Source organism: Corynebacterium sp. HMSC11D10 (assembly GCF_001806995.1).
Lineage (GTDB): Bacteria > Actinomycetota > Actinomycetes > Mycobacteriales > Mycobacteriaceae > Corynebacterium > Corynebacterium coyleae.
This window is the reverse complement of record NZ_KV787039.1, coordinates 97,712-212,288: the sequence shown is the minus strand read 5'-3', so window position 1 is coordinate 212,288 and position 114,577 is coordinate 97,712. Positions and strand designations below refer to the sequence as shown.

Genomic DNA, 114,577 nt, shown 5'->3' with positions numbered 1-114,577 from the left:
CCACGTACCCCTCGGGCGAAACCCCGCCGAGCTCGTGCCGGAAATCAATGACAAGCAAGTAGTCCACGCCCAACTCAGCGATGTGGCGGGCGCGCTCCTCAAGCGACATCAGCGCCGCAGGTGTGTGACCTGGGGCGAATACCGTCACGGGGTGCGGGTCAAAGGTCATGACCACGCTTGGCACACCGAGTTCACGTGCGGTATCCACGGCCTTCGAGATCAGCAGTTGGTGGCCTCTGTGCACGCCGTCAAAGACGCCGATAGTGACGACGGTGCCACCAGGCTCGCCAAATGTTTCCGGCACTGCGTCGAGGCCACGCAAAATATCCACGGGGGACACAGTACGGCATACTTCAAAAGCATGAACGATCCCCTCGAAAAGTCCGGCATTGTTGTCGTCGATAAGCCTCAGGGCTTGACGAGTCATGACGTGGTGGCGCGTCTGCGTCGGTTCTTCGGTACTCGCAAGGTTGGCCACGCTGGAACGCTCGACCCGATGGCCACGGGCGTGCTTGTCGCAGGCATTGAGCGCGGCACGAAGCTGCTGGCGCACCTGGTCGCAGAGGACAAGGTCTACGAAACGACGATCCGCCTCGGTGCGTCCACGACCACAGATGATGCGGAGGGCGAGATCACCGAAACGCACGACGCGTCTGAGGTAACCGACGACGCGATCCACGAGCAGATCGCACTGCTGACCGGCGATATCATGCAGGTTCCGTCGAAGGTGTCCGCGATCAAGATCGATGGGCGCCGAGCCCACGAACTGGTGCGCGCCGGTGAGGAGGTCACCATTCCTCCCCGCCCCGTGACCGTCCACGCTTTCGATGTCAGCGAGATCCGCCACCACGATGGCGTCGTCGACATCGACGCCCGCGTGCATTGTTCCTCCGGCACCTATATCCGCTCGCTGGGCCGCGACCTCGGCGCAGCACTGGGGGTTGGCGGGCATTTGATTGCTTTGCGACGAACCTCCGTCGGCCCGTTCTCCATCGACGACGCTCACACCCTCGACGCGTTGGAAGACAATGCTGTGTTGTCACTGACCATGGATGAGGCACTGACCCGCTCGTGGCCGGTGCTTGATGTCACTGCTGATGAATACGCGGCGCTATCCATGGGCAAGTGGCTCGAGCCGCGCGGTTTGAAGGGCGTGCACGCCGCCGTTGGACCAGACGGCAAAGCAGTCGCCCTGGTCAAAGAGCAGGGCAAGCGCCTCGCCACGGTGTTTGTGGCGCGGCCATCCACACTTTAGCTCTTAGCGCACGTACGTGGAAGCCACCGCGTAGCCACCACGGACCACCCAGCGGCCCTCAAACACCGGCACCGGCGCGGGACGGGCGAGGAGCTGCGAGACAAACGTGCCGTCGGCGCGCAACTCAATTTCGGCTTCGTCGAAATCTAGCCAACGCCGTGTCATCGGAAACCAGCACTTGTAGGTCGCTTCCTTGGCGCAAAACAGCAGCCGGTCGGCCCATTGCTGCCCCTGCTCACGCATACCGTTGACCATCGCGATCTCAGTATCACTGGCGATCGACTCCAGCACCCCGTCTGGCAGCGATTCTGCCGGCTCCGCATCGAGCCCCATCGACAGTACGTACCGGGTTGGTGCTGCGACAGCGGCGCGCAGGCCATCGGTATGGGTCAGCGAGCCGGTAAACCCCTCTGGCCACAACGGCATACCGCGTTCCCCGCGCAGGATCGCGCCTGCAGATTCCACGCCCAGTTCGCGCAGTGCCTGGTGTGCGCACCAGCGGGCATCGCCGAACTCTCCCTTGCGCAGGTCCACCGCAGTCTTTACTTCCTGGCGCTCTGCCGGATGGAGGTGGTCGTAGCGGGTGAGGTCGCCGGCGTCGTCGGTAAGTAAAAAGACGCAGCGTGCTTCTGGAGGAAACAGCGAAATATCTTGCATCACTATTCAACCTCCATGACCGGATACGGGAATTGCCGCGTGGACGGGTGGTGGCGCCACTCGCGCGGATAGCCCAGGGAGACCTCAATGTGGTCGACGCCATCGACCTTGGTCACCCCCGGCATGTGCAGGTGACCGTACACCACTGCCTGCGCGTTGTAGCGCTTGGGCCATGTCCTGGTGTGCCGGGTCCCGCACCACAGGGCGATTTCGGACCACATCATGCGCTGCACCGGCTCCTGCACCAGCGGCCAGTGGTTGACCAGAATCGTCGGCCCGCTAATGCGGGATAAGCGTTTGGTGGTGTAGGCCAAACGGTCCCAGCACCAGCCACGGATATCCACAAATGGTGCGATGGCAAACTCGTCTGTCATCACCACGTTGTTGTCGTGGGCGGCCTGCAGGGCTTCGTCGACAGTCATTTCCCTGCTGCGGAACGAATAGTCGTACAGCGTAAATAGCGGCGCGATGGTCACTCCGCCGAACACCGGATAGCGATCTTCCGGGGTAATCACACCGATAGCGCGCATCGCTTGAACTAGCATGGCGTACTTTTCTCGGCCGCGGTACCTGTCCGCAGAACGGCAAAATAGCTCGTGGTTGCCGGGCACCCAGATGACGGTGTCGAACCGACTGGCCAGTTCTGTCATCACTTCAACGATGAGTTCGAACCGTTCGGCCACGTCGCCAGCGACGATGAGCCAGTCAGACGGGTCAGTAGGCTGGATGTCGTCGATTTTTGGGCCGTTGAGCTTCACTGCGGCGTGCAGGTCGCTGACTGCCCAGAGTGTCGTGGTCATGCGTCATTCCTACCATCACCGCTTGTCACTGCCCATCGCATGGAACGGAACCTGTGCACTACACCTACGAGGCGCACAAGGATTTGGCCGAGTTGTCCGACCCAAATACCGGTCAGGCCCCAGCCAAAGAAACCGGAAGCGATGATGATCGGCAGCGCAACCCCGAGCAGCGAAAACAGTGTCAGGTTGCGCAGGTACGCCGCATCCGCCGCACCAAGCAGCACCCCGTCGAGCGCAAACACCGCTCCCCCGGCGATGATCATGGCGATAAACAACAGCCACGGCAGCTGCAGCGTATCGACGACCGCCTGATCCTGCGTAAACAAACCCAGAATCGGCTCACGGAACAACGCGAACACCACGGCCAGCACGACCGCGAAGACCATCGAGTACTTCAGTGCGTGCTCACCAACAGCGCGTGCGTCCTGCGCCCCTGCCCGCCCCAAAGCCGAGCCGGTCAGGGTCTGCGCCGCAATAGCCAGCGAATCAAGCACGAGTGTGAGGAAGTTCCACAGCTGCAGCATCAACTGGTGAGCAGCAAGCGCAACCACGCCGAAGCGACCAGCAACTGCAGCAGCGGTCAGCAACGAGACTTGAAACGATAACGACCGCAAAATCAGGTCGCGGCCTAACACGAGCTGCTTGGAAATCACCGACCACTGCGGCGCCCAGCCCCGGCCCGACGTCCGGTGATCCCTGATAAGGAACACCACGAACAACGTTGATGTGATCCCCATGCCAATCACGTTGGATATCGCGGAGCCCACAAGCCCGTACTGGTTCACCAATAACGGCAACGAGATCGCGCCGGGAATGAGGCCACACAACGTTAAGTAAAACGGCAATCGCGTATTTTGCACGCCGCGCATCCAGCCATTTCCGGCCATGACGATCAGCGTCATCGGGATGGCGAATGCGGATACACGCATCCAGGACGCAGCGCGCACACTCGTGTCAACGTCACCTGCAAGCGCCATCGCCAACGGCTGGGCGAACACCCACACAATCAGCGCCAAGATCGCGCCCACCCCGAGCGCTACCCAGGTAGCTTGTACACCTTCCTCGACTGCCTGATCGCGTTTTCCGGCACCATAAAACCGCGAGCTTCGCGCCGTCGTGCCATAGGACAAAAACGTTAATTGGGTTGTCACGGTCGACTGAATGGCAGCGCCTGCAGCGAGTGCAGCCAGCTGCGCGGTGCCGAGCCTGCCAACGACAGCGGTATCCAGCAGGAGATACAGCGGGTTGGCTGCCAGCACGCCGAGCGCGGGCAGCGCGAGCATCAAGATATCCCGCGCGGTTGGTGTGCGGGCAGCGTCCGCGCCCCTCATCGGTCGGCGGGTTCTGGCAACGCGTCGAGCAGGTCGCGGACGACCTCAGAGCGCGAACCGGTGGCCGAGTACCCCGCTGCTGCCTTGTGTCCGCCACCGCCAAGAGAGCGCGCGACGGTTGAAACGTTCAGCACCGTAGAACGCAGCGACATCGCCCAGTGCTTGCTGCTGTACTGCTTCAACACCACACCAACGTCGGTGCCTTCAAGGGCACGGGCGTAGTCGATGATCGCCTCGACCGTTGGCTGACTCATGCGCGCTAACAACCCCGTGGGAATGGTGAGCACTGCAACGGAGAGCCCCTTGACCGGAATGATCTGGGTTTCCGCCAACACCGCGCCCATGAGCTGGAGGTCAGTCGCACTCATCGTGTCCATCAGGTCCAGCGCAATCTGGCGAGTATTCAGGCCGTAGCCCATCAGCTCCGCGGCCAAACGGTGCATCCTCGGTGTGCCCCACCGGAAGCTGCCGGTGTCGGTGACCAAGCCCGCGTACAGGCAGTACGCGATGTCCTCGTCAAGCTCCACCCCAAGATGATCAAGCAACTCGCGGATCATCGTTGTGGTCGATTCGGACTCGACGATCAAATTCATGTCGCCGAAACCGGGGTTGGTGTTGTGGTGATCGATGACAATAACGCGCGACGGGTTATCCGTAACATCGACCAGGAATGCTCCTGTGCGATCTGCGGAGGCACAATCCACGGTGACAACAAGGCCATCCTCCGGCAAAGTTTCGCCGTAGATGATCTCATCGACTCCCGGGATAGTGCGCATATTCGCCGGGTGCGGCAACGGCTGGCCAATGTAAACGTCGTTGTCGATACCAAGCGCCGTGAGCCCCTTTGCGAGCGCACACGCCGACCCGATCGCATCCGCATCGGGGTTGATGTGTGCGACCACGTTGACGCGGTCCGCGGCGCGGATACGCTCGGCAACCTCGGCAAATAGCGGAGCATGCTCCGCAAACAGCTGGCTGTTCAGGGCACTACTCCCCTTCACCGGAGCGCTTGTACGGGTCAGCATCGCCAGCCGGCTTCGCATTTGCGCGCAGCTTTGCTAGCTCCTCGTCACGCGCGCGGGCACGGTTGAGCAACTCCTCCATGTGCGCGGAAGCTTCCGGCACGGTATCGCGCTCAAACGAGATGGTCGGCGTGAACCGAACCGAAAGCTGATCACCCACGATCTTGCGGATCTGCCCGCGAGCACGGTTGAGCGCCTCAGCGGCCTGCTCGTAGTCAGGTTCGTCGTCGATCTCTTGGCCACGCACTGTGTAGTAAATGGTGGCGTCATGAAGGTCCCCGGTGACTCGGGTGTCGGTCACAGTGACCAACTCCAGCCGGCGGTCCTTAATCTCCCGCTCAATCGCGGAAGCAACAATCGTCTGAATCTGCTTCGCCAACCGCTGGGCGCGGGTGTTATCAGCCATGTCACTCCTCCTCAAAACTTCTGCATAGTGTAACCCCCGCCGAGCACGTGCGTGCGGGGCGGGGGTTTCGTCGATAAGCAATTGCTTTGCGACGACTAGTCGCGCGGGACCTCGACCATCTCGTAGGTCTGAATGATGTCGCCCACCTGGATATCCGGGTAGGACAGCACCATGCCGCACTCGTAGCCCTTGGCTACCTCGTTGACGTCGTCCTTCTCGCGGCGCAGCGAATCGATCGACGCATCCGGAGTAATGACGTTGCCGTCGCGGACCAGGCGCAGCTTCGCACCGCGCTTGACCTTGCCCTCGGTAACCATGCAACCTGCGATGAGGCCGACTGCGGAGGCCTTGAAGATCTGACGGATCTCGGCTTCGCCCAGGTCGCGCTCTTCGTAGATCGGCTTGAGCATGCCCTTGAGCGCCTGCTCCACATCCTCGATCGCCTGGTAGATGACCGAGTAGTAGCGGATCTCCACGCCTTCGGCATTCGCCTCTTCCGTGGCCTTGCCGTCCGCGCGGACGTTGAAGCCAATGATGATGGCGTCGGATGCCGCCGCGAGGGTGACGTTGGTCTGGGTCACAGCACCGACGCCACGGTCGATGATGTTGACCTGCACCTCGTCGTCGACCTCGATCTTGAGCAGCGCCTCCTCGAGGGCTTCCACCGAACCGGCGTTGTCGCCCTTGAGGATGAGGTTGAGCTGGCTGCGCTCCTTGAGAGCCTGATCCAGGTTCTCCAGAGACACACGCTTCTTACGACGTGCCTGCATCGCCGCACGCTGACGAGCGTCACGCTGCGCAGCAATCTGGCGAGCCACACGGTCATCCTCAACCACGAGCAAGTTGTCGCCCGGGCCAGGAACACCGTTGAGGCCCTGGACCTGAACCGGACGGGACGGGCCCGCCTCTTCCACATCGTTGCCCCACTCGTCGACCATGCGACGCACGCGACCGAAGTTGCCGCCGACGACAATGGAGTCGCCGACACGCAAGGTACCGCGCTGCACGATCACGGTGGACACCGGGCCACGGCCACGGTCCAGGTGGGACTCGATGGCAACACCCTGCGCGTCCATGTCTGGGTTCGCCGTGAGCTCAAGCGCCGCATCTGCGGTCAGGAGCACAGCCTCCAGCAGGTCATCAATACCGGTGCCCTGCTTCGCAGAGATGTCAATGAACATGGTGTCACCGCCGTACTCCTCCGGCACGAGGCCGTACTCGGTGAGCTGACCACGGATCTTCTCCGGGGAAGCCTCCGGCTTATCCACCTTGTTCACCGCAACCACGATCGGCAGTTCCGCAGCCTTGGCGTGGTTAATCGCCTCAACGGTCTGCGGCATGACGCCGTCGTCCGCTGCCACCACGAGGATGGCCAAGTCGGTCGACTTCGCACCACGGGCACGCATGGCGGTAAACGCCTCGTGGCCCGGGGTATCCAGGAACGTGATCTTACGCGGGTGGCCGTCGAGGGTGACCTCGGTCTGGTATGCACCAATGCCCTGGGTAATACCGCCGGCCTCGCCACGACCCACGTTTGCCTTGCGGATGGAGTCCAACAGGCGGGTCTTACCGTGGTCGACGTGACCCATGACGGAGACCACTGGAGGACGCTGCTCGAGCTCCTCTTCGCCGCCTTCGTCCTCACCGAACTGCAGGTCGAAGGATTCGAGCAGTTCACGGTCCTCGTCCTCCGGCGAGACAATCTGGACCTCGTAGTTGATCTCAGCGCCGAGCAGCTGCAGGGTGTCCTCAGACACGGACTGCGTTGCCGTCACCATCTCACCGAGGTTGAACAGCGCCTGCACCAGCGACGATGCATCGGTGTTGATCTTCTCAGCGAGGTCAGACAGGGTCGCGCCTTGGCGCAGGCGAACGGTCTTGCCACCGCCGTCGGGGAGACGAACGCCACCGATGACGTTCGGCTTGTGCATCTCCTCGTACTCAGCCCTCTTCTGGCCCTTGGACTTGCGGCGCTTGCCGGGTGCACCACCCGGACGGCCGAATGCACCTGCGGTACCGCCGCGACGTCCGCCGCGACCGCGGAAACCGCCACCCGGTCCGCCGAAACCGCCACGCTGTGGCCCGTTCTGGCCACCACGGCCACGACCACGGCCACCGCCGCGGCCACCAGCCGGTGCAGCCTTCGCAGGCATTTGTGTCGGCGACGGACCTGCCGGCATATCCGCCGGGGACGGACGGTTGCCGCCACCCTGACGGGCACCACCCGGGCGTGGGCCGCCCTGGCCACCGCGACCCTGCCCCGGACGTCCACCCGGACGCGGCGGGCGCTGCCCACCGCCGGTATTGGACGAGAACGGGTTGTTAGCAACGCGCGGGCGTCCACCAGGCTTCGGCATCGGGCGAGGCATACCGCCCGGAGTCGGGCCGTCCTTCTTCGCAGCAGCCGGCTTCGGCGCTGCAGGCTTTGGAGCTGCGGGCTTTGGAGCTGCGGGTTTAGGTGCGCCTGGCTTCGGGGCGGAACCCGCAGGCTTCGGCGCTGCAGGCTTCGGTGCGCCCGGCTTCGGGGCGCCTGGCTTCTGGGCCGGCTCACCCGCAGCCTTCGCAGCCGGTGCCTTCGGAGCAGCCGGAGCCGGCTTCGGCTTCGCAGCCTCGCCCGGCTTTGGTGCGGAACCGGCGGGCTTCGGCGCTGCAGGCTTGGCACGGTTCTGGCCAGGCTTCTTCAGCGGCGGTTTCGCCGGAGTCGGTGCTTCCTTCTTTTCGTTGTCGTCTGCGCCACCGCCATTGAGCTTGGCGTAGTGCGCCTTCATCTTCTTGATGACAGGCGGCTCAATGGTCGACGACGCCGTCTTCACAAACTCACCCTGTTCTTTCAGGGTTGCGAGTAATTCCTTACTTGTTACGCCGAGCTGCTTAGCCAACTCGTGTACGCGTAGCTTTCCGGACACATGTCTCCTTGTTGTTCATGCTAGGAGCCCAGTGCCCTTCGGCTACCGGCCCCTAGACGTGGTCAGTGACTTTCATCGCTGATGCTGCTTCATGGTTGCGTACTCATCAGTGTTCGGTCTTTCCTTCATTCTCTGGGTCGACCGCCTCGGCGCTTCTGCTTTGCGACGAGGCGAGGTACGTACGTACATGACCTAGGTCTACTTTCGCAGACAGACGGAGCGCTCGCCCAAAGGCTCGGCGTTGTTCCGCCAGCTCGACTGCGTCCAACGACGGGGTAATCCATGCTCCCCGACCAGGCAGTTTCCGGTCCGGGTCGGCGAGGATCTTCCCCGGCACGTCCGGATCGGCGACCACGCGCAACAGTTCGACGTCGGGGTGAGTTTTTCGGGTGGCAATACAGGTACGTGTGCGGATGGGGTGCTTACGCATTCCGCTCATTCACATCCTTCCCGCAACCTATCTGCCGTCTAACACTGTGCCGTTATGTCTCACACCGGCGCACTCGTGTGCGTGGTGGGCCGCCGCACCCAACGTGCGGACGCAAAGCCGTTAAACACTGTACGCGAAAACCCGCAGAATCTGTACTTCCTGCGGGTTTCATAAACGTTGGCAAAGACCTTATTCGTCGTCGGCGATATCAGCGTCGGAGCGGATGTCGATCTTCCAGCCGGTCAGGCGGGCGGCCAGGCGGGCGTTTTGGCCTTCCTTGCCGATGGCCAAGGAGAGCTGATAGTCCGGCACCGTCACGCGAGCCGCTTGCATATCCGCATCGAGCACCGTGACATCCACCACTTTCGAGGGGGCCAGGGAGTTACCGACGTACTTCGCCGGGTCCGCATCCCAATCGATGATGTCGATCTTCTCGCCGCCGAGCTGCTGCATGATGTTGGTCACGCGCGCTCCTCGAGGCCCGATGCACGCGCCCTTGGCGTTGACACCCTTGACGGTTGCACGCACCGCAACCTTGGAGCGGTGGCCTGCCTCGCGCGCGATGCTGACAATCTCTACCGAACCGTCGGCTACCTCCGGCACCTCGAGTGCGAACAGGCCTCGAACCAACTCGGGGTGCGTGCGCGACAGGTTGACCTGCACGCGCTTGTCGCCCTTGTTCACACCCACCACGTAAGCCTTGATGCGATCGCCGTGGCGCAACACTTCGCCCGGGATCTTCTCTGCCGGCAGCAGGATGCCGTCCTGCGGGTCTGCCTCCGTACCGAGCTGGACGATGCTGATGCCGCGCGCCTCTGCGTGGGCATCGCGCTGGACCAGCCCAGAGACAATCTGGCCCTCGAGTTCGGCGTACTCGCCGTACACACGGCCCGCCTCCGCTTGGCGCAGACGGCCCTTGATCGCGTCACGCACGGCGACGGAACCAATTCGGGAGAAGTTCACCGGCGTGTCGTCGTATTCAGAGATGACTTCGCCTTCGGCGTCGAGCTCGCTGACGATAACGGCAACGTCGCCCGTTTCGGTGTCAATGTCCACACGCGCCTTGGAACGCTCCGTACCGCTTTCCTCCTTGAACTCGCGGTATGAAAACAGCAACGCGTTTGCGATGGTGGTCAGCAGATCCTCCATCGAAATGCCTTGCTGCTCTTCGATGGTTTTCAGCGCGTTCAAGTCGATATTCACTTGTTTCCTTCCTGTGCCGCCGCTGCGGCTTCGAGCTCTGCAAACGTCTGATCCGCCAGCTCAACTTCTGCTGCTGGCGGCGCGTTGAACTCAATTTCTACCACTGCACCAGCAATTTCTGAAACCGGTGCAATTCGCACCTCATCGCCCTTTTTCGACGAACGCACCAGCGCAACATGCTCCTGCGCCTCATCCAGTACGGCGATGCGCCACTTCTGCTCACCCGCCTTAATCAGACGGCCCTGGTTGCGACGGAAGTGTCGCGGCTGCGTCAGCGGCATATCCACACCAGGGGTGGTCAGTTCAAGCGTGTATCCGGCGCCGAAGTTGACTTCCCCGCGCTGCTCGAGGTCGTCGAAAAGCGTTGATAGCTCATTGGACACTTCCTCCAACTCATCCAGCGTCGGGTGCGTATCCGAGTCGAGCGCAATAACGACCTGCGATTTCTTCCCCGCCTTGACGGTGCGAATGTTCTCAATGTCCATCGCGTACGCCTTCACGACAGGGGCGACCAATTGTTCAAGTTCGTTATCTGTGGGAAATGCCATGCGTCAAACCTAGCGTGTAACGTGCAGCGGGTGAAGAAACTGCTTGTTTTGCCAGCTGTACTGCTCCTGACCAGTTGCACAGTGATGGATGTTGTCGGCCCTCGCGCCAACGGCGAGATCATGTCGCTGGCCAAGCAAGCCTCCGCTGATTGGGTGTTCGGGGAGCACCCCGAGTGGGCGGAACTGCGCAAGTTCCAGAGCGAGCAGCTTCAAGACGAAGCACTGCGCCTGTGCGGCACGGACGAAACTGGACAGACCCCGCAGTCCTGCAACGTCGGGTATGGCGACACCGACCTTCCGGCAGCCGCGGACGGCGCAGCCCTTTTGGAGCACACCGTCACCGCCGCCGACAAGGTGCCTGACGATTCGGTTGACCTCGTAGTAGCCCAAGCCATCGATGCGCTTGCGCTCACTCCTGTCAAGATTGAGATCGAGGGCCCGCTTGACGACGACGCCGCCACCCAATCCGCCGCCGACCTCCTCGCCCGCGAAAACGCGATGTATTACGGCCTCGGCCTCGCGCTCGCCCATGCCGACGAGGCTTTGCGCACCCGCATTAGCGAACTGCGCGAGGCGTCCCACGAACGCACCGAGGCGCTTACGGAACTGCTCGGCGACACAGACGGCCAATCGTTAGTTCCCGCCGCCGGATACACCCTCGCGGACGGCTACAACGACCCCCAGACAACGCAAGAGGCCACCGCGCTCGTCGAAACGATGCACGGTGATCTTGTCAGACAGTGGCGCTACGCCGCCGCTCACGCAGAGACCAAGCAGTGGCGCAAGGCGGCAATCCAACTCGCCGCCCACGCCCAGCGGGCCTAGCCTTCACACCCAGATTTATCGCCTAGTCGCGGCGCTCTGCGACCAGTTCCTGGACCTTCGCCACGATGTCGTCGGCCGGGACCTCAAGGGTCTCGCCCCCGCGGATGCGCAGTTCGACGTTGCCGTCAGCGAACGCGCGACCGAGGATCACGATGAACGGCATACCGAGCAGTTCCGCATCCTTGAACTTGACGCCTGGGGAGACCTTCGGGCGGTCGTCGAAAAGCACCTCGAGCCCGGCGTCGGAGAGTTCTGCAGCGATGCGGTCGCCTGCCTCGAGCGCAGCAGCGTCCTTGTTCGCCACAGCCACATGCACCTGGTACGGGGCGATCTCCACCGGCCAGACCAGGCCCTTGTAGTCGTGGCGCTGCTCCGCCACCACAGCGAGCATGCGAGAGATACCGATGCCGTAGGAACCCATGGTCGGCACGGCACGCTTGCCGTTTTCGTCCAGGATCTGCACGTCCATGGCTTCGGTGTACTTGCGGCCCAGCTGGAAGATGTGGCCAAGCTCGATGCCGCGGGCGAGTTTCACGGTGCCGTTGCCGGACGGCGACGGGTCGCCTTCCTTGATCTCGGCGGCCTCGATGTAGCCATCGACGGTGAAGTCGCGACCAGCGACCAGTCCGACGACGTGCTTCTGCGGAGCGTCCGCACCGGTGATCCACGCGGAGCCTTCGACCACACGCGGGTCTGCGAGCACACGCACACCGTTGGCCTGGAGCGCACGCGGGCCAACGTAGCCCTTGACCAGGAAATCATTCTTGGCAAAGTCTTCGTCGCTTGCCAACTCGAAGGTCGCCGGCTCGAGCGATGATTCCAGGCGCTTCTCGTCCAGTTCGCGGTCACCCGGGATGAGCACGCCGACCAACTGTGGGCCGACCGGCTTGCCGTCCTCATCCACGGCGCGCGGATCGTTGACCTTGATCATCATGCACTTGAGGGTGTCGGAGGCTTCGGCAGGGCGGTCGTCGATAAGCACTCCTGCGCTCTGCGCCCACTCCACGAGTGCCGCGATGGTCTCGGACTTCGGGGTGTCGTGCTCGACAGCCTCAGGCAGCCCTTCGACCGCACGGGCTTCCGGAGCAACCGTGGTCACAGCCTCAACGTTGGCTGCATAATCGCCCGCGGTGGAAACGACAAAAGTGTCCTCGCCGTTGTCGGAGTACGCGAGGAACTCCTCGGATGCGGAGCCACCCATGGCGCCGGAAGTGGCCTGGCAGATCTCGTACTTCAATCCCACGCGGTCGAAGATGCGCTGGTAGGTCGCACGGTGGTTTGCATACGACTCATCCAGGCCCTCGTCCGACATGTCGAAGGAGTAGGAATCCTTCATCACAAACTCACGCCCGCGAAGGATGCCCGCGCGCGGACGTGCCTCGTCGCGGTACTTCGTCTGAATCTGGTACAGCGTGACCGGGAAATCCTTATACGACGAGTACAGGTCCTTCACCGCCGTAGTGAACATCTCCTCGTGCGTCGGGCCGAGCAGCATGTCCGCACCCTTACGGTCCTTCAGGCGGAACAGGTCATCGCCGTATTCGGTCCAGCGGTTCGTCGCCTCGTAGGGCTCGCGCGGCAGCAGTGCCGGGAACAGCAGTTCCTGGCCACCCATTGCGTCCATCTCCTCGCGCACCACACCCTCGATCTTGCGCAGCGCACGCAGACCAAGCGGCAGCCAGGAGTACACGCCCGGCGCGGCACGGCGGACGTAACCAGCACGGACAAGGAGTTTGTGGCTCGGCACTTCAGCGTCGGCCGGGTCTTCGCGCAGAGTGCGCAGGAACAGCGTGGACAGGCGAGTAATCATGCGGGGCAGTTTACCCGGTAGCTTGTTCGTCATGCTGATCGTCCTCCCTCCTTCCGAAACCAAAGCGCCCGGCGGCACCGACGCTGCGATGGCGTTGTCGTTTCCGTCGTTGGATCCCATTCGCAATTCGCTTCTCGACGAACTCACCCACACCCTCGTCGACGCCCCCGCCTCCAAGCAGGCCGAGGCGGAGGAAAACCTCACGTTGCGCTCGGCACCGGTGATGCCGGCCATCGAGCGCTACACGGGTGTGCTGTACGACTCGCTCGATGCCTCCACGTTGTCCGCCGACGCGCTGTCGCGCCTTGCCGTTGGCTCCGCGCTGTTCGGCGTGGTTCGGGCAGGCGACCTCATCCCCCGCTACCGCCTGTCCGCCGGAATGAAACTGGACGGCAAAACGTTGCGTGCCTGGTGGGGCTCCGCCGTGACGGATGCACTTGCAGACTGCGGCTTTGTCATCGACATGCGCTCCGGCGCCTACCAGAACCTCGGCCCTGTGCCCGGCGCGCTGACCATCCGCGTGGAACAGGCCGACACCGGCAAGGTGGTCAGCCACTTCAACAAGAAGTACAAGGGCGAGCTGGCCCGGGTACTGGCGCCACACGACGCGTCGTCTGCTTCGGAGGTCGTGGACCTGTCCGTGGCTGCGGGCTTCGACGTGTCTGTCGACGGCACGCTGCTGACCATGCGCGTGTAGGTGTCACGCCGCCTGGGTGTGTGCTGCCCCGTTGTCTGCTTCTCGCGCCTGGGCGAGGGCGAGCAGGGCGCGGGCGTCGTCGACAAACTCGTCTTCCTTAAACAACAGATCATGCGGCGACGCCCTGAGCAGATACACACCACGTTTGAGCAGATGTTTCTCCCGCTTGCGCTCTTGTCGCAGCGTCTCGTCGGTTTTCTTGAAGGTCACTCCGTCGTATTTGTAGTCCCCGTCGATCTCCAAGATCAGTGCCCCGAGGCGTAGGTCCACCTCGTAGCCCGCGAACATGCCGTTGACGATCCAGCGGTCGGCCACCCGCTCAATCAACACCGCGCGTGCGTACGATTCGAACGGCGACCGCGAGTTACCCACTGCGTATCGCAGCACTTTCCGCAATACACCTATCCCCTTGACACGGCCAAGCTTGTCGGCTTCCGCCTCCACGGTCGCACGATCGGTGTGGTGTTTGAGCACCCAGTCCATCGCCACCAGCCCCTCCCTGAACCCGTGGTGCAGAGCGATCTCAAACGCTGTGGTCAGCTCGTCGGTAACGCGCAATGTGTCAAAGTGCTTGATCACAGTCTCGCAGTTGCGCGCACGGTGATAGACGGTATTGTCCGGCCACTGTCTTCTCGATGGTGTCCTGCCGTTCGGGAGCAACAGTTCTACCGGTTCGTTTGAGTCCGTGGTCACCAGCCACATCCCCAGTACACGCGCCGCAGACCTGCCAGCCAGCGCCGCCTTCCTCGCTGCCTGACCTGCTGCAACCGCCTGCACCCAGCGCTTTTCGTAAAACGCCAACGCGTGAAAGTCGGCCTGTAGCATCGCATGCCTTGCCGACAACGCGACTGTCCTACCTGCTTGTGTATCTCTACGGTCGATCACCTTGCTCAGGATCTCCCGTTGCCTCCCCATATCCATGCCACAACGATTGCAGAGATCCCGTGTCGGCGGAAGACCCCGCCCGTTTTTGTGGATAACTTCGGGTAACTCCGGATACTTTCGCGCCGGTTATCCACAGCCTAAAAGACGATATCGTCTTTTAGCATTTGCGCGGATCTAAAACCCCAGGTCGCGGCTCCATCGCCGGCACAAAAGACGATATCGTCTTTTGGGCTGTGTCTAAGATCGCCTACATGCCTGCCCATTACCGTCGCTATGTCCTCGCTGCCCTGGCCTACGCAGCCGCGTTCGCGTATATCCTCCTGCGCTGGGATGCGATCCCCGACCCGGTGCCGGTCCATTTCAACGTCAACGGCGACGCGGACGGATTCGAACCGAAAACCCTGCTTCACGCGACGTTCTTGATCACAATCGGCATCGTCATCTCCATATCGATGCTCGCGTGCCTGCCGCCGAAAACCCTCGCACGACAGACCGTGGACGTACCGGAGGACAAGGCGTTGCCGTATTCGGAGACGGCGGCGGCGCGCGTCGAGAAGCTGTGCGATGCAACAGCCGACTTCATGTCGAAGACCCTCCTCGCTATGGCGGTCTTGTTCGCGCTGACCAACGTCTCGATGATGCTGCCGGACATCTCGCTGCCATTCTGGCTGGAGATCGCACTGTGGATCGCATTCACCGTCTACATCGTCGTCGTAGCAATCCGCATGACCACGGCCAAGGACGGCATCGAACCCGACGAAGCGGAGCAACAACGCAACCACCTGCTGCGGATGCAGGGTGGCATGGGCACCTACAAGGAGCCGAACGACCCAATGCTCGCCGCGGTGCTGCCGCAGGCCCCGGGCAAGATCTCGGTCAACACGGCACACGCGCCGGGCAAGCGTTACCTGTGGCGTGTAATGACAAGCGTCGTCGCAGTCCTGGTGGTCTGTCTCCTGTTTGTGTTTATCTAACGGCTACAGCACGTTGAGGAACACCGTCACCACGAGGATGTTGACGAAGTCGATGAACATCCCACCGACGATTGGCAAAACGAAAAACGCTAGGCGCGACGGCGAGTACTTCTGCACCACCGACTCCATGTTGGCTACACCGTTGGGGGTTGCGCCCATGCCAAAACCGCAGTGGCCGGCGGACAGGACGGCGGCGTCGTAGTCGCTGCCCATCGCTCGGAATGTGACAAAGCGGGCGAAAAGGAGCATCAGCACGGTCTGGGCGATGAGCAGAATGACAAGCGGGATGGCAAGGTCTGCCAGTTCCCACAGTTTGATCGTCATCAGTGCTTGCGCGAGGAAAAGTGCGAGCGCAACACTGCCGATGATCTCCACCTCTTGTGTGGGCACAAACTCGTGGTACTGGCGCTGGTTGCGCGTGTCTGAGATGTAGCGGAACAGAATGCCGACGAGCATGGCACCCAGGTAGTTCGGGAAGGCGGCTTTGTCGGTGAACTGGCTGATGATCCAGTTGATGCCGTCGGTGATGTAGGTGCCGATAAACATCGCGATGAGGATGACGATGAAGGCTTGCATGACCTGGTCGCTGCGCAGGTCTCGTCGATACGCAGTGAGCAAACTATCGTCCACGTCGACATTGCGGGTGCCGCTGGATTGGAGGCGGTTGCGTTTGATCAGACGGTCGCCGACAGGCCCGCCTATGAGCGAGCCCATCAGCAGGCCGAACGTTGCTGCGGTGTAGGCGACGGTTTCTGCGCGCTCCACACCCTGCGCCTCCACGAGCGGGGCCATACCACCGGAAACACCGTGGCCGCCGGTCATGGAAACGGATCCGGTCATCAGCGCGAGCGCGGACGGGATGTCCACAATCGGCGCGAGCAGCACCGCAAGAAGGTTCTGTAGCACCACCAGCACAGAGGCGACGAGGAGGAAGCGGGTGACCATCTTGCCGGCTTTGCCAAGAAGCGCGACACTGGCGCCGAAGCCAACGGTGGTGAAGAACATCGTCATGAAGAAGCCCTGCAAGGTGGTGTCGAAGGTGATGTCCACCCAACCGGTGAGTTTGAACACCAGGTTGAACAGGGCGAAAAGGAACCCGCCGATCACCGGCGCTGGGATGGCGAAGCGCTCAAAGAACGCCACGTTGTTGCGCAGCCAGCGTCCAACGACGAGCAGGAGCACGGCGAAGCCGATGGTTTGGATCATGTTGAATTCAATCGCCATCGGCGGCCACCTCTCTGTTAGATGTCTGTCGATCTCGAAGAGTCTAAAGCGCGCACACGTTTGTGACAAAGAACACGCTCCTGTGCTTCTCCCGGTAGCGTTTAAACCATGACCACAATCGACAACGCCCGCGCACTACTCGCCGACGCCAGCCGTATCGAGGTCTTCACCGGCGCCGGCATGAGCGCCGACAGTGGCCTTGTGACCTATCGCGACGCACAAACCGGCCTGTGGGAGAACGTGGACCCGCAGGCCATGGCGTCTATCGACGCCTGGCACACCGACCCGGACACAATGCTCGCCTGGTACCTCTGGCGCGCCCAACTCGCCCAGCGCGCCGAGCCGAATGCAGGACATCTCGCCATCGCGCAATCGCCGAAGACGACGGTAACCACGCAAAACATCGACAACCTTCACGAGCGTGCTGGCAGCGACAATGTCGTCCACCTGCACGGCTCGCTCTTCGCGTTTCGCTGTTCGCTTTGCGACGAGCCCTACACCGACCCAATCCCACTGCCCGAGGAGCCTGTCCCGACGATCACTCCGCCCCAGTGCCCGTTATGTGGCGGGCCGGTGCGTCCCGGCGTGGTGTGGTTCGGCGAGATGTTGCCCCAAGCTGAGTGGAAGGAGGCGGAGCGTCGCATGCGCACCGCTGACGCGTTGATCATCGTCGGCACTTCTGGCGTGGTCTACCCCGCCGCTGGCCTGCCTCTAATGGCGCACGCGCGCGAAATCCCCATCATTGAGGTCACCCCGATGCGCACGGACCTGTCGCATATCGCCGACGTGGTCATCGAGGACACCGCAGCCAACGCCCTGCCGAAGCTGCTGGGTTAGTAGTGGTACCGGGCTTGGAGAATCACCAAATCTGTCCCAGCGACCGTATAGACCAAGCGGTGTTCTTGCGTGATCCTCCTCGACCACGCCCCTTCAGCTCCGTACTTCAGCGGTTCGGGTTTCCCTATGCCTTCAAACGGATCCCTTAAGGTGTCGCGCAGAAGCTGGTTGACTCGCCTCAGCGTTTTCTTGTCGTTGCCCTGCCAGTACAGGTAGTCCTCCCACGCGTTGGTGGTCCACACAAGCCGCATTACGCGTCCAGGTCGATGTCGTGTTCGGCCACCGCCCCGTTGAGTGCTTCCTCGTAGGCCTGAGTCAGGCGTCGAGCATTCTCTGGCGACTTAAACAGGTAGGCAGTCTCAACCCATGCCGCGTAGTCATCTGCAGCCATCAATACTGCATTACCGTGACGCGACACGATTTCAACGGGATCGCGATCATTGTTCACACGCTCGATGAGCGGATATAGCGTGCGCCGCGCTTCAGATGCACTGATAGACATCACAACCTCCTCCGAGTGGTACCGCAATACGGTACCACACTCTAGAGTGAAGCACGCAGGACCGTGAAGGTCTTATCGCGGGTGACCTGCTCCACGGCGCCGAACCTTTGCTCCACCTCGCCGCGGTAACGCAGGTGCGAATTGTGGACCAGGTAGAGCGTGCCGCCCGGCGCGAGTAGTCGCTTGGAGGCGTCGAGGAGGTGCTGGACGAGGGTTGCGTCGACCGTGGTCCCGTCGTGGAACGGTGGGTTGAGCGCAATGGTGTCGAAGGAGCCGTCCGGGAACTGTGAGCCGGCGTCATCCCAGGTCGCTTCCAGCCCGATGGCGCGGGCGGAGAGCACCGCGTCTGCGTCAGCGTCTGTGGCCACTGCCTCCAAGCCACGCGTGACAGAGCCGTTGCCGCACCCCAGGTCCAACAGTCGTCCAGGCTCTGCCGGCAGGCAGGAGCGCAGCAGTTCCCCACCACGGTCGGGCTTCGCCCCTGAGAACACGCCTCCGATGGCGACAAGTCCATCGCCGCGTACGGGCTCATAGGACACCTCGCGCGGCCCAGACGCCACAAGACAGCGAAACTTCCCTCGCCCACGGGAGGCCGCCACCTGGTCGAACGATTCGCCCAGCACCACATTCATGCCACGAGACAAGTGTTTATTGTTCGCGCCGAACACCACTCGCGCCGAAGCAAACCCAGCTCCCGCAATCGAGCGTGCCAGGTAGTCCAGCCGCGCCAGGGACTTCGGCATCTCCCCAATGGCAACGGCTGTGCCTGAAGAGCCGGCAAGGTAGTCGTCGATACGCATATCGCCCGCAATCTCCGCACCGAGCGACGCTGCTTCCTGGCAGCGTGAGTAGTCGGAGTCCAAAAACACGACCTTCGCCCCAGCAGCGAGTGCGGTGCGGGTGAGATCGAGTGTCGGGTCGTTGCACACGAGGACGACCTCTCCCGCAGCAACATCGGCCGTGTCCCAAATCAGACTATCCAGCGTGCGCAAGGCCTGCGACCTCCCCAAAAACGTACACAGCAGGCGAAGTCACATCGTTGTTCTCCATCACATCTGGCAAGGTGGCGGCGGTAGCGAAGAACACGCGCTGCGCGTCGGTTTCGCCTTCCTGGATCACCGCTGCGGGCGTATCCGGGGACAGCGATGCCTCCAGCAGCTTCTCGACGATCGCACGCACGTTGCGCACCCCCATCACCACCACGATGGTGCCGCCGACCTGTGCAAGCGCGGACCAATCCACGAGCGACTTGGGATGCTCCGGCGGCAGGTGTCCCGACACCACGGTGAACGCGTGCGTCACCCCGCGTTGCGTCACGGGCACGTTTGCCGCCGCAGGAACAGACACCGCGGACGTCACGCCCGGGATTACCGAGCACTCAAGACCGGCAGCCGCGCATGCCTGCAGCTCCTCAAAGCCGCGACCGAACACGTACGGGTCGCCGCCTTTGAGCCGCACGACCTGCTTGCCCTCACGCGCATAGGACACCAGCATCTCGTTGATACGCTCCTGCGCGACCTGGCGTGCATAGGGCAACTTGGCCACGTCTACGACTTCTTTGCCGGTCAGATCCAGAAAATCCTCAAGCTCCGCGGCCGGCCCAAGGTGATCCGCAAGGATTACGTCCGCTGCTTCCAGCGCGCGCAAGCCTCGGATGGTGAGCAGGTCCCATGCGCCTGGGCCGCCGCCGACAAGAGTGATGTGGCCTTTCGTCATAGCGACACAGTCTAGGGTGGCACCATGACACGACCCCAGCTCGACCACACATTCGCCGAGAACCTGCCCGAGCTCGCCCACGCTGAACCAGGCAGAAGTTTTGAGAACCCCCAGATGGTTGCCCTCAACGAGCCTCTCGCAGTAGAACTTGGGATCGATGTCGCTTGGTTGCGTAGCAGCGACGGCCTCGCCTGGCTTACCGGCGCCCAGGGCGGGCACGCATTGGCATATGCGGGCCATCAGTTCGGTCAGTTTGTGCCATTGCTTGGCGACGGCCGCGCGTTGCTGCTCGGCAACATCGCCGGCCACGAGATCCAACTCAAAGGATCCGGCCTGACAGTGTTTTCACGGCGTGGATCTGACGGCGTCGGTGCGATCGGCCCGATGTTGCGCGAACACCTCGTCTCTACGTTCATGCACGCCGTCGGCGTACCGACGACACGCTCGCTAGCGGTGCTGACCACCGGCGAGAAGGTCATACGCCAAAACGGCGCCGTACCCGGCGGCATCGTGGTCCGCGTGGCGAAGAGCCACCTTCGTGTCGGCAGCGTCCAGTACGCGGCAACGCAATCCGAGGACCTTGTACGCCAGATCGTCACCGCTGCCGGTTTCGACAATGCAGCCAGCCTGCTCGAAACCGTCACCCGCCGCCACTTCGACCTAGTTGCGCACTGGATGCGCATCGGTTTCGTCCACGGGGTGATGAACACCGACAACGTGACACTCTCAGGCGAAACGATCGACTACGGGCCATGCGCGTTCACGGAGCGCTTCGACGCCGCAGCGTCGTTTTCATCTATCGACAGGCAAGGCCGCTACGCCTTTGGCAACCAACCGAGCATCATCGCCTGGAACATGGCTCGCCTGGCAGAGGCGCTTTACCCCTTACTGGGCCAGGATTATGTTGACGCCTACATCAAAACAGTCCAGCCAACCTGGGACGAGGCGTGGCAGCGTTGGATCGGCGACGACCACGAAGGCCTCAACAACGCCACCGACATCACCACCTACAACCGCGAACACGGCATCAACGGCGATCCAGGACCGATCTTCGTCCCGCGCAACCACATGCTGCAGGATGCGATAGACACCGCTGAGTTGCACGGTGATTACGCGAAGTACAACGAACTGCTCGCGGCAGTATCCGACCCGTACAACGAGCAGGCCGGGCCCGAATGGATGGCCCGGCCGGAAGGACAACTGCCCTACGTCACCTTCTGCGGGACGTAGGGCAGCCAGTTCAGTGAAGCGAGCGGATTAATCCTCGAGCTTCAGCGTCTTCTGGGTCCATGCCCACTGCTCCTCGTACGCCTTCTTGTCGTGCTTGAGCGACTTGCCGTACGTCGGGAACATCTCGTGGAGCTTGTCAGCCCACTCGATCATGCGCTCACCGAAGCAACGCTCCAACAGCTCGAGCATCGCAGCCGGGGTAATCGATGCGCCCGGGGATGCGCCGAGGATGCCCGCGATGGTGCCGTTCTGGTCGTTGACCAGAGCGGTACCGAACTCCAAGGTGCCGAAACGCGGGAATGCTGCCGGCTTGATCACCTGCACGCGCTGGCCGGCGACGACAACGTCCCAGTCCTTGCCGTCTGCCATCGGGTAGTACTCGTGCAGCACGTCCATCTTGCCGTCGAAGTTACGGAAAACCTCCTCAACCAGATACTTGACCAGGCCGATATTGGTTGCCGCGACACCGAGGTAGGACGGGATGTTGTCCAGACGGATGGACTTGAACAGGTCCAGGTAGGAGCCTTCCTTCAAGAACTTCGGAGTCCAGCCGCCGTACGGGCCGAACAGCAGGGACTCTTCACCGTCGACGACGCGCAGATCCAGGTGCGGAACAGACATCGGCGGAGCACCAACCTTGGCCTTGCCGTACACCTTCGCCTTGTGCTGCTGGACAAGCTCCTGGTTGGTGGTCTTGAGCCACAAACCGGAGATCGGGAAGCCTGCATAGCCGTGAACCTCTGGAACGCCTGCCTTGCGCAGCAGGTCCAGGGCGTAGCCGCCAGCGCCGATAAACACGAACCGTGCACGGACGACCTGCTTGTCGCCGGTGCGAACGTTCTTTGCGGTGACCTTCCAGAAGTTGCCCTCACGCTTGAGGTTGAGCACTTCGTGGCCGTAGCGAATCTTGGTGCCGCTTTCCTGAGCGGACTCCAGGAACTGCTTGGTCAGGGAACCGTAGTTGATGTCGGTGCCGGCATCGGTCCAGGAAATTGCGACCGGCTCAGCGTCGAAGTCGCGGCCTTGCGCCATCAGGGGCAGCTTCTCAGCGAACTTCTCGCGGTCATCGGTGAACTGCATCTCCGGGAACATGTGGTTCGCAGAAAGCTTGTCGTAGCGCTTACGCAGGTATGCAATCTGGTCTTCGCCCTGGGCGAAGGAAACGTGCGGCACCGGGTTGATAAAGGCGCGCGGGTCCTTGATCACACCGTTTTCTACCTGGTGGGACCAAAACTGGCGGGCGACCTGGAACTTCTCGTTGATCGCCATCGCCTTAGAGACGTCGATGCGACCGTTCTTTTCCGGGGTGTAGTTCAGTTCGCAGAGAGCGGAGTGACCCGTACCAGCGTTGTTGAACGCGTACGAGGATTCCTCGGCGGGACCGTCGAGGCGCTCGAAGATCATCTGGCTCCACTCGGGCTCCAGTTCGTGCAACATCGAGCACAGGGTGGCGCTCATAATGCCAGCGCCAACGTGCAGGATGTCCACCTCGTCCGCGTACTTATTACCACCGTTGTCAGACATGCGTAGTCATCCTTATAGTGTTTCGACAATTTTTGGAGTACAGACATTCTACGTCTATCTGCACCGGAACGTGCATAGGCCCGAATTATGACACGGCCCACACCCGCTTTCGGGTCAGTATCATCAGCCCCATGAATCAAACAGAAGAAGCATCCCTCGACACGCTTACCTGGAAACCGGACGTGCTCGGTAAAAATTACGAGCATGCGCGTCTGCAATTAGATAAGGACCCCGACACGGGACATGCACCGGAGGCGGTGTTGATCCGGGACGTGAGGTCGTCGACAAGCAACAAGCCCGCGGTGCTGTGGGTCCACGGCATGTCGGACTACTTCTTCCACAACCATGTTGCCGACGAGTTCGTGGAACGCGGTTACCCCTTTTACGCGCTGGATCTGCGCCGTTGTGGCCGCGCGCACATGAAGGGCCAGCGCTTCCACTTCACGCTGGATATGCGTCGTTACTTCGAGGAACTCACGAAGGCACTGCGGCTCATCGGACGTGAGCATGGCTCGGTCGTTGTGCTCGCGCACTCCACTGGCGGGTTGATTGTTCCGCTGTGGGCGGATCATTTACGACGAGAATCGCCCGCGGATCATGCACTGCTTCAAGGAATCGCGCTCAACAGCCCGTGGTTGGACCTGCAGTACCCGACCTGGCAGGTGAAGCTCCTGCGCCCAGTACTGAACACGCTTGGAGCCATTTTCCCGTCTATCCCACTGCCGGGCGGCGGGCTGGGTACCTATGGCACCTCTATCCACGAGAGCAAACACGGCGAATGGAGCTTCAACACCACCTGGAAACCGCTGGTCGGTCACCGCAAGTACTTCGGCTGGATCCGGGCAGTACTTAAAGGACAGGAACAAATCCACAAGGGCAACGTTGATACCGGCGTGCCAACGCTGACCCTGTGCTCTTCGCACTCATACCTGGGCAAGGAGTACTCCCCCGCTGCCGACACGGCCGATACCGTGCTTGATGTCGACCAGATCCAGCGTTGGGCCCCGACACTTGGGAAAGATTCACAAGTGCGAGTTATCGACGGCGCCCGCCACGACGTTTTCCTCTCCGAACGCCATGCCCGCGAGTCCGCGTTCAAGGCGACGTTTACGTGGCTAGACGATCTCACCGGGGCGCAGTAACGTCTAAACCCAATCCATACATATATATAGAGGAGACGAGCATGTCTGCTGTGGCGACGAATTCCACCCACTACGACCTCATTATCGTGGGCACCGGTTCCGGCAACTCGATCCTGACCCCGGACTTCGATGACAAGAAGGTCGCTATCGTCGAAAAGGGCAAATTCGGTGGAACGTGCCTGAACGTGGGTTGCATCCCGACGAAGATGTACGTCCTGGCCGCCGAGCACGCCTTTGCCGCACGCGAGGCCGGCAAACTCGGTGTTGATCTTGAGTTCCATGGCGCCGACTGGGATGCCATCAAGGAACGTGTTTTTGATAACCGGATCGACCTCATCGCTAAGGGCGGCGAAAACTACCGCCGCAATGAGTGCGACAACGTCACCGTCTACGACATGGAGGCCTCCTTTGTCGGGCCGAAGACCCTAAAGACGGGTCGCGGCGGCGTAGAGGAAACGATTACCGCAGACACGATCATTCTCGCCGCCGGTGCGCGTCCGTTTATCCCCGAGTGGGCCAAGGGCGTCACCTATCACACCAACGAGGACGTCATGCGCCTCGACGAACTGCCAAAGTCGATGACCATCGTTGGCGGCGGCTTTATCGCCATGGAGTTTGCGCACGTCTTCGATGCCCTGGGCACCGACGTAACCATCATCAGCCGCTCTCCCCTGCTGCGTCCGCTCGACGAGGATCTGCGCGATCCGTTCAACGAGATCGCCACACAGCGCTACACCACCCACATCGGCCGCACGGTCGCATCAGCCACCGAGAATGGCGGCCAGGTGACGCTCACGCTTGACGACGACACCCAGGTGACCTCCGACGCCCTCCTCATCGCCACCGGTCGCATCCCGAACAGTGACACCCTCAACGTTGTAGCGGGTGGCATCGAAACGCATGACGACGGCCGCGTAAAAGTCGACGAGTTCGGCCGCACGACCGCTGAGGGTGTGTGGTCGCTTGGTGATCTCTCTTCCCCCTACCAACTCAAGCACGTTGCCAACGCCGAGATGCGTGCGGTGACCCACAACGTGCTTGCCACCTGGCGCGACAACGGCGCGCTCGTTCCGATGCCGCACGACCACGTGCCGTCGGCGATCTTCACCCACCCGCAGATCGCCACCGTCGGCCTGACCGAGCAGCAAGCAATCGAGGCCGACCACGATGTCACCGTCAAGGTCCAGAACTATGGCGACGTTGCATACGGCTGGGCGCTGGAGGACAGCACCGGACTGGTGAAGCTCATCGCGGATCGCACCACAGGCAAACTGCTGGGCGCCCACTACATGGGCCCACAGGCATCGACCTTGATCCAGCAAATGATCACCGTCATGGCTTACGACCTCGACCTTCGCGAGTTCCCACGCAGCCAATACTGGATCCATCCAGCACTGGCCGAAGTGACGGAAAACGCGATCCTGGGCCTCGACCTGACCTTCAAAGAAGTCTAAACCTATCCTTCACCCCCTAATTTGGGGGCCATTCAACAAAACCGCTGGGACAACTGCCCAAGAAGCGAAAAGCGCACGTTGCGATTGTTATCCACCCGCAATCATTCCCAGCGGACACACAGAGACTCCAACCTTTTGATGATCTTTGCATCAAATCGCACACCAAACTTGCACGATGCTGGAAACGATCGGCTATTGTCGTTGCAGACACCGGGACCGAGCCTCTAAGGCTTGCTATCGGTCCTAGGAGCTCAATGCCCCTGGACTTCTTTGAATTCCACCCGGACGTCGTGCAAGAACTATCAGAGAAGGATTTCGTTTCATGCGTAATTTCCGTAAGGCAGCCCTCGCCGGCGCAACCGCCGTCGCTGTGGCATTCGGCTCCACCGCAGTCGCAACCGCTGAGACCAAGAAGCCGGAGGCAACCCCGACCCCGACGTACACCTCTTACCCGGCACCGGTCCGCGACCAGAAGCCGGGCGTCGACAACGACGCTGAGAAGACCAACGGTTCCTCCACCAAGCTGGGCAACAAGCTCGGCGTTTGGAGCAAGGACGAGAACGGCGACGTCAAGGTCAACGGTGTTGATGGCCGCGCAATCTTCGGCACCAAAAAGCAGGAAAACGGCTTCAACAACCAGCCTAAGTACGCTCAGGCTGCTTACGGCCTGACCGTCTTCACCGCTGTCTCCGCAGTCATCGGCCTCATTGTTGGCCCGCTGTACAACTTCATCGTTCACGGCCCGGTGAAGTTCTAATAACGCGGATTTCCGCTAACCACTTCCAACTCACATTTCGAAAGAAGGAATAAGATGCGTAACTTCCGCACCGCTGCAGTTGCTTCCGCAACCGCTCTGACCGTCTTCGTTGGCGGCACCGCTATCGCTTCCGCTGAGGAAAACAAGGATCCGGAGACCACCGCTACTGCCGAGCAGAACGGCCAGACCGACACCAAGAAGCCGGAAGAGAAGAAGTCCGACAAGGACAAGCAGGTCATCTTCGCTGGCAAGCAGGAGGGCGACAAGTCCTTCGGCGACGTTGTCAAGGACGGCACCGCAGGCCTGTTCAACGGCAAGGGTTCCTCCAAGTACTTCGACGAGAAGGACACCGCGACCCCGTTCTACCCGACCGATGCTTTCGGCGAGAAGACCAACCCTGAGGCTGTCCCGCAGTGGGCACGCTACTGGATCGACGGCACCATCGTCGCTGGTATCGGTGCTCTCGTCGGCCTCGTGATCGCTGGCATCAACTTCGCTTCCTACAACGGCTTCATCCAGCTGCCGAAGTTCTAAGTCAACTTCGTCGTAGGACGATAGAAACCCGCTGCTCCGGCAGCGGGTTTTTGCTTTGGTCAGTCTCGGCTTTGCATCCAACAAAAATGTGCCCCGCAGGGAACGTTCCCTGCGGGGCACATATGCATCTACCAGTGCGACGTCTACTCCCCCAGCATGTGCTGGCCTGCTGCTACATCGGCGTCCGGGATCGTGAGAATCTCGTTGCCATCGTCAGTGATCACGATGGTGTGCTCGAACTGCGCGGTGTACTCACCATCGACGTTCTGTACCGTCCAGCCGTCGTCCCCCACGGTGTACGGCAACTCACCCAGGTTGATCATCGGCTCGACGGTCAGCGTCATTCCCGGCTCGAGAACATCCGTGTATGCATCCGAGTCATAGTGCAGGACGACGAGACCGTTGTGGAACGTCGTACCCACACCGTGTCCGGTGAAGTCGGTGACCACGTTGTAGCCGAAGCGCTTCGCGTACGCCTCGATGACGCGCCCGATGACGTTGATCTCGCGGCCCGGCTTCGCCGCCTTGATGCCGCGCATCATGGCCTGGTAGGTACGGTTCACAAGGTCCTTGTGTTCCTGTGCAACCTCGCCCGCGAAGAACGTGGCGTTGGTGTCGCCGTGCACACCGTTCTTGTATGCGGTGACGTCAATATTGACGATGTCGCCCTCCTGGATCACAGTCGTATCCGGGATGCCGTGGCACACAATCTCATTGAGCGACACGCAGGAAGACTTTGTAAAGCCTCGGTAGCCAAGCGTGGAGGGGTATGCGCCGTGCTCGATCAGGTAGTCGTGCACAATGCCGTCGATCTCATCAGTGGTTTTGCCCGGCGCAACCGCCGCACCGGCAAGGGCAAGGGCGTTCGCGGCGATCTTGGATGCCTCGCGCATAGCCTCGATCGTCTCGGGCGTTTGGATGACCGGTTCGCCGACGTTTTCCTGGACGTCGTCTTTCCAGGCGTACTCCGGACGCTCAATGTGGTCCGGGACCTTACGCACTGGGGTCGGTTTACCTGGTGTAAGTAGTCCTCTTGGATTCATAAACGCCATGGTAGTACCGCGAGCAAATTGGCCCTGCGGCAGCTAGCCAGCTTTCTGATCTACCCCAGCGGCAAGTTGGCAAGCATCGTGTTCGTCAGCGCGACTGCCGCTTCAGAACCACCGCCGAGGACCACCAGGGTTGCAAACGCGATGTCGTCTTCCACGCGGTAGCCGGTGAACCAGGAGTGGGACCCACCGTTGATTTCGGCCTCGCCGGTCTTGCCGCGAATATCGCCACCGGCACTCATTCCGCCTGCGGTACCGCCTGGACCGGTCACGGCAGCCATGATCTGGCGGAGCTGATCAATCGCTTCCGGCGGAAGAGGCTGCACGTCCTCGCTGAGTTTCGTTTCCTCACCCTGTACCAAGTACGGCACCGGCAAGGATCCACGCGCGGCCGTTGCAGAAACGAGAGCCATGCCGAACGGGCTAGCAAGGTCGAGGCCCTGGCCGTAGCCGGCCTCAGTGCGGTCGAGGGGCTCCTCCCCGACCGGGATCGAGCCAGTGATTGTCTCTACCCCTGGGATCTGCATATCGACCCCGAGACCAAACTGCTTACCCACGTCCTGCAACTCACCTGGGGCGAGACGCGTCGACATGTCCGCAAACGTGGTGTTGCACGAACGCGCAAACGCCGTCTCCAACGGCACGGTGCCGAGGCTGAAGCCTCCGTAGTTGGTCACGATGCGCCCATACAGGTTCATCGGGCCCGGACACGGCACCGGCGAGCCTGGTGTGAGCCCTTGCCGTGCAAGCCCCGCCGCTGCGGTGATGATCTTAAATGTCGAGCCAGGCGGGTACTGGCCCATCGTCGCCAGATTGCCTTGCGCATCCGCAGCCGGGGTCTGCGCAATAGCCAGAATCCCGCCCGTAGACGGCCTGATGGCCACAATCATGGCCTGCTGCCCGGCAACGGGTTCGAGCGCACGCTCAGCGGCTTCCTGGACGCGGTGATCCAAGCTAATGTGCACCGCCGGCGCCGGTGCAGGATCCTGACGGGTGATCTCCTCGTACGACGCACCATTTTCGTTGACAATGTCGACGCTCCAGCCGGAATCACCAACCAAATCATCGCGCACCAACTCGCCCACGCGCGCCATAATGTCGGGCGCGAAGCCCGGCTTTGCGTTAACCATGGCGGCTTCTTCGTTGAGCCGGACACCGGGCTCGTTGCTAAGCGCTGCTTCAACAGCATCTCGCGCTGCTGCCGGCACCACCGCCACCGAATACACACCGGAGGCGCGCTCGAGCTCGCCCTTCAACGTGTCTGCATCGCGGAGCGGCACGCCACGGTCCTGCTCGTGCGCCCGGGCGAGAGCACCGCTGATCGCAGATGCCGCAGCACCGGCGGTGCGCATCTCGTTGGTATCCACCAACACCCGATACGCGATGCCGGGCTTTAACAACTCCACCCCATCAGAGGACACGACACTCGCCTGTGCGGGAGCGATCGCACGCAGCTCCAAATGCTGGTGCGCACCCAGACGCGGGTGCAACACCGACGGCTGCCAGCGCACAGTCCACTTCTCGCCAGATTGTGTCAGCGTCATCTGCGCGTCGTACTTCAACTCACGGTCACGCGGCAATTGCCACGCCAACTCGTACGTCGCGGTGGCTAGATTCTCCTCCTGGCGCACATCTTTCAGCGTCGCCGTGACGTCTTCTGCCTGCAAACCATCCCAGGTCGCGTTCGTGGAATCAGCCGCGGACGTCGGATTGTCAATCGCAGACGACTCGACGTCGCGACGCTCCAGCGCCTCCAAAAACGCACTCGCTGCTGGCTCAGCATCATTGGGGCGCGGGGTGCATGCGCTTATCGACGACGCAAGCACCACCCCGGCAACAACTGCGACGACACGACGCATACTAGCGGGTGACCTTGACCTCAGCCTTGGCGCCAGCGACCTCCTCGAGGCCCTGCTCCTCAGCAATACGCAGCGCGTGAGCAATCAGCGTTTCCACAATCTTCGACTCCGGCACGGTCTCCACAACCTCGCCCTTGACAAAGATCTGGCCCTTACCGTTACCGGAAGCTACACCAAGGTCAGCGTCGCGCGCCTCGCCCGGACCGTTGACAACACAGCCCATGACGGCCACACGCAGCGGGAACTCCATGCCATCCAGGCCAGCGGTGACCTCCTCGGCCAACTTGTACACGTCCACCTGGGCGCGACCACAGGACGGGCAGGAAACGATCTCCAACTTGCGCGGACGCAAGTTCATCGACTGCAGAATCTGGTCACCGACCTTGATCTCTTCCACCGGGTCAGCGGAAAGAGACACACGAATCGTGTCGCCGATACCCTGCGACAACAGGGCACCGAAGGCGACGGACGACTTAATCGTGCCCATGAACTTCGGACCAGCTTCCGTCACACCGAGGTGCAACGGGTAATCCGTCTTCTCTGCCAACTGGCGGTACGCCTCGACCATCAGCACCGGGTCCGAGTGCTTTACGGAAATCGCAATATCGCCGTAGCCGTACTCTTCGAACAAGCCAGCCTCGTAGATCGCGGACTCCACCAGCGCTTCTGGCGTGGCCTTGCCGTACTTCTCCAGCAGGCGCTTATCCAGCGAGCCACCGTTGACGCCGATACGGATCGGGATGCCTGCGTCACCGGCTGCCTTTGCAACCTCCTTGACGCGGCCGTCGAACTCCTTGATGTTGCCCGGGTTCACACGCACAGCTGCGCAGCCGGCGTCGATCGCAGCGAAGATGTACTTCGGCTGGAAGTGAATATCGGCGATCACCGGGATCGGCGACTTTGCAGCAATTGCTGGCAACGCTTCCGCATCGACCGTCTTCGGGCACGCGACACGCACAATGTCGCAGCCAGCCGTGGTCAACTGCGCAATCTGCTGCAAGGTGGCGTTGATGTCGTGCGTCTTCGTCGTGGTCATCGACTGCACCGTGATCGGGTGATCGGAGCCAACACCGACACCTCCAACCATCAGTTGGCGGGTCTTACGACGTGGGGCCAGGGTGGGTGCCGGACCTTCAGGGATGCCTAATCCGATGGGGGTACTCATGGTGGATAACTCTAGCACCGTCACCCAAAAAGATTGACGGGGTTCACCACGTCTGCCGCCATCACCAACACACCAACAACAAGCAGCAGCGCCGCCATGAAATAGGTCAGTGGCATCAGCTTCTCGTAGTTTGCCGGGCCGGCTGGTGGCAGGCCACGGAGTCGTCGCAAAGCATTGCGAATCTTCTCGTAGATCACCACCGCAATGTGCCCACCATCAAGCGGCGGGAGCGGCACGAGATTAAACAACGCCAGAAAGAAGTTCAGGCTGGCCAGCATCATCCAAAACGCCGGCCACTGGTCGCGCTCCACCAACTCACCGCCGGTGCGCGAGGCCCCAATCACACTGATCGGGCCCTCAATGTCGCGCTCCCCGCCGAAGATCGACGCGACAACCCCCGGGATCTTGCCCGGAAATGCCATCAACCCGTCAACGGACGCACGAAGCATCTGACCGGTGAACTTGGCCGTCGCCGGCACCGCCTCGACAGGCCCGAATTGCTTCACCGCATCCTTGACCGGAGCTGCGGCGATGCCCACCGCGCCGACGTCGATACGCTCGCCCGTCGAAGGATCGATGCGCTCGACCCGCGCCACGGGGACATCAATGCTTTGCGACGACCCACCGCGCTCCACCTCAAGCGCGACCGTCTCCCCAGAACGCTGCGCAACATAAGTACGCAGGTCCGCGAATGTCTCGATTGGTTCGTCGTCGACCGCCACCAAAGTGTCGCCGACGCGCACACCCGCTTGGCCCGCAGGACCAGGTCCGCTGCACTCCGCCAGAGTTTTCTCATCCACCTGGTCGGCAACACAGACGACCTGGCCCACCTTCGGGGTGAAATCCGCGTACGGGTTCCGGATACCTGATGAGACAGCAACCCCAAAAATGATCACGACGCCGATCAAGATGTTCATCACGATCCCGCCGGAGAGCACCGCAATACGCTGCCACGCAGGCTTTTTCACCATCGCGTGCGGCGCTTCCTCCTCGGTGACCGGATCCATCGCCGTCATCCCCGCAATGTCACAGAACCCACCGAACGGCAGCGCAGCAATCCCATACTCTGTTCCGCCCCGTTTCACCGACCACAACGTTGGCCCGAAACCGACAAAAAACCGGCGCACTCGCATGCCAAACGCACGCGCAGTGAACATGTGGCCTGCTTCGTGCAGCGCAATCGAAGCAGTGATTGCAAGCGCGAAAAGCACAATCCCCAACACACTCATCGCGCTTCACCCCACAGCACACACAGCGAAGAGGTGCGGGCACACCGCCCGCACCTCAAGGGTCTAACGCTCAATGCGCGCAATCGCCGCGGCGACTCGCTCACGCGTACGGGACTCAACCCGCATCACATCAAACACATCGCTCGGGACTGCGGCGAACTCGTCGGCCTCGTCCAGGACCTCCCCGATAATGTCCACGATCTCCGGGAACTTAATGCGACCCGCGAAGAACGCCTCTACCGCTGCTTCGTTAGCAGCGTTGTAAATAGCCGGGTACGGATCACCCTTCTTGGCCACCTCACGGGCCAGACACACAGCAGGGAACACCTCGTTGTCCAGCGGCTCAAACTCCCACGAGAATGCCTGCGAGAAATCCAACGGCTCCTGCACATCCGGCACACGGTTCGGCCAATCCAGCGCGTGCGCGATAGGCAGCTTCATCGACGGCGGCGAAGCCTGTGCAAGCGTTGCACCGTCCGTAAACGTGACCAACGAGTGAATCACGGACTGCGGGTGAATCGTGACGTCGATCTTGTCCGGATCCATGTCGAACAACATGGCCGCCTCAATCAGCTCAAGGCCCTTGTTCACCAGAGTCGAAGAGTTAATGGTGTTCATCGTTCCCATCGACCAGGTCGGGTGTACCACGGCTTCTTCCGTGGTCACCTCCATGAGACCCTCGCGCCCCCAGCCACGGAACGGACCACCCGATGCGGTAAGAACAAGGCGAGCGATTTCGCTACGGCGAGTGCCGCGCATGCACTGCGCCATTGCCGAGTGCTCCGAATCAACCGGAACAATCTGACCCGGCTTTGCAGCGTCGAGCACGATACGGCCACCCGCTACAAGCGATTCTTTGTTAGCCAACGCAAGTGTCGCATCCGAGCGCAGCGCAGCCATGGTTGCCGGCAGGCCCGAGGCACCAACGAGTGCGTTGAGCACCACGTCAGCTTCCTGCGATTCAACGAGCGCAGCAGCGGAGTTCTCGCCAGTGATCACGTAACCGCCAAGCGCACGGGAGACTTCCTTCGCACCCTCAATATTGCGCACGGCAATCTGGTCGGCGCTCAGGCCAAACTCCTGCGCCTGCTCAATAGCAGCCTTAGGATTGGCGCCACCAATGGCAATCCCGACAATGTTGAACTTGTCGCGGTTTTCGCGGATCACCTCCACAGCCTGTGAGCCAATGGAACCGGTCGAACCTAAAATTACAACGTTTCGCACGCAACCATTGTGACACGTTTTGATTCATTTCGGCACTTGAACTGGATTAAACCCCCGAGGTGGTGCGAAAGTTTGAACACATTGGGGGCTATTGTCACCTTTTTCGCGCTCTGTGTGCGATGATGGGCAGCGATAGTTTCATCATTTCCAGGTGATCGTGTTTGCGATCGATCCCGTGTTAACAAGGAGCGTTGCAGTGGCCCACGCAAAGGAAAGCGCACCCCAGGTGTACAACGGTGTATCCGAGGCTGACGTCCCGTCCGCCAAATTTGGTTGGAGTGCGCTGAGCGACCGCGCCATCCAGCTGGCAGGTTGGATTTCCGTCGCGTTCCTCGTCGCCTACAACTTTGGCAACCACCAGGGCCACGTTGAGACCATTTGGCTCATCGCACTGGCCGTCCTCATTGCTCTCGCCCTGATCCTTCTGGCTACCAAGCCGAAGCTCAACCAGGTGCGTACCGTGACGTCACACAACAAGCCGGTCGGCTACGTGGAGCGTGACTGGACCTACGACCAGGCCACCCTCTCCGGCGATGTCTACGAGTCGCTGACCGATAGCCAGCTGCGCGCCCTCAACATCGAGCCGAGCCGTGTTGCACACCTGCGCAACGCCGCACCGGCACAGGCACGCGAAAACGTAGAGGTCATCGAGGTCGAATCCAAGACCGGCAAGCACGCCCTCTAAAATCTTTTCGACGAAATACCGCCGCACCTTCCAACGAAGGTGCGGCGGTATTTTCATGCCGTCTGCCTGAGCGGACTAGCCAGTTTTTTCGTCGGCTGCCAACTGCCCGCAGGCAGCCGCGATCTCCTGGCCCTTGGTGTCGCGCACCGTGCAAGGCACGCCTTGGGCGATCACACGGCGGACGAACTCGTCCTGCCGATCCTTCGGCGACGCATCCCACTTCGATCCCGGTGTCGGGTTGAGCGGAATGAGATTGACGTGCACCAGCGAACCCAACGCGCTGTGAAGCTTCTTGCCCAACATGTCAGCGCGGAAGTTCTGATCGTTCATGTCGCGAATCAAGGCGTACTCAATGGAGACACGTCGCCCCGTCTGGTCCGCGTAATAGCGGGCCGCATCAAGCACTTCGGCTACTTCGAAGCGGTTGTTGATCGGGACCAACTCGTCGCGCAATTCATCGTCCGGTGTGTGCAGACTCACTGCGAGTGTGCAGGACAGCCCTTCATCCGCGAGCATACGAATCTGCGGTGCAAGTCCGACAGTGGATACCGTCACGTTGCGCTGGGAGATGCCAAAGCCAGCAGGCGACGGCTGCGTAATCTGGCGAACAGCAGAGACCACACGCTTGTAGTTAGCAAGCGGCTCCCCCATCCCCATAAACACAATGTTGGATAGGCGGGAGCCTTCTGCCTCCATCATTGCGGCCGCAGCGCGCACCTGGTCCACGATCTCCGCGGTGGACAGGTTACGGTCCAGGCCACCCTGACCGGTCGCACAGAACGGGCATGCCATGCCGCAGCCAGCTTGCGAGGAGATGCACAACGTCGCGCGACCTGGGTAACGCATCAGCACCGATTCCAACAAGATGCCATCGTGCAGGCGCCACAGCGTCTTCGTGGTATCACCGTTGTCAGTCTCCACGGTGCGCACGGGAGTCAACAACGTGGGAAAAAGTGCGTCCTTGACAAGCTGACGCTGGTTCTCGGGCAGATCCGTCATCGTTAGCGGATCCGCCTCAAACTTGCCGTAATAGTGACGCGCGATCTGATCAGCACGGAACTTCGGCAGCCCGAGTTCCTTCAACGCGTCGATTCGCTCCTGTGCCGACAAATCAGCGAAGTGCTTCGGCGGCATGCCACGCTTTGGGGCGAGCAGTTTGATCTCGGGAAAATCACTCATAGTGCGCCCCATCTTTGCATGTCGCACGAATGTTTTCGAATTACTAGGTCTGTGCTTAGGCGCTCATAAGCGTGATGGTCGTGAGCAGGATGTAGGTCGCCGCTGCTGCGGGAAGCATCCCGTCAAGTCGATCCATGATGCCACCATGCCCTGGCAGCAGGTTGGACATGTCTTTGATGCCCAGTTCACGCTTGAACTGGCTTTCCACCAAATCTCCCATCGTTGCGCAAATCACTAAAGCGATGCCGAGCACAACGCCCATCCACCACGGGCCGTGAATGAGCAGCGTGACCACTAAGATGCCGGTGATGCTTCCGGCAACGATCGACCCAGCGAAGCCCTCCCAGGACTTGTTCGGGCTAATTGCCGGCGCCATCGGGTGCGAGCCAAACATCACGCCTGCAGCGAAACCACCCACATCGCTGGCAACAACGCACAGCATGAACGCCACAATGTAGGCGGAACCATCCACCCCACCTTGGCTAATCAAGGAAATCATTGCGGCGAACGTGCCAAACAGCGGAATCCACGCAAGCACGAACAGACTCACTGCCGTGTCGCGCAGGTAGTTCTCTGGTCGCTTGTTCCTGCCCTGGTGGAACATCCCCCAGAACATGACAACTAGAACGGTGAAGGCAAAACCCGCCACGAGCCCTGTAGTGCCATACGGCACGGAGGACCACAGCATGAGTTGGGCCATGATGATCAGCAGTGTGCGCGGCTGCTGGTAACCAGCTTCCCGCAGCCGGGTCATCACCTCCCACATCGCTCCTGCTACAGCGACGGCGACAAGTGGGTACCAGGCTTTGGGCCCCACCCATACGGCGGCAATGACAATCGCGCCGAGCACAACACCGGTCGTAATGGCGGTCGGCAGATCACGCCCCGGGTTGTTCTTCGGCTTCGGCGCATGCACCGGCCAGCGGCTCGGCGTGGCGCGCTCCTCCTGATCAGCAGCAGGCACGCTAGACCTCCAGCAGTTCGGCTTCCTTACGCTGAACGATCTCATCGACCTGAGCAACGTAGGACTGGGTGGTCTTGTCCAGCGCCTTCTCGGCGGTTACGACCTCATCCTCACCAGCGTCGCCGTCTTTCTGAATCTTCTTCAGCGCTTCCATGCCCTGGCGACGGATATTACGGATGGCAATCTTGCCGTCCTCGCCCTTCTGCTTCGCCTGCTTGACCAGGTCACGGCGGCGTTCCTCGGTGAGCTGCGGGATAGACACACGGATGACCTGGCCGTCATCCGTCGGGTTCACACCGAGATCAGAGTTACGGATCGCGTTCTCGATCTCACCCATGGTGGACATGTCGTACGGCTTGATCAGCAGCATGCGCGGCTCCGGCACGGAAATCGTCGCCATCTGGTTAATCGGCGTCGGTGCACCGTAGAAGTCAGCCATCACACCGTTGAACATCGCCGGGTTCGCACGTCCGGTACGGATCGTGGCCAACTCGTCACGAGCGTGCTCAACAGAGGCGGTCATGCGCTCTTCGGCATCCAGCAATACGTCATCAATCATGGGGAAAACCCTACCTTTTCTCTATTCGGCGTCCCTACTAACCTACCAGCGCGACTGGCACCTACACTGGCGCCATGCTGCATCCCGCGTTCACGTTGCCCCCAAGCACACACACGCGGCCGCGCCCAAACGTTGGACGTCTGGCTGGTTGGCAGATTCCGGTCAAAGACGGCACCGACGTTGCTGGCATGACCACTACCCACGGCAGCCCGGCACGCGCCTACACCGCAACAGCAACCGATCCGTTTATCTCCAATCTTTTGGCGCAGGGCGTCGCCATCCACGGCAAGACGCTGACCTCGGAGCTGGGCGCGACCTGCTACGCAGAGCGCCCTGACGTTCCCGTGCTCGAGTCGCCGGCCTACCCCGGCTGCACCCCAGGTGGCTCTTCTACTGGCGCCGCAGTTGTGGTGGCCGACGGCACCGTTCGCGCCGCACACGGCACCGATGCCGGCGGATCCATACGCGTGCCAGCTGCAGCGTGCGAGATCGTCGGCTTCAAACCCGCAAGCAAAGGTATCGCCGCACATGGGTTTCTCACCCAAGACGTCGCGGATCAATTCACGTTGTGGGGTTGGCACCGCCGCATCAAAGGAAAGCAGCACCGAATCGGTGTGCTTACCGACGGTATCTTCGCGCGGCCGGATGTGGAGGATCGGCGAGGTGCGCTCGTCGAAAAGCTTGCGAGTGCTCTCGACTTTGAAGTGGTGCAGCTCAAGCCGTATCGCGAATCGCTGGAAACCTACGCCCACTTCACGACCACAATCACCGCGAGTTTCAACCTGACGGATCCGCTCGACAGCGAATACATCGGCTGGCTCGTCGAGCAATCCCACAAGCTGACCAACAGCGACCTTGACGCCGCCGAGCAACACCGCCGGGATTTGCCTCACCTCATCGCCTCCCAATGGGACGTCGATGTAGTGCTCTCCCCCACGCTCGCATTCGCACCACCCCGGATCGGCTATTTCCCCTCTCTCACGCCAGAAGCGAGCTTCCACGCGCAAACCGAATGGTCACCGTGGTGCTCGCTGTACAACATGCTCGGCACCCCTGCGATTGCACTCGGCGGGGTGCACCTTGGCAGCCTTACGCTCACCGGGCCGGAACTGCTCACGGTGGCACAGCATATTGAGACGCTGTTAGGCGACTAGCGTACCTACCTGCTCGCCACCAACCGCGCGGGCGATGTTTCCTTCCTTGAGCAGGTTAAACACCAGGATCGGCATGTTGTTGTCCATACAGAGACTAAATGCGGTGGCATCCGCAACCTTGAGGCCAAGTTCAATGACCTCGCGAGGAGAAATCTCGGAGTAGAGCTTCGCATCGGGGTTCTCGCGCGGGTCGGAGTCGTAGACACCGTCCACACCCTTAGCCATGAGCAGCACCTCGCAGCCGATCTCCAGCGCACGCTGCGCGGCCGTGGTGTCCGTGGAGAAATACGGCATACCCATACCCGCACCGAAGATGACCACGCGGCCCTTCTCCAGGTGGCGTGCTGCACGCAGTGGCAGGTACGGCTCTGCAATCTGCGCCATGTTGATCGAAGTTTGGACGCGGCAATCGATGCCCATCTGCTGCAAGAAGTCCTGCAGCGCAAGGCAGTTCATGACAGTGCCGAGCATGCCCATGTAGTCCGAGCGCGCACGGTCCATGCCGCGCTGCTGCAGCTGAGCGCCGCGGAAGAAGTTGCCGCCACCGATCACGACAGCGACCTCGGTGCCGGAGCGCGCGACATCTGCGATCTGGCGGGCGACGGACTCGACTACGTCGGGGTCGATGCCAACCTTGCCGCCGCCGAACATCTCACCCCCCAGCTTCAGCATGACTCGCTTGAAACCTGTGCGGTTGGGGTTGAGGTCAGTCACCGAAAACGCTCCTTTGCGCGGATCAGCCAATTGCAAAATGTTCGGAACCGATCTTAGCCACGCAACGCGTTGAGTTCAGAACTGCTTGCTTAACGACGACAACCCCGCCCCACCCGTCCCCCTAATCGGGACAGACAGTACGGGGTTGCACCGCGTGTGAGGCTATGAAACCTCTCGCCTGGCTTATGCCTGGCCGACCTCGAAGCGGACGAAGTCGGTGATCTCGATGCCGTTCTCGTCAGCGAACTGCTTCACGGTCTTCTTGGAGTCAGCCAGCGACGGCTGGTCGAGCAGGACAACGTCCTTGAAGAAGCCACCCATGCGGCCCTCGACAATCTTCTCGATGGCAGCTTCCGGCTTGCCCTCGTTGCGGGTGATCTCTTCCTGAACCGCACGCTCCTTCTCAACAACGTCGGCCGGGACAGCCTCCTTGTTGAGGTAACGAGCCTTCATAGCAGCGATCTGCAGAGCCACCTGGTGTGCAGCCTCAGCGTTGTCACCGTTGTAGGCAACGAGTACGCCAACTGCCGGCGGAAGGTCAGCAGCCTTCTGGTGCAGGTACTTGGCAATGTTGTCGCCTTCGATGGTGGCAGCGCGACGCAGCTCGAGCTTCTCGCCGATCTTTGCGGAGAGGCGCTCCAGCACCTCGTGTGCGGTCTCACCGTTGACGTCGGCCTTTGCCAGCTCCTCCTGGGAGTTCGCCTTCACTGCAGCAGCAGCCTCAGCGATCTGGCTGGCGATGTCCTTGAACTCCTGGTTCTTCGCCACGAAGTCGGTCTCGGAGTTGATCTCCACGATGGTGTTGCCGGAAACAGCAACGAGGCCCTCGAGGGCGTTGCGCTCAGCGCGCTTGCCCACGTCCTTCGCACCCTTGATGCGGAGGTTCTCAACGGCCTTGTCGAAGTCGCCGTCGGTTTCCTCGAGTGCCTTCTTGCAGTCGAGCATGCCGGAGCCGGTGATCTCGCGGAGCTTCTTGACGTCAGCAGCAGTGTAGTTCGCCATATTGGGCGATCCTCCTCGTGAAAGTTTTACGTAAAGGTATTCAACCGTTTCAAGCGTAGCCGACGATCTGGCCGGCGGCATGACTTGCCACGTGTGGAAAATACGAACACCCCGGTCCGCCGCGTCCCGGCCGGTAATCGGCGGACGTGAGCGGAACGCGGGGTGTGCGTGAATCCTGGCCGAAGCCAGGCGGCTTACGCCTGGGTTGCGGACTTGCAGTGTCCTTGAGACTTAGGCGTCCTTGCCCTCAGCCTGCTCAGCAGCGCGGACGGCTGCCGGCTGCTCGACCTCTGCAACTTCCTGCGGAGCAGCGGTCTCTGCAGCAACAGCGGCCTTAGCGGCATCGGCTGCGGAAACCTCGTCGGAAGCAGCGGCCTGTGCAGCAGCCTCGGCTGCCTCAGCCTGACGCTTCGCGTCGGTGTCGCCTGCAGCGTCACGTGCAGCTGCGAGCTGACGCTCTTCGCGCTGCTGCTTACCAGCGATGACAGCCTCGCCCACGACGTGGGTGAGCAGCTTGACAGCGCCGATGGCGTCGTCGTTGCCCGGGATCGGGAAATCGACAACATCCGGGTCGCAGTTCGTGTCCAGAACAGCGACGACCGGGATGCGGAGCTTCTGCGCCTCGTTGACGGCGATGTGCTCCTTGTTGGTGTCCACGATCCAGAGAGCAGACGGAGCCTTGGTCATCTCGGAGATGCCACCCAGGACACGCTCGAGCTTCACGCGCTCGCGGGTCAGCATGAGGATTTCCTTCTTGCCGCGACCTGCGTAGCCGTCCTCGGCTGCGTCCATCGCCTGAAGTTCCTTCATGCGACCGATACGCTTGGATACGGTCTGGAAGTTGGTGAGCATGCCACCCAGCCAGCGGTGCGTGACGTACGGCATGCCGACGCGCTGCGCCTCTTCCTGGATCGGCTCCTGTGCCTGCTTCTTGGTGCCGACGAACAGGGTGGTGCCGCCGTGTGCGACGGTTTCCTTGACAAACTCGTATGCCTCATCGATGTAGGTCAGCGTCTGCTGCAGGTCGATGATGTAGATGCCGTTGCGCTCCGTGAAGATGAAGCGACGCATCTTCGGGTTCCAGCGACGCGTCTGGTGACCAAAGTGGACACCTGCGTCGAGGAGTTCACGCATGGTTACAACTGCCATGGGAATGTCTCCTTCGGAGAAAGTAGTTCGGTTACTTGTAAGTCTCACGTGCGGGTTTTTATCCCTCACCCTGGCACCGTGCCTGCCCCGCACCCCTGTGAGAGGGACCGTTGCTGAGCAGCCATTGTTCGGCGCGCGTAGTCAATCTATGCAGCGCTCTACGGTGCTGCACAAACTGCCCCGGCAACCTTACCCGTATGAGCCCTAAAAACCTAAACTCATCTGCAACGTTGTGGATAACTTCCCCTGGAGTCACACTAACCACTCCCGTTATCCACAGATTTTGCGCAGACCCTGTTTTTTTCCACGCCGCAATGGTCCTTTGAGAGCATGCATTGCCTATCGACGACGCCACGCACCACCACAGCCACCATCCTGCTCGGAGCCCTACTGTGGTGCTCCCCCGCCACCGCCCTTGCCTGGGTCGATCCCGCGGCAGGCACACCGTATCCCCGCGCGGTATCCCGTCCTGCGTCAATCCCGGAGGAAAATTGGAAGCCTGGCCACCGTGGCGTGGATCTGCCTTTGAAGCTCAACGCGCCTGTGCTCGCTGCGGGCGACGGGGTTGTGGCGTTCGTCGGCACTGTCGCGGGCACTCCTGTGATCTCGATTGACCACCCAGGGGGCATTCGCACGACCTACCAGCCAGTGCGCTCAGACCTCAAGGCTGGTGACAACGTTACGGAAGGCCACATCATTGGCAGACTTGCGCGCGCCACAAGCCACTTTGCTGGCGAACACGACGGACTGCACTGGGGTGCGCTTACAGGACCTGACAAGTACATCGATCCGCTCACACTGCTGGAGCCACCGAGAATACGACTTAAGCCCGTGGATGCGCCTGGTCGTAGACGTTTTTGAGCCGCTGCGCCGAGACGTGCGTGTAGATTTGCGTGGTTTGCAGGCTTGAGTGCCCAAGCATTTCCTGCACAACACGCAGATCCGCTCCGCCTTCGAGCATGTGCGTCGCGGCCGTGTGGCGAAGGGTGTGCGGACTGATGTCGCTGACACCGGCACGTTGCCCGGCGCGCTCGACAACGCGGCGCACTTGGCGTTGGTCGATGCGCCCGCCACGGGATCCGACGAATACCGCATCCTCTGCTTTGCCATTGGCCAGTTCGGAGCGCCCGAACTCGAGCCACTCGTTGAGCGCCAGTGTTGCTTCGCGCCCGAACGGGACGACGCGTTGTTTGTTGCCTTTGCCGGTCACGCGGGCAAGCCCGCGCGCCAGGTCAATGTCGGCGAGGTTGAGACCGGTGAGTTCGCCAACACGCATGCCGGTGGCGTAGAGCAGCTCGAGTATGGCTCGGTCACGGAGGTGTTCGGCGGGGTGGGCGTCGTCGGCGGTATCCGCCTCGACGAGTTCTGTGGCACGCTCCCCGCGTACGACGTTGGGCAGCGCGCGATTCACTTTTGGTGCTTTGAGGCGGGCTGCTGCGTCGTGGTCGATGTAGCCCTGGCGGTACGCCCAGGTAGAGAATGCGCGCGCGGCTGCGGTACGGCGCGCAAGGGTGGCTCGGCTGCGCCCGGCGGTCAGTGCGTCGGCCAGCCAGGTGCGAAGCGCCTCCAGGGTGAACGCGTCGAAGGTGTCTGCGTAGCCGGCGAGTGTCGCCAGGTCGGAGACATACCCCTTCACTGTGTTTGGGGAGCGCCCGAGCACAAGCGAGGCGTAGTCGGCGAAATCGCCGACGCCCGCTTGCACTTGCCCTACGCTTTCACTCATGTCGCAGGAGTTTACTCGCTAACCGATATTCACTTGGTTATTCACTCGGTGCGGGACCATTCCTTCCGCTCGCGCTGCACCACTCCCCGTTTAGCGAGATCCATCAGGATATGCACCGCCAGTCCGATGGAAAGGCCAGCGTCTGCCGCGATCTCTTCAGCCGTTCGCGATCCTTCGCCTGCTCGTGGCAGTGCGTCATAAATGCGCAGTTCGTTGTGGCTGAGTTGCTGCGTCAATGTCGGCGGGTACTTCATTTCCATCTGCTCGCCCGCATCGAAATCCCCCGTATGCGCGATGTGCTCGTGAATCTGGTCGGCGTTGAGCACCATCGCCGCCCGCTTGTTCTGAATGGCGAGGTTCGTGCCGAGCGACTCCGTTGCAGTAATGGGGCCCGGCACTGCCATCGTTTGTTTATTCATTGCATTGGCCCACTTCAGCGTGTTTAACGCACCTGAGCGAAACGCCGCTTCCACCAGCAGGGTGCCCTGGGTCAGCCCTGCTACGAGACGGTTACGGGTGAGGAACCTGTGCCGGTCCGGGGTCGTGCCGGGTGGGTACTCGGTGACAATGGCTCCCCCGGCGCGCACAACCCGATCGAAGAGTGGCTCGTTGCTCAGCGGGTAGACGTACCCCGGCCCGCAGGCGGCGACCACCACAGTTGGCGCTCCACAGTCGAGGGCCGCCTGGTGTGCGATCGTGTCGATGCCCAGTGCACCACCAGAGACGATCGTGTACTGGTGTTTTGCCAAACCCCGCACAAGGTCATCGGTAGCGTGACGTCCATACTGCGTTGCTGTTCGTGTACCGACAACGCCGACCGACTGTGCAAGTAACTTCGCAAGGTCTGCTTCACCTTTTACCCACAGCGCGTGTGGTGCAACCGCTTCTTCGTTCAGCGAACGTTTTCGATCATCGTCCGGATACTCACAGTGGAACGTGGGCTTGATGTTCTCTCCAGGCCAGCCTGGCGAATCGGGAGTCAGCAACGTATACCCAGCGGCCTGGGCACGAGCGAGATCCTGCGCAGGTTGGTCCCAGGTATAGCGGTTTTGCGTCTGCGGTCCTAGGGCCCCGATCCAGCTTGCACGCGTGCGCACACCGTGGGCAATCTCGTCCGCGCTTCGCCCGTTGGCAATGAACTCCTGAATGTGGATCGAGGGCCCCTCGACAACACGGCTGAGATACGCCCAGGATTCTGGCGAACTTACATTCCTCATGCCGCCACCTCCTCTGGTGCGGTGCGCATATCGACGGCGCGAGCCACATGGTCGATATCCGGTTGCGCCACGCCTTCCAGATCCGCAAGCGTCCACGCCACCTTCAGGCTCCGATCCACGCCACGCTGCGTGATACTTCCGGTGCGCAGCAGCGAGGACAGGTAGGCCATCGCTGCTTCGTCCGCGGGAAATTGCTTGCGGATCAAAGTTGGGGCAACGCGAGCGTTGACGGACTCGTCGATACCAGCCTGCGACCAGCGCTCTTGGGCACGCTCGCGCGCCTGCATGACACGCTCGGCGATGACTGCCGACGACTCCGCGTCACCCGGGGTAACCACCGTGGAATCCGCTGAGGTCTGGATGAACACATCCAGCCGGTCGAGCAACGGGCCGGAAACGTTGGATAAGTGCCGGGCCCGCTCAGCCACCCGACACGTGCAATTGCCGTTGACCCGCTGGCACGCACACGGGTTCGCAGCCAGAACGATTTGCGTATCAGCCGGGTAGACAACTTCCCGACGCGAGCGCGTCAGGCGCACCTCACGCTTTTCTAGCGGGATCCGAAGCGCGTCGAGAACGTGCGCAGAAATCTCCGAGGCTTCGTCGAGGAACAGCACCCCATGGTGAGCCTGGCTGACCACCCCGGGGCGAGGCACTCCTGAACCGCCGCCGATGAGCGCCGCCCTGGTCAACGACGGATGTGGGGCGATAAACGGCCGGTTGGACACAATGCCGCCACTGGAAATTCCCGCAGCCGAGTGCAGCGCCGTGACTTCCACCATCTCCTCGATGTTCAGCGGCGGCAAGATAGAAGGCAGCCGCTCTGCCAGCATCGACTTGCCGGAGCCAGGCGGGCCGATCATCATCACGTGGTGCCCACCGGCTGCGGCGACCTCGAGGGCCTCGCGCTCCACAGTCATTCCGGCGATGTCACTGAAGTCCGCGACCGCTGCAGCGTGTTGGACCTCCGGCTCGCCGACGGTATCCAGCGTTGTCTCCCCGATGAGCCACTGCCACACCTGCGCCAGCGAATCTGCCATAAGGATGTTCTTCATGCCGAGCAGTGAGGCTTCTGCGGCGTTCTCTCGTGGAACGACGACGATGTCGGGTCCAGTGGTGGAGTCGTCGTGAAGCATTGCAATCAGCATCGGCAACACGCCGTCCACTCGGCGCAACGAACCATCCAACGCCAGCTCTCCGAGCAGCATTGTGCTCTCTAGTCTGCGCTGCACCCGCGGATCCAAACTGCCCAAGACGGCAGCTGCAATCGGTAAGTCGAAGTGCGAGCCCGTCTTCGGCAAATGCGCCGGCGACAACGACACCATGATCTTCGTACGTGGCCAAGGAAGCTGCGAGTTGGAGATCGCAGTGCGAATCCGGTCGCGCGACTCTTTCACCGCAGCATCGCCCAACCCCACCATGTGGATCCCCGGAAGACCCGGGCCGACGTTGGCCTCCACAGTGACAAGCCGAGCCGTGATGCCCTCAACTGTTGCGCTGATCGTGCTAGCAAGCGGCATCTTCCACCCCCAAGTAACGACGAAGGACGAAATCATCGCCATCGGTGACGCACTCCACGACGTCGAAACGGATAGCGCGAACCCCCAACGCAGGATGCTCTCGCATCCACTGCGCAGCGCAACGACGCATCGTGCGCAACTTCTTCGCAGTGACCGCCTCCGCAGCACCGAACGCGCCACCCCTGCGCGACTTCACCTCGACGAACACAATCGTGCCGTCTTCGTCTTCAACGACTGCGTCAATCTCCCCCGCAGCAACGCGTTCTCGCTGACCAAGGACGGTATACCCTTGCTCCGCGTACCAGCGAGCCGCAGCACGTTCCCCCAACACGCCCAACTCCTGTTGGGCCGCATACCTGGCGTGCATACATTCCCCCTTATTGTCTTTTAGGACCAAAACATCTGGTGCCTATTAGACGGGCAAATGCACGCCCCGGTTCCCTACTCCGGGAATGTCAGCTCAGGTTTATCCAACTCTTCAATGTTGACATCCTTGTAGGTGATCACACGCACGTAACGCACAAAGCGCACCGCACGGTACATGTCCCACACCCACGCATCCGACATGAGGACCTCGTAGTAGACGTCGCCACCCTCCGTGTGCGGAATCAGCTTCACCGCATTAGCCAGGTAGAAGCGGCGGTCCGTCTCCACAACGTAGGAGAACTGGCTCGCCACGTCGCGGTACTCGCGGTACAGGGACAGCTCAACTTCTGCCTCGTAGTTGTCAAGATCCTCGGCGCTCATACATGACCCCTTAGCTCAGTGTGAAACCTGTCAGCGTCCCTGACGTTCGCATAACTATAACGATGTTCCGGGCTCGCCCCGTGGCGGCGCACCGCGTCCATATGCACCTTTGTTGAATAGCCCTTGTGGCCCTCCAACCCGTACTGCGGATAGTCCCGAGCCATCTCCACAACGAGCCTGTCGCGGCTCACCTTTGCCAGCACACTCGCCGCAGCGATACAACGCGCGGTGTAGTCACCGCCGACAACTGGCAGTTGCGGTGCGCGAAGCCCCGGCACACGAAACGCGTCCACGAGCACGTAACCCGGATCGACATCCAAGCCTGCGACGGCGCGCCGGGCCCCATCCAGGTTGGCGTGTTGGATCCCGCGCCGATCAATCTCTGCCGCAGGGATATGAATGACGTGGTAGGAGACGGCGGCGTTGCGGATTTCGTCGAAAAGCAACTCGCGCTTTTTCGCCGAGAGTTTCTTCGAATCCGTCAACCCCTCAAGCGCAGCAATCGGCTTGATGGGCAAGACGCACGCAGCGATGGTCACAGGGCCGAAGCACGCGCCCCGACCAGCCTCATCGACCCCCGCCACCGGCCCCAGCCCGGCCTTGTCCAACGCGACCTCGTAGGTGCGTAACTGCTTAAGACGGCGCACTACCCTACTGCTGAATGTCCGGGTCCGACACACCCTGAAGGCGGTTCAGCGGGAAGACAACCGCCTGCACCTTGCCGCGGATATTCTCCTCCGGAATAGTTCCCTGGAACTGATCCCCCAAGTGGTAGCGAGAGTCCAGCGAGTTGGTGCGGTTATCGCCCATCATGAAGTAGTGGCCTTCCGGCACCGTCACCGGGCCGAAGTACGGACCACCACACGCATCCGATCCGGTCTCCTCATCCACCGGGTAGAAGTTCGGCTGCAAGATGTACGACTGATCGATCGGCTTACCATCAACCATGACCGCCGGGTCGCCCGCCTGACACGAGACAGTCTGTCCGCCGGTAGCGATGATGCGCTTGACCAACGTGTTTTCATCCTTGGGCACCAAACCAACCCAGGAACCCACCTCCTGCAACCCACGAATCGCAGGGTTCGAAGAACGGTTGGAGGAAAAACCCGTGTTCCACGAATCCGTACCGGCGAACACGATGACATCACCCGGCTCAGGGTCCGAGAAGTAATAGCTGACCTTCTCCACAAAAATGCGGTCGCCCGAACCGTCCTCGCCGTGCAGCGTTGGCTCCATCGACGCCGACGGAATGACATACAGCCGGCCGATAAACGTTTGCAGCACGAACATGATCACCAACGTGAGCACAACTACCACCGGGATCTCGACGTACCAGGGAAGGTTCTGCTTCTCGTCGCTGCAGTCAGCGCCATTTGCAGCGCCGTTTGCAGCGCCGTTTGCAGGGCGGTCTGCAGCGTTCACCTCATACGATGCATCCTCGGCAGCGTACGGGTTGTGCGGCTTAGGGGTCTGGGGCTGCCCGTTGGCGGGCACATTCGCGTTGGTCACGCCGGATAGGTTAGCACCGCACCCCGACACCCTGAGAACGCAACGTGCCCCGCCCGAGAAACTCGGACGGGGCACGTGGTGCGGCTAAAACTAGCGACGCTCCTTAATACGAGCAGCCTTACCGCGCAGATCGCGCATGTAGTACAGCTTCGCACGACGGACGTCACCCTTGCGGACGACCTCAATCTTCTCCAGGTTCGGGGAGTGCACCGGGAAGGTACGCTCAACGCCGATGCCGAAGGAAACCTTGCGGACGGTGAAGGTCTCGCGGATACCGCTGCCCTGGCGACGCACAACGAAGCCAGTGAACACCTGAGTACGGGTCACAGAACCCTCGATAACCTTAACGTGAACGTCGAGGGTATCGCCCGGGCGGAAGTCCGGGATATCGTCACGGAGCTGGCCTGCGTCAACCAGATCAATAATGCCGTTGCTCATGAAAGCAATCCTTTTCGTTTTCGGACAGAGGACCCTGGCGGCACTTCCCTAATCAGGGCGCTCGGCCGGTTCGTGTCGATTACAACAACCTGCAGCATTCTACATACTGCCCGGCCACTTCCCAAATCCGGCACGCTTGAGCGCGTCCGCCATCGAGCCAGATGCTTGACGACGATCACCGCCCCGGTTCTGGTTTCGCCCCTGGCGCTGCTTCTGACCGCCACGGTTCTGGCCACGGTTCTGGCCACTGCGCTGTTTCTGGCTGTTGGGCTGGCCGGGCTGGCCGGGCTCGTCGTCAAGCCGCAGGCTCAACCCGATGCGGTTGCGAGCGACATCCACATCCATCACCTTGACCTTGACTACTTCGCCGGAGCGCACCACCTCGTGAGGGTCGGAAACAAACTTGTGGCTCATCGCGGAGACGTGAACCAGACCATCCTGGTGCACACCCACATCCACGAACGCGCCAAAAGCCGCAACATTGGTCACGGTTCCCTCGAGGATCATGCCGGGCTTGAGATCCTTGACCTCGTTGACGCCTTCCTTGAACTCCGCAGTTTTAAACTCAGGGCGCGGGTCGCGCCCCGGCTTGTCCAGCTCGGCGAGAATGTCGGTCACGGTAGGCACACCGAAGGTGTCGTCAGCGAAATCCGCCGGCTTGAGTTTGGTGAGTACCGCCGTGTTGCCAATGAGTTGCTCGGTGTTCAGACCCGTCGCCTGGGCGACGCGCTCCACCACCGGGTAAGCCTCCGGGTGTACCGCTGAGCCATCGAGCGGGTTCTTCCCGCCCTGGATACGCAGGAAGCCAGCGGCCTGCTCGAATGCCTTCGGCCCCAGACGCGGAACCTTGCCCAACTCCTTGCGGGTAGCAAAACTGCCGTGCTCGTCGCGGTACGCCACGATGTTCTTCGCCACCGTGCCGGACAGACCAGCGACACGCTCAAGCAGTGGTGCCGAAGCCGTGTTGACGTCCACGCCAACTGAGTTCACCGCATCCTCCACCACAGCGTCCAACGTTTGTGCGAGCGCCGTCTGATTCACGTCGTGCTGGTACTGGCCCACGCCGATCGACTTCGGGTCAACCTTGACCAGTTCCGCCAACGGGTCCTGCAGGCGGCGCGCAATGGACACTGCGGAGCGCAGCGAGACATCCATGTCTGGGAACTCTTCGGCTGCGATCGGGCTTGCCGAATAGACCGACGCGCCTGATTCGGACACAACCACCGGAGTCGGGCGCTTGCCGCCAGCCTGTGCGATGAGGTCCGCTACCTCGCCGGCGAGCTTTTCCGATTCGCGCGAAGCGGTGCCGTTGCCAATAGCGATGAGCTCGACTCCGTGCTGGGCAGCCAGCGACGCTAACTCGGCGCGCGACGCGTCCCAACGGTTCTGCGGCTGGTGCGGGTAGACGATTGTCGTGGCCAGCACCTTGCCGGTGCCGTCCACAACCGCGCACTTCACGCCGTTGCGATAGCCCGGGTCAAGCGCGAGCGTTACGCGCTGACCTGCGGGGGCGGCGAGCAGCACGTCGCGCAGGTTGGTCTTGAACACCTGCAGCGCGCCCTCCTCGGCCTTTTCCTTCAACCGCATGCGGGTATCCAGGTTGGCCGACACCTGCAGTTTCGTGCGCCAACCCCACTGCACCGCCTTGGCCAACCACGCGGAATCCTTCACCGGCAGATCAAAACGATCCGCGATCATGCCCTCAAAGACGGCCTCGTCTCCCGGGTCGAGGTTGAGCGTGAGCACGCCCTCGTTCTCACCACGCAGCAACGCCAGAATGCGGTGGCTGGGCAGTTTGTCGAACGGCTCCGAGAAATCGAAGTAGTCCGCGAACTTCGCACCTTCCTGTTCTTTGCCCTCAACGACCGAGGAGCGCATGGTGCCCTGCTCGTACACGCGGTCACGCACCGCACCGACCAGGTCGGCGTCAGTGGCGAACCGGTCCACCAGAATCGCGCGGGCACCGTCGAGTGCAGCCTTCGTGTCCGGGAATCCTTCGGAGAGGTACCTCTCGGCGAGGGTCTCGGGGGTGGCGGTGGGGTCGTCGATAAGCAACTGCGTCAAATCCTCAAGACCCGCCTCGCGGGCGATATCCGCCTTAGTCTTGCGACGCTTCTTGTAGGGCAAGTACAGGTCCTCAACGCGCGCCTTCGTATCGGCTGCGAGAATCTCGCGTTTGAGATCGTCGGTAAGTTTGCCCTGCTCCTCAATACTTTCGAGCACCGCGGTCTTGCGCTCAGCGAGCTCGACGAGGTAGATGTTGCGCTCCTCAATGTGGCGCAACTGCCCGTCGTCGAGCCCACCGGTGGCTTCCTTGCGGTAGCGGGAAATGAACGGCACGGTGTTGCCCTCGGCGAGCAGTTTCAGCGCCTGCTCGACCTGAGATTCCCGAATGTTGAGTTCGTTCGCGATGGTGACTGCGATTGATGTCATTCGGGCGATCTTAGTCGCGCCGTTGTTGTGCCAGCTTTACAGCAGCACCTGCGCCAGAATCGAGCCCACCACGCACGAAGTGAACACCGAGATCGCACCCGGAATCAGGAACGAGTGGTTGATCACGAACTTGCCAATTCGGGTGGTACCGGTGCGGTCGAAGCCGATGCAAGCCAGGTCGGACGGGTAGGTGGGCAGGATCCAGTAGCCATACGCCGCGCCGTAGAAGCCGACAATGACCTTCGGGTCGATGCCCAAGGCAAGCCCGATCGGGGCGATGGCGACCAGCGCCGCAGCCTGGGAGTTCACCAACTTGGACACAATCAGCAACACGATGGCGTACGCCCACGGGGCAGCTTCCACAACAGAACCGAGGCTGGATTCGAGCTGGTCGATGTGCGCCGCGAAGAACGTATCCGCCATCCAGGCCACGCCAAACACGGAGAACACCGCGGTCATGCCCGCCTTAAATACCGGTGTCGAGGCGATCTTCTTGTGATCCACCTTGCAGAACAGCAAGATGATCGCACCGGCAAAGAGCATCACCATCTGGATGGCGAGGTTCATGGACAGCGGTTTCATGCCACCATCGCCGTCGTCGAACGCGGGACGCAGGCCCTCAAACGCGCCGAGAACAACCACGAACGCGATCGCGGCAAGGAAGACCCATACCGCGTTGCGGGCGGACTTTGGAAAGACTTCGTCCAGAAGCGAGTGGCTGGACTTGTTGATGGACTCCGCAAACGCCGGGTCCTGCATGCGCTCCTGGAATACCGGATCCTTGTCCAGGTCCTTGCCGCGACGCAGCGACCACAGCGCGGCCAAGATCACGCCGGAAAGCGAAGCCGGAATGGCAACCATAAGAATCTGCGGGATCGAGTACGCCTTATCGATCACTCCGGCGTTCTCCGCCAAAATCGACGCGAGCGACACGGTGGCAACCGACACCGGCGAGGCAGTAATACCCATCTGCGCAGAAGTGGAAGCCACCGCCATAGGACGCTCTGGGCGAATCCCTTTCTTCACCGCAATGTCCTCGATAATCGGGAACATGGTGTACACCACGTGGCCGGTACCGCACAGCACGGTGAGGAACCATGTGGTCACCGGAGCCAGCAGGGTGATCCGTTCGGGGTGGGCGCGAAGGAGCTTCTCGGCTTGCTGCATCATCACCTCCAATCCGCGCGATTGTTGGAGGGTCGCCGCACAGCCGATGACTGCGATGATGGTGAGCATAACGCCCACCGGTGGTTCGCCCGGCTCCAGACCGAAGACGAAGACCATGAGCATAAGGCCGATGCCAGAGATCAGACCGAGCCCAAGGCCCCCGTACCGCGTGCCGAGCAGAAGAGCGCCAAGAATAACGGCGATTTGAAGGACAATTGCGAGCCCCGAGGTGGGGTCGAGCACTGACGCGAGCATGGGTGTCCTTTCGTTTTGCAACGCGTGTAACACACCAAACATTACGCGATCAATGATCAGATCTTTAAATTATTCCAAGGTGATTTCTACCACCTCAGCAGGCATTACCCTGCCGTGTACCCGCTCCACTGCGTGCCCTTCGGCAACGCATCCGCAACCGCTTGCGTCGCATCCTCCAGCGACAGCGCGGTTCGCCCTTTTACAGTTAGCGTCGTTTCGTTCCGCTCGATCGTCTCCGCGCGGTAGCCTGCCTGTTTCAGCGCCCGTCGCAGTTGCTTTGCGACGACCCGCTGTCCGCCCACCTCGAACACCGACACAACCTCACGCGAATCCAGCATGAACCGGTCCTCTTCACTGAGCTCCACCTGTTCGAGCAATTCGGGCCTGACGGCACGGGTGCGTTTCAGCGACTGCTCACGGCGCCACGCTTCAACCTTCTTGTGGTCGCCAGAGGTAAGCACCTCCGGAGCCTCGATCCCCCGCCATACTCGTGGTTTTGTATAACTCGGGCCCTCAAGCAACCCATCCGAGAAGCTGTCCTCCTCGTGGCTTTCAGTGTTGCCAAGCACTCCGGGGATCAACCGGGTGACTGCCTCCGCGATGACCAGTACGGCGACCTCGCCACCAATGAGTACATAGTCACCAATGGACACCTCACGCACCCGGTAGCGCTGCTTCGCATCCTCGAAGACACGCTGGTCGATTCCCTCGTAGCGCCCGCAAGCGAACACAATGTGTTCCTCGCGCGACCAGGCACGGGCATCCGCCTGCGTAAATGGTTTACCTGCCGGAGTGGGAACGAGCAACAGCGGCTTTGAGGCGTCATCGCCTGCCACTGGGGATTCGTAAGGGCGTGGTGCAACGTTTGCGACATCGTCGTGACGCAACTTGTCATTCCGGTGCTTGGCCGCCGAGTCCAGCTCCGTGCCTGTGCGTCCCGCAGCGATATCGTCGAGCGCCGGCCCCCACACTTCCGGCTTCATCACCATGCCAGGACCACCGCCCAGAGGGGGCGCGTCTACCGACTTGTGGTTACCCGTCGCCCAATCACGCAGGTCATGCACACCGACGTTGAGGATTCCCTGCTCAATCGCCTTGCCCAGCAGCGCGTGGCGCAGCGGGTCCAAGTACTCGGGAAAAATAGTGACGACATCAAGGCGAAGCGCTGGCTTCGGGTTAGACATCAAGTAGTCCCTCCGGCGGCGTAATCACCAGGTAGCCATCAGCGAGGTCAATATCCGGCACAAACTCCATCACGAAGGGCACGAGGACTTCCTTGCCGTGATAGTCGATCTCCAGAATCTTGCGATTCGGCGCATCCATCACGCCAGTAACAGCGCCAACTTCATCGCCGTCATGGCGGACCTTCAACCCGATGAGTTCGTGGTTGTAGTACTCGTCGGAATCCTCGTCGCGCTCCAGAGGTTCTGCAAAAAACTTCATGCCCCGCAGACTGTCCGCAGCGGTGCGGTCTGGCACCTCCTCAAAACTGACGAGGAGGCGCTTCTGATGAGGCCGAACCGTCTTCACAGTCAAGTGCTGTTCCTTGCCGGCCTGGCGGCCGGTGAGCACCTCGCCGACAACAATGTGGTCTTCAGACTCGTCGGCGAGGAGCTCGACTGCTACCTCACCCTTCACGCCGTGCGACTTCACGACGCGGCCAATATTGAGCTCCATAATCGGCTACGGTAGCAGTCCCACAAATTGCCCTTGTCGGCCTACCAGACCTTGTCGCCACGAACCGTGGCGTCGAAGCCGCCGTCGATAAAGACAACCTGGCCGCACAGGTGGGTATTCTCCTCACTGGTCAGCCATGCAATAAAGCTGGCCGCGGCCTCTGCCGGCATCCAACCGTTCAGCGGCATCGGCACCTGTGCCAACTGCGCACGACCTTCGTCGGTGTTGCGCAGCTCTTCAGTCATCGGGGAAATCACGACGGCCGGCGCAATAGCGTTGAGCGCAATGCCCTTGCCAGCCCACTCCTCGGAGATCGCGTTCTTGCGCACCCAACGAGCAATGGCCTGCTTAGAGGACGAGTAGTTAAGGTATGCAACTTCGGGGCCCTGGTCAGCAAGTTCCTGACCACGCTTGACGGTGGCTTCCTCATCACCAGCAAGCATCGCTTCAATCAACTGGTCATCCGCCGGCTGCAGTGATGCGATCGACGCCGTCACCACAGCGCGCGGCGCATCCGACTTCTCCAGCAGCGGACGAAGCCCCTCAAGCGTTGCCACCGCGCCGAAGTAGTTCACCTGCGCGGTCTTCGGCGTCGGCGCCTGCATACCGGCATTCGCAATGACGCCGTCGAGCTTTCCTTCGGAAAGCTTGGTTGCCTCATCAACGAGTGCCTGCCGGCCCTCAACAGTTGTGAGGTCCGCATTGATATCCGCATTCGCAATATCGGCAGTAATCACCTTGTGACCGCGAGAGGTAAGCAACTCCGCAGTGGCCTTGCCAATGCCGCCCGCGCCACCAGTCACCAAAAACGTACGAGCCATGATCCGCTCCCCTTTCGATTAGGAAATGTCTGCATGCCCAACCGTACGCAAGTTTTACAAAGTCGCAGCACGAAAAACCCCGCATCGGCACGAAATGTGTGCGGGTGCGGGGTGTCGTCGATAAGCGAAAGGCTTATGCCTCCTCGGACTCAGCCTCAGCCTCAGCAGCCTCGCCCTCGGCCTCTGCAGCCTCGGCCTCTGCGGCAGCTGCAGCCTCAGCAGCTGCCTTAGCCTCAGCGTCTTCCTTAGCCTTCTTGCGCTTCTCGGTGATCGCCTCAGCGGTCGGGCCGTTCTTAGCCTCTTCCAGAGCCTGGTTGAACAGGTCGAGCTTGGACGGCTTCTCCTCAGCAACCTTGAGGGTGCCCTCAGCACCGTCGAGGCCCTTGTGCTTCTGCCAGTCGCCGGTCACCTTCAGCAGCGCGAGCACCGGCTCGGTCGGCTGTGCGCCGACACCCAGCCAGTACTGAGCGCGCTCGGAATCGATGCGGATGAGCGACGGCTCTTCCTTCGGGTGGTAGATGCCGATGTTCTCGATGACAGCACCGTCACGACGGGTGCGAGCATCAGCGATGACGACACGGTACTGAGCGTTGCGGATCTTGCCAACGCGCTGCAGCTTGATCTTGACAGCCATGGTGTACTTCCTTTAGGTCACTGGGCAGTGCAGACACCCGCCGCTTCTCGACGAGCCGGTTCAACCCTTCTTATTTACCCTGCGCGTGCCTGGCCGGTCGACCATCCCCTCCCAGGCAACCTGGGAAGGATCCAGACGGATCCGGCGCGTACGCAGTTATAGACTTGTCGTGCCAAACGCCAACAATGACGTCAGACAACCTTTGACACCTTACGGGCTAAAACCCCAAGACACCAAACTCCCGCACGGCAATGCCTTGCAATGCCCCGGTGTGGCTGGTTCGGTCATGCAAAGTTCAGACTGTATGGTCTTTACCGATTGCGACGCGCATTGCCAGCTGCAATACACGTCGCCTGTAACGAAATAGAAGTAGTTGACAAGGTTGGACACGATGGCAGGACAATCGGCACAGTCGACAAAAGGCTCGACCGCATACCGCGTCGACCTCGATGGGCTGCGTGGATACGCCATCGCACTCGTCGTCCTGTTCCACGTCTTCGTCGGACGTGTCTCTGGTGGCGTCGACGTCTTCCTGCTGCTGTCCGGTTACTTTTTCCTTGGCGGGCAACTGCGATACGCCCTGCGTCCGAACCCAAACCTGAACCCGTGGTGGCCCCTGTGGCGCACCATCCGCCGACTCGTACCGGCGCTCGCACTTGTCATCGTTAGCGTTGTCCTTCTCGTTCTCGCGTTTACGCCAGAACTGATGAGCCAGCAGCTCGCGAGCCAAGTCACAGCGTCGATGCTGTACTACCAAAACTGGGAACTCATCGCCCAAAATGCCGACTACGCTGCAGCAAGCCAGGAAACATCCCCGCTACAGCACCTGTGGTCAATGTCGGTCCAGGGCCAGTTCTACATCTTCGGCATCCTCATGGGCACCCTATTGGCTGTTGCAGTATCGAAGCTCAAAGCCAACCCTGTCTGGGCGCGACGCGTAGCCATCGGAGTGCTGGCACTCATCACTATCGCCTCCTTCGCCTGGGCCTCCCGCTTCGGTTTCGTCGGCACCGGCGCCAACTACTACTCCACGTTCTCTCGCGCATGGGAACTCTCCCTCGGCGCACTGCTCGCCTTCGTACCAGCCGAGCGATTCTTCCCACAGCGTTTCGCCTGGTTCACTGCGCTACTCGGCGTCGCAATGATCACCATCACCGGCATCGTTATCCCAACGTCGCTCGCATTCCCCGGCCCCCTCACACTGCTGCCACTGACCGGTGCCGCACTGGTCATCCTGTCAGGCAACAGCAACGCTGTCTCCGGCGTGCTGGCATCTGCACCCATGACCTGGCTGGGCAAGATCGCTTACTCGCTCTACCTTTGGCACTGGCCGCTTTTGATCATCGTCACCGCCCTCGGCGGATACGCCGTTCCCCCAGCATGGCTCGGCGCATGTGTCATCGCCGTGTCCCTCGCCCTCGCACACATCACCCACATGCTGGTGGAAGATCCACTACGCCAGCATCGTGCGCGCCCGCGTGCCATGGATACGCCGGTGCGCGACGCGGGGTCGTCGCTACGCACGTGGCCCGGAAAATTCCGCGCAACGGGTGGTGTGCTCACCGCCGCTTTGTTTGCCGCAGCACTTGCCATCCAGCCAATCTGGAACGATCGTATCGACGACGCCGACAAACCCCTCGACCCCGCCATCTACCCAGGCGCACTCGCACTCGCCGGCGCCGAAGTCCCCGACGTCGAAGCCCGACCAGACCCGAACCTGGTTGCAGGCATCTACCCACCAATCGGGCTGGACAACTGCATGGTCTTCCTCCCCGAAGGCCCAGACATCATGCCGGGACCTCACTGCGTATACGGTGACCTGGAAGCCGACACCACCATCGCACTGGTCGGCGGCTCCCACATCGAACCATTCGGCATCCCACTGGACATCCTTGGCAAACGCCACGGCTTCAAAGTTGCAACATTCGTGCGCCAAGAATGCCCACTCGTCGTCGGAGGCCCCTGGGACCCCGCCAACGCCGACATTGTCTCGCCAGAATGCGCAGAATGGGGCGAGAACGCGTTCGCAGAACTCGTCGAACTCAACCCTGCCATGGTGATCTCCACCTCCACACGCCCCGCAGGTCACGCAGGCGGTAGCATCGCCTCTCAGGACTACGTGCCTGACGCATACGCAAACTTCTGGCAACGCCTCGCTGAATACGGCATCCCATTCGTCGGCCTGCGCGACAACCCATGGATGTTCAACCCCGACGGCGACCCAATGGACCCCAACCTGTGCCTCGTAGCCGGATACTCCGAAGCCGACTGCTCCATGGACGCACACGTGGTCTACTCCCCTGAAGACCCTGCGAAGTACTTCCTCGACGGCGGCTACAACCAGTGGGAAATCGACACCGCCAGCTGGTACTGCATCGACGGCATCTGCCCGCCGCAGATCGGCAACATTTACATCTACCGCGACCAGAATCACATCTCCAACGCGTACGCCGAATCGCTCGCCCCATTGATGTGGGAAGAGCTCACCCCGATCTTCAACAAGCTTGGGCTTATCGACGACACCACGCTGGCCCCCGAAACCGCCACCGACTCTGCCCAAGATGGCGAAGAGGCCAACACCCTCTAAAGTGCTGGCCTCTCCCCCCTTTGATCTGTGAAGCGTTCGCGCTGCGGCGCGCTGCGCGCTAGAAGAACTTCCCCTTCTGCATACGCTTCATCGCCTCGTTGAAATCGAGGTTGTTGAGATCCATGCCCTGCATGCCCGCAGGAAGCTGGCTCTGCAACTTTTCCAAATCCTTCATATCCGGCATACCGCCACCCATGCCCGGCATTCCTGGCATTCCTGGCATCCCTGGCATCTTCGGCATGCCCTGATTTCCACCGCGCTTCACCGGCTTGCGCTTGCCGTTCTTGCCCCGGCGCCCCTTCGGCTTCTTCTTGGTAGCGCTTCGGCCCATGCCAGGCATACCCGGCAAGCCGAACTGGCTGGCCATCTGCCCCATCATCTTCTTCGCCTCGAAGAAGCGCTCCACCAACTGGTTCACATCCGAGACCTTCACACCGGAACCGTTAGCGATGCGCTTGCGGCGCGATGCGTTCAAAATCTTCGGATCCTGGCGCTCCTGAGGAGTCATACCGCGAATGATGGCCTGGATACGGTCGAGCTGCTTCTCGTCGACCATGTCCGCCATCTGGTTCATCTGCTTGCCGCCAGGCATCATCTTGAGCAGGTTGCCAATCGGCCCCATGCGACGAATCATGAGCAACTGGTCGAGGAAGTCCTCCAGTGTGAGTTCGCCGGAAGCCAACTTGGTTGCGGCTGCCTCAGCGTCCTGCTCGTTATAAGTCTGCTCAGCCTGCTCAATCAGCGACAGCAGATCACCCATGCCGAGAATACGGCTGGACATGCGGTCCGGGTGGAACACGTCGAAGTCGTCGAGCTTCTCGCCAGACGACGCAAAGAGAATCGGCTTGCCCGTGACCTCACGGATGGACAGCGCGGCACCGCCACGGGCGTCGCCATCAAGTTTGGTCAGTGCAACACCAGTGAAGTCGACGCCAGCAGCGAACGCCTCGGCGGTAGACACCGCATCCTGACCGATCATCGCATCAATAACGAAAATGACCTCATCCGGATTCACTGCATCACGGATGTTGCGGGCCTGAGTCATCAGGGTCTCATCGATACCGAGGCGGCCCGCAGTATCGATGATGACCACATCGTTTTTGTTCTGCTTGGCGTGCTCAATACCCTGCTGCGCCACCGCAACCGGATCACCGTGCGAGGTGCCCATCTCGTGCTCATACGAGTCGATGGACGTACCCGGATCCGGGGCAAACGTCGGCACACCAGCGCGCTCACCAACAATCTGGAGCTGCTGCACCGCACCCGGGCGCTGCAAGTCACACGCCACCAACATCGGGGTGTGGCCCTGCTTAGCCAAGTGCTTAGCCAACTTACCTGCCAGGGTGGTCTTACCAGCACCTTGCAGACCGGCGAGCATAATCACGGTCGGCGGGTTCTTCGCCAAATTCAACCGGCGAGTCTCACCGCCGAGAATGTTTGTCAGTTCCTCATCAACAATCTTGATGACCTGCTGCGCCGGATTCAGCGCTGCCGAAACATCGGCACCGAGGGCACGCTCCTTGACGCGCTTAATAAACGCACGCACAACCGGAAGCGACACGTCCGCCTCCAGCAACGCGATACGAATCTCGCGAGCCGTGGCGTTAATATCCTCCTCGGTGAGCTTGCCCTTGCCTCGCAGACCACCCAGGGCTGATTGGAGGCGGTCGGACAGTGACTCGAACACGGTGTGCACGCTCCCTTTTGCTTCTAGCGGAAAAGAATCCCCACAAGACTAGCGCGCGCCCCGGGTGATGGGCACATCACCGGGGGCGCGGGGTCGTCGACAAGCAAGCGCTTAGCCGAGAAGAGCGTCGACGAAACTCTCAACCTCAAACGGCGCAAGATCGTCCGCGCCCTCACCAAGACCAACCAGCTTTACCGGCACACCAAGTTCCTCCTGAACCTGGAAAACGATACCGCCCTTGGCGGTGCCGTCGAGCTTGGTCAGCACCACACCCGTGATGTCAACAACCTCACGGAAGACACGCGCCTGCGCAATGCCGTTCTGCCCCACCGTCGCGTCGAGCACCAGCAACACCTCATCGACGTTGCTCTTCTTCTCCACGACGCGCTTGACCTTGCCCAGCTGATCCATCAGACCCGTGGAGGTGTGCAGGCGGCCCGCCGTATCGACGAGCACCACATCAGCACCCTCGTCAACACCAGTTGCCACAGCATCGAAGGCCACCGAAGCCGGGTCCGCACCCTCCTTGCCACGAACCGTGGAAGCGCCGACGCGCTTGCCCCAGGTCTCCAACTGGTCCGCAGCCGCCGCGCGGAACGTATCCGCAGCACCAAGCACCACCGAGTGCCCCATAGACACGAGCACACGAGCAAGCTTGCCGGTAGTCGTCGTCTTACCGGTGCCGTTGACACCGACAACCAAGATCACGGCCGGTTTGCCGTCATTCGGCATCGCCTTAATCGAACGGTCGAGCTCCGGACGGGCAGCCTCAATCAGAGTTTCGCGCAGCATCGCACGAGCCTGCGCTTCGTTTTCCACACCACGCTCAGCGATCTTCTCGCGCAGGTTGTCCGTGATCTTCATCGTCAGACCCGCACCGATATCGGCCAAGATCAGCGTGTCTTCAATCTCCTCCCACGCGTCCTCGTCCAGATCGCCAGCGGAAAGAATGCCAAGCAGACCCTGGCCGATGGCGTTCTGAGAACGGGAAAGGCGGCCACGGAGCTTGCCCATGCGACCTGCTGCTGGAGCGATGTCATCGATCGGTTCGCTCGCGGGGGCCTCAACAACGACAGCCTCATCGGAAACCTCAGCACCATCCTGGAGCGCCTCTTCAGCACCCTCTTGAGCCACTACAGCAGCCGCAGCAGCCTCCTCTGCCTCCGCCGTGTCTGGCGTGTCTGGCGCATCGGGCGTTTCCGATTCGGCCTCAGGGGTTTCTGCCTCATCGACAGCAGGTTCCGGCTCCGGTTCTGGAGCTGGCTTCGGCTCTGCTACCGGCTCAGGTTCTGGTGCCGGCTCCGGTTCTGGCACGGCACATTCTTCAACGACAGGCTCCTCCACAGGCCGCTCGGCCGGCTCCGGCTGATTTACCTCCGTGCTGGTGGTGTCGTCGACAAGCAATGGCTCTTCATCAGGCGCAACTGCTTTCTCGATAACAGTCTTCGGCTCCTGCTCGGCCTTTTCAGGCTCGACTACCGGCAGAACCGGCTGGTCACGACGAATCGGCTCCGGCTGCTTCGGCTGAGCATCCGCCGGTGCGAAATTGAAACCGCCCTTCGCCTGATAATTGCCGGATTTCTCCTGCTGAGTGAGCTCCTTCGGCTCCTCCGGCTTCTCAAACGAAACGGTCTTCGACTCCTTGCGCTTCTTCCCCGCAACGACGATGCCCACGATGATCAGCACGGCAACGACGACCGCAACCGCCACCCAAAGGGCCGGGGAGTTCATCAACTCAGTGGTATTCATGCGTTCTAGTGTGCCAGCCGCCACGACACAAGGTGGAACAGCAATAGACACATTGCTTATCGACGAATCAACGCTGCAGGTCAGGCCCATCCATACGCACTAGTGTTCGAATGCGTGGCGATCGTGTCGGCCTGGTCTGTAGCTTCATTTTCAACTCAGTTAGCAGCACACGTAGCCGAGAGGGGGACCCATGACAACCATCATCGACCAACACGTCAACCAGATCACCGCTGGACTAGAAGCGCTGTCCAACCTCATGATGGAACCCGACTCCCTCCACCTCCTCGGCACCCACCAAGCAATAGAACGGCTACACGGCTCATTGCCACTGCTCGGAAACGTCAACGCCGCCTTCGCACATCTCTGCACAAGGGACAACGCCGGATCCCTGGTCGGCGCCAACCATCCCGTGGAATACCTCACGCAACGCCTCGGCCTCTCTCGTGCCCAGGCGTTCGACCTTCTCAACCACGGCAAGCGCCTCTTCGGCGAGCCCGATATCCCAGCCCCACCAACTAACCCGGAACAAACCGAAGAGGAAAAGCGAGCCGCAGAAGAAGAAGCACAACGACGCAAAGAACAAGAAAAGAAAGCCCAGGAACGCGCCCGCAAGGCTGCACGAGAAAAGAAAGCCTCCGAAGAAAAGAAGCGCATTATCTCCAACGCGCTCAAGGATCTCAACGAACACGCCAACCCGGGCTACCTCGAGTGCTACTCCCAAGCCATGGAAGCCGCAGCACGCATGACCCCCGAAGAGCTCCGGAAGTTCGTCACCGACCTCGTCCGCAAAGCCAACCGCGCGGGGCTGGACTACGAAAAGAAAAAGGACCCCCTAGCCGCGTTTAAAAAACGAGGCATCTCCTTCGGACCCACCGATGCAGACGGCGGCTCCTACGCCCGGCTCTACCTTGACGCCGCATCACGCGCAAAATTCGAAGCAGCCCTCGCCGCCGGAGAAGCCCCCGGCTCTCACCTACCCGACGGCTCCAAAGACACCCGCACGAAACAACAACGCCGCTTCGACCAACTCATGCACATCCTGGATAACTACTCCCAGGCACGTATCACGCGCGACCGCGGCATCGGAACCGTTGTGGTGACACTGACCCTGGAAGATCTGGTCGGTGCTGATTGGCAAACACGCTTTTCCACCAATACCAGTGTGGATCTCACTGCCCTCGACATTCTTCACCTGGGTTTAGCAGGAGACACTTTTGCTCTCCAACTCGACTCTGCAACCGGTGTGCCACTATCACTCGGACGCGCCCGCCTCGCGTCGATTGAACAGCGCCTCGTCCTACTCGCTACCCAAGGTGTCTGCGCCTGGAACGGGTGCACCAAACCTGGCGTCGAACTCGAAGCCCACCACCTGCAGTCCTACCTCCACGGAGGTGTCACTGACCTCAATAACCTGATACTGCTATGTCGCGAACACCACAGATGCAACAACGACAACAGAGACGGAGCCGGTGGTAAGGGACACTTCGAAAAAGACCCCGACACTTGGGACATCACCCACCATCCAGCCGACGGCGGGCCACCGACCACGACCAGCACATGGCAGTTCGAACAGTCACCCGGTCAGCGGCATAAACGAAAAATTCGGGACAAACACCCAAGTTTCGACGACCAAGAACTACCGGGAACAGATCCACCCCTGTTCGCACCGGACACCGGGTAGCCATCTTGCGCTGTGCTACGCCCCAGGTGCTACGCCCCAGGTGCTACACCCCAGGCGCTGCACCGGCAGGTTGCATGCGTTGAGACAGCACTCGAGTGACGCCATCGCCACGCATAGTCACGCCATAAAGCACGTTCGCAACATCCATCGTTGGCTTCTGGTGCGTGATCACAATGAGCTGCGAATCCTGACGGAGTTCCTCCAGAAGGGCAATGAGCCGGCGCAGGTTGACGTCGTCGAGCGCCGCCTCAACTTCGTCGAGCACATAAAACGGACTTGGACGCGCACGGAAGATAGCGACAAGAAACGCCAAGGCTGTCAGCGATTTTTCACCACCGGAAAGCAGCGAAAGCCGCTTGACACGCTTCCCCGGTGGCCGGGCCTCAATTTCAATGCCGGTGGCCAACATGTCGTCTGGCTCGGTGAGCACCAAGCGCGCCTCACCACCCGGGAAGAGCGTCTGGAACACTCGCGGGAACTCGGCCTCCACATCCGTCCAGGCATCGGTGAACAACTGCAAGATCTGTGCGTCAACGTCCTCGATCACACCAGTGAGGTCTTTGCGTGTCTGAATAACATCATCAAGCTGCGTAGAAAGAAACGAATACCGCTCCTCCAACGCCTTGTATTCCTCCAAGGCCAGCGGGTTGACCTTACCCAGCGCGCGCAGATCCTTTTCTGCCCGCTTGAGACGTTTCTCTTCTGCTTCGCGGTCAAAGTCCTCACCTGGGGTGTACCCATCAAGCAGATCGGCTACGGCGATGCCCAGGGTGGAGGTGATGTTGGCTTCGGCTTCGTCGATACGCACCTGTGCTTGCGAGCGGGCAATATCGGATGCGTGTGCGTTGTCGGTCAATCGAGACAATTGTTGGCGCGTGGCATTGACCTGCTGACGAGCTTGCTGCAACTGTCCCTGCAGGCTCGCCGTCTGGGCGGAGAGCTCATCGCGTTGCGCCGTCGCGCGTGCCAACGCGTCCTCGATTCGGGCGGCAAGGTCGCGCGCGTGCTTCTCGACGACCCCCGCTAGCTCCGCCTCTGCTCGACGCCTTGCCATCGCAGCGTCATGGCGGGCTTTCGCCTGACGTTCTTGCTCGGCTTGGCGGCGTAGCGCGTCTCCCTTGCCCACTTCCGCCTCTGCCCGCTGTTGTGCAGTACGCGCGGCGAGAACGGCTTCCATTTCCATGGATTTGATGTGGTTTAGCGCGTTTCGGGCAGCGTCGCGTTCGGCAGATGACGGCTCCTCGGGTGAGGCGGATACGTCCGTGTCCACTCGGGTGAGGCGGTCGCGAGTTTCTTCCAGTTCGGTGCGGCGTTGCGCAAGCCGTGCGTCAGCTTCGTTGGCGCGCTGCGCAGCTCGTTCGTGCTCCGACTTGTTCGCTTCAGCTTGCTTGACCAAGCGGGTGCGATCGCGTCGCCAGGCTTCGAGTTCGGTGTCGTGCTCTCGAAGAGACGCACGCGCCGACGCGGCGTTGACTCGGGCTTCTTCCGCCGCAACCTTCGCACCTTCAAACGTGCCTGCGAGTTCGCTGAGTTGTTGGCGGGCCGTTTCAAGTTCCACGCGAGCAGCCTCGATGCGGGCGGAGACTTCAACCGTGGTTGCTTGCCCGGAGCCGGCTGCGATCCAGCCTTCGCCGACAAGTACGCCGTCGTGTGTGACGGCTCGTAATCTCGGGTCTTGTTCGACGACGGCACGAGCCAGCTCAACATTTTTTGCGACCACAGTGTCAGCGAGCAAACGTGTCACCGGACCAGCCACTGCATCGTCCAGCGTAACGTGGTCGAGCAGCCAGTCCACCTCAACGTCGGTCTCCAGGCGCCATGTGGAGCCGCCTCGTGTATCGACGACCACCGTACGACTCGCATTCCCCAACCGCGACACGGTCTCGTCGGACACATCACCTGCGAGCGCTTCGGCATAGTCGCCGAGGGCCGCCGCAAGCGCTGTTTCCAAACCTGCCTCTGTAGTCAGCAAACCCGCTAGCGGTGAGAAACCGTCGAGCAATTCGGCGGCATCCATTTTCGGCGTCTGCTCAGACAGCGTTGCAATGCGCGATTCAAGCGTTGCTACGTTGCGTTCGTGTTCGCGCTGCTCAGCACGAAGTTGTTCGAGGCGCTTCTCTGCAGCGTCAGATTCGGTGTGGGCGCGGGCGAATGCGGCGTCGAGTGGAGCGCGTTCCGCCTGAAACGCCGCGATGCGTTCCTCAACGGACACAACCTCAGCGTCAGCTTGGCGTGCACGTTCACGGGTTTCTTGAAGCGTCTCGTCGAAACGCCGAATCTCCTCCTCAGCAGCTTCAACCGCTTGCGCCTGCGATTCTTCTTGAGCAAGCAGTCGCACTACGCCTTCGCGACGGTCCGCGATCGCACGCACCTGCGCCATGTGTTCGCGCTCAGCTTCATCGAAAGCTTCCTGTCGTTCCGCGACTTCTTCTCGTACCGTTTCCAGCTGTTCTGCTGCTTCTTCGGCTGCTTCGACGGCTTCCGCGTAGCGTTCGTCGGCAATCCGTGCCCGTGCTTCGAGGTCTTCCGGGTCTTGCCCGGCATAGGCAACATCGGCGTTGTGGCTCCGAGCACGCTCCGATGCGATGCGTTCCGTAGCACTCGCCCGTTCCGCCAGCGTCGATAGCGCAAACCACACCTGCTGTGCTTCTTGTGCTTTGGGCTGTACTTCCTGCTGCTGTGCTTCGATGCTCTCCTGCGCTTCGGTGTATTCCTCGAGTTGCGCGGTAACGGTTTCTACCTGTTCTTCGAGGAGTTCGGCGGCGCGGGCGGCGTCGGAAAGCTTCGCTCGCAAACGCACGACTTGGTCACCTGCGAGTTTGAGTTTGGCGTCGCGCAGTTCGGCCTGCACCGCCGCCCCACGTTTCGCAGCTTCTGCCTGCCGCGCCAACGGTTTGAGTTGCTTGCCCAGTTCGTCGGTGAGGTCGGTGAGGCGATCCAGGTTCGCCTGCATGCCGACAAGTTTGCGCTGTGCCTTCTCTTTACGACGACGGTGCTTCAGTACACCAGCGGCTTCTTCGATAAACGCGCGACGTTCTTCAGGGCGCGAATCAAGGATTTCGGAGAGTTTGCCCTGGCCGACAATGATGTGCATTTCGCGGCCGATACCGGAGTCGGACAGCAGCTCCTGAATGTCCATGAGACGTGCTTTGGAGCCGTTGATTTCGTATTCGGACGCACCGTCGCGGAACATGCGGCGAGTGATTGCTACATCGGTGTAGTCGATGGGCAATCGTTTGTCGGTGTTGTCGAAAGTAAGCGTGACTTCGGCACGTCCGAGTGGTTTGCGCCCGCCGGCACCGGCGAAGATGACGTCTTCCATCTTCCCGCCACGCAGGTTTTTCGCACCTTGCTCGCCCATCACCCACGCGAGTGCATCGACGACGTTGGATTTTCCCGAGCCGTTCGGCCCGACGACGGCGCAGATGCCCGGCTCGAATTTCATGGTTGTCGCGGACGCGAAGGACTTAAATCCTTTGAGCGTCAGCGATTTCAGGTGCATTTGCGCAATATTACCCGCTCGGGCGCGGCTTTTAACGTTCGTCGAATCCTACCGCACCCTTCGGTGCGCTGTACTGGGCTTGCACATGGTCCACGCGCCCAGGGCGCCCCGAACCAGAGGGTGTTTCCCGCAAGAGCTTTTCAAGCTTTTCGACGCCACCCTGCTCCCCCTCCGCAACCACTTCAACGCGGCCATCTGCAAGGTTCTTGGCGTATCCCGCAAGCCCAAGTTCGAGGGCGCGGGAGCGTGTCCACCAGCGAAACCCAACCCCCTGGACTTCGCCGTGGACGTGGGCGGTCATGCGTTTCTCAGCCATACCGCCCGAGAATACAACTTAGATGCGGTCGTCTGCGCTGCGTCGGGTGACGGGGTCGGAGCCGTCCCAGAACTCAACGTTCTTGACTTCCGGCAGCATGTCGCGGTGGAAGACAGGGTCTTCTCCTCGGCGACGCTGTTCGTTGTAGTTCTTCAGCAGCTTCAGCGCTACCCCGCCGAGCGGAACGATTGCGATGATGTTGAAAAGCGCCAGAAGACCGGCCATCGTGTCGCCGAGGGCCCAAACGAGCGGCACAGATCCGAACGCACCGAAGATGACGAAGCCGAGAACAACAATGCGGAACGTGGTCAACGCGGACTTGGAGTCGGTGAGGTACTGCAAATTAGCTTGCGCCAAGTAGTAGTTACCGATCACGGAAGAAAACGCCAGGAAGAACAGGATGAACGTGATGGCGTGTGCGCCCCAGGCGCCGACAGAATCGGCGAGTGCAGACTGCGTCAGCGAGGCACCCTGGATGTCATCGCGGCCATAGGTGATTGCGGGGCCGAGCAGTACAACAAACGCGGTGATGGAGCACACGAGCAGGGTGTCAAAGTACACGCCGAGGGCCTGCACAAGACCCTGCTTAACGGGGTGAGACACGGTCGCAGTCGCGGCAGCGTTTGGTGCCGAACCCATGCCTGCTTCGTTGGAGAACAAACCACGACGCATACCGTGTGCGAAGGCTGCGCCAACGGTCGCTCCTGCGACCTGCTTGAGGCCGAGTGCGTGGCCAACGATGAGTTCGAACATGCCTGGGATCTCGCGCCAATTGATCACCAGCACCGCGAGGCCAATCAAGATGTAGGCACCGGCCATGAACGGAACGATCACCTGGGTCCAAGATGCAATGCGGGTAACGCCACCGAAGATGATGAGCGCGGTGAGTGCGGCGACGACACCAGCCACGATGGTTTTCACGGCGATAGAGTCGTTGCCCAACGAGCCGGAAACCGCTTCAGCGATGGAGTTGGTTTGGATGGCGTTGTACACAAAGCCGTAAGTGATGGCGAGGAAGGCAGAGAACAGCACCGCGAGTGGCTTCCATCCAAGGCCGCGGGTCATGTAGTACGCCGGGCCGCCGTGGTAGTTGCCGTCGCTGTCCTTGGTTTTCCACAGCTGGGCCAGCGTGGATTCGACGAATGCGGTCGCACCACCGAGCAAGGCGAGCATCCACATCCAGAACACCGCACCCGGGCCACCGATGGAGATTGCCAGTGCGACACCGGCGATGTTGCCGGTGCCGACACGAGAGGCGGCAGAGATGGTGAAAGCCTTGAAGGCCGACAAGCCACCGTACTCTTCATCGAGGTCTCGACCTTCGCGGTCTTTGCCCTTCGGGGTTTCTGCAACGGCTTTGAGCATGTCCGGGAACATGCGAATTTGAACAAATAATGTGCGCAAGCCGAAGTAGATGCCGGCAGCAACGAGGAACCACGGTACGAGGCTCCAAATCACGCCATTGAGCGATCCCTCGACAAATGAGGTAGCTGAATCCATGGCGGGCAGCTTATCCCTGGGTTGTCTCAATTACCCAACGTGATCGAGCGCACTACCCCTCTATGGATTTGGTCTGTACCTCTCCGGGTTGGATTGGCCCGTGGGTGCCAAACTCGCGTTGCCAGTACAGCAGCGGGCAGTTTGCGGTAACTTCGGTGGCAGTGACGTCAACCAAGACGAGGAAGTGGTCCCCTGCTTCGATGATGCGGCTAACGTTGCCGGCGATCCAGGTGTGGTCGCCGGCAAGTTTCGGTGCGCCGTCGGCAATGCGCCAATCCACCCCCGCGAAACGATCCTCGAGCTTGTCAGCGAACCTGCGCGCCAGCTCGTTCTGTTCGGTGGACAGCACGTTGATACCGATCGGTGAGCCGATCTCCAACCTCGCGAGCAGCGATGACTTCTGGTCTAGCGAGACCAGCACCATCGGTGGTTCGAGAGAAAGTGACATGAATGCGCTGACCGTTGTGCCGTGTGCCGTGTGCCGATGCTTGCGTCCCTGTCGTCACAATGGCAACTGCAGCGGCAACCTGGGACATCGCGACTTTGAACGTCTGCTGATCAACCATGTCTTCTAACCTAGAGCACTTGGCAAACCGGGCAGTAATAACTGGAACGGCCGTTGATCACGGTGCGGGCGATCTCCGTTCCGCATCGCGCACAGGGTTTTCCGGCTTGACCGTATGCATTGAGAGAGCGTGCGAAGTATCCGGAGGCTCCGTTGACGTTGACATAGAGGGCATCGAAGCTCGTTCCGCCTTGCTCGAGCGCCCGGGCCATTACGTCACGCGATGCCTCAAGCACTGCTTCGGCGTCGCGTTGTCGCATGGTGCGCGCTTTACGCCAGGGTTTGAGGTTTGCAGACCACATTGCTTCATCGGCGTAGATCGAGCCGATTCCACTGACAATTTCTTGGTTGAGCAGCACCGTTTTCAGAGCCGAATTCTTCCGGCGCATCGCGCGCGCTGTCTCTCGCACATCAAATGCATCCTCGAAAGGGTCCGGCGCAATATGGCCCGCAGGACGAGGCACCCCGTCGACGAGGTCGGTGTATTGCCAGAATCCGAACGTGCGCTGGTCGACGAAACACAGCTCACATGTGCCCATGTCTGCGCGAATTCGCAAATGCGGCGATGTCACTTCGCCATGCTTTGCGACGAGCATCTGTCCACTCATCCTCAAATGCACCAGCACCGCTGCCCCATTGTCCAGCAGTAGCCACAAGTACTTGCCCCGTCGGCCCGTATCCACGACGGTACGTCCCGGCAGCACACGCTCAAGATCAACTTCGTTGCCACGCGATGCACGTGGGTGAAGCACTTCGACGCGGCCGAACGTGAGGCCGACTATGTGTTGTTGGAGCCCCCGGCGGACCACCTCAACTTCTGGCAGTTCAGGCATGTCCCAGGGTGGCCTCGGCAGCGTGGTCGCGCAGGTATACCAGTGCTTGTTGGGCCGCTTCCTGCTCCGCGAGTTTCTTGTTCGGCCCCACGCCCTTACCTCGCACGACACCGTTGATCAGCGTTTCGGCGTGGAAGGTTTGCTCGTGGTCCGGACCGGTCGCCTCAGAGCGATACTCTGCAACAGGGAGCTTCAGTTCTGCCACACGAACTTGCAGTGCGGTCTTCCAGTCCTTGTTCTTTTTGCTTACCGTGGCGTGACGCAGTTTCTCGTCAAAAAGCCGCAGGATCACGTCGCGGGCAGTCGCGAATCCATGCTCGAGATATATCGCGCCGAGCACAGCCTCTGTTGTGTCGGCAAGAATCGACTCTTTATCGCGCCCACCAGTCAGTTCTTCACCTTTGCCAATGAGAACGTGCTGGCCGAGGTTGATCTCACGGGCGATGTCGGACAAGCCGTAACGCGACACAATCGCTGCGCGCATTGGAGAAAGATCGGACTCGGGACGCGACGGGTAAAGCTCAAAGAGCTTAGTTGCCACGGTCAGACCTAAGATGGCGTCGCCGACGAACTCGAGTCGCTCGTTGTTGGGCAGTTGGTTGTGTTCGTTGGCGAACGAGCGGTGAGTCAGCGCAAGTTTGAGATTGTCGCGCTCGATGTTGACGCCCAGTTTTTCCAGCAGTGGCGCATGGTCTACTGCCCCATAGGCGTCTTCCCATGCCTGTTCGGCGTTGGCGGGTTTCCTGCGTGAACGGCTCACAGGAACTTCTCCAGATCTGCCCAACGCGGGTCGACAAGGTTGTTTTCTTCGCCCGATACACCGTCCGGCACGGGAACGTCGGTATCGCCGGCGCATTCTGGCTGGCAGGTCGGGTTGAACGGCAGGTTAAGCCCAGCTTCGTTCACAAACGCTTGCTCTAGGTCGACAGTATCGCCTTCGACACGGGCAATTTCGTCCCCCGAGCCACGGTCTTCTTCTTCCTCTGCGTCTCCGGTGATGAAATCATCTGAAGTGGAAAACACTTCGGAGATCTGGAGCGTTTCGGTGGGGGTCAGATCTTTAAGGCAGCGCACACACTCACCTACGAACTCAGCAGTCAGGGTCGCATCGACCATGATGCCGGAGCCAAGTGGGGTCAGGGTGGCTTCTACCTTGACCTCTCGGCCTTCAGGAATAGCGATCATTTCCGGGCCGATACGCGACGGGGATGGCCCCGTCTGCGTCAGGGTTTCCGGCAGTCCGTCGCCTTTGAGGACGCCGGAAACATCAAATACGAAAGGATTGTTAGCCATAGCCCTTTCAGACTACAACGAATCGCTTCCCTTGCTAGTACTCGTCGGCTTCACCCTGGCCACGGCGAGCGCGGTCTGCACCGGAGACGCCCGCCCCACGACGCAGCGCGGAGCGGTCGGTGGAGACAGTGCGCAGCACGGTGTTGAGGGTCTCCTCGAACTCTGCGAGCTTGGAGTCGACATAGTCGTCGCACTCTGCGCGCAGGCGGGAGGATTCAGCGTGTGCGTCTTCGACGAGGCGATGTGCCTCTTCGTCTGCGCGACGCATGACCTCAGACTCGGAGATCAAGCGCTTCTGCTCCTTCAGGCCCTGGTCGACGGAGCGCTGGTATTCCTCGTTGCCGGTTTCCACAAGGTGATCGGCTTCGCGCTGAGCACTGTTGATGGTGGTTTCTGCAATGTCGCGAGCGCGGGTGATCATCATGTTCGACTCTTCCTCGGCGCCCGAGACGAGTCGAGTTGCGTGGTCCTGGGCGTCCGACAGCACCGTCTCCGATTCGGCTTGGGCGTCGGAAACGATGCGACGGGCGTCCTCTTCGGCGTCGCCAACGAGAACGTCGGCGCGTTCCTGGGCCCCGCGCAGGATTTCGTCCTGCTTGTCCAGAACGTCCTGGGCATCGTCTAGATCGCCGGGCAGGGCGTTGCGGAGGTCGTCGAGAAGAGCGAGCATCTCATTGCGGGGCACCATGCAGTTGGAGGTCATCGGCACGCCGTAGGCCTGCTCCATCGTCTGCACTAACTCATCGAGGGCTTCAAAAACGCGGTACATAGTTGCACAGCGTACTGGATGAAGCTCTAAATCACGCCTTGCGCCAGCATCGCGTCGGCAACCTTTTTAAACCCAGCGATATTTGCGCCCACAACATAGTCGCCCGCGCGGTCATATTGCTCTGCGGTTCGTGCCGCGGTCTTGAAGATGTTGGACATGATGCGCTGCAGACGGTCGTCGGTGTATTCGAAGGACCAGGAGTCACGGGAAGCGTTTTGCTGCATCTCCAGCGCAGAGGTAGCAACACCACCGGCATTAGCCGCTTTACCTGGGCCGAAAGAGACCTTATTAGCCCGGAAGACCTCGGTCGCTTCGTGCGTGGACGGCATATTGGCGCCCTCCGCGACGTACTTCACACCGTTGTCGACGAGGCGTTGGGCATGCTCGCCGTTGAGCTCATTTTGGGTTGCGCACGGCAACGCCACGTCAGCTTCGAGGTCCCAAATGGAGCCGTCGGTGTGGTAGGTCGCCCCGGTGGCTTCTGCGACATAGTCGGAAACGCGTCCGCGACGGTTTTCCTTGATGTCGATCAGGAGCTCAGTATCAACCCCATTCGGGGTCTCCACCCAACCGGAGGAGTCGGAGAAGCCAACGACAGTTGCACCAAGCGCCTGCGCCTTCTTGATCGCATAGGTGGCAACGTTGCCGGAGCCGGAGACAATCACGCGTGCACCGTCAATGGATTCGCCGTTGGTACGCATCATTTCGTCGGTGAAGTACACAGCGCCGTAGCCCGTGGCTTCCTTGCGCACGAGGGAGCCACCCCATGTCAGCCCCTTACCGGTGAGCACGCCCGACTCGTGCTGGTCCACCAGGCGGCGGTACTGGCCAAACAGGAAGCCGATTTCGCGCCCACCCACGCCGATGTCACCCGCGGGGACGTCGCGGTATTCGCCGATGTGGCGCCACAGTTCAGTCATGAAGGATTGGCAGAAGCGCATGATTTCGGCGTCGGACTTGCCCTTCGGGTCGAAGTCGGACCCGCCTTTGCCGCCGCCGATGGGCAGACCGGTGAGCGAGTTTTTGAAGATCTGTTCAAAGCCAAGGAATTTGATGATGCCCAGGTTCACGCTCGGGTGGAATCGCAGACCGCCCTTGTAGGGGCCAAGTGCGGAGTTGAACTGGACACGGAAGCCACGGTTGACGCGCACGTTGTTGTCATCGTCGATCCACGGGACGCGGAAGATGATCTGACGCTCCGGCTCGCAGAGGCGCTCGATGAGGCCGTAGTCGGCGTAGTGCGGGTCTTTTTCCAGGACGATCTTCAGCGAGTCGAGCACCTCGGCAACTGCTTGGTGGAACTCGGGTTCTCCCGCGTTTCGCTCGAGCACCCTGTCGTAAAAACTCGCAACTTCCTGGTCGATTGCACTCATGTGACCCCGCCTCCAATTTCTATAGGCTTGCAGAATTGTTTACCGGAAAGATGCTACAACACATCTCGCCCGCCCGCGGAATTTTGCGGTCTTCCGGTTAAACTTGCCCGCATGTCTTCCTCTTTCGACCCGGCTCCGTCGCCGAAAATCGTCATCGCCCCGGATTCGTTTAAGTCCACTGCTACTGCGCAGGAGGCTGCTGAATGGCTGGCAGAGGGTGTGACAAGCGTGATCCGCGATGCCCAAATCATCCTTGCCCCGATGGCCGACGGTGGCGAGGGCACGTCCGCGTTGTTTGAGGGGGAACGCATTTGCTTACCGACGACCACAGCAGACGGTCGCCTTACCGAAGCCGAATACACATTCCACGCCCCCTCCTCCACCGCCTATATCGATGTGTCTGCTGCTTCTGGGTTGCCCGCTGTGGAAAAGCCGGCCCCGCTGACCGGCGACACTTACGGCACCGGTGTGCTCATCGCTGATGCGGAGACCCGCGGCGCGAAACGTATCGTGCTTGGTCTCGGTGGCACCGCAACGGTCGATGGCGGTACCGGCATTCTGGTGGCGCTCGGTGTCAACCCCCTCGACGCTGCTGGCTATCAGCTAAAACCTGGCGGTGGCGCTTTGGAAAACCTTGCGGATTTCGACACTGCCAAAGTCAATGTCCCTGCTGGCGCTATGGAGTGGGTGCTGCTCACTGACACGTCTGCACCAGCAACAGGCCCGAACGGTGCAGCTCACGTGTTCGGCCCACAAAAGGGCGCGACCGCCGACGATGTTGAACTCTTGGACCGTGGCCTTGCTCGACTGTGCGAGGTCGCAGAGATCGACCCCACAACCCCGGGGCTTGGTGCGGCGGGCGGCGTGGGCATCGGCCTGACATGGCTTTCCACCATGCTGCACGGGACCGATTCCCACGTGCATATCGTGCCCGGCGCGCGCGTTGTCGCAGATTCCAACGGGCTGACTGAGCAGATCGATGGCGCTGCGTTGGTGATCACCGGCGAAGGTCGCTTCGATGGACAGACAGGCACCGGCAAGGTGGCGTCTGTGGTCGGCGATCTTGCTGCGGAAGCAGGTGCGGTATTCGCGATTGCTGCAGGGCGTTTCGACGAGCAGCCCGCCGACGGAACTCTCGCAGTGACGCTGCCCGAGATTGACGACGTCCGCGAGCAGCTCGTTCGCGCCGGTGCGGAGATTGCGGTCGCTTACCTCAACACTTCAACTGTCCAGGGATAGATCGACGGGGCCTCGAATTTGTCCTGGTCCTCGAGCGCCACGGGGTCGCGTGGCAGGTCGCGCTTGGGGGTCAGGATGCGTGAGAGCCCCATAGCGAGGCGGTTAATACTGTCCGCGCCTTCGGACTCGATGCGGTAGCGGTGGATTTCAGCGTCGTCTGCTGGCTCGCCGCGGTCGTGTTCATAGGTTTCGGCGAGCTGGGCGTGCACGGTGTCGTCGATACGCACTTGCTCCATAGTCACGCTGCCGGAGGTGAGCATCTCGCGGCGCACCAGGATGTCGAGGGCGCGCTGGAATGCGTCGCGTACCTCTGGAGCTGCCGCGGGTGGGACGAGGACGTCGAATTGAATGACAGACATGGGCATAAGGCTAGACGCTCGGGGCGGTAGGGTGTCGTTCATGTCTCACGCTGCTGTCAACCCGACGCCCGCGCAGCACACAGCGCTGCAACGTATGAAGGACGGCACGTTAAAGCAGGTCAATCCGTTCACCGGAACCCATGTGTGGACGGTGCCTGGCCGTGGCAACCGTCCGCTTCACCCCCAGCCGAACGAACCTGCAGCACTTGGCCCCGGCGCGCACACCGATACGTGTAATTTCTGCGCGGACCGCATGCTGCATACTCCCCCGGAGCGTTCGCGACTGGTGACTACCAGCACGGGTTTCGACATTCTGCGCAATGTCATGCCGGATGAACTCGATGCGACACAGGCCGACTTTCGGCGCGTGCCCAACCTGTTCGAGATCGTTTCTTACGACTACTGGCGCGAAAACTATGGTGCGGAAATGTCAAAAGATTGGCAGGAGCACATGGAGCGCTACCTGTCGGACCCGTCTGGCCGACACCACGTGTTGGATATTGTGCGCACGCGCTTGTCTGCGTCGGGTCAGGATCCGGATCTGCCGGACGAGCAACTGCTCAGCATCGCGCCTGCTTATTTTGGTGGTGGGCACGACGTCATCATTGCAAGGCGGCACTTTATCGACGACGCCCGCGACACCTCCGACCTCGCAGGCTCAGGCTCGCTCACTGCGGATGAGCATTACCAGTTCATCGCCTTCACCGTCGATTCGTTGCACGACCTCATCACTCACCACCGTCCCGCCCGCTATGTTGTGGTGTTTCAAAACTGGCTCGCCGCAGCCGGCGCGTCCTTTGAACACCTGCATAAGCAGTTGGTTGCTATCGACGAGCATGGCGTCAACGCTGAGTCCGAAATCGCCAAGTTGCAGCAGCACCCGAACATGTACAACGACTGGGGTGTGAACCCCGCTTTCGACAACAACCTGGTCATCGCGGAGAACGACCACGCCGTCCTAGTTGCCGGTGTGGGGCACCGCTACCCCACGATGACGGTGTATTCGAAGTCGGAAGCATGCGAGCCATGGCTGCACACTGACGACGAGGTCCGTGCCATGTCGGACCTGCTCCACGCCGCACACGCCGCGACCGGTACCCGTGTGGCCACGAACGAAGAGTGGCACTACAAACCACACGATGTCGAGGTGCCAATGCCGTGGCGTATCAATGTGAAGTGGCGCATCTCTACTGTTGCGGGTTTTGAGGGCGGCACGCAGATCTTCGTCAATACGCTTTCGCCCTTTGATGTCCACGACCGCGTCACCACGGAACTGGAGCGCTTGCGTGCCGTGGGAACGGTCGCGCCTAGTATCCGTATAGGCCAAGAATGCACGCCTAGGCCGAACGTGCTGCGCTATACCCAAGGTTTGGCCCCGAACGTAGAGAGGTAACGAGACTATGAGCAACATCGCCGACATCTTGGATACGTACCAGGTTGATGCAGCCTGGCAGCGCCGACTCTACGAGGAACTGCACGCTAACCCGGAGCTCTCCATGCACGAGGAGGAGACCTACCAGCGAATCCTGCATGAGTTGAAGCCGCTTGATTGCGAGGTTGTTGCCCCGATTGGCAAGTACGGCATCTGCGCAGTCTTTCGCAACGGTGAAGGCCCGACAGCGCTCTACCGAGCCGACTTTGATGGCCTTCCGGTCACGGAGCGCACCGGCGTACCGTTTGCTTCCCGCAAGGTGGTCACCACTGCGGATGGGCACACGACCGGCACGATGCACGCTTGCGGCCACGACATCCACACCACGGCTCTGCTGAGCTTGTGCCACGTCATGGACAACACGCGCGACCACTGGTCGGGCACGTTTATCGCATTGTTCCAGCCTGGCGAGGAGCTGGCTGCGGGCGCCCAAGACATGGCCGATGGCGGCCTGGCTGAGAAGGTGCCCACCCCGGACGTGGTGTTGGGCCTGCACGTGATGCCTGGTCGCGCTGGCGAGGTCATGTCCAAGCCCGGCCCGCAGTTCGCTGCTTGTGATTCGATCAGGGTGCACATTCCCGGCCGTTCGGCCCACGGTTCGATGCCGCACAACTCGGTGGATCCCACGTTTACTGCCGCGATGATTATCGCTCGTCTGCAGGCGATTGTGGGGCGTGAGGTCAATCCGGCGGATTTCGCGGTGGTCACCGTCGGCAGCATGAGTGCTGGGCGCGCGATCAATATCATTCCAGGGTCGGCGGAGTTGGTGCTCAACTGCCGTTTCTACGACGACAAGGTCAAGGCACGCGTGTATGCCGCCATCGAGCGTGTTGTCCATGCCGAGGTAGCTGCCTCGGGCGCGGAGGGCACGGCTGGCATCGAGTACTTTGCTCACGGCGAACTGTTGGACAACGACGAGGCGGTCTTTTCCGCAGTGCGCGCGAACTTCGATGCGGTGTTCGGTGAGGACTCGGTCACGTCGGATCCGAAGACGGTTTCCGAGGACTTCCCGATCATCGGTCAAACGTTTGGGGCGCCGTACCTCTTCTGGCTCATCGGTTGCACCCCGCGCGACGTGTGGGATCGTGCTGTCGAGGAGGATCGGGTTGCCGAGAATGTTCCGGTCAACCATATGCCGAACTTCCTGCCGGATTATGAGCCCACGATTTCTGCTGCCACACGCTCGGCCGCAGTTGCTGTCTTGACCTACCTAGCTGGCTAACTGGCGGTACGCTTGGGCGCCATGACGTTCTCCAAGCAGTCACCCGCATTTGAGCAGACGATCGCAGGCCATGTCCGTGGCTTTGCCGGCAAGTCGCCGCAAGCCGCGACAGTGAAGAAGTTTTGGACCGGCTTGTCGGCCGCTGTCGTTGAGCAGATCGCCGACGATTGGGATGAAACCCGCAACACCTACCGCAAGGCTCGTCGCGCTGCGTATTTCTCGGCGGAGTTTTTGCAGGGCCGTGCGCTGCTGAACAATCTGACAAACCTTGGGCTCGTCGATAAGGCTGAGGCGGTGACCCGCGAGTTGGGCCACGAGCTCTCCGACGTGTTGGAGGCAGAACACGACGCGGCACTGGGCAATGGCGGGCTCGGCCGCCTCGCCGCCTGCTTCTTGGATTCGGCAGCGACGCAGGACTATCCGCTGACCGGCTATGGCCTGCTGTACCGCTACGGGTTGTTCCGCCAGGAGTTCGAGGACGGCTTCCAGCGCGAGCACCCGGACCGTTGGAAGGAATCGTTCTACCCGTTTATCGTGCGTCGTGGCTCTGAGCAGCGCATTGTTCATTTCGACGACATGGATGTGCGCGCAATTCCGTACGACATGCCGATCACGGGTTACGGCACGAACAATGTGGGCACACTGCGTCTGTGGGACGCTTCCCCGATCGATGAGTTCGACTATGACGCGTTCAATTCTCAGCGCTTTGCCGACGCGATCCTTGAGCGCGAGGCTGTCCACGACATCACGCGTGTGCTCTACCCGAACGACACCACGTACGCCGGCAAGTTGCTGCGCGTGCGTCAGCAATACTTCTTCGTGTCTGCATCGTTGCAGGAACTTATCGACGACTACCGCGCCGCCCACGGCGACGACCTGCGCAACTTCCATAAGTACAACTCGATCCAGCTCAACGACACACACCCGGTGCTCGGCATTCCTGAGCTAATGCGTTTGCTTATGGACGAGCACGGACTCGGCTGGGACGACGCCTGGGAAGTCACCACCAACACGTTTGCCTACACCAACCACACGGTGCTGCAGGAGGCGCTGGAGACCTGGGAAGAGTCCATCTTCAAGCAGCTCTTCTGGCGCATCTGGGAGATTGTGGAAGAGATTGACCGCCGTTACCGCCTTGATATGGAGGCCCGCGGGGTGGATCCAGAAACGGCGCACCCCCACTCCCCGATCCACGACGGTCGCGTCCACATGGCATGGATCGCCTGCTACGCCTCCTATTCGGTCAATGGTGTGGCTGCGCTTCACACGGAGATCATCAAACGCGACACGCTCGGCTTCTGGCACGGGTTGTACCCGGAACGCTTTAACAACAAGACCAACGGTGTGACCCCTCGCCGTTGGCTGCGTATGTGCAACCCGCGCTTGTCCGAGCTGTTGGACCGTCTCGCGGGATCGGACGAGTGGGTCACCGACCTGTCCAAGCTGCAGGAACTGCGCCGCTTCGCGGACGACCCGGATATCATGCGCGAGCTGCGCGAGATCAAGGCAGCGAACAAACGTGACTTCGCCGGATGGATCAACGCCCGCCAGGGTGCGGTGATCGACCCAGACTCGATCTTTGACACCCAGATCAAGCGTCTGCATGAGTACAAGCGCCAGTTGATGAACGCCCTGTACATCCTGGATCTGTACTTCCGGATCACCAAGGATGGCGAGCACAACATTCCGAAGCGCACGTTCATCTTTGGTGCGAAGGCGGCCCCGGGTTACGTCACGGCGAAGGGCATCATCAAGCTCATCAACACCATCGCTGAGCTGGTGAATAATGACCCCGTGGCGTCTCAGTACATCCACGTGGTGTTCGTGGAGAACTACAATGTCTCCCCCGCCGAGCAGATCATCCCGGCAACGGATGTCTCTGAGCAGATTTCCACCGCTGGCAAAGAGGCCTCGGGCACATCGAACATGAAGTTCATGATGAATGGCGCGCTCACGCTGGGCACGATGGACGGGGCGAATGTGGAGATCGTCGATGCCGTCGGCGAGGACAATGCTTACATCTTCGGCGCCCGCGAGGAGGACCTGCCGGAGTTGAAGACGCACTACAACCCGCGCCAGGTTGCGGAGCAGACCCCAGGGCTCATGCGCGCACTCGATGCGCTTGTCGACGGCACCTTGGATGACCGTGGCACCGGAGCCTTCCACGACATTCGCGCATCGCTTCTCGACGACAACGGCTACGGCGAGCGCGACGTCTTCTACGTCTTAGGCGACTTCGCTGATTTCCGTGCGACTCGCGACCGTATGGCCGCTGACTACTACGCCGACCAGGACGAGTGGGCGCGGAAGTGCTGGATCAACATTTGCGAGTCTGGCCGATTCTCCTCCGACCGCACCATCCGCGACTACGCCGACGAGGTCTGGAAGATCAGCCCAACCCCGATCAACTAATCGCGCACCATGCGTTTGGTGGTGATCTTGTCCCGCTCATGGGTTTTCGACTCACCATCAAACGCAAAGCCTTGCTTGGTGTAGAAGGCCTGGGCGCGGTCGTTGAAGTCTGCCACCCAGAGAAATGCTGGTTCGCCGGGGTGGATGACGGCGTCGAGAAGCTTCGGCGCCACTCCGGTCCCTGCTGCGTCCTCGAGCAGGTACAGGTTGCGAAGTTCGGTGCGCTCGCCTGGGATGCCGTACGCCAACCCGATGATCTTTCCGTCAAACTCCGCGATTGCGACGCGGCCGTTCGGGTTGCGGAAGTACTCGACCCACTGTTGTTCGAGTGCTGCGTGATCGTCGAGGACGTCGTCGTCAATATGCCCCCGGAATGCTTGGGCACGGGAGCGGTAGTGCATGTCGGCAATGGCGATGGCGTCTTGTGCGCTTGCTTGTCGGATGCTGGCGTCCATGCGCGTCAACGCTATACGATTCCGAATCGATGATCCTGCTCATTGACAATTACGATTCATACACGTTCAACCTCGCCCACCTCATCGCCGAGGCTGCCGGCCGCGAACCACTCGTTGTGCCTGCTGGCGAGGGTGCTGACCTTCCACAGCGTGTGCGCGCCGGCGAGTTCAGCCACGTTGTGATCTCCCCCGGGCCAGGTACCCCCGAACGCGAGGAAGACTTTGGTACGTCCCGGCGCGTGATTGAGGCTGCCGCCGATTCCGGGGTCCCGCTGCTGGGCGTGTGTCTGGGACACCAGGGTCTGGCGATGCTCGCAGGGGCCTCCGTCACTCGTGCTCCGGAGCCTCGCCACGGGTTCGTTTCCACAATTACCCATTCCGGTGAGGGCATTTTCGCCGGTATTCCGCAGGGTTTTCAGGTGGTGCGCTACCACTCTCTGCACGTCGAGGAAATCCCCGGCGTCACCGTGCACGCTCGCAGCGAAGACGGCGTCATCCAGGCGCTCAAGGTCGATGGCGCTCCGCATTGGGGTGTGCAGTTCCACCCCGAATCGGTGCTGACTGAGCACGGCGCCGCGATCATGCGTAACTTCCTCGGCGGCTGGCGGTTGCTGCACCGCGAGGTGCCCGGCGCACTCGACTGCCAGCGCGTCTTCAACGCGATCAAGCGCGACGGCAACGATGCGTTTTTCCTCGATTCCGCCGACCCCCGCGGGCGTTTCTCCATCCTCGGCGACACCGCGGGCGCCCTGTCGCGCTCGTTTCGCTATTCGCTTGGTAGCGACCCCGATATCCTCCACACCCTCCAACACGAACTATCCGCCCCTCTCCACGACGCGCCTGACCTGCCCTTTACCGGCGGTGTCATTGGGTACCTCGGCTACGAGTGCGCGGAACTTACGCTCCCGATCACGCTGCGCCACCGCTCGCCGTACCCGGATGCTTACTTTGTGCGCCCGCAATCGTTCATCGTTTACGACCACGAGGCCGAAATCGCCCACTTGTGTGCACTCGCCGGCGACGGCACGGATGCACTCCTTGACCGCCTCGAGAAGGCCTTGGATGGGGCGGACGGTGCGCGGGGGTCGTCGATTAGCAATGGTTCCTGGAGCAACCCCGACTACCTCGACTGCATCGAGAAAGCACAGGACCTGCTGCGCGCCGGTGAGAGTTACGAGGTCTGCCTGACCGACACCTACACCGCCGAAGCAACCGGCGAGATCTATGCGCCGCTGCGTGAGCACAACCCCGCGCCATATGCCGCGCACCTCATCTTCGACGGTGTGGAAGTCGCCAGCGCCTCGCCCGAACGTTTCCTCACCGTGCGAGGCCGCGAGGTGGAGGCCAAGCCGATCAAGGGCACCATCGCCGCTGATCAGGACCCCGCATTGCTTCACGACGACAAAACCCGCGCCGAAAACCTCATGATCGTCGACCTGCTGCGCAACGATCTTTCCCGCGTCTGCGAACCCGGCAGCGTACAGGTCCCGGGTCTGATGCAGGTGGAGTCGTATGCCACCGTGCACCAACTGGTTTCCACCATCACCGGGCAGCTACGCGAGGGAGCCACTGCCGTCGACGCCATCCGTGCCACCTTCCCGCCCGGTTCCATGACCGGCGCACCGAAACTACGGACGTGCGAAATCATCGACCGGCTGGAAACCTCCCCGCGCGGCGTCTACTCGGGCGCGCTCGGCTACATCGGGTTCGACGGCCAAGCCGACCTGTCGGTGGTCATCCGCACCGCAGTACGCGCTGGCTCCACTGTGACAGTCGGTGCAGGTGGCGCGATCGTACTCGCCTCCGACCCTTCCGCTGAGCTCGCCGAGCGCAACCTGAAGGCCCAGTCCGTTTTAGGAGCGTGGGATGCGTAAGTACGCCTGGCACGGCGCGTTTGTTCCACGTGACTTCCTTGACGGCCCCATCGACGTCGCCGATTCTTGGCGCCACTCCTCCGGCCGCACCAACGGTCTAGGCCTGCATCTCGAGCGCTTCGCCCGCACCGCCGGCCCACTGCCCGACGGGTTCGTCGACGCAATGACGCCGCTGCTCAGCGACGGCGAACTCTTCCCCCGCATCGCGCTTTCCTCAGGGCTTTTGCTTCTCGACGTCCGCCTCGCCCCATCCCCTCGCCCCACCACGTCACTGACCTACGTGATTGCTTCAGACCCGCGCACCCAGCCCGAGGTGAAGGGGCCCGACTTCGGCTCTCTGCGGACCTATCGCGACCGGTATCAGGTGGCGGGAACGGACGACACGGTGGTCGTCGATAAGCATGGCGCCATGCTGGAAACAACCACCGGCGCGCTGGTGATGTGGGACGGCGACACGCTGTGCATCCCCGACGGCGTGTGGCTGCCGAGTGTCACACTGCACCAGGTTGTCGCGCGCGCCGAGAAGTTAGATATGCGGGTGGAGCGCCGTCAGCTCAAACCCGAACTCGCCGCCAAGCACCCGTTGTGGTTCCTCAACTCGCTCCACGGCATTAGCCCCGTCAGCGAACTGCATGTAGGCGGCGATGTGATCACTCCGCCGGTCCACCCAAGTTTCAACGAGTGGCGCGACTGGTGGTGGGGCGGCTTTACACACGAATGGCACATCGAGGCATAGCGAAACACCGTGGGTCCCCAGGACTATGCCGCTGCATAATCTCTACAACCGCCAACACGCTATGCCGCTGCATAGCGTCGCACCACAGGCACAACCGAAACCCAGCGAGCCCCCGGGACTATGCCGACCGCTCGGCGAGCACGCGCCCTGTTGCGGTGTCGCACTTTGCGAGCTCTGACGGGGTGCCCGAAGCCACAACTTGTCCGCCGTCGGCGCCAGCGCCGGGGCCCATCTCGATGACACGGTCCGCCTGCGCGATCACGGAGACGTCATGCTCGACCACGATCACGGTTTGGCCCGCTTCGACGAGGCTGTTGAGTTCCTTGACTAGCAGTGAGATGTCGGCGGGATGCAGGCCGGTGGTGGGCTCGTCGAGGAGGTACACGGTGTGGCCCCGGCGCGAGTTGCGGGAGCGCTGCAACTCGGTGGCGAGTTTGATGCGCTGTGCCTCGCCACCGGACAGTTCGGGCGCGCCCTGGCCGAGGCGCAGGTACCCCAGCCCCACGGCTTGCAGAGTTTCGACGGCGCGCAGGATCTTCGGTTCGTCGGCGAATACGTCCGCGGCTTCGTCGACGGTCAACTCCAGCACGTCCGCAACGCTGAGTCCTTCCCAGGTCACTTCGAGGGTTTCGTCGTTGTAGCGTGCACCGCCGCAGTCGGGGCAGGTGGTGTACGAGCCGGGCAGGAACACTAGCTCGACTTCGATCTTGCCGGCGCCGCCGCAGGTCGGGCACTGTCCTTGCTTGACGTTGTAGGAAAAGCGCGACACGCTCCATTTGCGTCGCTTTGCTTCGTCGGTTGCGGCGAAGAGTTTGCGCACGCCGTCGAAGAGTCCGGTGTAGGTGGCCAGGGTTGACCGCGGGGTGCGCCCGATCGGCTTTTGGGTAATTTGCACGACGCGGGTGACAGCGTCAAAGCCATCATGCTTATCGACGCCCCACTCGCCCTCCTGTCCCACCTCATCGTCTTCATCAACAACGGTAGAGGCGGCGTCGCGAAGGACACCGGCGAGAACGGTGCTGACCAGCGTCGACTTGCCTGAACCAGACACACCAGCCACGGCGGTGAACTGCCCCATCCCAAACGACACATCCAGGCCGTCGATGGAGCGGGCCGAGACACCGGACAGGGAAAGTTCGCCGGTGGCGGCGCGGGGGTCGTCGTTAAGCGAGAGCTTGCGGTTGGCAAGCGCGCGGGCAGTTGGCGCATCGCCGGAGTATTCGCTGGTGGGGCCGGAATAGACCACTTCGCCGCCGCGCTCACCCGCGAGCGGCCCGACGTCGACGAGCCAGTCAGTCTGGGCAACGAGTTCCATGTCGTGTTCCACCAAGAGAACGGAATTGCCTGCGTCGATGAATCGGCGGCAAATATCCAGCACCGCACCACGCTCGGATGGGTGCAGGCCGGCGGACGGCTCGTCAAGCACATACGCCACGCCGAACAGGCCGGAGCGCAACTGCGAGGACAAACGGATGCGCTGCAACTCACCCGCGGACAACGTGGGCGCGGGCCGATCCAGGCTCAAGTGCGCAAGGCCCAAGTCGAGTGCGGACTGCACCGCGGGCAAAATCTGTTTGAGCAGCAAGTCTTCGGCGGAGCCCTCCGAGGGCTTCTGTGCCGCGAGTACCTCATAGACACGGTCGAGAGGCAAGGCGCCGAGCTCGTCGATGGGCATGCCAGCATAGGTAACCTTGAGTGCTTCCGGGTTGAGGCGACGGCCGTGGCAGGTCTCGCAGACGCGTGACTCCATGTAGGACAGCACGCGTTTGCGCAGGGTATCGGACTGTGTTTCGGCGAGTGTATTGGTCAGATACGACGCCACAGATCGCCAGGTGCCTTTGTAGTTTCGCTGGATCTGGTCCTCACCGCGCAAGGGTTTCACGGTCACCACGGGGCGCTCGTCGGTGAACAGGATCCAGTCGCGGTCCTTCTTCGGCAGATCCTGCCAGGGTGAATCGAGGTCGTAGCCCAGCGTCTGCAAAATGTCGTGGAAGTTCTTACCTGCCCACGCGCCGGGCCAGGCTTGGATCGCACCCTCCTCGATAGATAGCGTCGGGTCCGGCACCATCGACTCTTCGGTTGGCTCGTGCACGACACCTGTGCCCTGGCACGTCGGGCACATGCCTTCCGGCGTGTTGGGCGAAAACGAGTCGGAGTACAGCCCCTTCGGGTTATCGCCAGCGCGCGAGTACAGCAGACGAATGCTGTTGGACAGCGCCGAGACCGTCCCCACCGTCGAGCGCGCCCCGCCCCCGGAGGGGGACTGTTCGAGCGCCACGGTCGGCGGCAGTCCCTCAACCGCGCCGACCTGCGGGTCTACTGCAGAACCAATCAGGCGACGCGCAAACGGCGCCACCGATTCAAGGTAGCGCCGTTGTCCCTCCCCGTGGATGGTGCCGAACGCCAGCGACGACTTGCCGGAGCCTGACACCCCTGTCACCGCAACGAGAGTGCCGCGTGGGATATCCACGTCCACGTTGCGCAGGTTGTGTAGGTGGGCATCGCGTACTTGGATTCCAGCATGTGTTTCAGGCATGCCCACCAGGGTAACGCGTTAGGGGTTTCGCGTGTCCTCGCCGAGTTGGTGCACGAGGATCGTGTTGGTAGTGCCCGCAACTCCTGGCGGGGTGCCCGCGACGACCACCATGGTGTCGCCTTCGTGGTACTGGTCCATGGCCAGCAATTGCTTGTCCACAACCTTGACCATCTCGTCGGTGCTGTTGACCTCATCGCACAGGAACGTCTCCGCACCCCAGGTCATGGCCAATTGCGAACGCACCTGCTGCACCGGTGTGAACACGAGCAGTGGCAGGTCCGGGTGCAGACGCGCCACGCGGCGTGCAGTATCGCCGGAGGTCGTAAACGTGACAATCGCACGTGCGTTAAGTCGCTGCGCAATGTCGTTAGCCGAGTAGGACACCACGCCACGCTTGGTGCGCGGAATGTGGTTCAGCGGCGGGACGTTGCCCATCGTTTCAGCAGAGCGGACGATGCGGCTCATGGTGCGCACCACGTTGTGCGGGTCCACACCCACGGATGTCTCGCCGGACAGCATCACGGCGTCCGCGCCGTCGAGCACAGCGTTGGCTACGTCGGAGGCCTCCGCACGGGTGGGGCGGGAGTTCTCAATCATCGAATCGAGCATCTGCGTTGCGACGATCACCGGCTTCGCATTCTCACGCGCGATCTGAATCACACGCTTCTGCACAGCCGGCACCTGCTCGAGCGGGATCTCCACACCCAGGTCACCACGAGCGACCATCACGGCGTCGAACGCAAGGATGATGGATTCCAGAGCGTCGACTGCCTCGGGCTTTTCCAGCTTTGCGACGACCGGAACGCGCCGGCCCACCTCATCCATGATCTCGTGCACGAGATCGACATCAGACGGCGAACGGACGAACGACAACGCAATAATGTCCACGCCGAGCTTCAGCGCGAACCGCAGATCTTCCTTGTCCTTCTCGCTCAGTGCAGGCACGGAGATGTCCATACCGGGAAGCGACACGCCCTTGTTGTTCGACACCGGGCCGCCTTCGGTGACGCGGCAGACCACGTCGTTGCCGTCGATGTCGGTGCAGACGAGGCCGACCTTGCCGTCGTCGACAAGCAAACGGTCCCCCGGCTTCGCATCCTTGGCCAGCTGCTTGTACGTCGTAGACACACGGTCGTGCGTACCTACAACATCGTCGACGGTGATGCGGACGGTTTCGCCCGTCTCCCAGTAGGTTTTGCCGTCGCCTTCAAAGCGGCCAAGGCGAATCTTCGGGCCCTGCAAGTCCGCCAAAATGCCGACCGCATGGCCGGTCTCATCAGTGGCTTCGCGCACCCAACGGTAATTCTGCTCGTGATCCGGGTAATCGCCGTGCGAAAAGTTCAGGCGCGCGACATCCATGCCGTCGCGCACGAGTCCTAAGATCGCATCCTTGCTGGCCACAGCGGGACCGAGCGTACAAACGATCTTCGTTTTCCTATCCACGTTTTCCAACCTCACCTTCGTAGGCTTCTCGCGTGTCTTCCACCGCAACACGGTACTCCGGATTGTCCTCTTCTGCCGTGGACGGTGCGTTGTAATCCGGATCGACCTCTTCCGGGGTCTCGCGCCCCTTCGGTGTGCGCATGAACATCACCACCGCGATGATGAACAAGATTGCGGTCATCCAGGTGTTGACGCGCAGGCCGAGGATGAGCGTGGCTTCGTCGCTACGCATCAGCTCGATGAAGAACCGGCCAAGGGTATAACCCGCGACATAGAGCCAAAACACGCTGCCATGGCCAAGGCGCCGGCGGCGGTCAATCCAGATGAGCAGGAAGAACACCGCAACGTTCCAGATCAGCTCGTAGAGGAACGTCGGGTGCACGCTCGCGATCACCTCACCGGTGGACCGGCCGGTCAGCGGCGCGAACTCCCCCGCCTCGTTGACGCGGTAGTAAATATCCAGCGCCCACGGCACATTGGTTTCGGCCCCATAGAGCTCCTGGTTGAAGTAATTGCCCAACCGGCCGATGCCTTGGGCAAGAATCACCGTCGGCGCAACTGCATCCGCAAGTGGCGCGAACGGAAGGCCCTTGCGGCGCATCATCACCCACACGCACAGGGTTCCCAGCGCGACTGCGCCGATGATGCCCAACCCACCCGAGGTGATGTCGAAGGCCTTCCACGGGTTCTTGCCCTCACCGAAGTACTTATCGTAATCCGTGATCACGTGGTAAAGGCGCCCGCCGATAATGCCGGTCGGGATAATTACAATTGCCGCGTCCCACACCGTTTCAGGGTTTCCACCGCGCGCCTTGTAGCGACGCAGGGAAATCAACAGCGCGACAACAATGCCCGCCATGATGCACAGCGCATAGGCACGAATCGGAATCGGTCCGAGCTGCCACACCCCCTGCGGCGGGGAAGGAATGTTTGCCAGAAGTGTTGTTTGCACGCCCAACAGTGTGCCAGTTTAATTCCGCGATGGACAGGCTGGGTGCTGTCCCGCGGCCGCCAAAGAGCGGGTTGCCTCGTACACATCGCCAGACGCCATCACAGCCTCCGCTGCCAACACGGCATCCGCACCACACGCGGCGGCGTCCATCAGGTCACGCGGAGTGGTCACACCACCCAGGCTGATCTTGATCACTTCGGTGGGAAGCCCCGGCGCGATATCCGCAAAGGCGTTGCGGTTGAGGTCGTTGGTGTCAAAGGTCCAGGAGTTCACCGCGATCACACTCACGCCGGCCTTAAGGGCCCGATCCGCCTCCGCTGGCGTGCGCACCTCGGCCACACCGACCATGCCCAGCGATTCCACTCGGTCCAGCAGTGCCTCCAGGCGCGGCTGTTCGAGGATGCCTACCTGCAGCGGGAGCATGTCGGCGCCGTAGCAGCGGGCCTCGTGGATCTGGTACGGGTCGACGATGACATCGCGACACACCATCGGCAGGCTTACGGCTGCGCGGGCGTTGGCCAGATCTGCCAGGGAGCCGTCGAAACGCAGCCGCTCTGTCTGGCAAGCGATGAGGTGGGCGCCACCGCGCTCGATGTCTTGGGCAACCGACTCGATCGAGCGTCTGCCTACCGCGGTTGGGCCAAAAACTGGCGAGTTGCGTTTGATCTCCACGATGACCCCGCAGCCGTGGCGCAAAAGTGCTGCTTTAGCATCGCGGGTTGGGGGCATGTCGCGCGAGCGGGCCTTGATTTCCTGGAACGGCACGACCGCTTCGCGTTTTTCGACATCACGGAGCACACCAGCGACAACGTTTGATACTGCGCTCGGTGCCGACATGCGCCTACCTCCAGGTGATACGGCCTATAGCGCTATAGGTTAGCGGTTGCCCTGCGTAGGACGAAAATCCTCGTCACCAGTTTCGGTCGGGTCGATATCCGCGTCGAGCGCATCCCACATCACGCGTCCGGAATCCGGCTCCTCTTTCAGGTCGTGACGGATGGTTTCTTTGCGCACAGCTTCCTTCTCGTATTTGTGTTGCTTCGGCGCATCCTCGCCAGGCTTGACGACGAGCATCGCACCGCCAATCACCCCCAGCACACATCCCACGATCGTGAGTACTGGGCCTACCACAGCAACGTCGGCGGCGGTGATCTCCGCCCAGTTCGCAATAGCAGCGGAGGACGTATCCGTGGCTGCCTGTTCCGCCCCTGCCGTCAAGATGGCGTGGATACGCTCATGGTCAGCACCACGCGCCAGAAGCGCTGCTGCTGGGATGACAGCAGCAGCGGCGGCGAGCGCGCAAATTCCGCCAACGACACGACGACCGACCTTGCGCAACGCAAACGCGGCAATCGCACCGGCGAGCAGCAGCACCGCCACTGCGGTGATCTCGGTGGACCACTCCGCGCCGGTGATGGTTGCTACACCTTCGCCGGAGAGGTCGTCGTTGTACTTCGCGGTCACCCAGTCCATGCGGGAAAAGCCCCACATCACCGCACCCGCCACACCGAGCAGCAGTGCACCGGTTTTGTTCTTCTTCATCTGAAGCGTCCTTCCGCTACTTTGCAACCATCTGGATCGCATCGAGCACAGTACGATGCGCATGCGGTGTACCGATAACCACACCGGCGGTGGTCGAAGTCCATTCCGAACCATCAAACGCGCTTGCGTTCGCCCCTGCACTGCGTGCCAACAACACACCAGCTGCGTTATCCCAGATGTGCGGGGAAAAACTGACCGCAGCCTGGTAGATCCCCTGCGCGACGAAGGCCAGGTCAACGCCGACCGATCCGCTGATGCGCGGCCGCAGGTGCGAATCCGTGAGTGCGCCTGCCAAGTCGAGACGGAACGATGCTGGGTATCGCTGCCTATCCGCCGAGGCCAACGAGCCAATCCCCACCTGCTCCGCAGCGGAAGTCAGCGCACCAACCGGTGGCAAGGCGTTGCCGTTGAGGTGCACGGGCTCGCCATCGACCGCGGTGAGGCGCATGTTCAGCAGCGGCGCATCGGTAATCGCTGCGACCGGTTTTCCACCAAGCAGCAGCGTGCACAGGATGGCGCAGTTCGGATTGCCGGACGAGTAGTTCGACGTACCGTCGATCGGGTCAACAACCCAGCACGCCTCCGGATCAAACGACCCGCCTTGTTCCTCGCCGTACACCGCAATGCCAGTCGTGTCCGTCAGACGCTTGCGCAACAGCTTCTCAATGATCAGATCAGCCTCTGTGGCAAAGTCGCCGGCCCCCTTGCGCAGTGCAGGAGCAGCCCCCACTTTGTCGACGAATACCTCACGCGCCTCATCAACCGCGCACAATGCAGCATCAAGCAGCTCCGCCGGCTTATGCATGAGACACCTCCGGCTGCAGCTGCTGCACCCAGTTGCCCAGCACGCTCACACCAACCTCACCGGACATGGCTGGGTCGAACGCCATCGCCCACAATGGCCCATTTTCTACAGCGGCAAGGATGCGCTCGCCGTTGATGTCTGCCCAAGACAGTTTCGGGTAGGCGATGAAGTCATCCTCTGCCAACGGGAACGACTTCACGGCTTGTGGCGCGTCGAAGAACACGTCTCCAACAATTCCGGCCAGCAGCTTCGAACCATCTGCCGCCACGACGGGGTACTCCCCCGCTTCAAATGCTGCCTCCACAACTTGGCCCGGCCACTCCCCAAGGCCTGGTGTGGTGCGGCTGCCGGTCACGGCGTCGTCGAAAAGCACGTGCATTCCAGTGCCGACCGCAAGCAGTGCCCTACCCCCTGCCAGACGCTGGCCTACGATGCGATCCCCTTTGATGCGCTTGATCGCCGCAGCAGCGTCTGCAAACGATGCCCCACCAGGCAGGACAAGACCGCTTGCCTGCACAGCCTTGTCGGGGTCAGTGGTGGCAAAAGCATCAGCACCTGCATTCACCAAAGCACTGACAAGGCTGGTGGTGGTCTCACTGCCGAGGTAATCAAGTACCGCGACTGTCGGGCTTGCCGGGGTGTTCGTCATGGTTGCGTAGTGTATCCGCTCCCCCGATTACTGGTTCTTCGGCTGCTTCTTATTCTTCGACGGATAACGACGCGGCGCCTGCACAGCCTTCAAACGAGCCGACAGATTGTTAACTTCCACCACACGGTGACGGCCCAACTGACGGTCAAGCAACGTGACAATCAGCCCAATCGCGATGACACTGGAGGCGATGCCAAACATCGGCGCGAACGCCATCGTGGCAATGAGCATGCCGTAGAAGGTAGAACCCAGGCCCGTCCCGCCGTCGAAAGCAATGTTCCAGATAGCAGAAGCTTCCGAGGTCTTCGAGCGCGGCAGGCGGTAGAACATCATGGTCAGTGCCTCGTTTTGCACCGCGCCGAAGCCTGCGCCGTAACACAGGGCGGCCAGCAGCATGGTCCAAACCGGTAGCTCAAGCGCCAAGATGGCTGCCATGAGCAACACGCCGAGTGCACAAAGGACCTGGCATGGGATGAGCACGGTGCCGGGCTGCCCACGACGGTCCATGATCTTGCCTGCCGTGTAGCGCGAGATCATCGACGCAAAGCTCATCACGCCGAGCATTACGCCGCCCATCGCGGCACCCGTGGCCGGGTCGAGATCACGCATGGAGACCGGCAAGAAGTTCGTGATCGCACCGTAAGCAGTGGTCACAAACATCAACGCGAGTGCCGGCACGAGCACCAGATGCCACATGGGCACATGGACCATGTTTGTGGTCTCTGGCTCGGGATCCGGTGGTGGAATAGCAGGGATCGCCGCACAGGCAATGAGCGAGATGCCACCGATCGATGCCGCGATAATATACACGGCGTCGTACCCGATCCTGTCCACCAGGGCTAAGCCCGATGGCAGCGCAATCATCTGAGCAAGGCCGACAACACCGCCGAAAATTCCCGTGGCACTGCCGAGCAGGCGCAGCGGTACCAGCTCCGCGATAATCGCCGCTTCAGCCACGGACAATGCACCGAAGCCGATGCCACGAATCGCACTAACCGTCAGCAGCGGCGCTGCATCCATGCCGATGATGTACCCCAACGCCGGGATACCCAGAAGCATTGAGGCCACTGCCATGATGATGCTGTAGCCGAACCTCCGCAGAGCCCACGGTGTACAAACTTGTGTGAGCACTGTTGCCAGCATGAACACACCAGTGGACAGCCCGGCAAGGGATGCAGACTGTCCGGCATCGATGACGGCTGTGGGCACTACCGGCAACAGAAGCGACCAGGCGGCGAAGGCGGATGCAACGGCGACGAGCACCGGGATCAAACCACGGGCCCGCCACACATTGGTTAGCGAATCAACCTCGTCGCGGGTAAGGGGCCGAACTCCGAACATCTCACATCACCTCCACCAACATCAGCACACCACCTAGGGCTGCCATAACTGCAAGAAGCGCGAGGACGGCAGTCACCGCTCTTGAGGAGCCGTTCTGATACGACGACCACACTCCACCGACGAGGATGCCTGCAAGGAGGAACAGCAAAAGAATGAAGAATGTGTTTCCGGCACCTGTCACTGGGCGAACCTCCTGCGTTATTGGCGCGTTCAAGCTGTGTACGCCGTCAGTGTAACGACGCAGTCCGATTCCGGCCGTTCGGGGCCTTACAGACGGCTGTCGTCATCCCCGCGTGGTTCACGCGCATAGGCGCGCAGGTTGCCGATCCAAAACACCAGACCAGCTGTCAGCGGCGCAACAGCCCACCCGACCCCCGGCGAAACCGGCGGGACAAGCGTGAAGCTCGATCCGGTTTCCAAGACATCGTGGGTAGGCCTGGGGTGCAGTTTGAGGCTCAACCAGTCACCAAACAAGTAGATCGAGATCGCGCCGAGTACGGCAACGGTCATGATCCACAGCATCCACCACACAGAACCGCCGACCCTGCCGCGGCGCACGCTGCGCCACCCCACGGCGCCAAGCACCACCCCGAGCAGGAGTGCCAGCAGCACAAACCACGCAAACCCTGTGAACTGTACATTCACAGGGCTTGCCACTTCGTCGACCCCGATACCGCCGTTTTCTGTGATCACGCCGACGTATGCGGGACGAAGACCACCCCAGGCGAAACCTCCAGCGATACCGAGGAGCAGGGCTAGCGCGAGCAGCCCTGCACCAGATCCCATCACTAGTTGCAGAACTTCCAGCGGCCGTCTTCCTTCTCGAAGATCATGACCTGGGTTTCTTCACCGTTTGCGTTCTTTGCAGTCAGGTTGGCAGACGCACGGTTACCGTCCACACGAACGTCGGAAATGCTGACCTCGGACTTCGGCAGCTCGAGCGCCTGGCCCTGCTGCTCAGCAAGGCGGCCCGCCTCTTCAACCTGCTCAAGGGTCAGACCCTGACGCTCCAGTTCCTCCATCATCGGGTCAGCGACTGCCTTACAGGAATTGTCCAAGATGGTGCGGGTCCAGTCAGCGAAAGAACCCGGGTTAAGCACAGCACGTGCAGTGTCTTCCATCTGCTTGCGGTCTTCGTCGGTACCTTCCTGTGCGCCCTCGAGCGGCTGGTTGGTGTTTTCCGGCATGCCGTTCTCAAACGGATTGGCAAGGGTCGGGGCCTCGCCCTGGTTGCCGCCCTCTTCCTTCGACTCCTTCTTCTTCGAAGTCGTGGCGGTTGCCTTCTTCTCGTCCTTCTTTGCGTCGTCCTTCTTTCCTTCGCTCTTATCGGCATTCTCGGACACCGTGGACTCGACAGCCGTATCGGCCGGAGCAGCCTCAGCAGCGGTGGACAGCCCTCCGGACTTGCCTTCGTCGGAGGATCCGCATGCCGAAAGCGGAAGTACGAGCATTGCTGCAGCTACGCATGCTGCCATGCCGGACGTAGTGTTCATTTTCATCTTTGACTACCTTCCTAGTTTCACCCCATCCGTTCGCTGGACGCGGGCAACCGTCTTGGGCGTGGATTGGCGCCACGACGGGACGTTCGTCCCAAAGAGTACCAACGCAACGCTTACCTGACGGTTGAACGTCCGTACTATTGTTCTGAATGGTTCCTGTGAAGTCACGTAAACCCATGTTTCGGCCACTTCGGTCTAGGGTGGTGTGTCATGCAATTGTCTCGCGAGCGCATCACGCAGGCGGCGCTTGAGCTGCTGTCTGGGTACGGTTTGGCTGATGTTTCCATGCGGCGTGTGGCGTCGTCGCTGGGCGTCGCCCCCGGCGCGTTGTACTGGCATATCGCCAACAAGCAGGAGTTGCTCGCGTCGTTGGCGGAGCATATTGTGCGCCCTCTCATGAGCGATCCAGTTGCCGACCCAGCTGAGCTAAGTCGCGCGCTGCGGGAAGCGGTGCTCGGCATCCGCGATGGCGCAGAGGTGCTTGTGGCTGCAGTGAGTCAGCCGGACGCTGAGGTTCGCGCCCAGTTGTCGGAATTGTTTATTGCGTCGGTGCGTGAGTATTCGGGTGAGGGGTCGTCGTCAAGCGAGATGCGTGCTGTGGCTCTCGGCCTGTTGCATTTGACGCTTGGGGATGCCGCCGTGCACCAAGCAAGCACACAACTTGCGGAAGCGACCGGCAGTGTTTCGGACACGTACGAAGACGATTCTGCGCAGATGCATGCTGCGGCCGTGAAGTTTTTGCTGGACGGTTTGGCGCTGCATTCGTAGCCCGGGCAGTGTCGAGCGGGTGCACTATGCTCGGGCAGCATGACTGAGACGACGCATCCGGATCTGCAGCAGCAAGTCTGGCCTGGCTCCGCACATCCGCTGGGCTCGACGTTTGATGGGGCGGGGACGAACTTTGCACTGTTTTCGGGGGTTGCTGATGCAGTTGAGCTTTGTCTTATCGACGACACCGGCGCCGAAACGCGTATCTCCCTCGACGAGGTGGATAACCATGTCTGGCACGCTTACCTGCCCGGTGTTGGCCCAGGTCAGCGTTATGGCTACCGCGTGCACGGGCCGTGGGACCCGGCCGACGGCAAGCGTTGCGATCCCAGCAAGCTGCTCGTGGACCCGTACGCGCGCGCCTTTGATGGGGAGTTTGATCAGCATTCCTCGCTGTTTTCCTACGACGTCAACGCAGTAGAACCTGGTACCGGTCGCAATGAAGAAGACTCGCTCAGCCACACGATGTTGTCGGTGGTGATCAACCCGTTCTTCGACTGGGGCGACGACCGCGCGCCGAAGATCCCTGATGAGGAGATGGTGATCTACGAGTGCCATGTCAAGGGCATGACACAGACCCACCCGGGCATTCCTGAGCAGTTGCGCGGCACGTACGCCGGGATGGCGCATCCGGTGATGGTCGATTACCTCACTGACCTTGGTGTGACGTCGATTGAATTGCTGCCGGTGCACCAATTTTTGCAAGACGACCGCCTACTCAAACTCGGGTTGCGCAACTACTGGGGCTACAACACGTTCGGTTTCTTCGCCCCGGAGCACAGCTACGCCTCCTCCTCTGCCCCTGGCGATGCCGTGGCCGAGTTCAAACAGATGGTGCGCGCCTACCACGAGGCCGGCATCGAGGTGATCCTGGATGTGGTATACAACCACACCGCGGAGGGCAACCACATGGGCCCGACAATTGCGTTTCGTGGCATTGATAACGAGGCGTATTACAGGCTTGTCGACGACAACCGGTTCCTCTATATGGACTACACCGGCACCGGAAACTCACTGAACGTGCGCTACCCGCACTCCCTGCAGTTGATTATGGATTCGCTGCGCTACTGGGTCACCGAGATGCACGTCGACGGGTTCCGCTTCGACCTCGCCTCGACCCTCGCGCGCGAGTTTTCAGACGTGGACCGTCTGGCCACCTTCTTCGACTTGGTTCAACAGGACCCGGTGGTGAGCCAGGTCAAACTCATCGCCGAGCCGTGGGATGTGGGCGAAGGCGGCTACCAGGTCGGTAACTTCCCTGCCCTGTGGAGCGAGTGGAACGGCAAGTACCGCGACACCATGCGTGACTTTTGGCGCGGCGAGGACTCCACCCTCGGCGAGTTCGCCTCGCGCCTCACCGGCTCGTCGGACCTGTACCAGCACAACGGGCGTCGCCCCACCGCGTCGATCAACTTCATTACCGCCCACGACGGGTTCACCCTGAATGACCTGGTGTCCTACAACGACAAACACAATGAAGCCAACGGCGAAGATAGCCGCGACGGCGAGAACCACAACAGGTCCTGGAACTGCGGTGTGGAGGGCCACACGGACGACCCTGTGGTGCTCGACCTGCGAGCACGGCAACGCCGCAACTTCCTGACCACACTCTTGCTATCTCAGGGCACCCCGATGCTCGCTCACGGCGACGAGATCGCACGCACCCAGGGCGGTAACAACAACGTGTACTGCCAGGACAACGAGACGGCTTGGATGGACTGGTCCAACCTTGAAAGCGCAGCAGACCTGCACGAATTCACGCGTCGGCTCATCGCTTTGCGCCGAGATCATCCGGTGTTTCGCCGCCGCAGGTTCCTCGAGGGCGGTGCGCTTGGCGACGACGAACACGGCCGAGAGATCGCTTGGCTCACCCCCGACTGCCGTCTCATGACACAAGACGATTGGAACGCCGCCTTCGGCCGTGCACTTATGGTTCACCTCGATGGCGAAGCCATCGCCGAGCCCGATAGTCGAGGACAGCGCATCGTGGACGACTCCTTCCTCCTGATGTTCAACGCCCACTATGAGGACATCGACTTCACAGTCCCCGGCGCGAGGTTTGGTGACGAGTGGGAGATCGTCGTCGATACGACTGGCCCCCTCGGCTACCGTGAAGGCGCACAGCCCATCGGTCCGGATTCGACTGTCACCGTCGGCGAGCGCTCGACCGTGGTGCTGCGCCGTACGCAACCGCCCGCTGGAGCGGGCCGAAAGGAAGGCAACGCCTAAATGATTTCCGCTCATGGTGCAACGTTGACTGTGACCAACGACGCCCTCACCGTGACCCCAACTGCCCTCCTCGCCTCGCTGCGCGGCGACTCCTCGGACCGCACCGTCAGTATTGCGGATATCACCGGCGTGGATATCACCGAAGGTGACGCATGGTCGCCGACCAAAGTGGATGTTGCCACCACCGGTGCTCCGCTGACCGTCTGGTTCGCACCGGGAGACGTCGATGGCGCAAAGAAGTTGCGCACGCTTCTCGACGACGCCAAGCACGGCAAGGCCCCCACCACCGCTACCGCCGACGGCGGAGCAGGCATTCCTGGCTTCTCCTTCGTCGGTTTCGATGTGGAAACCGCGAACCGTCGCTGGGGCTCGATCTGTCAGATCGGGTTGGTCAAGATTGTCGACGGCGAAGAGGTCGAGCGAAAGTCTTGGTTATGTAAGCCGCCTGCCGGTTTAGACGAGTTCGAATCCGGCAACGTTGCTATCCACGGCATTTCTGCCCAGGACGTCGCGGGTGCCCCAGACGTGTGCGATTGCATCGCAGAGATGGTCGCGTTCGTTGGTGATCTGCCACTTGTCGCACACAACGCACAGTTTGATGCCTCGGCGCTTCGCGATGCCTGCTTGGCGTCGTCCACCGATATTCCCAAGATGCTGTTCGCGTGCACGTTGGCACAGGCCCGCGCTACCAAGCTGGATGTGGCAAACCACAAGCTTCCAACCCTTGCGCAGCACTTCGGCGTTTCCTTGGACAACCACCACGATGCCTGCGAAGATGCCGCTGCGTGCGCCGGTGTGATGGTTGGTCTCGCCCGGGAGGCCGGCCACACTGGCAGCCTGATGAGCTTCATCCACGACACCGGGTTCACGCTCGGATCGATCGACGACGCCCGCGTCACCCCTGTCCTCCGCGACCGCTCCGGTGCCGGCCGCGCGGTGCAGGCGAAGCAGGTCGCCGAAGGTGGTGTCGCTGCTGCCGTTGCCGCCACCGCCGAGCCACGTGGTTCCAACCAGGCCGGGCCGGTGAAGAAGGAGCGCAAACCCGCTCCGTGGCAGTCGGTGGCCACCCCGGACACCGTGCCGGAGCCAGATGCTCAAGCCGACCCGAACGCTCCTCTGTACGGCGAGCACGTCACCTTAACCGGTGAGTTCGAACCGCACGATAAGGGCGAGTTGTGGGACGCGATTGCGAAGCAGGGCGCGCAGGTGGGCAAGAACGTCACCAAGAAAACGACCATCCTGGTTGTCGGCGAATGGTCGAGTGTGACCTCGAAGGAGAAACGAGCCCGCGAACTGCAGGAAAAGGGCCAGGACATTCAGATTTGGCAGGCCCCGAAACTCCTCGAGGTACTCGGTCTGTAAAAAGTTTTGGTTCGGATGGAACCGGGGCGGTGTTGGCTACGTCTAACTGAGTATGTACGTAGTAGAAACACTTCCCCGCCCTGTCCACCAAGATGCTATTGAATTGCGGCTGGCGCGGCGTGACGACGTCGCGCCATCGTCGTCATCACGTTCCTGGCTCACGCCTGGCTTTTCGGCCTCGACCGCGTTTATCAACCTTGCACCGCGCCTGGTGTGTGTCTTTACCGTCGACGACGGTCCGGCGCTGACCCACCAACAAATCGGTGAGCTCACGCCGAGCATGAACCAGCTCTGGAATGGTGCCGCTGACCGGTTGGCGAAGCGGGCGCTCGTCGACACGGGCGTCGAGTTTTTGGTGCGCAATCCCGCTGCCGCGCTGGAGCAGACCGGCCTTCCGCCCGGTTTAGAGGTAGGTGGACACGGTGTGCCACCCACCGCGTGGCTCGCTCACCCGAAAACGTTTACGGTGATGCACCGCCATTTCCAGACGGTGCTCGACCCCCACCACGAGCTGGTCTACGCCACCCGCGACGACCAGGAACTGTTTATCTTCGACGCACCGCTGCATCACGTCCGCGACATCCTGGGGCGCGGCGCGCTGATGACATACTCGGTCGGCTTCCCGCTAATGCACGATCCGCCAGTTTCCGGGTAAGCTCACCCGCCGACATGAGCACTTCAAAACAACCGGCCAAGCGAAACAAGGAAGCTGACGACACAATCGCACGTCTCGGCTCCACCTACTTCGCTTGGGTAAACGCACACGAGGACGCGGCGATGACCTTCCGCCACGCCCTCCATGAACTCATGCGCGATGCCGGCGTGAATTTCGACCGCGTAGATGCACGAGTAAAGTCCTGGACCTCGTTGAAGGAAAAAGCCCGCAAAACTCGCGACGGTGAGTTGCTCTATCCCGACCCGTGGCACGACATCAAAGACATCATCGGCGCCCGAATCACCGTGCTGCACTCGACCGAGATCCCTGCAGTGCAGCGCCTGCTCGCCGACGAGTTTGAGGTGTTGCGCAGCGTGGACAAAGCCGAAGAAACCCGAGTCGCCGGCAACTTCGGCTACGGCTCGCACCACCTTGTCGTCCGTGTTGAGGAGCAATCCGAGGGCCTTGAGGAGTTCGTCGGCCAAGTCTTCGAGGTGCAGATTCGTACAGTGCTGCAGCATGCGTGGGCGGAGTTTGAGCACGACATCAGGTACAAACGCTCAGCGGAAAAACTCGACCCGCAGGTGGACCGCGCGTTCACCCTCGCCGCGGGACTTATCGAGCTAGCCGATCAGCAGTTTGACCAAATTTCAACCTTGGCAGACCCGCAGGAAAAGGTGCACACCGACGTGGACACCGAAATCTCGCCTGAGACACTGCCGGGCATTCTGACCGTGTTGCTTGGCAGCCAGTTTCCGCTCTCACGCGCGGGCGACTACCGCTTCCTCACCGAGTTGCTGCGTGCCCACGGCATTGAGCTTGTCTCGGACGTTGCGGACCTGACCAACCCGGCAGACATCGAGGCTGTCTCCAACTCGATGAACTACTCATTCGTCCCGGGGCAAGTGCGCATTATCGACGATCTGCTGCTCAACCGGTTCGGCACCGAACACATCGAGAAAACCTGGGATTCGGGAAACCGCCCAGAGGTGCGCCGCAAGCGTCTGAACGGCCGTCTAGCCCGGCTGCGCAGCAGCATCGATTAGCTGCGTTTAGTTACGCCGCCCCATGAGGCGGTCGATTTCGCGGCGTTCCTTCTTCGTGGGGCGCCCAGTTCCGCGATCGCGCACAGGAGGTGCCGCGAAGAGTTCACGCGGTAGTGGTGGCGGACTGTGGTCGATGTAGCAGGTGCGCGCCACCGGGGCGCCAACGCGCTTCGACACCGTCGCCGTAACCTCGAGAATGTACTCGTGGTGGTTCTTCCATACCCGCACCGTGTCTCCCGGCACGACCTGGACGGCAGGTTTGACTGCCTTGCCACCGATCTTGACGTGCCCAGCACGAACGGCTTCGGCGGCCTGGCTGCGTGTTTTGAAGATCCGCACGGCCCACAGCCAGGCGTCGATACGGACGGCTTTGCCTGACGGTTCGATCAAGGCGCTAGTAACGGTCCTGGTGATTGACGATCTTTTGGACCTTGTTCCAATTCACAACACCACCCGCAACTCCGATGACGAGCCCAAGCACCAGGATCGTCCAGGACTGCATCAGCAGACCGAACGCGATGCCGCCGGCGAGGCCGCCACCGGCCCACACCAGCGCGTCGCGCGAGTATTTGCGCACGGCGGCTTTTCGTTGGTCGATCGGGTTGTTTGGGCGCGGCTGCATAGTCATGGCATGCAATTCTAGCGCGAAGTAGACAACTCGACCCACCGTGGTCCGAGCGTTTTGCTTTCTGCTTGGCCTTGGGTGGCGGCGGCGAGGAGGTCGTCGATACGCTCACGCTCCCCCGGTTCGAACGCGAGCGTGTACGTGGCGGCAGCTCCGTATTCGACGTCTACGACTTCCACCCCAGCGTTGCGTAGTTCTGCTTCGATTCGGCCGGCTTCAGCATGCGGAAGGTCCACGGCAACTTGCTCACGCATGGCGCGTGTGGTGGTGACAACGCTCGGCAGTGTTTCAGACACCGCGTTCGTGTACGCACTCACGAGCCCACCCGTGCCAAGCTTGATGCCACCGAAGTAGCGAATAACCACGGCGACAATGTCGGACATGCCTGATCCTTTGAGCACCTCAAGCATCGGCTTTCCTGCCGTGCCGGAGGGCTCGCCGTCGTCGGAGGAACGCTCGATTGGCTGTGCGTCGTCGACATGAACGATGAACGCCGAACAATGGTGGCGCGCATCCGGGTACGCCTCACGCGCAGCATGGATGACCTCGCGCGCTTCCTCCTCAGTGGTGGCGCGCGTCACCCAGGTAATAAACCGCGAACGCTTGATCTCAAGTTCGTGGATGGCTGTCTCCCCAGCCTTGGGTCGGACGTAGGAAGTAACCATTTAACCTGCAACGATGAAGTCGTACTCCGGCGTGCCGGGCTCCAAACGTCGGCAGCCGATCGGCGATCCGTCCATGCGCTCCAGAAGCGGGGCAAGGTCGTCCGCATGCGCCAATTCAATACCGACGAGCGCGGCACCGGTTTCGCGGTTGTTCTTCTTCAGGTACTCAAACAAGACGATGTCGTCTTCCTCACCCAGGATCTCCCGCAGGAACATGCGAAGCTGTCCTGGCTCTTGGGGGAAGTTGACCAGGAAGTAGTGACGCAGCCCGCGGTGGACCAAGGAGCGCTCCATTACCTCCGCGTAGCGCAGCACATCGTTGTTGCCCCCAGAGATGATGCAGACGACGGTCGAGCCTGGCTTAATCGTCGTTTGTGCAAGGCCCGCAACCGACAGCGCACCCGCGGGCTCAGCGATGATGCCTTCGTTTTGATACAGCGAGAGCATCTCCGTGCACACTGCCCCTTCGTCGCAAGAAAACACCTCAGCACGATCTTTGTGTGCTTGGAACACCTGCCAGGGAGTGTCACCGATCCGCTTCACCGCCGCACCGTCTACGAATGGGTCGATAGATTCCAGCGTCACCGGCTCGCCCGCCTCAATCGCAGCGCGTAACGACGACGCCCCCACCGGCTCAACACCAACCACCCTCGTCGACGGCGACATGTCCGCCACATACGACATCACGCCTGCCATCAGGCCACCGCCACCGACCGGCACAAGAACAGTGTCGAGCTGCTTGCCCATACTGGACAACTGCGCGACGATCTCGGCCGCGACGGTGCCTTGCCCGACCACGGTATTGCGCGAGTCGAACGGCTCAATCACCGTCGCTCCCCGTGCCGCAGCGTCTTCGCGCGCAGCCTGGGCAGCCTCGTCAAACGTGTTGCCCGTAACGACGAGCTCAATCGCATCACCGCCGTGCACCAAAATGCGGTCACGCTTCTGCTTCGGGGTGGGTTTCGGGACAAAGATCTTGCCCTGAATCCCAAGCGCACGGCACGCGTACGCCACGCCCTGGGCGTGATTGCCTGCCGACGCCGCCACTACGCCAGCCTCCCGCTCCTCCGGGGTCAGCTGCGAAATACCAAAGTAAGCCCCGCGAATCTTGTACGAACGCACATCCTGCAGGTCTTCACGCTTGAGATAAATCTCAGCACCGTACTGCTGAGACAGCCGCGGGCAGTACTGCAGCGGCGACGGAGTAATGACAGAAGAAATCCTTCCCTGCGCGAACTGGATATCGGCGGCATGGACCTCTTGGAATGTGTCAGATGGGCGCATGGTCGATCAGTGTACGCGCGACGAGCTTTCAGTTTGTTCAAACCTCGATTTACCCCGCTTCCACAGAACTTAGACATATAGATGATTTGGGGTACACTGCTCGCCGTGACCAAACCCCTGACTTCCAGGTGTTGGCCAATCCGATGCGGGGAACACTGAAAACATTGCCTATATCACTATGTTTTCTTCTGGGAACCTGCTAGGTTCTTCCGAGTGATCTGTCGAGCGCACGGTCGACAGCGACAAACCCCCTAAATTTCCATAGGAGTTTTTCATAATGAAGCGCATTTCTTCTGCAATGGTCGCTGCCGCGACCGCGCTGACCCTGGCTGTTACCCCGGCTTACGCTGAGGACGCCGAAAACACCGGCAACGGGGCCATCGACACCAACACCACCGCTCCGGTTGACCAGCCCGAGGACAACAAGGGCGAGACCGACAAGCCGGGCGAGGGCGAAACCGACAAGCCGGGCAAGGGCGAGGACAACAAGGACGAGACCAACAACCCGCCGGCTCCCCAGAAGCAGACTTCCGGTTCCTCCCAGGGCCACATCATCGGCGCAGTGTCTGGCACCCTCGCTGCGGTTCTGACCACCGGTCTGATCGTGTTCTCTGACCCGCGTGGCATCAACAAGATCATCGACGCACTGAACCGCGAGTTCCACCTGGGCATCCCGCACGTCCACGTGCCGCAGGTCCAGCTCCCGAAGCTCCCGTTCTAAACCTCCACCCCAGCTAGGAATATTCAAGCATGAAGCTCCGCACTCTGTTGGTTTCCGCAGCCGGTGCCGCCGTCGCCGCTGGCGCTCTTGGCACTTCAGCTCTCGCTGCAGAGACCACCACATCCGAACCCACTTCGGCAACTACCACCGCCACCTCGGAACCGGCACCGACGACGACCACTGAGGCGCCGGCGGAACCGACACCTTCCGAGGGCACGGAGGAAACCACCACCTCGACGACGACTACTGAGACGTCGGAGGAAACTACCACCAACCAGTCGACCGAAACCACGACGAAGGAAACCACGACCGCTCCTACGCCGACGAAGGTGACCGCTGAGCCTTCGGCAACGCTGGCTCCGCACGGAAGCATCGGCCCTGCCGATAATGAGGAAGAAATCCTGAAAGCAATCACGACTATCAGCGTGATTGTTACGACGCTTGGTGCTGCAATCGGCAGCCTGGTTGTCTTCATCAACTCGATCCCTGGTGGTCGCGAGGCGCTGCGTAAGTTCTTCAAGTAAGACACGCGCTTCATCTCCTCATGCCCGCTGTGCAATATGCCAGCGGGCATTTAGCTGCGCCGACTATGCAGCGGCATAGTCCGCCCTCTCCCAGCATCCCGGCTCCCAAGGCGTCACCCGACAAGCTCGCGGCGCGGTACGCCCGCAGAGAATCACCGAAGCCGACTATGCAGCGGCATAGTCACCACCGCACGAGCCCCAAACGCGCACACTATGCAGCGGCATAGTTTCTCCTAGCCGAGCATCCCAGCTCCCAAGGCGTCACCCGACAAGCTCGCGGCGCGGTACGCCCGCAGAGAATCACCGAAGCCGACTATGCAGCGGCATAGTCACCACCGCACGAGCCCCAAACGCGCACACTATGCAGCGGCATAGTTTCCCCTAGCCCAAGATCCCCGCACCCAGGGTTGCCTTGAGATCACCCATCAGGCTCGCAGAACGGTGCACTCGCAGATGGTCGCCGAGGATCATCAGTTGACTGTGTTCGCCGTTGACCAGGTTGAGATAGACGTCTGAGTCGCCTGGGTTGTTCGACAGCACTCCCTTGAGTTTCGAAATGTTGTCGATGGTGCACTGGTCCGTCCGCAGCGTTAGACGGAGCGGCAGGCCAGCACCGTTGCCGGGGCCAAGTTCGGGGACTTTGACGTCGTCGCCAAACAAGCTCATACGCTCGTCGCGAATTGAGACATGTGCTCTGACCAAAATGATGTTGTCCTCCACAATTTGCGGAGCGACGAGCGCGTACACCTTGTTGAAGAGCAGCACATCCACCTGCGCGCCGTGGTGATCCTCGATGGTCACAATCGCCCAGGGGGAACCGTCCTTCTTAGAGAAGCGTCGGTCCACAGTCGAAATCAACCCACCGATGGTGACCTCTGCGCCGTTGCGTAGTTCACCGGACAGGATGGTGGTGAGCTGCGTATCGGTCTGTGCATCGATGGCTTCCTCGTACCCATCAAGCGGGTGCCCGGACACGTATAGGCCAAGCATTTCGCGCTCGAGGGCGAGTTTGTGCTTACGGTCCCATTCGTCTTCAGGTACTTCGATGGCAAACGCAGAGTTCGCGGAACCGTCCTCGCCGCCAAGGCCCGCGAAGAGGTCGAATTGGCCCTTGTCAGCGGCCTTCTTCGTCGCCAAGACTGAGTCCACCGCGTCTTCCTGGATCAGCATCAAGCCTTTACGCGGGTGACCCAAAGAATCGAACGCGCCTGCCTTGATCAGCGATTCCGTGATGCGCTTGTTGCACGGAAGGAGATCGATCTTGTCCAGGTAGTCAGAGAAGCTGGTGAAGTGCCCCTTGGACTTGCGGGTCTCTTTGATGGACTCCACCACTTCCGCACCGACGTTTCGCACAGCCGCAAGTCCGTAACGGATGTCTTTGCCGACAGCCATGAAGTTCTCTTCAGACTCGTTAATATCTGGCTGCAACACGCTAATGCCCAAGTGGCGGCAATCCGCCAGGTAAATCGCGGACTTGTCCTTCTTATCACCAACAGAGGTCAGCAGCGCGGCCATGTACTCAGCGGCGTAATTCGCCTTCATGTAGGCAGTCCAGTACGACACCAACGCATAGCCTGCGGCGTGAGACTTGTTAAACGCGTACGACGCGAACGGCTCAATGGTTCCCCACAGTGCATCGACGGCTTCCTTGGAGTAGCCGTTTTCAAACATGCCGGCAGAAAACGTCTCGTACTCCTTCGCCAGCACCTCCGGCTTCTTCTTACCCATGGCCTTACGGAAGCCGTCTGCCTGACCAGCCGTGTAGTTGGCTACCTTCTGCGAGATGTTCATGATCTGCTCTTGGTAGACGATCAGGCCGTAGGTTTCGTCGAGAATCTCGCGCAGCGGCTCCTCAAGCTCCGGGTGAATCGGAGTGATCGGCTTGCGCCCATTCTTGCGGTCGGCGTAGTCCCAGTGAGCGTTCACACCCATCGGGCCCGGACGGTACAGAGCGAGCGAGGCGACAATATCGTTAAAGCCCGTCGGCTTCATACGCTTGAGAAGCTCCTGCATACCTCCGGAGTCGAGCTGGAACACACCAAGGGTGTCGCCACGAGACAGCAACTCGTACACTGCCTCGTCGTCGGTGTCCAAGGCTTCAAGGTCGATGGTCTCGCCGCGGTTCTTCTCCACGTTCTCCAGCGCGTCGCCAAGCACTGTCAGGTTGCGCAACCCCAGGAAGTCCATCTTCAGCAGGCCAATGGCCTCGCACGCCGGATAGTCCCAACCGGTAATGATCGCACCGTCGGCAGGACGCTTCCACATCGGAATGTGGTCCATCAGCGGCACAGACGCCATAATCACAGCACACGCGTGTACGCCTGCTTGGCGCACAACGCCTTCAAGTCCACGGGCGGTTTCATAGATCTTGGCCACATCCGGATCTGTCTCGATCAGCGAGCGAACCTCAGCCGCTTCCGCGTAGCGCTCGTGCTCCGGATCGGTGATGCCGGACAGTGGAATATCCTTCGCCATAATTGCTGGTGGCAAGGCACCGTTGATGCGGTCGGCCATCTGGAAGCCCGGCTGGCCGAAGTTCACCTTCGCCGAGTCCTTAATCGCCTGCTTCGTCTTCACTGTGCCGAAGGTGATCACCTGGGCGATCTTGTCCTCACCCCAACGCTCGGCGGCGTAGGTGATCATTTCTCCGCGGCGGCGATCGTCGAAGTCGATATCGATATCCGGTGCGGACGGACGCTCCGGGTTGAGGAATCGCTCGAAGAGCAGGCCGTGCTCCATCGGGTCAATATTTGTAATGGTCAACGCATACGCAACCAACGAACCAGCGGCGGAACCACGACCGGGACCAACGCGAATGCCGATCTCGCGGGCGTGCTTAATCAGCTCCGCAACGATCAGGAAGTAGGAGGGGTAGCCCTTCATGTCGATGACGTCGATCTCGTAATTCGCACGCTCGGTGTATTCCTGCGGAACCTCTCCCCCGTTGAAACGCTCCGACAGTCCGCGGCGAACCTCCTCACGCAGCCACGTCGTCGGAGTGTGTCCCTCCGGAACGTCCGCGATCGGCATGCGATCGTGCGGGTGTTCCTCCCACAACTCGCTGTAGTCGCCGACACGCTCCGCGATCCACAGGGTGTTGTCGCACCCGTCAGGCACGGTGGAGTCCCACAACTCACGCATCTGTTCGGCAGTCTTGATGTAGTAGCCGGAGCCATCAAACTTGAAGCGGTCCGGATCCAGCAGCGTCTTGCCTGTCTGGACACACAGCATTGCCTCGTGCGCGGGCGCCTGGGATTCGAGGACGTAGTGGCAGTCGTTGGTCACCAGCGGCGGCAGTTCAAGCATCTCTCCGATGCGCAACAGGTCGTCGCGCACGCGGCGTTCGATGTGCAACCCGTGGTCCATCAGTTCAAGGAAGTAGTTGTCCTTGCCGTAGATGTCCTGCCACATCGCCGCAGCCTCCAACGCGGCGTCAAACTGGCCTAGACGCAGGCGAGTTTGCACGTCACCGGACGGGCAGCCAGTGGTCGCGATAATGCCGTCAGCATGCTCGGCGATAAGTTCCGCATCCATGCGAGGCCACTTGCCCAACTGTCCCTCGTACGACGCAAGGGAGCTCAGCTTGAACAGGTTGCGCAGACCCGTCGCGTTCTCGGCGAGCATGGTCTGGTGGAGATATGCGCCGGACGCGGAGACATCGTCACGCTTTTGATCCGGCGTACCCCACAGCACACGCTTCTTATTAAAACGAGAGTCCGGTGCCATGTAAGACTCAATGCCGATGATCGGCTTCACACCAGCATCGACCATGCGACGGTAAAACGCATTGGAGCCGAACATGTTGCCGTGGTCGGTCATGCCGACTGCTGGCATGCCCTGGCGGGACACCTCCTCAGCCAGCAAGTCCACCTTTGCCATGCCGTCCAACATGGAGAACTCGGTGTGGTTATGAAGATGAACGAAGGAGGATTTTTTGGCCATGCGGCTCATCTTAGACGGCTACGCAAGTCCGAATTATTCGTAGCGCAGCGCGTCGATGGGCTGCATCTTCGCGGCCTTCGACGCAGGGTATGCGCCGAAGAACACACCGGTCGCCAGCGAGAACAGCAGCGCGAACACCACGGCTCCGATCGGCGGCCATGTCATTTCCAAAAGCGCCGAGCTGGCGATCATGCCGACAGCGCCACCTAGGATGACGCCAATGACGCCGCCGATGAGGCACACCAGCATCGCCTCGACGATGAACTGGACACGAATATCATTGTGGGTTGCGCCGAGCGCTTTACGCACGCCGATTTCGCGGGTGCGTTCAGTAACCGTGATCAGCATGATGTTCATCACGCCGATACCGCCGACGAGGAGCGAGATGCCGCCGATTGCGGAGAGCACGGTCGACAGGGTGCGGAAGATCGTCGTCAAGCCTTCGAGGCTCGCTGAGATATCGAACACCTCGGCCTCGTAGTTGTCGTTACCGGCGTACATGCGATCCAGGTACGTTTGCAGGTCTGCGCGGAACACTTCCGGGTCCTCATCCACAGCAGCACGCACGCTAAACGACGACACCCAGTCCGCCTCCAAGCCAACCCTGCCCGCGGCCGTGACCGGAATGTAGGCGTCCGCAAACGCGGTTTCCCCGAACATGGGCTGGCTCTCCGATTTTTCCAGCACACCGATGATGGTGAACACCGCCGGCTTGCCGTCGATGATGAGGTCGAAGCGGGAGCCGAGCGCCTTGCTCGGATCGTTGTCGAACAACGCCTCGACCAGCTCTGGCGATACAACGGCAACGGGGCGACGACTATCAATGATGTCTTGATCCAACCCGCGACCGTACTGAACCTTCAGGCCACGCATGTCGAGCGAGCTCGCAAGCGACGGATAGATCGACACACTTGAAGTGTTGTCCCCGACCTGTGCGTCACCACCACCGGAAAGCTCCAGATCGATGCCTTGCACGCGGTCGCCGAACGACGCTTGCAGCTCGTTGAGCTGATCAAACGTGACAGCATCGTTCTCGTTTGTCGGCGGGGCAAGATCAAACGCCGCAAACGGGTCCTCGGATTTCTCGCCTTCTTCCGCGCGTTCGTGCACCATCACCGGGTACGTGGTCGTGCCGGCGTCTTCCAGACCACCCATCACATCGTTCTCAAGGGCACGGCCCAACGTCATGATGATGATCACGGCCATGATGCCGATGATGATGCCCAAAAGCGTCAGCAGCGAGCGCAACTTGTTGGTATTCAGGCTGGACAGCGCCAACCGTAGCGATTCGCGAATATTCACCTAGTTCACCCCACCCGGCTGGCGCACACGAGCGATTTTTCCGTCCATCATTTCCACGATCCGGCCGGTTTCCTCAGCCAACTCCGGGTTGTGGGTAATAAACACGATGGCTTTGCCCAGTTCCTGGTTGAGTTCGTGGAACAGGTCCATGACCATGCGTCCGGTTTTGGAATCCAGGGCGCCCGTGGGCTCGTCGGCAAGCAGCAGCCCTGGGTCATTGGCCAGGCTGCGTGCGATTGCCACACGCTGCTTCTGGCCACCCGAAAGTTCGTTGGGGTTGTGGTGCAACCGATCCCCCATGCCCATGCGATCCAGCAGTTCGGCGGCGCGCTCCTCGCGCTCGCGCTTCGGCACACCGGCGTACATCATCGGCATGGCCACGTTCTGCAGCGCGTCGATGCGGCCAACGAGGTTGAAGTTCTGAAAAATGAATCCGATGTTTTGGCTGCGGTAATGCGCCAGTTCCTTGTCCTGCTTCGCGTACACAGGTTCGCCGTTGAAGGCATACGCACCTTCAGTCGGGCGGTCGAGCATGCCAATCAGGTTCATCAACGTCGATTTACCGCAGCCCGAAGGACCCACGATAGAAACAAATTCGCCCTGTTCAGCGTAGAAATCCACGCCGTGCAGTACGGTCAGTTCGCTCGGCTCGCCAACGTTGTACGTCTTCACGATCCGGCGCATGTCGATCAACCTGCCGGTGTTCTCCATGCGCGGCTGCGTATCGACGACTTCCTCCACCGGGACAGTTTCAACTACCGGTTCGTCTTCATCGGCTGGGTCTTCTTCGCCGTCGAGGAAGAACGGGTCGTGGGTGTCGGTCGTGTCGGTCAGGGTGTCGTCGTCAAGCGGACGCTTTTTCCTGCGAAACACTTACGGCTGCTCCTTCTCGCCGTCCTGCTTCTTCTTGCCTTCGCGAGCCTCGCGGACCTTCTCCGGGTCGAAGTTCGGGTCGTTGATCTCAACGGTCTCCCCGATACGCTCGCGGTACTCGTCCGGCCAGTTCACGACAATATCGCCAGCCTTGAGGTCGCCGCCCGTAATGGCAATGTCGACGTCGTTGGACGCACCGGTTTTCACGATGCGTTCCTCGACCTTGCCAGAGGTCGCATCTTCGCCCTCGGTTGCCATGACGAGAACCTTCTTCTTCCCGTCTTCCTCATACACGGCGTCGAGCGGGACGTTGAGCGCGTCCTTCGCCTCAGCGGTAATGATCTCCGCACGCGCGGTACCACCCAGCAGCAGACCTTCCTTGTCGCCGGTGATTTCGATCTCGACCGGGAACGTCACCTCGCTCGAATTTTGCGATCCGCCGCCGCCCATCGCCATGCCAGGAACCTCAGCAGAACCAGAACCGCTCGCGGCCGGCGCAATGCGCGTGACCTTGCCCTTGAACTGCTTCTTGCCAGTTGCGGTCGACGTGAAATCAACCCGGTCCCCGACCGAGATGTTTGGCACGTCCGACTCACGGACGTCTGCCCGGATGACCAGGGAGGAATCGTCGGCAATACTGAGCAATTTGCCTTGCGGGATGTCGCCTTCGTGCACGGAAACCTCGGTCACCAAACCCGCGATCGGGGCGTACACGGTGCCTTCACGGACTTGGTATTCGAGGGTGCCGTCGCCCTCGCCAAGCTGCGCCGACTCGGCCTGACGGGTAGCGGAGCTCACCTGCGCCTGCAACTGGTCACGTTCCTGCGCCGCCTGCGCACGTGCGGACTCAAGTTCCGCCTGAGCCTGCTGCAGCGCCGCCTGAGCCTCCTGCTTGCTCAACGAACCACCAGCGAGCTGCGCCGGAGCTTGCGGTGCCGGTTGTGCCGGCTGTGCCGGTGGTGCTGGAACACCCGGCTTTGCCGTCGCATTGCCAAGCGAAGAGATCTGACCCGCCATCTGCTCCACAGCCGCCATGCCGCGGTTGATCAAGCGCGGGCCACCCTCTGCAGCAACAGCTGCGTTATAAGCCGCCTGCGCCTGGTCGACCTGCGCTTGAGCAGCAGCAATCGCCGGGTGCGTCCCGTTATTGATGCTTGCCTGATACGCGTTCAACTGCTGCTGCGCCTGCTGCACGTTGGCCTGCGCATCAGCCTGCGCGTTCGCCTGCTGCTTTTGCTGGACCGCCAACTGGCGCTCCAGCTCCTCGGTATTCATGGCAACGAGGAACTGCTGCGCCTGGACCCTGTCGCCAGCCTTCACTGCAACATTCTTTACCTCAGACTGCACCGCCGAGGTGATGTTGACAGTGCGCACCGGCTCAATCTTGCCGGAGACGACAACACTGTCAGAGACGCCTTCCTGGGACACGACGGTGTAATCGCCGGGCTGCAGCCCGTCACCTTCGCCTTCGCCGTTGCCATCGCCACCGAATCCGCACGCGCCGAGCAGCAGTGCGGACGACGTGACAATTGCCAGGCTCACGCGTGTCAGCCGGCGACGTGCGGTCGAGTGATTGGTCTCGGAAGCCAAGGGGTCTCCTCCCGGTAGCAGGCATATAACTCCGCAAACTATACACGGCCCCCAGAGACGTTTCGGGTCAATGCAAACGCTCCCCACACAGCATCAGAAGGCAATACTTCCACGGCGAAAACAGCTGGCTGTTCGGCAACCGCGCGGAGTTCATCGCCTGAACCGTAAACGATCACTGCGTCAATTGGCTGCGTGGTTGCTTGCTGGAAGATTTCGTCACGTAGCTGCCCCGCAAGCGGTTCACCAACCGCGATAGGCGCTCCGCCGTTCGCGACCAGAGCACTCGCCCGGCGCGCCGGCGCAACCGTCACCGCAGCATCGTGAACAGATAATGCTGTATCGAACGTCACAAGCGCGAACGCGGGGGCGTCGGCGGCACGCAAGGTGTCGTCGGCGCGTTGCTTGTAGTTCTCTTCCCCGTCTTCGGGCCCGAGGGTGTCGCCTTGCAGCACAGATGGCAGTGGTGGCGTCGCAACGCCAATCGCCCACAACGCTGAGAGCGCAACACCAGCTGCAAGCAGCGTTGCGACGACCCGCCTACCCGTTACGGACCGCATCAAGCGCCACACGAAGGTCCTCCGGATACTCGGAGGTGACCTCCATATATTCACCGGTACGCGGGTGGACGAACCCAAGGCTGGTGGCATGCAGCCACTGACGCTTCAACCCGAGTTGCTTCGACAGTGTCGGGTCCGACCCATACATCGGATCTCCCACGCAGGGATGGCCCACCGAGGACATATGCACTCTGATCTGGTGGGTCCGGCCCGTTTCTAGGTGCACCTCGATGAGACTCGCCCGGCGGAACGCTTCAATTACCTCGTAGTGGGTCACGCTCGGCCGGCCGTCCTGCGTGACGGCAAACTTCCACCCGGCGGAAGGGTGGCGTCCGATCGGTGCATCGATTGTGCCAACTGTCGGGTCCGGCAGCCCCTGCACCAACGCGTTATAGGTCTTGTCCACGGTGCGTTCTTTAAAGGCGCGTTTCAACGCGGAGTAAGCGGGCACGCTTGCGGCAACGATCATGACGCCGGATGTGCCGACGTCGAGACGCTGCACGATGCCCTTGCGCTCCGGCGGGCCGGCATCGGGAAGCGTGAATCCCATGGCTTGCAACCCACCGACCACATCGGGGCCTTCCCAGCCCAGGGTCGGGTGCGCCGCCACGCCCACAGGCTTATCCACCGCGATGACGTCGGCATCCTTGTACAGGATCTCCAGACCTTCAACGAGTTCGGTGACCGGCTGCGGCGCCCGCTTCGGCTCCGGCAGAGTGACCTCCAGCATGGCGCCTGTGTGGACTCGTTCCGATTTCTGTGCAGCAGTGCCGTTGACAAGCACGTCACCGTTCGCGGCAATTTCTGCGGCGACGGCACGGGAGACACCGAACAGCTTCGACATCGCAGCATCGACACGCATCCCGTCCAGCCCTTCCGGCACTGGAAGCGCCCGGAACTTACCCATCGTTGTCCCCCTTCCGCTCTGCAACAAAGGTGGCCACGACAAACACCACCACACCGACCGTAATAGCAGCATCGGCCAGGTTAAACACCGCGAAACTGCCTACGGAGATGTAGTCCACCACATGTCCGAACCAGAATCCAGGCTCACGGAACAACCTGTCGCACAGGTTGCCCAGTGCGCCACCTGCGACCAGCGCTAGACCAAACGCCTCCCAACGTGTGGACATGCGAGGACCAAACCACAGCGCACCAATGACAAACGCAAGTTGGAGGGTGGTGAATAACCACGTCGAATTCTGCCCCATTGAAAATGCGGCGCCCGGGTTAAACAGCAGGTAGAAGCGGAACCAATCTCCGATCACTGGGTGGGGCACTCCGGGTTCCAGCCATGCGACCATGATGATTTTCAGGAGCTGGTCCAGCGCCGCCACGATGAGCATCACAGCGATCACGACACCAAGGTAGCGGGGTGTCGAGCGGGGTTTCGTTGCCTGTTCCATCGCCGTCCCACCTTAGCGCCTCGGACGCTACCCCTGCGTATGCCGTGCGGTACGTTCTTAAAGATGTCTCGTTTAACTGCCGCCGTTGCCGCCGTTGCTTTGTCACTGTCCCTCACCGCATGCGCGGGCGAGGAAGACCTGATCGAGGGCGTGCCCGCGTTCCCTGTGGACGAGCCGGGTGTCACTGTCGTCGATACGGGCGAACATGCTCGCGTGTTGTCGTACACCGAGAACGCCGAGCCCTGGTCCACCACGGTTGCGGTCTCGTCCGGTGTCGCGCAGACAGTGGGCGATCAGGTCCGGGGCGGCGATGTGGCGATCACGACGTTGCCGCTGGACATCTCGGTTGGTGACGCACCTGAACCCGGCGAGGGAGAAGCAGCTGCTTCTCGACGAATCGACTTCACCGTCGGCTCCGGCAAACACTCCAACCTGGACATCGGCCAGGACGTCGCCGCCACTGAAGGCTTCCGCATGAGCTGGCGTGGCGACGACTCTGGGAAGATCTCCACCATCAAACTGCTCGCCCCACCGGAAGCACCGGAGCGCGGCCTGCAGCATGTGGAGCCAGCCCTGCTGGCGCTGATCACCCAAAACGTCGTGTTCCCCACCGAGCCAATCGGTGAGGGTGGCGTATGGAAGGTGGAAAACCGAGTCGCCGGCGACAACACGATGTTGCGCACCACCACCTACACTGTCGAGTCGCTTACCGGTTCCACCGTTGACCTTGCCGTCGACGTCGAGGAACGCCCCTCGGAAAAGGACATGACGATCGACGCCGATGCCGCCGGGGACCTCAACGGCCAGCACATCGAGGTGGAGTCCTCTTCCACCACGTCGAAGGGGCACATCACCGTCGATTTCTCCCGCCCGTTGCCAGTGTCAGGCGAGGTGGAAGCGACAACCCACCTGGTGTACTCCGGCGGGGAGCAAACAACCCGCGTGGTCCAAGACATCACGCGGGCTGTGCGGTACGGCGCTTAACTTACAGGCCAGGAGCTGCCGGAGGCGCCTGCTCGGCTGGGGCTTCGGCCGGGGCCTCAGCCGGTGCGGCCGGTGCGCCGGTGTTGCACATGTCCGGCACCTGCTCCGGCGGCAAGGTGTTGCTGACCAGGAAGCACGCCCAGCTTTGCGAGATCTTCCAGTGGCCCTCCTCGTACACAAACTCCACATCCTCAGCCAGCTGCGATTCCGCGTCCGGTCGGGTGAAGTTCACCGTCGCCAACACCGAGTTGGTGGTGTAGCCCGGCAACACCGGGTTGACCACCTGGAAGTTCGCGCCTGATTCCTGCTGAGACTGGGTCATCAGATCGAACAGTTCCGGCGTGGTTTCGCCACCCTGGACGGTGTTCGCGCGTTCTGCGATGGGCAGGTTCGGGTCGGCGGCGCGTTGCAGGACTGCGTTGAGCTCCTCCGCCGTGGGCATTTCTGCCACTGGCGCTGCGTCGGATGCGCTTGCCTGTTCGGCTGCGGTGGTGGTGTTCTCCGTGTTGTCGGACTCGCCCGAGCAGGCGGTCAGACCCAGCGCGAGGCTGGCCGCTGCAAGTGCCGCAGCAAATCGCTGTGCTTTCACGTGTTCTCCTTGCATACCTTGATTGACTTGCTCAACGTTACTGCACTGAAGCCCATTTCTGGCACTCTGGTGCACATGACCGTCTACGTTGTCTCCACCGGAGGCACCATCGCCTCCACCGCCGATGTGTCCGGGGCGCTTGTGCCGACCTTGTCCGCCGATGAACTTGTCGCCCGTAGCGAAACCACCCGTGACGTGCAAACTCGCGAGATTGCGAGTCTGGATTCGTCGTCAATGGGGCTCGCCGACATCGATCGTCTTCGTGCGCTCACGAGCGCATTGCTTCACGACGACACCCTCACCGGCCTCGTCATCACCCACGGCACCGACTCCTTGGCAGAAACCGCCCTCGCGTTAGAACT

The 114,577-nt window shown here is 61.3% G+C and carries 108 protein-coding genes and 1 pseudogene (2 of these 109 cut by a window edge); 30 read left to right on the top strand and 79 right to left on the bottom strand.

Going from position 1 to position 114,577, the window contains the following annotated elements; translation table 11 throughout:
- Positions 1–331, bottom strand: the start of a protein-coding gene (locus HMPREF3120_RS04295; RefSeq protein ID WP_070451068.1) for a bifunctional riboflavin kinase/FAD synthetase. The gene continues 641 nt to the left of window position 1, outside the view; only the first 331 of its 972 coding nucleotides appear in the window; the start codon lies at positions 329–331; its stop codon lies beyond the left edge, outside the window.
- A 30-nt stretch (positions 332–361) separates the two neighbouring features.
- On the opposite strand from HMPREF3120_RS04295, the gene truB reads away from it, so the two are divergent.
- A complete protein-coding gene (gene truB / locus HMPREF3120_RS04290) occupies positions 362–1,255 on the top strand; it encodes a tRNA pseudouridine(55) synthase TruB (RefSeq protein WP_070451009.1) in 894 nt (297 codons plus the stop codon).
- A gap of 3 nt (positions 1,256–1,258) precedes the next feature.
- Here truB and HMPREF3120_RS04285 read toward each other — a convergent pair whose 3' ends face one another.
- From HMPREF3120_RS04285 to rimP, 9 genes are all read right to left on the bottom strand, one after another.
- Positions 1,259–1,912 (bottom strand): 4'-phosphopantetheinyl transferase family protein, encoded by a 654-nt coding sequence (locus HMPREF3120_RS04285; protein WP_070422295.1) that lies wholly within the window; start codon positions 1,910–1,912, stop codon positions 1,259–1,261.
- Positions 1,913–1,914: 2 nt separating this feature from the next.
- Positions 1,915–2,712 carry a metallophosphoesterase family protein gene (locus tag HMPREF3120_RS04280; RefSeq protein WP_070422294.1) on the bottom strand — a complete coding sequence of 266 codons (798 nt, stop codon included), beginning with the start codon at positions 2,710–2,712 and terminating at the stop codon, positions 1,915–1,917.
- The gene (locus tag HMPREF3120_RS04275; RefSeq protein ID WP_070451008.1) at positions 2,709–4,043 is read right to left on the bottom strand and encodes an MATE family efflux transporter; all 1,335 of its coding nucleotides are present in this window, start codon (positions 4,041–4,043) and stop codon (positions 2,709–2,711) included. The genes HMPREF3120_RS04280 and HMPREF3120_RS04275 overlap by 4 nt, the downstream gene beginning before the upstream one ends.
- Positions 4,040–5,044: a DHH family phosphoesterase gene (locus HMPREF3120_RS04270; RefSeq protein ID WP_246815411.1), complete on the bottom strand. Its 1,005-nt coding sequence runs from the start codon at positions 5,042–5,044 to the stop codon at positions 4,040–4,042. The genes HMPREF3120_RS04275 and HMPREF3120_RS04270 overlap by 4 nt, the downstream gene beginning before the upstream one ends.
- The gene (gene rbfA, locus HMPREF3120_RS04265; RefSeq protein WP_070422292.1) at positions 5,031–5,471 is read right to left on the bottom strand and encodes a 30S ribosome-binding factor RbfA; all 441 of its coding nucleotides are present in this window, start codon (positions 5,469–5,471) and stop codon (positions 5,031–5,033) included. Before rbfA ends, HMPREF3120_RS04270 begins: the two co-directional genes overlap by 14 nt.
- A gap of 95 nt (positions 5,472–5,566) precedes the next feature.
- On the bottom strand, positions 5,567–8,377 hold the full coding sequence (infB, locus tag HMPREF3120_RS04260) for a translation initiation factor IF-2 (RefSeq protein ID WP_070451007.1): 2,811 nt from the start codon (positions 8,375–8,377) through the stop codon (positions 5,567–5,569).
- Between the two features lie 106 nt (positions 8,378–8,483).
- The gene (locus HMPREF3120_RS04255; RefSeq protein ID WP_070451066.1) at positions 8,484–8,807 is read right to left on the bottom strand and encodes a YlxR family protein; all 324 of its coding nucleotides are present in this window, start codon (positions 8,805–8,807) and stop codon (positions 8,484–8,486) included.
- Positions 8,808–8,996: 189 nt separating this feature from the next.
- Complete coding sequence (gene nusA / locus HMPREF3120_RS04250; RefSeq protein WP_070422289.1) at positions 8,997–10,010, bottom strand: transcription termination factor NusA; 1,014 nt, start codon at positions 10,008–10,010, stop codon at positions 8,997–8,999.
- Positions 10,007–10,558 (bottom strand): ribosome maturation factor RimP, encoded by a 552-nt coding sequence (rimP, locus tag HMPREF3120_RS04245; protein WP_070451006.1) that lies wholly within the window; start codon positions 10,556–10,558, stop codon positions 10,007–10,009. The genes nusA and rimP overlap by 4 nt, the downstream gene beginning before the upstream one ends.
- Before the next feature lie 30 nt (positions 10,559–10,588).
- On the opposite strand from rimP, the gene HMPREF3120_RS04240 reads away from it, so the two are divergent.
- A complete protein-coding gene (locus tag HMPREF3120_RS04240; RefSeq protein WP_246815410.1) occupies positions 10,589–11,383 on the top strand; it encodes a DUF4439 domain-containing protein in 795 nt (264 codons plus the stop codon).
- A 22-nt stretch (positions 11,384–11,405) separates the two neighbouring features.
- On the opposite strand, the gene HMPREF3120_RS04235 is transcribed toward HMPREF3120_RS04240, so the two are convergent.
- Positions 11,406–13,193: a proline--tRNA ligase gene (locus tag HMPREF3120_RS04235; RefSeq protein WP_070451065.1), complete on the bottom strand. Its 1,788-nt coding sequence runs from the start codon at positions 13,191–13,193 to the stop codon at positions 11,406–11,408.
- Positions 13,194–13,224: 31 nt separating this feature from the next.
- Here HMPREF3120_RS04235 and HMPREF3120_RS04230 point away from each other — a divergent pair, with 31 nt between their 5' ends.
- A complete protein-coding gene (locus HMPREF3120_RS04230) occupies positions 13,225–13,890 on the top strand; it encodes a YaaA family protein (RefSeq protein ID WP_070451004.1) in 666 nt (221 codons plus the stop codon).
- Between the two features lie 3 nt (positions 13,891–13,893).
- Here HMPREF3120_RS04230 and HMPREF3120_RS04225 read toward each other — a convergent pair whose 3' ends face one another.
- Positions 13,894–14,775, bottom strand: a complete 882-nt coding sequence (locus HMPREF3120_RS04225; RefSeq protein ID WP_141739365.1) for a hypothetical protein — start codon at positions 14,773–14,775, stop codon at positions 13,894–13,896.
- Positions 14,776–15,026: 251 nt separating this feature from the next.
- Here HMPREF3120_RS04225 and HMPREF3120_RS04220 point away from each other — a divergent pair, with 251 nt between their 5' ends.
- Positions 15,027–15,749, top strand: a complete 723-nt coding sequence (locus tag HMPREF3120_RS04220) for a DUF1648 domain-containing protein (protein WP_070451064.1) — start codon at positions 15,027–15,029, stop codon at positions 15,747–15,749.
- A 3-nt stretch (positions 15,750–15,752) separates the two neighbouring features.
- Here HMPREF3120_RS04220 and gltS read toward each other — a convergent pair whose 3' ends face one another.
- Complete coding sequence (gltS, locus tag HMPREF3120_RS04215; RefSeq protein ID WP_070422284.1) at positions 15,753–16,973, bottom strand: sodium/glutamate symporter; 1,221 nt, start codon at positions 16,971–16,973, stop codon at positions 15,753–15,755.
- A gap of 108 nt (positions 16,974–17,081) precedes the next feature.
- Between gltS and HMPREF3120_RS04210 the strand changes: the two genes are divergently transcribed.
- Positions 17,082–17,810, top strand: coding sequence for an NAD-dependent deacylase (locus HMPREF3120_RS04210; protein ID WP_070422283.1), 729 nt, complete (start codon positions 17,082–17,084; stop codon positions 17,808–17,810).
- Here the strand turns inward: HMPREF3120_RS04210 and HMPREF3120_RS04205 are convergent.
- The 4 genes from HMPREF3120_RS04205 to cobA are packed head-to-tail and all read right to left on the bottom strand — an operon-like array spanning position 17,807 to position 20,028.
- Positions 17,807–18,061 carry a Txe/YoeB family addiction module toxin gene (locus HMPREF3120_RS04205; RefSeq protein WP_070422282.1) on the bottom strand — a complete coding sequence of 85 codons (255 nt, stop codon included), beginning with the start codon at positions 18,059–18,061 and terminating at the stop codon, positions 17,807–17,809. The two genes, HMPREF3120_RS04210 and HMPREF3120_RS04205, sit on opposite strands and share 4 nt — an antisense overlap.
- Positions 18,061–18,312, bottom strand: a complete 252-nt coding sequence (locus HMPREF3120_RS04200) for a type II toxin-antitoxin system Phd/YefM family antitoxin (protein ID WP_070422281.1) — start codon at positions 18,310–18,312, stop codon at positions 18,061–18,063. Before HMPREF3120_RS04200 ends, HMPREF3120_RS04205 begins: the two co-directional genes overlap by 1 nt.
- 41 nt (positions 18,313–18,353) lie before the next feature.
- Positions 18,354–19,304: a class I SAM-dependent methyltransferase gene (locus tag HMPREF3120_RS04195; protein ID WP_070451002.1), complete on the bottom strand. Its 951-nt coding sequence runs from the start codon at positions 19,302–19,304 to the stop codon at positions 18,354–18,356.
- Complete coding sequence (gene cobA / locus HMPREF3120_RS04190) at positions 19,288–20,028, bottom strand: uroporphyrinogen-III C-methyltransferase (RefSeq protein WP_070422279.1); 741 nt, start codon at positions 20,026–20,028, stop codon at positions 19,288–19,290. Before cobA ends, HMPREF3120_RS04195 begins: the two co-directional genes overlap by 17 nt.
- 24 nt (positions 20,029–20,052) lie before the next feature.
- On the opposite strand from cobA, the gene HMPREF3120_RS04185 reads away from it, so the two are divergent.
- The gene (locus tag HMPREF3120_RS04185; protein WP_070451001.1) at positions 20,053–21,258 is read left to right on the top strand and encodes a protein adenylyltransferase SelO family protein; all 1,206 of its coding nucleotides are present in this window, start codon (positions 20,053–20,055) and stop codon (positions 21,256–21,258) included.
- Positions 21,259–21,285: 27 nt separating this feature from the next.
- Here HMPREF3120_RS04185 and mqo read toward each other — a convergent pair whose 3' ends face one another.
- Entirely contained in the window at positions 21,286–22,782 is a 1,497-nt protein-coding gene (mqo, locus tag HMPREF3120_RS04180; protein ID WP_070451000.1) for a malate dehydrogenase (quinone), read from the bottom strand.
- A 131-nt stretch (positions 22,783–22,913) separates the two neighbouring features.
- On the opposite strand from mqo, the gene HMPREF3120_RS04175 reads away from it, so the two are divergent.
- From HMPREF3120_RS04175 to HMPREF3120_RS04160, 4 genes are all read left to right on the top strand, one after another.
- Complete coding sequence (locus HMPREF3120_RS04175) at positions 22,914–23,924, top strand: alpha/beta hydrolase (protein WP_070450999.1); 1,011 nt, start codon at positions 22,914–22,916, stop codon at positions 23,922–23,924.
- Between the two features lie 41 nt (positions 23,925–23,965).
- Complete coding sequence (gene mtr, locus HMPREF3120_RS04170) at positions 23,966–25,378, top strand: mycothione reductase (protein WP_070450998.1); 1,413 nt, start codon at positions 23,966–23,968, stop codon at positions 25,376–25,378.
- Between the two features lie 322 nt (positions 25,379–25,700).
- A complete protein-coding gene (locus tag HMPREF3120_RS04165; RefSeq protein WP_070450997.1) occupies positions 25,701–26,135 on the top strand; it encodes a hypothetical protein in 435 nt (144 codons plus the stop codon).
- Between the two features lie 54 nt (positions 26,136–26,189).
- Positions 26,190–26,669, top strand: a complete 480-nt coding sequence (locus HMPREF3120_RS04160; RefSeq protein WP_070450996.1) for a hypothetical protein — start codon at positions 26,190–26,192, stop codon at positions 26,667–26,669.
- A 143-nt stretch (positions 26,670–26,812) separates the two neighbouring features.
- On the opposite strand, the gene map is transcribed toward HMPREF3120_RS04160, so the two are convergent.
- From map to dxr, 5 genes are all read right to left on the bottom strand, one after another.
- The gene (gene map / locus HMPREF3120_RS04155) at positions 26,813–27,712 is read right to left on the bottom strand and encodes a type I methionyl aminopeptidase (protein ID WP_168156402.1); all 900 of its coding nucleotides are present in this window, start codon (positions 27,710–27,712) and stop codon (positions 26,813–26,815) included.
- Between the two features lie 59 nt (positions 27,713–27,771).
- Entirely contained in the window at positions 27,772–29,577 is a 1,806-nt protein-coding gene (locus HMPREF3120_RS04150; protein ID WP_070450994.1) for a penicillin-binding transpeptidase domain-containing protein, read from the bottom strand.
- 1 nt (position 29,578) lies between these two features.
- Complete coding sequence (gene ispG / locus HMPREF3120_RS04145; protein WP_070422393.1) at positions 29,579–30,742, bottom strand: flavodoxin-dependent (E)-4-hydroxy-3-methylbut-2-enyl-diphosphate synthase; 1,164 nt, start codon at positions 30,740–30,742, stop codon at positions 29,579–29,581.
- 20 nt (positions 30,743–30,762) lie between these two features.
- Entirely contained in the window at positions 30,763–31,971 is a 1,209-nt protein-coding gene (locus HMPREF3120_RS04140; RefSeq protein ID WP_070450993.1) for a M50 family metallopeptidase, read from the bottom strand.
- 63 nt (positions 31,972–32,034) lie between these two features.
- Entirely contained in the window at positions 32,035–33,195 is a 1,161-nt protein-coding gene (gene dxr / locus HMPREF3120_RS04135) for a 1-deoxy-D-xylulose-5-phosphate reductoisomerase (RefSeq protein ID WP_070450992.1), read from the bottom strand.
- 196 nt (positions 33,196–33,391) lie between these two features.
- On the opposite strand from dxr, the gene HMPREF3120_RS04130 reads away from it, so the two are divergent.
- Positions 33,392–33,880: a DUF2631 domain-containing protein gene (locus HMPREF3120_RS04130; protein ID WP_083279402.1), complete on the top strand. Its 489-nt coding sequence runs from the start codon at positions 33,392–33,394 to the stop codon at positions 33,878–33,880.
- Between the two features lie 75 nt (positions 33,881–33,955).
- Here HMPREF3120_RS04130 and rlmN read toward each other — a convergent pair whose 3' ends face one another.
- From rlmN to frr, 3 genes are read right to left on the bottom strand one after another with little or no spacing between them, the layout of a single operon-like run.
- On the bottom strand, positions 33,956–35,059 hold the full coding sequence (rlmN, locus tag HMPREF3120_RS04125) for a dual-specificity RNA methyltransferase RlmN (protein WP_070450991.1): 1,104 nt from the start codon (positions 35,057–35,059) through the stop codon (positions 33,956–33,958).
- A gap of 55 nt (positions 35,060–35,114) precedes the next feature.
- The gene (locus tag HMPREF3120_RS04120) at positions 35,115–36,023 is read right to left on the bottom strand and encodes a phosphatidate cytidylyltransferase (protein WP_070422267.1); all 909 of its coding nucleotides are present in this window, start codon (positions 36,021–36,023) and stop codon (positions 35,115–35,117) included.
- A gap of 1 nt (position 36,024) precedes the next feature.
- On the bottom strand, positions 36,025–36,582 hold the full coding sequence (gene frr / locus HMPREF3120_RS04115) for a ribosome recycling factor (RefSeq protein ID WP_070422266.1): 558 nt from the start codon (positions 36,580–36,582) through the stop codon (positions 36,025–36,027).
- 74 nt (positions 36,583–36,656) lie between these two features.
- Between frr and HMPREF3120_RS04110 the strand changes: the two genes are divergently transcribed.
- A complete protein-coding gene (locus HMPREF3120_RS04110; RefSeq protein ID WP_141739364.1) occupies positions 36,657–37,736 on the top strand; it encodes an amidase family protein in 1,080 nt (359 codons plus the stop codon).
- Here the strand turns inward: HMPREF3120_RS04110 and pyrH are convergent.
- The 3 genes from pyrH to rpsB form a co-directional block, all read right to left on the bottom strand.
- Positions 37,725–38,408: a UMP kinase gene (gene pyrH, locus HMPREF3120_RS04105; RefSeq protein WP_070422390.1), complete on the bottom strand. Its 684-nt coding sequence runs from the start codon at positions 38,406–38,408 to the stop codon at positions 37,725–37,727. The genes HMPREF3120_RS04110 and pyrH overlap by 12 nt on opposite strands.
- A 225-nt stretch (positions 38,409–38,633) precedes the next feature.
- The gene (gene tsf / locus HMPREF3120_RS04100) at positions 38,634–39,452 is read right to left on the bottom strand and encodes a translation elongation factor Ts (RefSeq protein ID WP_070450990.1); all 819 of its coding nucleotides are present in this window, start codon (positions 39,450–39,452) and stop codon (positions 38,634–38,636) included.
- 231 nt (positions 39,453–39,683) lie between these two features.
- Positions 39,684–40,601: a 30S ribosomal protein S2 gene (rpsB, locus tag HMPREF3120_RS04095; protein WP_070450989.1), complete on the bottom strand. Its 918-nt coding sequence runs from the start codon at positions 40,599–40,601 to the stop codon at positions 39,684–39,686.
- Between the two features lie 330 nt (positions 40,602–40,931).
- Between rpsB and HMPREF3120_RS04090 the strand changes: the two genes are divergently transcribed.
- On the top strand, positions 40,932–41,462 hold the full coding sequence (locus HMPREF3120_RS04090) for a M23 family metallopeptidase (RefSeq protein WP_083279399.1): 531 nt from the start codon (positions 40,932–40,934) through the stop codon (positions 41,460–41,462).
- On the opposite strand, the gene HMPREF3120_RS04085 is transcribed toward HMPREF3120_RS04090, so the two are convergent.
- From HMPREF3120_RS04085 to rpsP, 14 genes are all read right to left on the bottom strand, one after another.
- Complete coding sequence (locus HMPREF3120_RS04085) at positions 41,425–42,324, bottom strand: tyrosine recombinase XerC (protein ID WP_070450988.1); 900 nt, start codon at positions 42,322–42,324, stop codon at positions 41,425–41,427. The genes HMPREF3120_RS04090 and HMPREF3120_RS04085 overlap by 38 nt on opposite strands.
- Positions 42,325–42,365: 41 nt before the next feature.
- Positions 42,366–43,541 (bottom strand): DNA-processing protein DprA, encoded by a 1,176-nt coding sequence (locus HMPREF3120_RS04080; RefSeq protein ID WP_070450986.1) that lies wholly within the window; start codon positions 43,539–43,541, stop codon positions 42,366–42,368.
- Positions 43,538–45,061: a YifB family Mg chelatase-like AAA ATPase gene (locus tag HMPREF3120_RS04075; protein WP_070450985.1), complete on the bottom strand. Its 1,524-nt coding sequence runs from the start codon at positions 45,059–45,061 to the stop codon at positions 43,538–43,540. The genes HMPREF3120_RS04080 and HMPREF3120_RS04075 overlap by 4 nt, the downstream gene beginning before the upstream one ends.
- Complete coding sequence (locus HMPREF3120_RS04070) at positions 45,048–45,428, bottom strand: YraN family protein (protein WP_070422259.1); 381 nt, start codon at positions 45,426–45,428, stop codon at positions 45,048–45,050. The genes HMPREF3120_RS04075 and HMPREF3120_RS04070 overlap by 14 nt, the downstream gene beginning before the upstream one ends.
- A 74-nt stretch (positions 45,429–45,502) precedes the next feature.
- Entirely contained in the window at positions 45,503–45,808 is a 306-nt protein-coding gene (locus HMPREF3120_RS04065) for a DUF2469 domain-containing protein (protein ID WP_070422258.1), read from the bottom strand.
- Positions 45,805–46,455, bottom strand: coding sequence for a ribonuclease HII (locus tag HMPREF3120_RS04060; protein WP_070450984.1), 651 nt, complete (start codon positions 46,453–46,455; stop codon positions 45,805–45,807). Before HMPREF3120_RS04060 ends, HMPREF3120_RS04065 begins: the two co-directional genes overlap by 4 nt.
- Positions 46,456–46,459: 4 nt before the next feature.
- Positions 46,460–47,230 carry a signal peptidase I gene (gene lepB, locus HMPREF3120_RS04055; protein ID WP_070451062.1) on the bottom strand — a complete coding sequence of 257 codons (771 nt, stop codon included), beginning with the start codon at positions 47,228–47,230 and terminating at the stop codon, positions 46,460–46,462.
- A 177-nt stretch (positions 47,231–47,407) separates the two neighbouring features.
- Positions 47,408–47,755 (bottom strand): 50S ribosomal protein L19, encoded by a 348-nt coding sequence (gene rplS / locus HMPREF3120_RS04050; RefSeq protein ID WP_070422256.1) that lies wholly within the window; start codon positions 47,753–47,755, stop codon positions 47,408–47,410.
- A 99-nt stretch (positions 47,756–47,854) separates the two neighbouring features.
- Entirely contained in the window at positions 47,855–50,188 is a 2,334-nt protein-coding gene (locus tag HMPREF3120_RS04045) for a Tex family protein (RefSeq protein WP_070450983.1), read from the bottom strand.
- Between the two features lie 36 nt (positions 50,189–50,224).
- The gene (locus HMPREF3120_RS04040) at positions 50,225–51,610 is read right to left on the bottom strand and encodes an anaerobic C4-dicarboxylate transporter (protein WP_070450982.1); all 1,386 of its coding nucleotides are present in this window, start codon (positions 51,608–51,610) and stop codon (positions 50,225–50,227) included.
- 104 nt (positions 51,611–51,714) lie between these two features.
- Positions 51,715–52,794 carry a tRNA (guanosine(37)-N1)-methyltransferase TrmD gene (gene trmD, locus HMPREF3120_RS04035; protein ID WP_070422253.1) on the bottom strand — a complete coding sequence of 360 codons (1,080 nt, stop codon included), beginning with the start codon at positions 52,792–52,794 and terminating at the stop codon, positions 51,715–51,717.
- Positions 52,787–53,287, bottom strand: coding sequence for a ribosome maturation factor RimM (gene rimM, locus HMPREF3120_RS04030; RefSeq protein WP_070450978.1), 501 nt, complete (start codon positions 53,285–53,287; stop codon positions 52,787–52,789). The genes trmD and rimM overlap by 8 nt, the downstream gene beginning before the upstream one ends.
- Positions 53,288–53,328: 41 nt before the next feature.
- Entirely contained in the window at positions 53,329–54,108 is a 780-nt protein-coding gene (locus HMPREF3120_RS04025) for an SDR family NAD(P)-dependent oxidoreductase (RefSeq protein WP_070450976.1), read from the bottom strand.
- 133 nt (positions 54,109–54,241) lie between these two features.
- On the bottom strand, positions 54,242–54,742 hold the full coding sequence (rpsP, locus tag HMPREF3120_RS04020; protein WP_070450974.1) for a 30S ribosomal protein S16: 501 nt from the start codon (positions 54,740–54,742) through the stop codon (positions 54,242–54,244).
- Positions 54,743–55,133: 391 nt separating this feature from the next.
- Here rpsP and HMPREF3120_RS04015 point away from each other — a divergent pair, with 391 nt between their 5' ends.
- Entirely contained in the window at positions 55,134–57,329 is a 2,196-nt protein-coding gene (locus HMPREF3120_RS04015; protein WP_070450972.1) for an acyltransferase family protein, read from the top strand.
- 58 nt (positions 57,330–57,387) lie between these two features.
- Here the strand turns inward: HMPREF3120_RS04015 and ffh are convergent, their stop codons facing one another.
- Together ffh and ftsY are read right to left on the bottom strand one after the other, a co-directional pair.
- Complete coding sequence (gene ffh / locus HMPREF3120_RS04010; protein ID WP_070422388.1) at positions 57,388–59,016, bottom strand: signal recognition particle protein; 1,629 nt, start codon at positions 59,014–59,016, stop codon at positions 57,388–57,390.
- Positions 59,017–59,127: 111 nt separating this feature from the next.
- Positions 59,128–60,765: a signal recognition particle-docking protein FtsY gene (ftsY, locus tag HMPREF3120_RS04005; RefSeq protein ID WP_246815409.1), complete on the bottom strand. Its 1,638-nt coding sequence runs from the start codon at positions 60,763–60,765 to the stop codon at positions 59,128–59,130.
- 190 nt (positions 60,766–60,955) lie between these two features.
- Between ftsY and HMPREF3120_RS04000 the strand changes: the two genes are divergently transcribed.
- Positions 60,956–62,446: an HNH endonuclease signature motif containing protein gene (locus tag HMPREF3120_RS04000; RefSeq protein ID WP_070422248.1), complete on the top strand. Its 1,491-nt coding sequence runs from the start codon at positions 60,956–60,958 to the stop codon at positions 62,444–62,446.
- Between the two features lie 43 nt (positions 62,447–62,489).
- On the opposite strand, the gene smc is transcribed toward HMPREF3120_RS04000, so the two are convergent.
- From smc to gdhA, 9 genes and pseudogenes are all read right to left on the bottom strand, one after another.
- Positions 62,490–65,948, bottom strand: coding sequence for a chromosome segregation protein SMC (gene smc, locus HMPREF3120_RS03995; RefSeq protein WP_070450970.1), 3,459 nt, complete (start codon positions 65,946–65,948; stop codon positions 62,490–62,492).
- Positions 65,949–65,979: 31 nt separating this feature from the next.
- Positions 65,980–66,264: an acylphosphatase gene (locus HMPREF3120_RS03990; RefSeq protein WP_070450968.1), complete on the bottom strand. Its 285-nt coding sequence runs from the start codon at positions 66,262–66,264 to the stop codon at positions 65,980–65,982.
- A gap of 18 nt (positions 66,265–66,282) precedes the next feature.
- On the bottom strand, positions 66,283–67,764 hold the full coding sequence (locus tag HMPREF3120_RS03985) for an alanine/glycine:cation symporter family protein (protein ID WP_070450966.1): 1,482 nt from the start codon (positions 67,762–67,764) through the stop codon (positions 66,283–66,285).
- Between the two features lie 52 nt (positions 67,765–67,816).
- Positions 67,817–68,233, bottom strand: a pseudogene (locus HMPREF3120_RS03980) (flavin reductase family protein); the annotation flags it as partial.
- Between the two features lie 107 nt (positions 68,234–68,340).
- Entirely contained in the window at positions 68,341–69,162 is an 822-nt protein-coding gene (gene mutM, locus HMPREF3120_RS03975) for a bifunctional DNA-formamidopyrimidine glycosylase/DNA-(apurinic or apyrimidinic site) lyase (protein WP_070450964.1), read from the bottom strand.
- The gene (rnc, locus tag HMPREF3120_RS03970; RefSeq protein ID WP_070450962.1) at positions 69,155–69,922 is read right to left on the bottom strand and encodes a ribonuclease III; all 768 of its coding nucleotides are present in this window, start codon (positions 69,920–69,922) and stop codon (positions 69,155–69,157) included. The genes mutM and rnc overlap by 8 nt, the downstream gene beginning before the upstream one ends.
- Positions 69,919–70,455 carry a YceD family protein gene (locus tag HMPREF3120_RS03965; RefSeq protein WP_070450960.1) on the bottom strand — a complete coding sequence of 179 codons (537 nt, stop codon included), beginning with the start codon at positions 70,453–70,455 and terminating at the stop codon, positions 69,919–69,921. Before HMPREF3120_RS03965 ends, rnc begins: the two co-directional genes overlap by 4 nt.
- A 34-nt stretch (positions 70,456–70,489) precedes the next feature.
- Positions 70,490–71,224: a DivIVA domain-containing protein gene (locus tag HMPREF3120_RS03960; protein WP_070422240.1), complete on the bottom strand. Its 735-nt coding sequence runs from the start codon at positions 71,222–71,224 to the stop codon at positions 70,490–70,492.
- Between the two features lie 26 nt (positions 71,225–71,250).
- Positions 71,251–72,597 carry an NADP-specific glutamate dehydrogenase gene (gene gdhA, locus HMPREF3120_RS03955; RefSeq protein WP_070450958.1) on the bottom strand — a complete coding sequence of 449 codons (1,347 nt, stop codon included), beginning with the start codon at positions 72,595–72,597 and terminating at the stop codon, positions 71,251–71,253.
- 111 nt (positions 72,598–72,708) lie between these two features.
- Between gdhA and HMPREF3120_RS03950 the strand changes: the two genes are divergently transcribed.
- Positions 72,709–73,836, top strand: coding sequence for a glycerate kinase (locus HMPREF3120_RS03950; protein ID WP_070450956.1), 1,128 nt, complete (start codon positions 72,709–72,711; stop codon positions 73,834–73,836).
- Here the strand turns inward: HMPREF3120_RS03950 and HMPREF3120_RS03945 are convergent.
- The gene (locus HMPREF3120_RS03945; protein ID WP_070422386.1) at positions 73,806–74,195 is read right to left on the bottom strand and encodes a hypothetical protein; all 390 of its coding nucleotides are present in this window, start codon (positions 74,193–74,195) and stop codon (positions 73,806–73,808) included. The two genes, HMPREF3120_RS03950 and HMPREF3120_RS03945, sit on opposite strands and share 31 nt — an antisense overlap.
- Before the next feature lie 40 nt (positions 74,196–74,235).
- Between HMPREF3120_RS03945 and HMPREF3120_RS03940 the strand changes: the two genes are divergently transcribed.
- The 3 genes from HMPREF3120_RS03940 to HMPREF3120_RS03930 are packed head-to-tail and all read left to right on the top strand — an operon-like array spanning position 74,236 to position 79,261.
- Positions 74,236–75,588, top strand: a complete 1,353-nt coding sequence (locus HMPREF3120_RS03940) for a DUF4921 family protein (RefSeq protein WP_246815408.1) — start codon at positions 74,236–74,238, stop codon at positions 75,586–75,588.
- A 7-nt stretch (positions 75,589–75,595) separates the two neighbouring features.
- A complete protein-coding gene (locus HMPREF3120_RS03935) occupies positions 75,596–76,849 on the top strand; it encodes an amidohydrolase (RefSeq protein WP_070450954.1) in 1,254 nt (417 codons plus the stop codon).
- 21 nt (positions 76,850–76,870) lie between these two features.
- Positions 76,871–79,261 carry a glycogen/starch/alpha-glucan phosphorylase gene (locus tag HMPREF3120_RS03930; RefSeq protein WP_070450951.1) on the top strand — a complete coding sequence of 797 codons (2,391 nt, stop codon included), beginning with the start codon at positions 76,871–76,873 and terminating at the stop codon, positions 79,259–79,261.
- Here HMPREF3120_RS03930 and HMPREF3120_RS03925 read toward each other — a convergent pair.
- Entirely contained in the window at positions 79,258–79,716 is a 459-nt protein-coding gene (locus tag HMPREF3120_RS03925; RefSeq protein ID WP_070450949.1) for a GNAT family N-acetyltransferase, read from the bottom strand. The genes HMPREF3120_RS03930 and HMPREF3120_RS03925 overlap by 4 nt on opposite strands.
- Before the next feature lie 29 nt (positions 79,717–79,745).
- On the opposite strand from HMPREF3120_RS03925, the gene HMPREF3120_RS03920 reads away from it, so the two are divergent.
- On the top strand, positions 79,746–81,590 hold the full coding sequence (locus HMPREF3120_RS03920; protein WP_070450947.1) for a chorismate-binding protein: 1,845 nt from the start codon (positions 79,746–79,748) through the stop codon (positions 81,588–81,590).
- Complete coding sequence (locus tag HMPREF3120_RS03915) at positions 81,583–82,326, top strand: aminotransferase class IV (RefSeq protein ID WP_070450945.1); 744 nt, start codon at positions 81,583–81,585, stop codon at positions 82,324–82,326. Before HMPREF3120_RS03920 ends, HMPREF3120_RS03915 begins: the two co-directional genes overlap by 8 nt.
- Before the next feature lie 118 nt (positions 82,327–82,444).
- On the opposite strand, the gene HMPREF3120_RS03910 is transcribed toward HMPREF3120_RS03915, so the two are convergent.
- The 11 genes from HMPREF3120_RS03910 to HMPREF3120_RS03860 form a co-directional block, all read right to left on the bottom strand.
- Positions 82,445–84,862, bottom strand: a complete 2,418-nt coding sequence (locus HMPREF3120_RS03910; protein WP_070450943.1) for an excinuclease ABC subunit UvrA — start codon at positions 84,860–84,862, stop codon at positions 82,445–82,447.
- Positions 84,863–84,880: 18 nt separating this feature from the next.
- Positions 84,881–86,305 carry a pyruvate kinase gene (gene pyk / locus HMPREF3120_RS03905; protein ID WP_070450941.1) on the bottom strand — a complete coding sequence of 475 codons (1,425 nt, stop codon included), beginning with the start codon at positions 86,303–86,305 and terminating at the stop codon, positions 84,881–84,883.
- Positions 86,298–87,257 carry a prolipoprotein diacylglyceryl transferase gene (gene lgt / locus HMPREF3120_RS03900; RefSeq protein WP_070451059.1) on the bottom strand — a complete coding sequence of 320 codons (960 nt, stop codon included), beginning with the start codon at positions 87,255–87,257 and terminating at the stop codon, positions 86,298–86,300. Before lgt ends, pyk begins: the two co-directional genes overlap by 8 nt.
- 18 nt (positions 87,258–87,275) lie before the next feature.
- Positions 87,276–88,094, bottom strand: a complete 819-nt coding sequence (locus HMPREF3120_RS03895) for an indole-3-glycerol phosphate synthase TrpC (protein ID WP_070422231.1) — start codon at positions 88,092–88,094, stop codon at positions 87,276–87,278.
- A 39-nt stretch (positions 88,095–88,133) separates the two neighbouring features.
- A complete protein-coding gene (locus HMPREF3120_RS03890) occupies positions 88,134–88,799 on the bottom strand; it encodes a TIGR02234 family membrane protein (RefSeq protein ID WP_070450939.1) in 666 nt (221 codons plus the stop codon).
- Between the two features lie 16 nt (positions 88,800–88,815).
- Positions 88,816–89,604, bottom strand: coding sequence for an inositol monophosphatase family protein (locus HMPREF3120_RS03885; protein ID WP_070450937.1), 789 nt, complete (start codon positions 89,602–89,604; stop codon positions 88,816–88,818).
- Entirely contained in the window at positions 89,597–90,253 is a 657-nt protein-coding gene (locus HMPREF3120_RS03880; RefSeq protein WP_070422228.1) for a type 1 glutamine amidotransferase family protein, read from the bottom strand. Before HMPREF3120_RS03880 ends, HMPREF3120_RS03885 begins: the two co-directional genes overlap by 8 nt.
- A gap of 27 nt (positions 90,254–90,280) precedes the next feature.
- Positions 90,281–91,594, bottom strand: coding sequence for an MFS transporter (locus HMPREF3120_RS03875; protein ID WP_070450935.1), 1,314 nt, complete (start codon positions 91,592–91,594; stop codon positions 90,281–90,283).
- 1 nt (position 91,595) lies between these two features.
- On the bottom strand, positions 91,596–91,775 hold the full coding sequence (locus HMPREF3120_RS03870; protein ID WP_070422226.1) for a hypothetical protein: 180 nt from the start codon (positions 91,773–91,775) through the stop codon (positions 91,596–91,598).
- Positions 91,776–91,861: 86 nt separating this feature from the next.
- Positions 91,862–92,383, bottom strand: coding sequence for a hypothetical protein (locus HMPREF3120_RS03865; protein WP_141739363.1), 522 nt, complete (start codon positions 92,381–92,383; stop codon positions 91,862–91,864).
- The gene (locus tag HMPREF3120_RS03860) at positions 92,383–93,093 is read right to left on the bottom strand and encodes a hypothetical protein (RefSeq protein WP_070422224.1); all 711 of its coding nucleotides are present in this window, start codon (positions 93,091–93,093) and stop codon (positions 92,383–92,385) included. The genes HMPREF3120_RS03865 and HMPREF3120_RS03860 overlap by 1 nt, the downstream gene beginning before the upstream one ends.
- A gap of 210 nt (positions 93,094–93,303) precedes the next feature.
- On the opposite strand from HMPREF3120_RS03860, the gene HMPREF3120_RS03855 reads away from it, so the two are divergent.
- The 5 genes from HMPREF3120_RS03855 to HMPREF3120_RS03835 all read left to right on the top strand — a co-directional run bounded on the left by HMPREF3120_RS03855 (position 93,304) and on the right by HMPREF3120_RS03835 (position 99,153).
- A complete protein-coding gene (locus HMPREF3120_RS03855; protein ID WP_070450933.1) occupies positions 93,304–93,861 on the top strand; it encodes a TetR/AcrR family transcriptional regulator in 558 nt (185 codons plus the stop codon).
- Positions 93,862–93,900: 39 nt separating this feature from the next.
- Positions 93,901–96,090, top strand: a complete 2,190-nt coding sequence (gene glgX, locus HMPREF3120_RS03850; RefSeq protein ID WP_070450931.1) for a glycogen debranching protein GlgX — start codon at positions 93,901–93,903, stop codon at positions 96,088–96,090.
- The gene (locus tag HMPREF3120_RS03845) at positions 96,091–97,452 is read left to right on the top strand and encodes an exonuclease domain-containing protein (protein WP_070450930.1); all 1,362 of its coding nucleotides are present in this window, start codon (positions 96,091–96,093) and stop codon (positions 97,450–97,452) included.
- Positions 97,453–97,555: 103 nt separating this feature from the next.
- A complete protein-coding gene (locus HMPREF3120_RS03840) occupies positions 97,556–98,107 on the top strand; it encodes a hypothetical protein (protein WP_070450928.1) in 552 nt (183 codons plus the stop codon).
- A 14-nt stretch (positions 98,108–98,121) separates the two neighbouring features.
- Complete coding sequence (locus HMPREF3120_RS03835) at positions 98,122–99,153, top strand: GTP pyrophosphokinase (RefSeq protein ID WP_070450926.1); 1,032 nt, start codon at positions 98,122–98,124, stop codon at positions 99,151–99,153.
- 6 nt (positions 99,154–99,159) lie between these two features.
- On the opposite strand, the gene HMPREF3120_RS03830 is transcribed toward HMPREF3120_RS03835, so the two are convergent.
- Genes HMPREF3120_RS03830 through ilvA form a run of 4 tightly spaced genes read right to left on the bottom strand, consistent with a single transcriptional unit; the run spans position 99,160 to position 101,727 of the window.
- Positions 99,160–99,543, bottom strand: a complete 384-nt coding sequence (locus HMPREF3120_RS03830) for an RNA-binding S4 domain-containing protein (protein WP_070450924.1) — start codon at positions 99,541–99,543, stop codon at positions 99,160–99,162.
- 4 nt (positions 99,544–99,547) lie between these two features.
- Entirely contained in the window at positions 99,548–99,781 is a 234-nt protein-coding gene (locus HMPREF3120_RS03825; RefSeq protein ID WP_070450921.1) for a hypothetical protein, read from the bottom strand.
- Between the two features lie 11 nt (positions 99,782–99,792).
- Positions 99,793–100,443: a YigZ family protein gene (locus HMPREF3120_RS03820; RefSeq protein ID WP_070450919.1), complete on the bottom strand. Its 651-nt coding sequence runs from the start codon at positions 100,441–100,443 to the stop codon at positions 99,793–99,795.
- Entirely contained in the window at positions 100,444–101,727 is a 1,284-nt protein-coding gene (gene ilvA / locus HMPREF3120_RS03815; protein WP_070450917.1) for a threonine ammonia-lyase IlvA, read from the bottom strand.
- Positions 101,728–102,004: 277 nt separating this feature from the next.
- Here ilvA and HMPREF3120_RS03810 point away from each other — a divergent pair, with 277 nt between their 5' ends.
- Positions 102,005–102,448, top strand: a complete 444-nt coding sequence (locus HMPREF3120_RS03810) for a hypothetical protein (protein ID WP_070450915.1) — start codon at positions 102,005–102,007, stop codon at positions 102,446–102,448.
- Between the two features lie 29 nt (positions 102,449–102,477).
- Entirely contained in the window at positions 102,478–102,972 is a 495-nt protein-coding gene (locus HMPREF3120_RS03805; protein ID WP_070450913.1) for a hypothetical protein, read from the top strand.
- A gap of 381 nt (positions 102,973–103,353) precedes the next feature.
- Here the strand turns inward: HMPREF3120_RS03805 and dnaE are convergent, their stop codons facing one another.
- The 7 genes from dnaE to lspA all read right to left on the bottom strand — a co-directional run bounded on the left by dnaE (position 103,354) and on the right by lspA (position 112,642).
- Positions 103,354–106,914: a DNA polymerase III subunit alpha gene (gene dnaE, locus HMPREF3120_RS03800; protein ID WP_070450911.1), complete on the bottom strand. Its 3,561-nt coding sequence runs from the start codon at positions 106,912–106,914 to the stop codon at positions 103,354–103,356.
- Positions 106,915–106,947: 33 nt separating this feature from the next.
- Positions 106,948–108,216, bottom strand: a complete 1,269-nt coding sequence (locus HMPREF3120_RS03795) for an ABC transporter permease (RefSeq protein WP_070450908.1) — start codon at positions 108,214–108,216, stop codon at positions 106,948–106,950.
- Positions 108,217–108,927 (bottom strand): ABC transporter ATP-binding protein, encoded by a 711-nt coding sequence (locus tag HMPREF3120_RS03790; RefSeq protein ID WP_070422382.1) that lies wholly within the window; start codon positions 108,925–108,927, stop codon positions 108,217–108,219.
- A gap of 162 nt (positions 108,928–109,089) precedes the next feature.
- Positions 109,090–110,679, bottom strand: a complete 1,590-nt coding sequence (locus HMPREF3120_RS03785; protein WP_070450906.1) for an efflux RND transporter periplasmic adaptor subunit — start codon at positions 110,677–110,679, stop codon at positions 109,090–109,092.
- A 38-nt stretch (positions 110,680–110,717) separates the two neighbouring features.
- On the bottom strand, positions 110,718–111,236 hold the full coding sequence (locus tag HMPREF3120_RS03780; RefSeq protein WP_070450904.1) for a hypothetical protein: 519 nt from the start codon (positions 111,234–111,236) through the stop codon (positions 110,718–110,720).
- Positions 111,217–112,143: an RluA family pseudouridine synthase gene (locus HMPREF3120_RS03775; protein WP_070422209.1), complete on the bottom strand. Its 927-nt coding sequence runs from the start codon at positions 112,141–112,143 to the stop codon at positions 111,217–111,219. The genes HMPREF3120_RS03780 and HMPREF3120_RS03775 overlap by 20 nt, the downstream gene beginning before the upstream one ends.
- The gene (gene lspA, locus HMPREF3120_RS03770) at positions 112,136–112,642 is read right to left on the bottom strand and encodes a signal peptidase II (protein ID WP_070422208.1); all 507 of its coding nucleotides are present in this window, start codon (positions 112,640–112,642) and stop codon (positions 112,136–112,138) included. The genes HMPREF3120_RS03775 and lspA overlap by 8 nt, the downstream gene beginning before the upstream one ends.
- A 63-nt stretch (positions 112,643–112,705) precedes the next feature.
- Between lspA and HMPREF3120_RS03765 the strand changes: the two genes are divergently transcribed.
- Complete coding sequence (locus HMPREF3120_RS03765; RefSeq protein WP_141739362.1) at positions 112,706–113,626, top strand: oxidoreductase; 921 nt, start codon at positions 112,706–112,708, stop codon at positions 113,624–113,626.
- Position 113,627: 1 nt separating this feature from the next.
- Here the strand turns inward: HMPREF3120_RS03765 and HMPREF3120_RS03760 are convergent, their stop codons facing one another.
- Complete coding sequence (locus tag HMPREF3120_RS03760) at positions 113,628–114,215, bottom strand: WKL family lipoprotein (protein WP_070422207.1); 588 nt, start codon at positions 114,213–114,215, stop codon at positions 113,628–113,630.
- 75 nt (positions 114,216–114,290) lie between these two features.
- Between HMPREF3120_RS03760 and HMPREF3120_RS03755 the strand changes: the two genes are divergently transcribed.
- A protein-coding gene (locus tag HMPREF3120_RS03755; protein ID WP_070451057.1) for an asparaginase crosses the window boundary here: on the top strand, positions 114,291–114,577 show its 5' end (the start). The gene runs 607 nt beyond the window's last position; only the first 287 of its 894 coding nucleotides appear in the window; the start codon lies at positions 114,291–114,293; its stop codon lies beyond the right edge, outside the window.

What these genes read in the sequence shown, in the direction of transcription:
- HMPREF3120_RS03985 (WP_070450966.1), bottom strand. Translation starts at nt 67,764, where the DNA reads ATGGATTCAGCTACCTCATTTGTCGAGGGATCGCTCAATGGCGTGATT.
- HMPREF3120_RS04045 (WP_070450983.1), bottom strand. Translation starts at nt 50,188, where the DNA reads ATGACATCAATCGCAGTCACCATCGCGAACGAACTCAACATTCGGGAA.
- HMPREF3120_RS04160 (WP_070450996.1), top strand. Translation starts at nt 26,190, where the DNA reads ATGCGTAACTTCCGCACCGCTGCAGTTGCTTCCGCAACCGCTCTGACC.
- HMPREF3120_RS04065 (WP_070422258.1), bottom strand. Translation starts at nt 45,808, where the DNA reads ATGAGCGCCGAGGATCTTGACAACTACGAGGCAGAAGTTGAGCTGTCC.
- map (WP_168156402.1), bottom strand. Translation starts at nt 27,712, where the DNA reads ATGAATCCAAGAGGACTACTTACACCAGGTAAACCGACCCCAGTGCGT.
- HMPREF3120_RS04275 (WP_070451008.1), bottom strand. Translation starts at nt 4,043, where the DNA reads ATGAGGGGCGCGGACGCTGCCCGCACACCAACCGCGCGGGATATCTTG.
- HMPREF3120_RS03950 (WP_070450956.1), top strand. Translation starts at nt 72,709, where the DNA reads ATGTCTTCCTCTTTCGACCCGGCTCCGTCGCCGAAAATCGTCATCGCC.
- lspA (WP_070422208.1), bottom strand. Translation starts at nt 112,642, where the DNA reads ATGGAACAGGCAACGAAACCCCGCTCGACACCCCGCTACCTTGGTGTC.
- HMPREF3120_RS03990 (WP_070450968.1), bottom strand. Translation starts at nt 66,264, where the DNA reads ATGGCTGAGAAACGCATGACCGCCCACGTCCACGGCGAAGTCCAGGGG.
- HMPREF3120_RS03810 (WP_070450915.1), top strand. Translation starts at nt 102,005, where the DNA reads ATGAAGCGCATTTCTTCTGCAATGGTCGCTGCCGCGACCGCGCTGACC.
- pyrH (WP_070422390.1), bottom strand. Translation starts at nt 38,408, where the DNA reads ATGCTGAAGCTGGGGGGTGAGATGTTCGGCGGCGGCAAGGTTGGCATC.
- HMPREF3120_RS04280 (WP_070422294.1), bottom strand. Translation starts at nt 2,712, where the DNA reads ATGACCACGACACTCTGGGCAGTCAGCGACCTGCACGCCGCAGTGAAG.
- HMPREF3120_RS03890 (WP_070450939.1), bottom strand. Translation starts at nt 88,799, where the DNA reads ATGAAGAAGAACAAAACCGGTGCACTGCTGCTCGGTGTGGCGGGTGCG.
- rpsP (WP_070450974.1), bottom strand. Translation starts at nt 54,742, where the DNA reads ATGGCTGTCAAGATCAAGCTGCAGCGCGTTGGCAAGATCCGCAACGCT.
- HMPREF3120_RS04175 (WP_070450999.1), top strand. Translation starts at nt 22,914, where the DNA reads ATGAATCAAACAGAAGAAGCATCCCTCGACACGCTTACCTGGAAACCG.
- HMPREF3120_RS03780 (WP_070450904.1), bottom strand. Translation starts at nt 111,236, where the DNA reads ATGCGGTCCGTAACGGGTAGGCGGGTCGTCGCAACGCTGCTTGCAGCT.
- HMPREF3120_RS03845 (WP_070450930.1), top strand. Translation starts at nt 96,091, where the DNA reads ATGATTTCCGCTCATGGTGCAACGTTGACTGTGACCAACGACGCCCTC.
- HMPREF3120_RS03960 (WP_070422240.1), bottom strand. Translation starts at nt 71,224, where the DNA reads ATGTACCGCGTTTTTGAAGCCCTCGATGAGTTAGTGCAGACGATGGAG.
- smc (WP_070450970.1), bottom strand. Translation starts at nt 65,948, where the DNA reads ATGCACCTGAAATCGCTGACGCTCAAAGGATTTAAGTCCTTCGCGTCC.
- mqo (WP_070451000.1), bottom strand. Translation starts at nt 22,782, where the DNA reads ATGTCTGACAACGGTGGTAATAAGTACGCGGACGAGGTGGACATCCTG.
- HMPREF3120_RS04110 (WP_141739364.1), top strand. Translation starts at nt 36,657, where the DNA reads ATGCTGCATCCCGCGTTCACGTTGCCCCCAAGCACACACACGCGGCCG.
- HMPREF3120_RS03835 (WP_070450926.1), top strand. Translation starts at nt 98,122, where the DNA reads ATGAGCACTTCAAAACAACCGGCCAAGCGAAACAAGGAAGCTGACGAC.
- HMPREF3120_RS04025 (WP_070450976.1), bottom strand. Translation starts at nt 54,108, where the DNA reads ATGGCTCGTACGTTTTTGGTGACTGGTGGCGCGGGCGGCATTGGCAAG.
- HMPREF3120_RS03925 (WP_070450949.1), bottom strand. Translation starts at nt 79,716, where the DNA reads ATGGACGCCAGCATCCGACAAGCAAGCGCACAAGACGCCATCGCCATT.
- ilvA (WP_070450917.1), bottom strand. Translation starts at nt 101,727, where the DNA reads ATGCGCCCATCTGACACATTCCAAGAGGTCCATGCCGCCGATATCCAG.
- rlmN (WP_070450991.1), bottom strand. Translation starts at nt 35,059, where the DNA reads ATGAGTGATTTTCCCGAGATCAAACTGCTCGCCCCAAAGCGTGGCATG.
- HMPREF3120_RS04015 (WP_070450972.1), top strand. Translation starts at nt 55,134, where the DNA reads ATGGCAGGACAATCGGCACAGTCGACAAAAGGCTCGACCGCATACCGC.
- HMPREF3120_RS03940 (WP_246815408.1), top strand. Translation starts at nt 74,236, where the DNA reads ATGTCTCACGCTGCTGTCAACCCGACGCCCGCGCAGCACACAGCGCTG.
- HMPREF3120_RS03775 (WP_070422209.1), bottom strand. Translation starts at nt 112,143, where the DNA reads ATGGGTAAGTTCCGGGCGCTTCCAGTGCCGGAAGGGCTGGACGGGATG.
- HMPREF3120_RS03855 (WP_070450933.1), top strand. Translation starts at nt 93,304, where the DNA reads ATGCAATTGTCTCGCGAGCGCATCACGCAGGCGGCGCTTGAGCTGCTG.
- HMPREF3120_RS03885 (WP_070450937.1), bottom strand. Translation starts at nt 89,604, where the DNA reads ATGCATAAGCCGGCGGAGCTGCTTGATGCTGCATTGTGCGCGGTTGAT.
- ispG (WP_070422393.1), bottom strand. Translation starts at nt 30,742, where the DNA reads ATGAGTACCCCCATCGGATTAGGCATCCCTGAAGGTCCGGCACCCACC.
- HMPREF3120_RS03935 (WP_070450954.1), top strand. Translation starts at nt 75,596, where the DNA reads ATGAGCAACATCGCCGACATCTTGGATACGTACCAGGTTGATGCAGCC.
- HMPREF3120_RS04230 (WP_070451004.1), top strand. Translation starts at nt 13,225, where the DNA reads ATGCTGATCGTCCTCCCTCCTTCCGAAACCAAAGCGCCCGGCGGCACC.
- HMPREF3120_RS03875 (WP_070450935.1), bottom strand. Translation starts at nt 91,594, where the DNA reads ATGTTCGGAGTTCGGCCCCTTACCCGCGACGAGGTTGATTCGCTAACC.
- HMPREF3120_RS04080 (WP_070450986.1), bottom strand. Translation starts at nt 43,541, where the DNA reads ATGAGGAATGTAAGTTCGCCAGAATCCTGGGCGTATCTCAGCCGTGTT.
- HMPREF3120_RS04200 (WP_070422281.1), bottom strand. Translation starts at nt 18,312, where the DNA reads ATGTCTATCAGTGCATCTGAAGCGCGGCGCACGCTATATCCGCTCATC.
- cobA (WP_070422279.1), bottom strand. Translation starts at nt 20,028, where the DNA reads ATGACGAAAGGCCACATCACTCTTGTCGGCGGCGGCCCAGGCGCATGG.
- HMPREF3120_RS03965 (WP_070450960.1), bottom strand. Translation starts at nt 70,455, where the DNA reads ATGGCTAACAATCCTTTCGTATTTGATGTTTCCGGCGTCCTCAAAGGC.
- dnaE (WP_070450911.1), bottom strand. Translation starts at nt 106,914, where the DNA reads ATGGCCAAAAAATCCTCCTTCGTTCATCTTCATAACCACACCGAGTTC.
- HMPREF3120_RS04150 (WP_070450994.1), bottom strand. Translation starts at nt 29,577, where the DNA reads ATGCGTCGTGTCGTCGCAGTTGTTGCCGGGGTGGTGCTTGCGTCGTCG.
- HMPREF3120_RS04085 (WP_070450988.1), bottom strand. Translation starts at nt 42,324, where the DNA reads ATGAGTGAAAGCGTAGGGCAAGTGCAAGCGGGCGTCGGCGATTTCGCC.
- rimM (WP_070450978.1), bottom strand. Translation starts at nt 53,287, where the DNA reads ATGGAGCTCAATATTGGCCGCGTCGTGAAGTCGCACGGCGTGAAGGGT.
- HMPREF3120_RS03820 (WP_070450919.1), bottom strand. Translation starts at nt 100,443, where the DNA reads ATGGTTACTTCCTACGTCCGACCCAAGGCTGGGGAGACAGCCATCCAC.
- HMPREF3120_RS04255 (WP_070451066.1), bottom strand. Translation starts at nt 8,807, where the DNA reads ATGCGTAAGCACCCCATCCGCACACGTACCTGTATTGCCACCCGAAAA.
- HMPREF3120_RS03910 (WP_070450943.1), bottom strand. Translation starts at nt 84,862, where the DNA reads ATGCCTGAAACACATGCTGGAATCCAAGTACGCGATGCCCACCTACAC.
- HMPREF3120_RS04075 (WP_070450985.1), bottom strand. Translation starts at nt 45,061, where the DNA reads ATGCCGCTTGCTAGCACGATCAGCGCAACAGTTGAGGGCATCACGGCT.
- gdhA (WP_070450958.1), bottom strand. Translation starts at nt 72,597, where the DNA reads ATGAGTGCAATCGACCAGGAAGTTGCGAGTTTTTACGACAGGGTGCTC.
- HMPREF3120_RS03895 (WP_070422231.1), bottom strand. Translation starts at nt 88,094, where the DNA reads ATGTCGGCACCGAGCGCAGTATCAAACGTTGTCGCTGGTGTGCTCCGT.
- HMPREF3120_RS04210 (WP_070422283.1), top strand. Translation starts at nt 17,082, where the DNA reads ATGACCACAATCGACAACGCCCGCGCACTACTCGCCGACGCCAGCCGT.
- HMPREF3120_RS03790 (WP_070422382.1), bottom strand. Translation starts at nt 108,927, where the DNA reads ATGGAGAACACCGGCAGGTTGATCGACATGCGCCGGATCGTGAAGACG.
- mtr (WP_070450998.1), top strand. Translation starts at nt 23,966, where the DNA reads ATGTCTGCTGTGGCGACGAATTCCACCCACTACGACCTCATTATCGTG.
- HMPREF3120_RS04040 (WP_070450982.1), bottom strand. Translation starts at nt 51,610, where the DNA reads ATGCTCGCGTCAGTGCTCGACCCCACCTCGGGGCTCGCAATTGTCCTT.
- HMPREF3120_RS04090 (WP_083279399.1), top strand. Translation starts at nt 40,932, where the DNA reads ATGCATTGCCTATCGACGACGCCACGCACCACCACAGCCACCATCCTG.
- rpsB (WP_070450989.1), bottom strand. Translation starts at nt 40,601, where the DNA reads ATGGCAGTTGTAACCATGCGTGAACTCCTCGACGCAGGTGTCCACTTT.
- HMPREF3120_RS04070 (WP_070422259.1), bottom strand. Translation starts at nt 45,428, where the DNA reads ATGCACGCCAGGTATGCGGCCCAACAGGAGTTGGGCGTGTTGGGGGAA.
- HMPREF3120_RS03930 (WP_070450951.1), top strand. Translation starts at nt 76,871, where the DNA reads ATGACGTTCTCCAAGCAGTCACCCGCATTTGAGCAGACGATCGCAGGC.
- HMPREF3120_RS04220 (WP_070451064.1), top strand. Translation starts at nt 15,027, where the DNA reads ATGCCTGCCCATTACCGTCGCTATGTCCTCGCTGCCCTGGCCTACGCA.
- rimP (WP_070451006.1), bottom strand. Translation starts at nt 10,558, where the DNA reads ATGGCATTTCCCACAGATAACGAACTTGAACAATTGGTCGCCCCTGTC.
- HMPREF3120_RS04140 (WP_070450993.1), bottom strand. Translation starts at nt 31,971, where the DNA reads ATGAGTGTGTTGGGGATTGTGCTTTTCGCGCTTGCAATCACTGCTTCG.
- HMPREF3120_RS04235 (WP_070451065.1), bottom strand. Translation starts at nt 13,193, where the DNA reads ATGATTACTCGCCTGTCCACGCTGTTCCTGCGCACTCTGCGCGAAGAC.
- HMPREF3120_RS04000 (WP_070422248.1), top strand. Translation starts at nt 60,956, where the DNA reads ATGACAACCATCATCGACCAACACGTCAACCAGATCACCGCTGGACTA.
- gltS (WP_070422284.1), bottom strand. Translation starts at nt 16,973, where the DNA reads ATGGCGATTGAATTCAACATGATCCAAACCATCGGCTTCGCCGTGCTC.
- HMPREF3120_RS03825 (WP_070450921.1), bottom strand. Translation starts at nt 99,781, where the DNA reads ATGACTATGCAGCCGCGCCCAAACAACCCGATCGACCAACGAAAAGCC.
- truB (WP_070451009.1), top strand. Translation starts at nt 362, where the DNA reads ATGAACGATCCCCTCGAAAAGTCCGGCATTGTTGTCGTCGATAAGCCT.
- HMPREF3120_RS04285 (WP_070422295.1), bottom strand. Translation starts at nt 1,912, where the DNA reads ATGCAAGATATTTCGCTGTTTCCTCCAGAAGCACGCTGCGTCTTTTTA.
- HMPREF3120_RS03920 (WP_070450947.1), top strand. Translation starts at nt 79,746, where the DNA reads ATGATCCTGCTCATTGACAATTACGATTCATACACGTTCAACCTCGCC.
- HMPREF3120_RS03765 (WP_141739362.1), top strand. Translation starts at nt 112,706, where the DNA reads ATGTCTCGTTTAACTGCCGCCGTTGCCGCCGTTGCTTTGTCACTGTCC.
- HMPREF3120_RS04205 (WP_070422282.1), bottom strand. Translation starts at nt 18,061, where the DNA reads ATGCGGCTTGTGTGGACCACCAACGCGTGGGAGGACTACCTGTACTGG.
- HMPREF3120_RS03915 (WP_070450945.1), top strand. Translation starts at nt 81,583, where the DNA reads ATGCGTAAGTACGCCTGGCACGGCGCGTTTGTTCCACGTGACTTCCTT.
- tsf (WP_070450990.1), bottom strand. Translation starts at nt 39,452, where the DNA reads ATGGCGAACTACACTGCTGCTGACGTCAAGAAGCTCCGCGAGATCACC.
- rplS (WP_070422256.1), bottom strand. Translation starts at nt 47,755, where the DNA reads ATGAGCAACGGCATTATTGATCTGGTTGACGCAGGCCAGCTCCGTGAC.
- HMPREF3120_RS03860 (WP_070422224.1), bottom strand. Translation starts at nt 93,093, where the DNA reads ATGAAAATGAACACTACGTCCGGCATGGCAGCATGCGTAGCTGCAGCA.
- HMPREF3120_RS03880 (WP_070422228.1), bottom strand. Translation starts at nt 90,253, where the DNA reads ATGACGAACACCCCGGCAAGCCCGACAGTCGCGGTACTTGATTACCTC.
- trmD (WP_070422253.1), bottom strand. Translation starts at nt 52,794, where the DNA reads ATGTCTAACCCGAAGCCAGCGCTTCGCCTTGATGTCGTCACTATTTTT.
- HMPREF3120_RS03945 (WP_070422386.1), bottom strand. Translation starts at nt 74,195, where the DNA reads ATGTCTGTCATTCAATTCGACGTCCTCGTCCCACCCGCGGCAGCTCCA.
- ftsY (WP_246815409.1), bottom strand. Translation starts at nt 60,765, where the DNA reads ATGAATACCACTGAGTTGATGAACTCCCCGGCCCTTTGGGTGGCGGTT.
- glgX (WP_070450931.1), top strand. Translation starts at nt 93,901, where the DNA reads ATGACTGAGACGACGCATCCGGATCTGCAGCAGCAAGTCTGGCCTGGC.
- rbfA (WP_070422292.1), bottom strand. Translation starts at nt 5,471, where the DNA reads ATGGCTGATAACACCCGCGCCCAGCGGTTGGCGAAGCAGATTCAGACG.
- HMPREF3120_RS04165 (WP_070450997.1), top strand. Translation starts at nt 25,701, where the DNA reads ATGCGTAATTTCCGTAAGGCAGCCCTCGCCGGCGCAACCGCCGTCGCT.
- HMPREF3120_RS03805 (WP_070450913.1), top strand. Translation starts at nt 102,478, where the DNA reads ATGAAGCTCCGCACTCTGTTGGTTTCCGCAGCCGGTGCCGCCGTCGCC.
- frr (WP_070422266.1), bottom strand. Translation starts at nt 36,582, where the DNA reads ATGATTGATGACGTATTGCTGGATGCCGAAGAGCGCATGACCGCCTCT.
- HMPREF3120_RS04185 (WP_070451001.1), top strand. Translation starts at nt 20,053, where the DNA reads ATGACACGACCCCAGCTCGACCACACATTCGCCGAGAACCTGCCCGAG.
- mutM (WP_070450964.1), bottom strand. Translation starts at nt 69,162, where the DNA reads ATGCCTGAACTGCCAGAAGTTGAGGTGGTCCGCCGGGGGCTCCAACAA.